Genomic DNA, 115,343 nt, shown 5'->3' with positions numbered 1-115,343 from the left:
TGAGATTCCACGTCGCCTCGAACATGTTGAGCAGACGCGGCATGGCGCACGGGCTGGTCAACGCCCGGTGGAACTCGCGGGAGGTGTCGTGAAAAGCCTTGCCGTCTTTGTACTTCACCGCGACGAGCAGGTCGGCGTGGCGATCGCGCGCGGTCTGCAGGGACGCGTCGTCGATCAGGTCCACCGCCCGGGCGAGCGCGGCCTGCTCCAATGTGCCACGGACGAAGTAGATCTCGCGGAGCTCGTCGGTCGAGGGTTGACTGACCCGATAGCCCACGCCCGGGCGGTGCACCACGAGCCCCTCGCCGACCAGCGTCTTGAGCGCCTCACGCACCGGGATCGGACTGACACCGAACGCGTCGGCGATCTCCGCGGGCGGGATCTGGGCGCCCGGGGGTGCGCCGCCGGACAGGATGAGCCGACGCAGTTCCTCGAGCACATTGGCGCGCGCATTGCCCGAACGCGTCTCACCGAGCTGGTCGAGCAGACGGTCGGTCATGCGCCGGCTCATCGGAGGGCGCCCGGACGCTTGGGATATCGGGCGATCCACTCGGCCACGGCCTCGGTGAGGCGATGCTGGTTGTCGCGCTTGACGATCTCGTGTCCCTCGTCCTCGAACATCAGCATCTCGGCCACCGCGCCGCGGGCCTGCAATTCGGCGACGATCTGTTGTGACTCGCTCACCGGGACGTTGGTGTCGTGCGCCCCGTGCACGACGAGCAACGGTGCGCGGACATCGTCGATGCGGTGGATGGGGGACAGGTCGGCGAGCAACTCCCGGTCCGATTCGGGATGGCCGTATTTGGTGTAGGCGGCCACCGCGATCCACGGTTCGGTGTTGCGGAAGAACGACTCCAGATCGCTCATGCCGCAGATGGCGATCCCGGCCGCGAAGACGTCGGGGTGGAAGGTCAGACAGGCGAGCGTGAGATAGCCGCCGTAGGACCGGCCCGAGCAGTACAGCGCGTCGGGGTCCGCAATACCCTGACGGCACAGGAACTCGGCGCAGTCCGCGGCATCGTTGATGCCCGCATAGCGGCCGTAACGATCGTCGGCGTGGGCGAACAGCCGGCCATATCCCGACGACCCGCGGACGTTGGGTGCGAACACGGTGATCCCGGCGTCGACGAGCGGACCGAACAGGAACTGATAGTCCGGCCGGGTCTGCGCCTCGGGTCCGCCGTGGAAGTACAGCAGGGTGGGGCCAGGAGTGTTCCCCGCACGAAACAGCAATCCCGACAATGGCATACCGTCGCGCGCGGAGAACTCCACGAGTTCTCCGCGTAGCTGACTCGACGGTCCCTCGCCGGTCACCACGTCGTCGCGGACCGGGTAGACCGCTCGGTTGGCGACGTCGACGAGATGCACGAGTGGGGAATGCTGCGGGCTCGACACGGTGAGGGTCACCACCGACCCCGCCGCACTGATGGACAGGTCGGCGGCGACGTCGCCGGGCAGGTCGATCGGGGGGTGCAGCGTCTGATCGGGCAGGGTCATGATCTGCAACTGGCTGCGGCCCTGGATGTTCCACAGCAGTGCGACCCTCGACTGGTCGTGACTCACGGCGAACTCGTCGAGCCCGATGTCGACACGCTGGGCCATCACCCGGAACCGCACACCGTACTTGCCGACCTCGACGCCGAGCAGTCGGGGGAACTTCGCGTCGAAGTCGCTGCGGACCAGGGCCTGAACGCTGTCGAGGTCGCGCGCGGGTTCGTCGGGGGCGGGCACGAACACGAGCGAGGGGTGGTCGAAACCCTGGTCGAGGACGTAACCCTGGTCGGTGACCGCCCCGGGGTCCTGCGGGAGCAGCGGGGTCATCGTGATCTCGTCGGAGTCCGAATCGGGGCGGCGCCGCAGCAGCAGCATGTCGTGGTAGCCGCGCGGGCCGACGCGCACGAGCGTCGCCCCCTTCCACGAGTCGATCAGAACGCTGCCGACGCGCAGGTCGAGGATCTGGGTGGTTCCGGTACCCGGGTGCACGCGCAGGGCGTGCGAGGTGCCGTCGTGATCGACCGCGGTGATCAGCACCCAGTCGGTGTCCCAGCCCACGAGCCCCACGGTTCCGAAGGAACGGCCGTCGGGGCGGGTCGCCGCGACGCGGTGGGCGGTGTCGTCCTCGGGATCGGTGGTCACCACCCAGACCTGGTGGTGCTCACCGCCGCTCGGCGCGATCTCGACGGCCAGCCAGCGGCCGTCGGTGGAATGCACGATCTTGTGGACAGGTCCGGTGGACCGCAGCTTCACCCAGCGCAGTTCGCCGACGCCGTCGCGCGAGAGGGCGCGCTGGGCGGCGCGGGGATAACCGGTTCCGTCGTCGACGATGTAGGCGAATGCGCCGGCGTCGGGCGACAGCGAGGCGCCGTAAGTCTTCCAGCCGCGGTCGTCGAATCTCAGTGTCGTCACCGTCGGGCGTTGCTTTCCATTGTCTGAAGCCACATCTCGAGGAGTGCGACCTGCCACAGCTCGTTGCCGTCGAGCCTCGTGCGAACACCGTTGGGGTCGGCGAAGAGTCTGTCGAGCGCCTCGTGGCGGTACAGGCCGCGGTCGATGGCCGCCTGCGAGCGCAGCGTGTCGGAGACGAGGTCGAGGACCCCGCCCGTCAGGTGGCGGATACCGGGGACGGGGAAGTAACCCTTCGTCCGGTCGATCACCGCCGAGGGCAGCAGGCTCCGGCTCGCCTCCTTGAGCACCCCCTTGCCGCCGTGGGCCAGTTTCAGATCGGGCGGGCACGTGGCGGCCAGTTCGACGAACTCGTGGTCGAGGAACGGGACACGCGCCTCCAGACCCCAGGCCATGGTCATGGTGTCGACGCGTTTGACCGGGTCGTCGACGAGCATGACCGTGGTGTCGAGGCGCAGTGCCGCGTCGACAGCGGTGTGTGCGCCGGGCGCGGACTGGTGGGCGCGGGCGAATTCGAAGCTGGGATCGTAGCCGGCCTCGCAGAGATACTCGTCGGCCAGGATGCCGCGCACGTCGGCGTCGTCGCGGTCGAAGAACTCGTTCGCGTAGGCGCGGGTGGTGTTCTCGCGGGCCACGTGCTGCAGGGGCGGGTACCAGCTGTAACCGCCGAGGATCTCATCGGCGCCCTGCCCGGACTGGACCACCTTGATGGACTTGCTGACCTCCTGGGACAGCAGATAGAACGCCACGCAATCGTGGCTGACCATCGGTTCGCCCATGGCCGCGACGGTGTCGGGGATGGCGGGCAGGAGGCGGTCGGTGCCGATGTGGATCTTGTGGTGATCGGTGGCGAAGGTGTCGGCGATCAGATCGGAGTAGGCGTACTCGTCCCCCGATTCGCCTGCGGCAGAATCGAACCCGATGCTGAAGGTGGCGAGGTCGGTCTGTCCCTGTTCGGCGAGCAGCGCGACCACGAGTGAGGAGTCGACCCCGCCGGAGAGCAGGACGCCGACCGGGACGTCGGCCACCATGCGACGCCGCACAGATGTCCGCAGCGAGTCGATGAGCTCGGACTGCCACCGCTGCTCATCCCAGTCCGCACGTTCGGGGTGCGGCTCGAAGGCGGGCGCCCAGTACTTCCGCTCGCTGCGCCGGCCCTCGGGAGTGATGGTCATGACCGTCGCGGGCGGCAGCTTGCGGATGCCGTTGTAGATGGTGTGCGGGGCGGGCACCACGGCGTGAAAGCTGAAATAGTGGTGCAGCGCAACGCGATCGATCGAGGTGTCGATGTCGCCGGCGCGCAGCAGGGCCTGCACCGACGAGGCGAAGCGGAGCCGTCCCGGGGTGTCGGCGAGATATAGCGGTTTGATGCCGAGCCGGTCGCGGCCCAGGGTGACGACACCGGTGTCGGTGTCGGTGATCGCGAACGCGAACATGCCGATGAAACGGTCCACACAGTCAGCGCCCCAGGCGTGGAAGGCCTTGAGGATCACTTCGCTGTCGGCGTGGGAGAAGAACGTGTAGCCCTTGCCCTCGAGCTCCGCGCGCAACTCGTGGTGGTTGTAGATGCATCCGTTGAAGACCATGGCGAGACCCAGTGTGGGGTCGATCATGGGCTGGCTGCCCTTTTCGGTCAGGTCGATGATCTTCAGGCGGCGGTGGCCCAGTGCGACAGACCCTTTCGCGAACACTCCGGAACCGTCGGGGCCGCGTCGGGTCATCTCGCAGGTCATCGCGTCGACGGCCGAGACGTCCGGTGCCGTGCCGTCGAACCGGATCTCGCCGCAGATTCCGCACATGGGGTTGGAGTCCTCCTGCTCGATTGTGGCGTGGGCGTTGTTTCTCGGCGGCGCCGGAAGCGACCCGGCCCTGTCGATACTGCCGCACCGCCGGGTGTGTGCCCGCGCCGCCGACCTCACGCCGGTCGCGCGCACGCCCGCCCGGGCGGGGGCGCAGAGCCGGGCGGAGACATCTCTCCACCCTAGGAGCAACGGCTCCGGGTGGCACGGCGAATCATGCCCGTTCGGGTCCGGGCGGCCAGGCTATTTCGGCGTGACCCAGGTGGTGATGTCGCAGTGCACCACCTCCACACCCTTGGCGTCGACGATGCGCACCGACACCGTGACGTCTGTGCCGGCGGTGACCGTCTCGAAGTCGATCGGCTCGGCGAGCCGGGCCTCGGCCGTCAGGCGGGTCGTGGCCTTGGTCAGGTAGCTCGTCTGCATCGCCTTGGGAATCCAGCGATGAGAGGTCGGGGTGGTGGCCTCCATCAACATGCCCATCGCGGCCTCGGCGAGGTTGCAGGCGGCGATCGCGTGGAAGGTGCCGATGTGGTTGTGCACGCCGAACCAGTTGGGTGCGGTGACCTTGCAGTACCCCGGTTCCATCTCCTGCACGACGGGCAGGACCGTACCGAAATAGGGGACCTTCGCGACCATGCCCAGGGAGAACAGGACGTTGCCGAGTGCATTGGCGGGAAGCTTCTTACGCAGGGCGTAGGTGGGGCTGGTGGCAGACATGGCGCTATCTTACCGGCGAGTCAGTTGATGCTTCCCGTCGCAGCGACCCCACGCGCACATGCGCCACGCCTGGGCAGGTCCGCACGCGAATCGGGTGCAACGGTGTCCCTGGGTGGCCGGTGGGCCCGGGTACCGGGAGTGCGGTCCGCGGTGGGCATCGAGGCGGATTTGATCGTGCTCCCGACCTGATGCATACTGTTCGGGTTGCCTTGACCGGCGGACGCAGGTTGTGCCACGTGCCAGCCGAGCGGTCGTGATCAGGTGAATGACTCCCAGGCCCGGTTTACGGGGAATGGGCGTGTAACGCGTGCTCCGGGTTCGGTTCACGGTCACGACACGCCCGACCGCGGGTGCCGGAGCAAACCGGCTCGTACCAGCTACGAGTCAACGTACAAAGACAGATGAACAGCGTCGATTGCCGGAATACACACGGTGGTCATGTGCTCAGCCGGCGAGGTCGGTTCTGATCACGCGGTGTTTGTCTGTCGAGAACAACTGACGGAAGAGGACACAGCGTGGCGGGACAAAAGATCCGCATCAGGCTCAAGGCCTACGACCACGAGGCGATCGACGCTTCGGCGCGCAAGATCGTGGAAACCGTGACCCGTACGGGTGCACGAGTCGTTGGCCCGGTGCCGTTGCCCACCGAGAAGAACGTGTACTGCGTCATCCGTTCGCCGCATAAGTACAAGGACAGCCGCGAACACTTCGAGATGCGTACACACAAGCGACTCATCGACATCCTCGACCCGACACCGAAGACGGTCGACGCGCTCATGCGCATCGACCTGCCGGCCAGCGTCGACGTCAACATCCAGTAGGACGGGGGCGAGATAAAAATGAGCAACCAGAGTTCAACCACAGGCATCCTGGGCACCAAGCTCGGCATGACCCAGGTATTCGACGAGAACAACCGCGTCGTCCCGGTCACTGTCATCCAGGCCGGCCCGAATGTGATCACCCAGCTCCGTACCGCGGACCGTGACGGCTACACCGCCGTCCAGCTCGCCTACGGCGCCATCGACCCCCGCAAGGTGACCAAGCCGGTCGCCGGTCAGTACAGCAAGGCCGGGGTCACCCCGCGCCGCCACCTGGCCGAGATCCGCGTCAACGACGTCGACGCCTTCGAGGTCGGTCAGGAACTGACCGCCGAGATCTTCGCCGACGGCGCACTGGTCGACGTCACGGGCACCTCCAAGGGCAAGGGCTTCGCCGGCGTCATGAAGCGTCACGGCTTCGCCGGCCTGGGCGCCAGCCACGGCGTGCACCGCGTGCACCGCGCTCCGGGCTCGATCGGTGGCTGTGCCACCCCGGGTCGCGTGTTCAAGGGCATGCGCATGGCAGGCCGTATGGGTAACGACAAGGTGACCACGCAGAACCTCACCGTCCACAAGGTGGACGCCGAGGCCGGCCTGCTGCTGATCAAGGGAGCGATCCCGGGTCGCAAGGGCGGCATCGTGATGGTCCGCGACGCAGTGAAGGGTGGTGCGAAGTGAGCACCGACGTGACAAAGGATTCGGCAACCAAGTTGACGCTGGACGTCAAGACCGCCGACGGCAAGACCAACGGAACCGTTGACCTGCCCGCCGCGCTCTTCGACGCCCCGGCCAACATTGCGCTGATGCACCAGGTCGTTGTGGCCCAGCAGGCCGCGGCACGCCAGGGCACACACTCGACCAAGACCCGCGCCGAGGTCCGCGGCGGCGGCGCCAAGCCGTACCGCCAGAAGGGCACCGGCCGCGCTCGCCAGGGTTCGACCCGTGCACCGCAGTTCGCCGGCGGCGGCATCGTCCACGGCCCGAAGCCGCGCGACTACAGCCAGCGCACCCCCAAGAAGATGAAGGCGGCCGCCCTGCGCGGTGCGCTGAGCGATCGCGCTCGCAACGAGCGCATCCACGTGATCACCGAACTGGTCTCGGGGCAGGTCCCCTCGACCAAGATGGCACGGCAGTTCCTGGAGAGCCTCTCCGATCGCCGCAAGTTCCTGGTCGTTCTCGGCCGCGAGGATCTGACCGGCTGGTCGAGCGTGGCGAACCTGCAGAACGTGCTGCCGATCTCGCCGGATCAGCTCAACACCTACGACGTCCTGGATTCGGACGAGGTGGTGTTCAGCGTGGAGACGCTCAACGCCTTCATCGAGCAGAACACGGCGGATGCCAAGGCTGCCGTCGAGAAGACAGCAGAGGAGGCCTGACATGACGACCGTTGCCGATCCGCGCGACATCATCCTGGCGCCCGTGATCTCGGAGAAGTCCTACGGACTCATGGAAGACAACGTGTACACCTTCCTGGTGCACCCGGAGTCGAACAAGACCGAGATCAAGATCGCGATCGAGAAGATCTTCGGTGTGAGTGTTGCCAGCGTCAACACCGCGAACCGACAGGGCAAGCGCAAGCGGACCCGCTCCGGCTACGGCCAGCGCAAGTCCACCAAGCGAGCCATCGTGTCGCTGACCGCAGACAGCAAGCCCATCGAGATCTTCGGAGGCTCGGTCAGCTGACCGGGACTTCGGCGAGAAGGACTAGAGACTCATGGCAATTCGTAAGTACAAGCCGACGACCCCCGGTCGTCGCGGGGCCAGCGGCTCCGATTTCGCGGAGGTCACCCGTGACCATCCGGAGAAGTCGCTCGTGCGTCCGCTGCACGGGCGTGGTGGCCGTAACGCTCACGGCCGCATCACCACTCGTCACAAGGGTGGCGGCCACAAGCGCGCCTACCGTCTGATCGACTTCCGTCGTAACGACAAGGACGGCATCAACGCCAAGGTCGCTCACATCGAGTACGACCCGAACCGCACTGCGCGGATCGCGCTGCTGCACTACCTCGACGGCGAGAAGCGCTACATCATCGCGCCGAAGGGCCTGAAGCAGGGCGACATCGTCGAGAGCGGTTCGACCGCCGACATCAAGCCCGGCAACAACCTGCCGCTGCGCAACATCCCGACCGGTACCCAGATCCACGCCGTGGAGCTGCGTCCGGGCGGCGGAGCGAAGATGGCCCGCAGCGCGGGTGCTTCGATCCAGTTGCTCGGTAAGGAAGGCACCTACGCCACGCTGCGTATGCCCTCCGGCGAGATCCGTCGCGTCGACGTGCGCTGCCGCGCAACCGTCGGCGAGGTGGGCAACGCCGAGCAGAGCAACATCAACTGGGGTAAGGCCGGCCGTATGCGCTGGAAGGGCAAGCGCCCGACCGTCCGCGGTGTCGTGATGAACCCGGTCGACCACCCGCACGGCGGTGGTGAGGGCAAGACCTCCGGTGGTCGCCACCCGGTCTCGCCCTGGGGCAAGCCCGAGGGCCGCACCCGTAAGAACAAGGCCAGCGACAAGCTGATCGTCCGTCGCCGCCGCACCGGCAAGAACAAGCGATAACAGGAGGAGGTAAGAGAATGCCACGCAGCCTCAAGAAGGGCCCGTTCGTCGACGACCACCTCCTGAAGAAGGTGGACGTCCAGAACGAGAAGGGCACCAAGCAGGTCATCAAGACCTGGTCCCGTCGTTCGACCATCATTCCCGACTTCATCGGTCACACCTTTGCCGTCCATGACGGACGCAAGCATGTGCCGGTGTTCATCTCGGACTCGATGGTCGGGCACAAGCTGGGCGAGTTCGCCCCCACCCGCACCTTCAAGGGTCACATCAAGGATGACCGGAAAGCGAAGCGCCGTTAATGACTACGCAGACCGATAATCCGACCGCGAAGGCGACCGCCAAGTTCGTGCGCGTCACGCCGATGAAGGCTCGTCGTGTCCTGGACCTGGTCCGCGGCAAGAACGTGGACGAAGCCCTCGACATCCTGCGGTTCGCGCCGCAGACAGCGTCCGAGCCCGTGTACAAGGTTCTGGCCAGCGCCGTTGCCAACGCCGAGAACAACCTGGATCTGGATCGCCGGACCCTCGTCGTCTCGACCGCGTTCGCCGACGAGGGCCCGACCCTCAAGCGCTTCCAGCCGCGCGCCCAGGGCCGCGCATTCCGCATCCGCAAGCGCACCAGCCACATCACCGTGGTCGTGGAAAGCTTGCCGGAGAAGGCAGCCGGCGGCCGTGGCCGTTCGCGTCAGCCGAAGAAGAAGGGAGCCTAGTAGTGGGCCAGAAAATCAACCCGCACGGTTTCCGTCTGGGCATCACCACCGACTGGAAGTCGCGGTGGTACGCCGACAAGCAGTACGCGGAATACGTCAAAGAGGATGTCGCCATCCGCAAGCTCCTCTCCACGGGGCTCGAGCGGGCCGGTATCGCGAAGGTCGAGATCGAGCGCACCCGTGACCGGGTTCGCGTCGACATCCACACCGCGCGTCCGGGCATCGTCATCGGTCGCCGCGGCGCCGAGGCCGATCGCATCCGCGGCGACCTGGAGAAGCTGACCGGTAAGCAGGTCCAGCTGAACATCCTCGAGGTCAAGAACGCAGAGTCCGAGGCCCAGCTGGTGGCCCAGGGCGTCGCCGAGCAGCTGAGCAACCGTGTGGCGTTCCGCCGCGCGATGCGCAAGGCGATCCAGTCGGCGATGCGTCAGCCGAACGTGAAGGGCATCCGGGTCCAGTGCTCGGGTCGTCTGGGCGGCGCAGAGATGAGCCGCAGTGAGTTCTACCGCGAGGGTCGCGTGCCGCTGCACACGTTGCGCGCCGACATCGACTACGGGCTCTACGAAGCCAAGACCACTTTCGGCCGGATCGGCGTGAAGGTGTGGATCTACAAGGGCGACATCGTCGGTGGACGTCGCGAGCTGGCCGCGGCCGCTCCGGCAGCCGAGGATCGCCGTCCGCGCCGGCCCAGCCGGCCCCGGCGTAGCGGTGCCTCGGGCACCACTGCGACGAGCACCGACGCCGCTCGCGCGGCCGAGGCTGCTCCGGCCGAGGCCACTGCTGGTGCGGCTGAGAAGCAGGAGGGCTAGGCCATGTTGATCCCCCGTCGGGTCAAGCACCGCAAGCAGCACCATCCCAGCCTCAAGGGCCAGGCCAAGGGCGGCACCAAGGTGACGTTCGGCGATTACGGCATCCAGGCTCTGGAAGGCGCGTACATCACCAACCGGCAGATCGAGTCCGCTCGTATCGCCATCAACCGGCACATCAAGCGTGGCGGCAAGGTCTGGATCAACATCTTCCCGGACCGCCCCCTCACCAAGAAGCCGGCCGAGACCCGCATGGGTTCGGGTAAGGGTTCGCCCGAATGGTGGGTCGCCCCGGTCAAGCCGGGTCGCGTGCTGTTCGAGATGACCTACCCGAATGAGGAGATCGCTCGCGAGGCCCTGCGTCGCGCGCAGCACAAGCTCCCCATCAAGACCAGGATCGTGACCAGAGAGGAGCAGTTCTGATGGCACTCGGAGTTGCTGCGAACGAGCTGCGTGAGCTCAATGACGCCGATCTGGTCGATCGCCTGAAAGAGTCGAAGGAAGAACTGTTCAACCTTCGGTTCCAGATGGCCACCGGCCAGCTCGACAACAACCGTCGCCTGCGGACCGTGCGTCGCGAGATCGCACGTATCTACACCGTGATGCGCGAGCGCGAGCTGGGCCTGGCGTCGGGACCGGAAGGTGATGACGCATGAGTGAGGACCAGAAGGTGACCGAAACCCAGACCGCCGAGGTGCGCGCACGCCGCAAGGAGCGCATCGGCTACGTGGTGAGCGACAAGATGGAAAAGACCATCGTGGTCGAGCTGGAAGATCGCAAGAGCCACAAGCTCTACGGCAAGATCATCCGGACCACGAGCAAGGTCAAGGCCCACGACGAAAACGGCGATGCCGGCGTCGGTGACCGCGTGCGGATCATGGAGACCCGCCCGCTGTCGGCGACCAAGCACTGGCGTCTCGTCGAGGTGCTGGAGAAGGCCAAGTAAGCCCTCTCCCAACGAGATCTACCAACGGCCCGTTCCTCCCCGGAGGAACGGGCCGTTGTCGTCGGGTACCGAGACGTGCCGAGGCCGGCCTCCGAAGCTGTTGGTTCCAACGAAGGATTGACTCCTCGCGCCGGCGGGTGTGAGGGTGAGGGCGATGCCCCCGACCGCCCCCGCGATGACCGACGGATCCGTACACCATCCGGCGTGGGTTCGACGTGCGTTCGAATCCGACTCGGCCGAACCGGATCTCGATCGCGTGCGCCGGATAGGTGCGCGGTTCCTCGGTCTCGGGCTCATCGGATATCCGATCGTCTCTGCGCCCGCGATCATCGCGTCGGCGCCGTTGACCGCCCCGTGGTGGCCGCTGGTCAGCATTCTGTTGTCGGTGGGCCCCGGAATCATGTTGATCGTCGCCAGTTTTCGGCCGGGCACCGCATGGCTGAGTCCGTTGGCCCTCACGACGTGGGCGGGTTACCTCCTGGGCATCATGCTGTGGTTCGTCGCCTGGACCGGGACCTCCCTGGCGGATTCGCATGATTCGGCCCAGTGGATGGTCGCATTCTGCGGGATGCCGAGCATGGTGCTGATGCTCGTCCACCCACGACTCGGAGTGACGAGTCTTGTCGTGTCGTCGGTCGCCGCGCAGGTGTCGCAGCAGCTCGGCCGGTTCGGCGAACTGACACCCGTCCTGGTCCTGGAGATCCTGTGGTCGTTCGCGTTCACCGGGGTGTTCCTCGCCGTCGTGCTGGTGGCCACACGCACCGGCCGCATGCTCGACGAGACGCGCGAAGAGACCTACCGGAGTGCGGCCAGTGTCGCCGCGGGCTCGGCGCGCGAGGTCGAGAAGGCCCGATTCGACGCCATCGTCCACGATCGGGTCATCGCCTCGCTGCTGGCCGTCGAAGCCGGCCGGCCCGATGCACGGTTGGCCGCCCAGGCGGCGTCGGCGCTCGACGAACTCGCGCAGGTGCCTGAGCAGACCCAGGCCTCGGGCGTGTCGCGAGCGGAGGCGATCCGACGGATCCGGTCCGCGTCGGCGGACATCTCCGAAACCTCCGACGTCGAGATCGTGGAGAGCGACCCCGACGACCCCGACCCCGAAGACCGCGACCCTGAAGACCGCGACCACGAAAATCGCGACCACGAAGACCGCGACCACGAAGACCGCGACCCGGACGACGAGGTCGACGGTCACGGCGCCGTCGTGTACCCCACCGAGGTCGTCGACGCCGTCGTGGAGGCGATGTCCGAGGCGTTGCGCAACGTGATCCGCCACGCCGGACCAGACGCGGACTGCGCCGTTCTGGTGCAGTTCGCGCCGGATGCCTTGAGCATGGCGGTCGTCGACAACGGCGTCGGCTTCGAACCGGGCGGGGTGGCCCCCGGACGACTGGGGATCGAGGTCAGTATCCGCGGGCGACTCGCCAGGGTCCCGGGAGGTCACGCCCACGTGAACAGCCGCCCGGGGCGGGGAACCACGGTTCAGATCCGTTGGGAACGTCCGTGAGCCGGCACTGCGCGCTGCGCGCCCAGGACCCGGACCGGGGCGAGGTGGTCAATGCGTTCGGGATCGGTTCCCGCCCGCTGTGGTCGACGATGGGTGTGTTCGCGTGCAGTTACGTCGTCGTCACGGCGTGCATCGACTCCGAGGTCACCGGATGGTGGCCGTGGACCGGTCTGGTGTCGGGCTTCGTGCTGTTCGTCGTGGCCGGTCTGACGATCCTCGATTCGCCGGGAGACCCGCTGCCGCTGCGGACGACCGTCCTGGTCGCAGGGGTTGTCGTGGCGGGGGTGGCGGCGACTCTGTTCTCCTTGCCCTACCCGCCGACTCACGTCATGCAGACCGGCCCGCCGATGGGGGCCTCGGTGATCCTGCTTGCGTTCCTCGCCGTGCGGGGGCGTCCGCTGGCTGCGTGGATCGGTAGCGCTGCCATCTCGGCCACCGCGACGGTGTGGGGTTCGGTATCGACCGCCGGCGCACTGTGGGGACTCTCGATCACCCTGCCCGGCTACGCGATCATGATCATGGGATCACTGTTCTCGCTGATGCTGCGTCCCATGGCCCGGCAGATCTACGCGCTGCGGGCGGCCAGCGAGAGACAGGCCGCACTCGATGCGGCGGCGGCCGCTGCTGCCGAGGTCCGGGACAGGCGGCTGGCGGCCCTCGACGAACGCGCCCGTCCGATCTTGACCCGCATCGCCCGGCGGGAGCACTTCACGCCGGACGAGGTGGCGGTGGCCCGACTGCTCGAAGCGCAGCTCCGTGACGGAATTCGTGCCTCGGGCCTGGACCTGCCCGAGGTCCGGGACACCGTCTGGTACGCGCGACAGCGCGGGGTCAGCGTCATCATGCTCGACGACGGAGGGCTGGCGGCGCTGGATGACGGCAACGCGCCCGGCGTGCGGCAGCGCCTCGCCGCGTCCATCGTCGAATTGCTGGACGGGCTGCGCGACGGTCGCGTCACGTTCCGAATTCATCCGCCGGGCCGCGCAACCCTGGCGACACTCGGAGTCGACGCCGGCGACCGGACGTCGATGATCGAATTCGATGTGACGGGTGAACCTCGGCAACCGGCGTCTCCGACCAGGGCGTGACTGCCGACGCGAGTCCGTCGGGAACCGGTGTGGCAACCCCACTCGCGAGTAACCCCTGGGCGCGTCGGCTCAGCCTGCCACAACCGGGCCCTGGGCCGACCACGGAAAGTTGATCCACTTGTCGGTGGTCCGCCAGGTGTAATCGGGGACCGTGATCGTGTGCGGCTTCTTGTAGATCACCGCGTTGCGGACCTCGGCCACGCGGCCCTGTTCTTCGCAGAAGTCGTTGACGAGCTTCAGCGTCTTGCCGGTGTCCGCGACGTCGTCGACGACCAGGACACGCTGATCGGTCAGACCGCTCGACTCGAGCAGTGACGGCAACATGACGGGTTCCGACAGGGTCTCGCCGACGCCGGTGTAGAACTCGACGTTCAGCGAGATCATCAGCTTGCAGTCGAGGGCGTAGGCGATGGCCCCGGCCGGGATGAGACCGCCGCGTGCGATGCCGAGGATGATGTCGGGGATGAATCCGTCGTCGGCGACCTGCTGCGCGAGCTCGCGGCAGGCGATCCCGTTGAGTTCCCAGGTGAGGATCTCGCGGTCGGTGGTGGCGGGAGTGTTCATGAGGTGACTTGTCCGTCTGTAGTTCCAGGCTGTGCGGCGAATCTACCCAATGCCGGCCCGGTGGATCCAAACACGGTGTCGGAAACGCCGCCGCGCAGGGCGTAGGCGGTAGGTGCGAAATCTGATTCAGATAGCCGCAGCGCGTATTTGTCTGGTATGTGGTTCAATTCGATTTCGAGCCGCTCGCATTCAGGGTGGCTCCGAAATCTCGCCTTGTCGTATTCGCTGGGGTACCATCCCGTGCATTACCCGGAGGCGCCGATCATCAGATCAGTTCGATTTCGTGTTGTTTTCCTCGTCGGCTTCCTGTGCTGGTCGTGCTCTCGGAAGAATCGTCTTGAAAGGTGGGCGAGGGAATTGGATGCGGTCCCTCGGTGCTCACGACCGCTGTTGTGCCATGGCGCAGGTGTCCGGCACGGAGGATCTTTCTCCACCCGGGTGCCGGCGCCTACCGCTTCGGGCGGAGAGCTCTCGGGCGGTGTGGGTTTCGGTCGCCGCGGTATCGCGGCGAGGATGTGATCGTGAGAGCGATGTTCGGGATTTGAGCGAGTGAATTCGGAAGTACTCGTTCGCAATAAATGTCGTGGATCTTGTCTGTGTCCTGTCCGCTGGCAATCCCAGCGTCTGCCTGGAGTGTGTGAATGAAACTGTCTGCGGTTGTCCCGGCCTACAACGAAGAAGCGGCGATCGGCGCGTGCCTCGATCGACTGCTGGCTCAGACGCGTCCATTCGACGAGATCGTGGTCGTCGACAATGCGTCGACGGACGGGACGCGCGGAGTGCTTGATTCCTACGCCGAACGGAATCCGATCATCCGGGTGGTGGTCGAACCGACGCCGGGGATCTATCACGCGCGTCGCGCCGGTTTCGACGCGGCAACCGGCGATGTCCTTGCCCGCACCGATGCCGACACCCTCGTATGTCCTACCTGGGCGGCGGCAATCGAGTCGCATTTCGCAGGCCCGAGGGGCGAGCAGTTCTCGGCTGTCACGGGTCCGGGGCTGTTCGGCGAGGCCCCTCCCTTCGACCCGATCCGGAAGCTGGCCGAGCGGGGCAAGTTGTTCAAGGAGGGCGGGGAGACCCAAGGGCTCGTCGGTCCCAACATGGTGATGGCCTCGAAGGTCTGGGACGACATCAGGGACGAGCTGATCGATGACGACGAGATCTGGGAAGACCTGGATGTGAGCCTCACGCTGGCCGGGCTCGGTCACCGGATCTGGTTCGATCCCGGCCTGGTGGTGGAGTCGTCGCCACGGCAGGTCCGCCACTCGGCCTGGAAGAACCGGTCGTATCTGCTCGGTGGTCTCAAGACGGCTGTGCGCCGGGGAGACAACAAGCTCCGGTGGGCCCTGAGAATGGACCTGCCGTTTCGCTTCGTGCTGTATTCCATCCTCTGGCTGACCCACCGGCCGTGGGATTCCGCGACGCAGACATGGCGACCTCACCGCCTGTTCACTCCGCTGGAACGCGAGCGTCCGTTGATCACCAACGGGCGCTGACCGCTGAATCCGGCGTGGCGAAGTCACCGGTGACTCCGCCCGGTCCGGATCGCCGGTGGGCCGCAGGTGCTCCCGACGAGGCACCTGGGCTCCGCGGATTTCGACGTGAGAGCATCGACACATCGGGGGCCAAAGCCGGAGAGGGAATTGGATGAGCACGCTGTCAGTTGTGGTGCCCGCGTACAACGAAGAGGCGACGATCGGCGCGTGTCTTGACCGGCTGGTGAACCAGACCAGGCCGATCGACGAGATCATTGTCGTGGACAACGCATCCGACGACGGCACGGCCGCGATCGTCGCGCAGTATGCGGCGTCGCATCCCGAGATCCGTCTCGTCAGCGAGTCGCGACCCGGCATCTACTGGGCGCGCCGCGCCGGGTTCGACGCCGCGACCGGGACGGTACTGGCACGGACCGATGCGGACACGCTGGTGTCGGCGGGCTGGGCCGAGGCGATCGTCGAACACTTCGACGGACCCCGCGGCGACGAGTACGCCTGTCTGACCGGGCCCATCCTGTTCTGGGGCGGACCGGCCTACGACCGGCTGAAGAGGATGTCGCTACGTGGTGAGCTCGCGGAGAACGGCGGAGAGTTCCCGTCGATGTCCGGCCAGAACACCGCCCTGCGCGCCGACGCGTGGGCCGCGGCGCGCGACCGACTTCTCGACCGTGTCGACATCTGGGAGGACATGGACCTCAGCATGACGCTGGTGGAACTGGGCTACCGCGTCTGGTTCACGCCGGGCATGCTCGTCGACACCTCGGCCCGCCAGTTGCGGTTCTCGCCGCTGGCCAACCGGCACTACATGCTCGGCGGGATTCGCACCGCGCACGCCCGCGGTGACCGCAAGGTGATCGCGAAGATGTACGTCGAGCTCCCGTTCCGCCTCGTGCTGTGGACGTTCTTGTGGGTGATGTTCGGTGGCTGGGACGACGACGCGAAGTCGTGGAGCGTCCGCACGTTGTTCACCCGGAAGAAGCGGTCCCGCGCCCTGATCACCGATCAGCGCACGTCCGGTGCGGACGGTATGGGGGATACGGCCTGACCGGAGGTCGCTAGCGGCTGGTCGCGGCCCGGCGGTAGCCCCGCAGGGCGGGCCAGGTGCAGGCCCCGAGGATCACGATCGTCCAGATCACCACGGCGATGAGATCTGCCGCGATCGGGCCGCCCGACGCCATCGCCCGCATGCTGTCGATCGCCGGGGTCAGCGGCTGATACTCGACGATGGGCTGTAGCCAGGTGGGGTAGGCCTCGACCGGGCTGAAGCCCGAGTTGAAGAACATGAGCAGGCTCGAGAACAACGACAGCATCGGAACAAGGGCCGCGCTGGGGCGGGTGTTGACCGCGATGGCCAGCACGAACATCGAGTAGGCGACACCGAACATCAGCGAGACCGCGAAGATCCCGAGCACGGCGAACGGGCCCTGCGTGAAACGGAAGCCGATGAACAGGCCGGCGATCAGGAGCAGAGTCGTCGTGACCAGGATTCGGACGACCTCGCAGAGCAGGCGCGAGGTGAGGTCGGCGGCCCGGTTGATGGGGAGCACATACAGACGCGCGAGGAGCCCGGTGCCGCGTTCCTGATTGAGGCGCACGCCGCTGGCCAGCGAACCGAACATGGCACTCACGAGGATCACCAGCGGTACGGTGCCGTAGGCCGAGTTCTGGCCTGTGGCCGATCCGACCGCGTCGCCCAGCACGACCTTGAACATCACCATCGTCAGGGCCGGGATGAACAGGATCTGCAACACGGTTGCGCGGTCCCGGAACAGCACTGTCAGCTGCCTGCGGGCCAGGGCCGAACTCTGGGTGGCCCAGCCCCGCAAGGACGATTCGGCGGGGAGCCGGTTCTCACGCGAGGCGTCGGCGTCGGGAATCTGGATCGTGGTCATCGGCCGGCCGTCATTTCTGAGCCTTGCGGAGTCCGAGGAACATCAGGACACCCGCGAAGATGAACAGCCCGACGCACCACAGGAGTGTGGGCAGCAGGATGTCGAAGGTGGCGGAGCCGTCGTTCAATGCCCGCATCGAGGTCGCGAACTGCGAGATCGGCTGATTGCGTACGAATGGCTGAATCCACTCCGGGAACTGTGACTCGGGCACGAATCCGGTCGAGACCATGCCGAGGATGAGGATGGGAAGGGACAACGCCTGGCTGGTGGCCTCCGGGCTGGACGCCAGCAGGCCGATGGCGTCGGCCAGTATCGCCACGATGATGCCGACCGCGAAGGCGACCGCGAACAGCCCGAACGTCCCCCAGAAACCGCCCTCGGCGCGCCAGCCGATGGCGAGGCTCGCGATCGTGGCGCACACCAGGGAGATCACCAGGAGCGCACAGTTGGTGCTGAGCCGGGCGAGCATCGGCACAGAGGTCGGCATGGGCATCGTGCGGAAGCGGGTGTTGATGCCCTTGACGCCGTCGAACGACGACCGCATCGCCGCGGCGGAGGCCATGAACCCGACCGATTGCAGCGCGATGATGGGCATCAGGAACTGGGCGTAGTCCATCCCCGGCGCGCTGTTCATGATCGATCGCAACGGCAGATAGAAGCAGACGGCGAGGAACACCGGCGAGACGAAGGCGAAGATGATCTCGCCGCCCCGCACCATCCCCGAGAGCCCGCGGACCGTGAGGGCCTGCCACTGCCGGAAGGCGCTGACGCGGTAGACCGTGCCCGAATGTGAGAGATCGGGGTCGACCGAGGTCATCGTGGTCATGCGGGTTCGGTCGCCGGGGACAACGCGGACGCGTCGTACCGCGTTGGATCGGTGAGCGCGAGGAACACCTCGTCGAGCGACGGGCGTCGAAGTGCGACATCGGACAAGCGGATGTCGGCAGAGGCGGTGCGGCGGACGATCTCGACAAGGGTCTCGGCACCGTCGGGAGCCGGGACGGCCACGGAGATCTCATCGCCGGTCGAATCGGAGACCGCGCCGAAGCCTCCCGTGTCGTCGCTGTCGATGAGGGGCAGTCGGGGAGCGGGCTGGGACTCGTCGCCGATCAGGTCGGCGAGCAGCTCGCGGAGCTTGGGCAGATCGTGCACGTGGACCGGGGTGACCTGGCAGTAGGACGTCCCGATCAGGTCCTTGAGCTCGTCGGCGGTGCCCTCGGCGATGACGCGCCCCCGGTCGATGACGACGATCCGGTCGCTGAGCGCGTCGGCTTCTTCGAGGTACTGCGTCGTCAGCAGGGTGGTGACCCCGCGGTCGCGCAACGCCGAGACCAGGGTCCACACCTCCTGGCGGCTGCGTGGATCGAGACCGGTGGTCGGTTCGTCGAGGAACACGACCTTGGGCATGGTCACGAGGCCGCACGCGATGTCGATGCGGCGCCGCATACCGCCGGAGTACTCCCGGACACGACGGTCGGAGGCAGCTGTCAGCCCGAACTGTTCGAGCAGATCGGCGGCCCGTTCCTTTGCGACAGACTTGGGCAGTCCCAGCAGTCGGCCGAAGAGCACGAGATTCTCGGCGCCGGTGAGTGCCTCGTCGAGGGCCGCGAACTGCCCGGTGAGCATGATCGACCGGCGCACGTCGGCCGCATCCTCGACGACGTCGTGCCCGGCGACGGTCGCCGTGCCGCCGCTCGGCGCGAGGAGCGTGCACAACATGTTGACGACGGTGGTCTTGCCGGCTCCGTTGGGGCCGAGGAGCGCGACGATCGAACCGGCCGGGACGTTGAAGCTGACGCTGTCGACCGCCACGACGTCCTTGAACCGTTTGTGCAGGCCGTGGACCTCGATCGCGTTCACGGTTCCCATCGTTTCAGGCCTTGCGGGCTCGGGTGTCGTCCGTCCGGATGGGATGCTCTCGGGGGAGCCGGGATCGCCCGCCTCATCGGCCGGGCGCATGTGCCGGGTACCGGCCGCTCGGGCACTGTCTGCAGGTGCGGTGTCGCCTATGACGAAGCCTCGCTCTCGTGTCCCGTGACTCGCCGGCCGGTCGCCCTGGTGCAGAAGGGTGCGGTCGATCGGGGTGGTGTCCGCCGACGTCGTCCGCTCGTACGAGTGAGGGTGGTACTGGTCGGTACCGACCGTACCGGCCGGTGCGGAGGTGGCGCGCGCCGACTCCACGGTCCGGCCGGGCGTCCCTTCCGGGATCTCGTCGGACGTCGCGCTCACCAGCCAGTGCGATCCGACGCCGTCCGGCGAGGAGTGGCGGCCGCGGGGTTCAGGGGTCATCGGGGCCATCGGGGCCGCTTCGACGGGCCGTCCGGCCGCGTGACGACTGCCGTCCGCGTCACCCATGACCCAGTTCTCGGCGACGCGGAGTGGCCCAGACGCATCACGTTGACCTCCGGACAGCTCGGACATGGGTCTCCTTTTTCCTCGGCCCGATTGATACCGGCACACGATTCTTCAATCCAAGATACGCAGCCACCTGATCCGTTGTGACGAACCTCGGGCTCATGGGCGATTCCGCCACCGTCACCGGCCGGGACGCTCGGGGCACGTCGTTCGCACGACTCACAAGGCGTTACGGTGGTTCAGGCGGTAGAACTTCCAAGGAGATCGTGGTTCGCTTCTTCGGTGTTACCCCGCCGAGACCGACGGTGCGGGCCTGAAGCTGACGGGCTTGTAACGCGCGAGGCCCGAGACTCGAAAACACCATGTGATGTTCCGACCCCGATCAACCCGATCCTCAACCGGCGAAGGAATACGCCCACCGGCTAGGAATGGCTAGCCCGAGATTTAGATTAATTAATTCGGTCACAAATGACTGGTATTTTCGTGATAGTGCGTTGCGGGCGAAGGGAGGTTGATATGAGTGCGAGTATGTCGTTCGACGTTCGACACGCCATGTCGAACCGCTGGACCCCGCTACCTGAACGCCGGAGTGTGCCTTGACGACACCGAACGCGCCCGTGCCCGACGAACGCCCGGCCCAGCCGGAGTCCGGTCCCGACGAGGTGGCAACGGACACGGCGAGCCCGGACGGTTCGACCGCCGGTGACCTGACCGCCGGTTCCCACGCCTCGCCGGAAGTGTTGGAGCTCACCGCTGCGCAGCGCGGAATGTGGTTCGCGGAGCGGCTCTCCCCGGGCTACTCGGTCACGATCGCACAGTATCTCGATCTCCGGCACGAGCCCGACGGGCTCGATCACGAACTGCTCGTGGACTGCATGAAGGCGGCAGGCCGGGTGCTCGAAGCTCCCTATGTGCGAATTGTCGAAGAGGACGGCAACATTCGCCAGATCGTGGATTCCACGATGGTCCAAGAGGTCGACATCATCGATTTCCGGGCGGCGGACAACCCGTTCGACGCCGCCAATTCGTGGATGCTCGACGAGTATCGGCGGCCGGTCGATATTCTCGACGATCGCCTGAACGTCACCGCGCTGCTCCGGGTCGCCGACGATCGGACCCTCTGGTACAGCCGCGGCCATCACATCGTCGTCGACGGATACTCGGCGCTGACATTCATCCGGATGTCGGTCGAGCGCTACAACGCAGCGATCAGCGGCACCGAGCTGCAGGAGAAGCCGCTCGCGAGCATGGCCGAGGTGGTCGCCGACGATCAGAAGTACCGGTCGAGCAGCCGCCGGCAGGCCGACGCGGAGCACTGGCGTTCGCGGGTCGCCGAACTGCCCGAGCGTGTGACGCTGTCGCGTCGCGGGGCGTCGGCGCCGCTGACCCCGGTCAACCTGGTCTCCTCCACCACCCTCGCGACCGACCGCCTGCGCCGCCTCGAGGCCATGTGCGCCGACCTCAACTCGTCGGCCGCTGTCGTCCTGACCGCGGCTTTCAGTGCGTTTCTGGCGCGGATGTCCGGTTCGGACGACATCGTGCTCACCCTGCCGGTCACCGGTCGCGCCACCGCCAAGATCAAGCGAGCGGGCGGCATGCTCGCGAACCTGCTGCCGGTCCGAAGCCGTGGTGTCACCGAGGGCAGTGTCCGTGACCTCGTCGAGAAGGTGCAGATCGAGCTGACCGGCGCCCTGCGTCACCAGCGCTACCGCGTGGAGGACATCCGTCGCGACGCCGGTCTGCTGGACTCCGCGTCGGGCTCCTTCGGGCCCGTGGTGAACATGATGTTCTTCGACAAGCCCATCGAGGTGGCAGGCGCCGAGGCGCAGTACCACATCCTGTCCTCGGGCGTCCTCGAGGACACGCTCCTCAACCTCTACCAGGCCAGCCCCGGTGCTCCGCTGGTCATCGACCTGCACGGCAACCCCGGCCTGTACACCCAGGACGAGCTCGATGCGCTCCACGCGCGTTTCGTCGACTTCCTCGCCGACTTCACCGCGCCGGAGTACGTCGACGAGCTCGTCGTCGACGTCCCGATCCTGACCGACTCCGACCGAGCCCTGCTCGGCCGTCTCCCCGAGCCCGGGGGACCGACGCGCAACGCCGCGCGGTCGATCGTCGAGGTCTTCGGCGACGTGGCGCAACGCTTCGGGTCCCGCGGCGCGACGACCGACGCCGACGGCACCACCCTGACCTACCGTGAGCTCGACGAACGCTCCGACGCCGCGGCTGCAGCCTTGCGCGCCAAGGGGATCGGGACCGGGTCGCTCGTCGGAATCGCGACCCGGCGTGACGTCGGCCTGATGGTCGCCATCCTCGGGGTGCTCAAGACCGGTGCGGCCTACCTGCCGCTGGACACCACGAATCCCGCCGACCGGCTGAGCTACATCGTCTCCGACGCCGCGCCGGCATGCGTCATCACCGACGCCGACGCACACGAATGGGTGGGCGACACCCCGGTCATCTCCATCGGCGAGCTCGTCGACGGCGGGGCCGCCGCCGCACACGCGCAGCCGGCCCACGCCCCGCTCGCGGGCAGTACCGCCTACGTGATCTACACCTCGGGTTCCACCGGCCGCCCGAAGGGAGTCGCCGTCCCGCACAGTGCGGTCCTCACCCTGCTGGACGCCTCGGCCGCCGACTTCGACTTCACCGCGGACGACGTCTGGACCGTATTCCATTCCTACGCTTTCGATTTCTCGGTCTGGGAGATCTTCGGTCCGTTGCTCACCGGTGGCCGCGCGCTGATCGTCGACCGGGCGGTCGCGCGCGAGCCGGACGAGTTCCTGGCACTGGTGCGGCGCGAAGGTGTCACGGTGGCCTCGCTGACGCCGTCGGCGTTCTACGTGTTCAGCGACGCCCGGCGCCGCAGTTCGCAGCGGCTTCCGTTGCGCTACATCGTCTTCGGTGGTGAAGAGCTCCGCTTCGACGAGGTGTCGCGCTGGTATGACGACTTCGGCGACGACGTCGCCCTGGTCAACATGTACGGCATCACCGAGACGACCGTGCACGTCACCTTCCGTCCGCTGGACCCCGAACTCGTTCGCGGACACAGCGGAAGCATGATCGGCCGCCCGCTGGCTTCGCTGGCGTTGCGCGTCCTCGACCGCCGGCTGCGGCCGGTGCCGGAGCACGCTGTCGGCGAGATCTATGTGGCCGGTGCGCAACTCGCGGACGGTTACCGCAATCAGCCCGCGCTCACCTCGACCCGATTCGTCGCCGACCCGGACGGGTCGGGTGGACGGCTGTACCGGACCGGCGACCTCGGCCGTCGTGTCGGTGACGACGTCGAGTACATGGGTCGCGCCGACGACCAGGTCCAGCTTCGCGGGTTCCGGATCGAACTCGGTGAGGTGGAGACCGCGTTGCGGGCCGTCGACGGGGTGTCGGCGGCCGCCGCTGTGGTCGTCGACGCCGGCACGGGTCCCAAGCTCGTGGGATACGTGAGCGTCGAGGAGTCCTCGGGTCTCGACCCGGTCTCGGTGCGCGAGGCCGTCCGCAACCGGGTCCCCGGGTACATGGTCCCCGACCTGGTGATGCTCGTCGACGCGTTGCCGCTCACGGCGAACGGCAAACTCGACCGCCGCGCGTTGCCCGAACCCGTCCAGACCGCGACGTCGGAGTTCCTCGCACCCGAGACCGCCACCGAGGAGCGGCTCATCTCACTCGTCGCCGGTGTGCTGGGTCGCGACACCGCCGCGGAATCCGACGCCGCAGGTACCCCCGACACGCGGATCAGCATGCGCGACAGCCTGTTCACCGTCGGCGGCGACTCTCTCGACGCCGCACGCCTGGTGGCACGCATCCGCGAGGAGTTCGAGACCTCACTGCCCCTCACCGAGCTGTTCGAGAGCGAGGACTTCGTCGACCTCGCCCGGCGGATCGACCGCGCCGGCTCGGTGCGGTTGCCCTCGGCGGCGTCGCGGGTGACGCAGCGTCCCGACATCCTGCCGCTGTCGCCGGCCCAGACCCGCCTCTGGTTCGTCAATCGGATGGACCCCGAGGCGCCGACCTACAACATGGCCGGTGCGGTCACCCTCGGACTCGACCACGACGCCGAGGCGCTGCGTGCCGCCTTCGCCGCGGTCGTGGACCGGCACGAGCCGCTGCGCACCAGGTATCCGGCCGTCCACGGCGAGCCGACCCAGGACATCCTGTCCGCCGAAGACGTCGCCGACACCGTCATCGCGCCGGTACGTGAGGTCGCGCCGTCCGCGGTGAGCGCGACGATCACCGAATTGTCCTCGCAGGGCTTCGATCTCGTCTACGAGGTGCCTGTACGGTGCCACGTGCTCAAGACGTCGGAGAGCCTCGTCGTGGTGATCGTGCTGCATCACATCTGTGGTGACGGTCTCTCGTTGACCCCGCTGGTGCGCGACCTCATGCACGCCTACGAGGCGGTGCGGGCCGACCGCGCGCCCGAGTGGGAGCCACTGCCGCTGCAGTACGTCGACTACACGCTCTGGCAGCGGGATGTCCTCGGCGACCCCGACCACGCGGGATCGGTCGCCCACGACGAACTCGAGTTCTGGTCGCGCGAGCTGGCCGGGCTCGACGACATGATGGACCTGCCGACCGACCGCCCGCGACCGGCGGTGTCGACCGGGGAGGGCGACTATCTGGACCGCGTCATCGGTACCGGAACCGTCGCCGAGATCTCCACTCTCGCAACGCGCAACCGGTCCACTCCGTTCCAGGTCCTGCACGGCGCCCTGGCCGTGCTGCTGTCGCGGCTGTGGGGCGGCGAGGACGTCACCATCGGTACCGCGGTGGCCGGCCGGGACGATCCCGCGTTCGCCGATCTCGTGGGTATGTTCGTGAACACCATCGTGCTGCGCACCCGGGTTCGCCCCGGCGAGAGCGCCGACGAGGTCGTCACCGCGAGTCGCCGGGTGAGTGCCCGTGCACTCGCGCACGCACACGTGCCGTTCGAACAGGTCGTGCAGGCCGTCGCACCGGATCGCTCGCTGGCGCAGTCGCCGCTGTTCCAGGTGATGATGACCTGGCAGCACGACCGCCTCGGCGCGGTCGAGGGCGGTTTCGGCGCGCGGTTGCTCGATGCCCGGGTGCCGGCCGCCAAATACGACCTGCACATCGCCTTCACTCAGGTCGACCGCGCCGGCGGCCCCGAGATCGTCGCCGAATTCGGTTACGCCACCGAACTGTTCGACCGTTCGACCGTCGCGGCGATCGCCGACGAGTTCGAGCGGGTCCTCGGCGCCATGTTGCGCGCCCCGCAGGCGCCGGTCGGCAGGATCGACCTGCTGCCCGCCGACGAGGCGCGGGCGCTGACCACGATCCACCGGGCGGCGCCGCACAAGGCGTTTCGCGACGTGATCGTCGAGGCCGCGGCCCGCCCCGGCGGATCGTCGGTCGCGCTGTCCGGCGACGTCGTCGTCACCCGCGAGCTCTTCGAGGCCCGCACCAACCAGATCGCCCGCGAGCTGATCCGGCTCGGAGCGCGGGCCGGAGACGTGATCGCGATCGAGATCGGGCGCTCCACGCTCTCGGTGATCGCCACGGTGGCGGTCATCAAATCGGGTGCCGCGTTCGTCCTGATCGACCCGACCTACCCCTCCGAGCGGCGCGAACGGATGCTCGGCGTCTCGGGTGCCGACCTCGGGCTCACACGGGCGGGCCACGCCGCGACGCATCGCGTCGGCATGCAGTGGCTCGCGCTCGACGACCCTGACCTCGAGATGCAGATCGCCGGGCACAGCGGCGCGCCCGTCCGCGACGACGAACTGCCCGAGCCGGTCGACCTCGACGACCTGAGCTACCTGATCTTCACCTCCGGTTCCACCGGCATGCCCAAGGCGACCGGGGTCAGCAACCGGCAGGTCAACAACCTCGCGGTCAGCTCGGTGGAACGCTTCGGCGTCGACGCCGCGAGCAAGGTCCTGCATGTGGCGTCGCCGAGTTTCGACGTGTCGATCCTCGAACTGATCCTCGCACTGTGCTCGGGTGGTGAGCTCGTGGTCGCCGGCGTCGACGAGTACGCCGGTGACGCGCTCACCCGGGTGATCGCCGACGGCGGTGTCACCCACGCGATGATGACCCCGTCGGTGCTCGCCACGATCGATCCGGCGAATGTGCCCACGCTGCAGACGATCATGGCCGCGGGCGAGGCCTGCAGCATCGAACTCGTCCGCCGGTGGTCCAAGCGACGCTTCTTCAACGCCTACGGTCCCACCGAGGCGACCGTCATCGTGACCGTCGACGGCCCGATGTCGGCGGATGATCAGGTCACGATCGGCACCGCGTGGGACGGGGTCGGAGCCTTCGTCCTCGACCACGCATTGCGCCCCGCGCCCAGCGGCGTGCCCGGCGAGCTCTACCTCGCCGGCGACCAGGTGGCTCTCGGTTACCTCGGCATGGCGTCGTTGACGTCGGAACGCTTCGTGGCCAACCCGTTCGGGCACGGACGCCTCTACCGCACCGGTGATCGCGTCACCCGGCGCCCCGACGGTCGGATCATCTACCACGGCCGCAACGACTTCCAGATCAAGATCCGCGGCCTGCGCATCGAACCGGGCGAGGTCGACGCAGTGCTCGAGGAGCACCCCGACGTGGTGACCAGCCTCAGCGTCGGCGCGCCCGCACCGAGCGGCGAGACGCTGCTCGTGACGTACGTCACGATCGCCGCGGACTCGACCGTGGGCCCGGAGACGTTGCTGCACTTCGCATCCGGCCGCCTGCCGCGACACATGGTGCCGCATACGGTGATCATCGTCGACCACTTCGAACTGACCCCGGTCGGCAAGATCAACCGCAAGGCGCTGCCCACGGTCGACCTGTCGACCGCAGACGAGTACGTGGCGCCGCGCTCGCAGCTAGAGACCGTGATCGCCGGCGTGTTCGCCGAGGTCACCGGCCGCGACCGCGTGGGTGCGCGGGATGATTTCTTCGGTCTCGGCGGCACCTCGCTGTCGGCGGTCAAGGTCACCGCCCGACTCGGGGAGGTCCTCGGCCGCACCGTCTCGGTGCGCGAACTGTTCGAGGCGGCCACCGTCGGTGAACTCGCCGAACGGCTGACCACCTCCGCGGCCGGGGAGACCGTGCCGCAGCTGCGTCCGCGGACGCGCGCGGAGATGGTGCCGGTCTCGACCATCCAGCGCGGTATGTGGATGCTCAACCAGGCCGATCCCGAGTCGTCGGCCTACAACGTCGCGCTCGCGCTGCGGGCCGAGGGACCCTACGACCACGACGCGATGCGCCGCGCCGTCGTCGACCTGGTGATGCGTCACGAGTCGTTGCGCACCACCTATCCGATGATCAACGGCGAGCCGATGCAGGTCATCATCCCTTCGGAGGTGGTGGTCGGAGAGCTCGACTTCCGCACCGTGAAGGTCACCGGCGAGGTGCGCGAGGCCATCGCCGAGATCACCGGCGAGGGTTTCGACGTGACGACGCAGGCGCCGGTGCGGATGGCCGTTCTCGAGGTCGCGCCCGAGGACCATGTACTGGTCTTCGTCGTGCACCACATCTGTGGCGACGGATCGTCGATGGCGCCGATGGCGCGCGACCTGATGAGTGCGTACGCGGCACGCCGTCGTGGCGTCGCACCGCAGTGGACGCCGCTGCCGGTGCAGTACGCGGACTTCACCCTCTGGCAGCTCGAGAAGCTGGAGAAGCTCAACGCCGACGGTCGCACCGAGTCCCAGACGCAGCTCGACTACTGGTCCGAGCGCTTACGCGGTGCGCCCGAGCTGATCAGCCTCCCGACCGACCGGCCGCGTCCCAAGCGGCCGAGCACGGCCGGCGGACTCCTCGAGTTCACTGTCGCGGCCGACCTCGTCGAGCGGCTGGAAACGGTTGCGCGCGAGAACAACAGCACCCTGTTCATGGTCGCGCACGCCGCGTTCGCGACGCTGCTCTCGCGACTGTCCGGCCAGGACGACATCGTGATCGGCACGCCGTACGCCGGACGTGACGATCGCGCGCTCGACGACGTCGTGGGCATGTTCGTCAACACCTTGGCGCTGCGAACCGAGATCCGGCCGCACGAGACCTTCGCCGGGTTGCTCGAGCGCGTGCGCCGCGAGGACCTCGCGGACATGGCCAACGCCGACGTGCCGTTCGAGAGCGTCGTCGGCGAGGTCCTGAAGACGCCGCCGACCGCGTACAACCCGATCTATCAGGTGATGTTCTTCTTCCAGAACCTCGACTTCCCGCCGGTGGAACTCGAGGGCCTGAAGGTCTCCCACATCCCCGAGGAGCTGGTCAGCGCCAAGGTGGACCTGCAGCTGACGCTGTACCCCGGAGGATCGCCCGCGGGCGGCGACGCCGACGGACCGATGCGTGGCCAATTCCATTACGCCACCGACCTGTTCGACGCCGACACGGTCGACACGCTCGCCGCGCGGTACATCCAGGTTCTGGAGGCGGTCGCCGATCAGGCCGACTGTATAGTCGGTGACATTGTGATCCACACTGTTGACGAGCTCTCCGTTGCCGACGACACCAGCATCGACCTCAGCCTCGCAGATCTGGTGGCCTCGGCAGGCCAGGTCGATCCGACCGCGGAGGCCGTGGCCGGTGGAGGCATGGCGGTGACCTTCGGCGACCTGTCGGCGGCGGCCACCGCGATGCTCGGTGTCCTCCCCGGCTCGGATGCCGACGCGGCGCTCACCATGGCGCTGATGAGCAGTGTGCCGGGTCTCGCCGCCGGCGGCCCCACCGCTCTCGACGATGCGCTCGCAACTCTTCGTGTCAACGCCGAGCGTCTCGTGGCAGGTGCCGCCCACGAGACCCGTCGGCCGTGACCGTCCCGATTCCAGGAGGCGTTGAGATTTCTCGTCCATGGGGTGCCGAGCCCGCGACGCTGAACCTGATCACCGAGGCGGCGGCACGTCAGCCAGACGCTGTCGCCTTCGAGGCGACCGCCGGGCCGGTGCCGTTCGGACGTCTCGCGTCCCAGGCCACGATGACCGCGAACGTGCTGGTCGCGCAGGGCCTCGACACCGACGCCGCGGTTGCGGCCACGGTGACCGGCCTGCTCGCGGCCCCGGGACGCCCGCCGGCCGAGCTCGCCGTCGCCACGCAGCAGGCGCTCGCCGACATCCGCGGCGCGGCGGCGCAGGTGCTCGGCACCGAGGACTGGGGGAGTCTGCCCGGGGTCTTCCGGTCGACGGCGTCGCGATTCGGCGACCGGATCGCGGTCTCCGACCTCGAGGGGACCTCGCTGACCTACCGGCAGCTCGACGAGGCCTCCGACCTGGTGGCCGCGGGTCTCATCGCGGCCGGCGCCGGTCCCGAGCGGCTCGTCGGCGTCGCGCTGACCCGCGACGCCGAACTCATCGTCGCGCTGCTCGGTGTGGTCAAGTCGGGTGCGGCGTACCTGCCGCTGGATCGTTCACACCCGGTCGACCGTCTCCACTCCATCGTCACCGACGCCGACCCGGTCGTGATCATCACCGACCCGGACACCGCCGCACAGTGGCGCGGACACTTCGACGTCGAGATGCACACCGTCGGCGAGATCTCCGCCGAACTCACCGCGGCGGAGGCGCGCGGGCGGCTCCCGCAACGCGTCGACCCGTCGCACCCCGCCTACGTCATGTACACCTCCGGTTCCACCGGGAAGCCGAAAGGCGTTGTCGTCACGCATGACAACGTCATCTCGTTGCTGGCCGCGATGGACGAGATGTACGACTACACCGAAGACGACGTCTGGACCATGTTCCAGTCCTACGCCTTCGATGTCTCGGTCGGCGAGATCTGGGTGGCACTGGCCTGGGGTGGCCGCCTGGTGGTCCTGGACTACCTCACCACCCGGTCGCCGATCGACTTCGCCGCCGTCCTCGAACGCGAACAGGTCACGATCGTCAACCTGACACCGTCGGCCTTCTACCAGCTCGCCGCCGCCGTCCGGCCACCGACCGGTGCCCGGCTCTCCCCGTCGGTGCGATCGATGATCTTCGTCGGCGAGGCACTCGACTTCGAACAGGTACGGCGCTGGCAACTCGACCGGCAGGCCGCCGACGGCAACGACGGCCCCCAGCTCAACAACATGTACGGTCCCACCGAGGCGACGGTCTACATGACCCGGCGCGAACTGACGGTGGACTTCGTCGCCTCCACGGCCGCATCCGATGTCGGCGGACCGATACCGGGTACCCGCACCTACATCCTCGATCGCCGGCTGATGCCGGTGCCCGACGGCGTCCCCGGCGAGCTGTACATCGCGGGACCGCAGGTCGCGCGCGGGTACGCCGGCCGGTTCGAGCTGAACGTCGCCCGCTTCATCGCCGACCCGTACGACTCCGACGGCGGTCGGATGTACCGCACGGGCGACGTGGCGATACCACGCGCCGGCAGCATCGAGTTCATCGGGCGCAGCGACGCGCAGGTGAAACTGCGCGGCTTCCGCATCGAACTCGGCGAGGTCGAGGCGGCGTTGCTCGCCGCACCCGGGGTGAACGCCGCGGCGGCCGCGATCAAGAAGCGCGAGAACCACATCGACCACATGGTCGGCTATGTGACCGGCGCCGACCTCGACACCGCGGCCATCCGCGCCGCGGTTGCGACCGCGGTGCCCGACTACATGGTCCCCGACGTCGTCGTCGTACTCGACCAGCTGCCGCTGAACGTCAACGGCAAACTGGATCGGGCCGCACTGCCCACCCCGGTGATGACCGGTGAAGCCGAATTCGTCGCGCCCGAAGGAGAATTGGAGAACCGGCTCGCCGACATCGGTGCCGAACTCCTCGGCGTCGACCGGCTCGGTGCCACCGAATCCATCTTCGACCGCGGCGGCAACTCACTCGTCGCGGCGCAGTTCGCCGGGCGTGCGAGCGAGGTCCTCGAGGTCGCGGTCGGCGTCCGAGACGTCTTCGAGTGTCCGACGATCCGCGAACTCGCCGCCCGGGTGGCCGACCGGGTCCACGTCGAACGGCCCGAGCTCGTGGTCGTCGAACGGCCCGACCGCATCCCGTTGTCCTATGCGCAGCAACGCCTCTGGTTCCTCGCCGAACTCGAACCGGAGAGCGGCGTCTACAACATCCCGCTCGTCCTGCGGTTCGCCGGCCACCTCGACGCCGAGCGACTCGACGCTGCGGTGCGAGACGTCCTGCGCCGCCACGAGGCACTTCGGACTCGTTTCCCCGCGACGGACGGCGTGCCGCACCAGGTCGTGTGCGACCTCGACGACGCGCTCGGTGACGTCGTGGTCAATCCACCGGTGGCGGTCGCGGCGGGCGATGCCGAGTCCCTGATCGGTGAGCTCGTCCACGCCCCGTTCGACCTGCATTCCGCTCCGCCGCTGCGTATCCGTCTGCTGAGCTTCTCCGACACGGACTACGCACTGGTGTTCGTCGTCCACCACGTGATCGCCGACGGCGCCTCGGTGGCCCCGCTGGCCCGCGACGTCATGGTCTCCTACCGCGCGCGGCAGGACGGCAGCGAGCCGGACCTGGGCAAGCTCAGCGTCCAGTACGCCGACTACACCCTGTGGCAGCGCAACGTTCTCGGCGATCCCGGTTCCCCCGAATCGATTGCCGGACAACAGCTGTCGTACTGGCGCGACGCCCTGCGCGGCGCGCCGGAACTGCTCGACCTCCCCCTGGACCACGTGCGTCCGCGGGTGCAGAGCAAGATCTCGCGGCGTTACGCCTTCACCATCGGCTCCGGCCTCGCCGAGCAGCTCGACGATCTCGCACGCCAACAGAACATCTCGGTGTTCATGCTGCTGCACTCGCTGTGGCTCGTGGTGCTCCACCGGGTCAGCGGCAGCACCGACATCAGCGTCGGCACGCCGTTCGCCGGGCGAGGCGAACGTGCCCTCGACGATCTCGTCGGCATGTTCGTCAACACGCTCGTGCTGCGCACCGAATTCGATCCGCGCGCGAGCTTCTCCGAGCTGACCGACGTCGTGAAGGACCGCGATCTCGCCGCCATGTCCAATGCCGACGTGCCGTTCGAGATGGTCGTCGACGCCCTGCAGGTGCCGCGGACCAGCTCACACGCCCCGCTGTTCCAGGTCGCGCTCGCCCTGCAGGACCACCTCGAGCACACCTTCGAATTGCCCGGTGTGGCAGCGGAGTTCGTCGAGCAGGAACGTGCGCTCACCGATTACGACCTGAACATCACCTATGTGCAGAGCTTCGCCAACGAGCAGCAGGGTGACGGCTACTACCTGTCGGGCACGATCGACTTCGCCGCCGACCTCTTCGAACCGGAGACCATCGCGCGGTTCGTCGACTACTTCGAGCACGTCGCCCGCCAGGCCCTCGACGACGCCGATCTGGCGGTCCGCGACTTCGAGATCATGGAGGCCGCGCACAGCGACGCCATGGTCTCCAGCGGCGGCCTCGCGGCGCCGTCGGTGACGCTGGGGGAGATGTTCACCGCAGCCGCAGGCGACCGTGCGGCGATCGCCGCGGTCAGTGGCGGGCGCGAACTCACCTACGGCCAGCTCGACGATGCCGCCGGTGTGCTGGCGCAGCGCCTGATCGCGCTCGGCGCGGGCCCCGAGCGTGTCGTCGTCAGTGCCTTTCCCCGCGGGCTCGTCGGCCAGATCGTGCTGTGGGCCATCGCGAAATCGGGTGCGGTGTACTGCCCCGTGGATCCCGCCTATCCGGCGGATCGCATCGCGGCCATCGTCGAGGACTCGGCCGCACGGATCGGTGTGGTGGGCGAGGTGCACGCCGACACGATGCCCGCGGGTCCGCAATGGGTCTCGTTGCCCGACGATCTCGATGAGCTGCTGGTCGACTCAGGCACCGCGGTCCCGCCAACACCCGAGATCCACACCGCCGGCGACACCGCCGGCGACACCGCCGCCTACCTGATCTTCACCTCGGGATCGACCGGCCGTCCCAAGGGCGTCGTGGTGACCCACCGCGCGCTGGCCAACGTCGCCACCCTCGCCGCCCGGCGGTACGGCCTGAACCCGTCCTCGCGCATGCTGGCGGTCAGCTCGCCGAGCTTCGATGCCTCGGTGTTCGAATTCCTGCTCGCCTACGGCAACTCGGCCACTCTCGTCCTCTCGCCGCCCGAGGTGTACGGCGGTCCCGAGCTGGGCGCGCTCATCGTCGACGAGCGGGTCACCCATGCGGTGATCGTGCCGAGCGTGCTGGCCACCGTCCCCGAGTTGCCCGCCGACGCGCTGCCCGTGCTGATGACCGCGGGCGAGGCGCTGCCCACCGCCGAGATCGACCGCCGCGCAGGCGATCCCGACGATCCCTCGGGCCGTCGGATGTACAACCTGTACGGTCCGTCGGAGGCGACCATCATCGCCACGTCGACCGATGCGCTGCGTACCGGGGAGCCGGTACACATCGGCTCGCCGGTCGAGGGCATCACCGCGCTGGTGCTCGACGATGCGCTGCGACCGGTGCCGATCGGTGTCGTGGGAGAGCTCTATCTCGCGGGACCGCCACTCGCCCGCGGCTACGCACGCCAGCCCGCCCGCACCGCGGAGCGGTTCGTCGCCGATCCGTACGGCGTTGCCGGGCAACGCATGTACCGCACCGGCGACCTCGTGCGCTGGACCCCGGGAATGGAGCTCGAGTACGTCGGACGTGCCGACTTCCAGGTCAAGATCCGCGGTCTGCGTATCGAACTCGGCGACGTCGAGGCCGCGCTGCGCGACCTCGACGAGATCGCCTCCGCGGTGGCCGTCGGCGTCGAGACGCCGGCCGGCGCCAGACTGTGCGGCTACGTCACCCCCGCACCCGGACACGTGATCGACGTGGACCGCGTGCTCGCCGCGATCGGCGAGCGGCTGCCGTCGTACATGGTGCCCGAATCGCTCGTCGTGCTCGATGAGATCCCGCTCAACCCGGTCGGCAAGGTCGACCGAAAGGCGTTGCCCGCGCCCGAGTTCCGGACCTCCAGCGTCTTCGTTCCGGCCGCCGACGACACCGAGACGACGATCGCGGCGGTGTTCGCCGATGTCCTCGGGATCGACGCCGCCGCCATCAGCGTCGTCGACTCCTTCTTCGAGCTCGGCGGCAACTCGCTGTCGGCCACCCGGCTCGCCGCCCGGGTGGGCGAGGCGACCGACGCCGATGTCACCGTGCGCACCGTCTTCGACGCACCCACCGTGCGTGCGCTGGCCACCGCGCTGCGCTCGGGTACCCGGCGTCTGCCTGCGATCACCGCGGGGCGGCGCTCCGGCCGCCCGCCGCTGAGCCTCGCCCAGCAACGGATCTGGTACATCAACCAGCTCGACCCGTCGTCGGGTGCGTACAACATCCCGCTCGCCCTGGAGATCTCGGGCGAGCTGGATTACGAGGCGCTACGCGGCGCGCTGACCGATGTGGTGATGCGCCACGAGGTGTTGAGGACCCGCTTCCCGGTCGACACCGACGGATCGCCCTATCAGCTCATCGCCCCGGCGACCCACGCCGCACAGGTGATCGACTTCGAGGTCGCGCCCGACGAGGCGGCACTGGAGGCCGCGGCCGGCGCCGGTTTCGACGTGGCCCAGGAGATCTCGCTGCGCGTCCGGTTGTACTCGGCGCCCGATCGGTCCGTGCTGCTCGTGGTGTTCCACCACATGATCGCCGACCGGGAGTCGATGACCCCGTTCGCTCGGGACCTGCTGGCCGCCTATGCGCGCCGGCGCAGTGAGGCGGCGGCCGAGCCGCCGGCACCGCTGGAGGTGCAGTACGCCGATGTCGCGGTCTGGCAACGCGAGGTCCTCGGCGACGCGGGTGACCCGGACTCGGTCCTGGGCGAACAGCTGGCCTACTGGCGCGAGAAGCTGGCGAATCTGCCGGAGGTGTCGACGGTCCCGACCGACCGGCCGCGCCCGCAGATCGCGAGCCTGCGCGGCGCCGAGCACACCTACGAGATCCCGGCAGACCTGACCGGCCGGATCGTCGACGAGGCGCGCCGCAGCGGCGCCACCCCCTTCATGGTCGTGCACGCGGCACTGGCGACCCTGCTGTCGCGGGTCACCGCGGTCGGTGACGTGGTCGTCGGCACCACAGTGGCCGGGCGCGGGCAACCCGTGCTCGACCCGCTCGTCGGCATGTTCGTCAACACCCTGGTCCTGCGCACCGAGATCGCCGGTGCGCGTAGCTTCCGGGAGGTCCTGGCCGAGGTCCGCGGCACCGATGTCGCCGCGTTCTCCCATGTGGACGTGCCGTTCGAGTCCTTGGTCGACGAGCTCAACCCGGTTCGTTCGCAGGCGTATGCGCCGCTCGCGCAGATCATGCTGTCGCTCGACGACATCGAGCTGCCCGACCTGACCGTCGATGATCTGACCATCCGCCCGATCGGTCCCGGGGACACCTCCGCCAAGGTCGACCTGACGTTCGGCTTCACCCCGGCGCAGGGCGCCTGGGGTGCTCGGATCACCTACGCCACTGACCTTTTCGAGGCCGAGACGGTCGCCCGGATGGCCTCGATGCTCGTGCGTCTGCTCGATGGCCTGCTGACTCACCCGGATACCCCGGTGGCCGACCACCCGCTGACGGCCGGCAGCACCGAGGTGCTCGAGAGCGCCTCGCGCGGACCGGTCGGTGCGGTGGACGAGGCACTCGTCCCCGATCAGTTCGCGGCCCAGGTGTCGCGGACACCGGAGGCGATTGCGCTCGTCTCCGGAGACGCCCGGCTCACCTTCGCCGAGCTGGGTTCTCGCGTCTGGTCACTCGGTCGCCGGCTGATCGCGGCCGGCGTCGGCCCCGAGGTGCCGGTCGCGGTCTGGATGCAGCGCTCGACCGACCTCGTCGTCGCCCTGCACGCCGTGCTCGCCGCGGGTGGGCAGTACATCCCGATCGATCCGGACGCCCCTGCGGACCGGGTGCGGCACATGGTTGACACCGCGGGCGCGACGATCGCGATCGTCGACGCCGAGACCGTGGGGGCACCGGATTCGATCCCGGGCATCACCACGACGATCCGGGTGGACGAGAGCGGCGACGAGTCCCTCGCCGACGGCCCGATCCGCGACGAGGAACGCCGCGGCGCCCTGCACCCGGCATCGGCGGCGTACACGATGTTCACCTCGGGATCGACCGGCCGGCCCAAGGGTGTGACCGTCCCGCACGGCGCGCTGCGCAATCGCCTGAGCGCCGACCGTGCCGCGTTCGATGTCGGGTCCGACGACGTCCTGCTGTTCAAGACCCCGCACACCTTCGACGCCTCTGTGCGCGAGCTCTTCTGGCCTGCGGTCACCGGGGCGCGACTGGTGGTCGCACGCCCCGGCGGGCAGGGCGATCCGGCCTATCTCGCCCGGACGATCGCCGACCACGGCGTCACCGTCGTGCACTTCGTGCCGTCGATGCTGGCCGTGTTCCTCGACCTCGTCCACCCCGGTGAACTCGCGCGGCTGGGACATGTGCGCCGGGTGTTCACCGGCGGCGAGGCGCTGAGTCCCGCACTCGCGCAGAAGGCGTTGCGCGCCATCCCCGGTGCGCGACTGTTCAACCAGTACGGCCCCACCGAGACGACCGTGGACGTCACGAGCCGCGAGGTGGCGGCCGGTGACGCGATCGTGCCCATCGGCACACCCGGGCAGAACACCACGGTCGTCGTGCTCGACGAGCGGCTGCATCCGGTGCCGGTCGGGGTGGCCGGCGAGCTGTACGTCGGGGGACCGCAGGTCGCGCGCGGGTATGCCGCCCGGCCCACGCTGACCTCCGAACGTTTTGTCGCCGATCCCTCCGGGCTGCCCGGCGCCCGGCTCTACCGGACCGGCGACCGTGTGCGCTGGACCGCGGACGGTCAACTGGTCTATCTGGGGCGCAACGACTTCCAGATCAAACTTCGCGGACAGCGGATCGAACTGGGCGAGGTCGAGGCGGCGCTGGCCGCCGTGCCCGGTGTCCGCGGGGCCGCCGCCGACGTGGTCGGCCGCGCCGGCAACGAGAACCTCGTCGGCTACCTGACGGGCGAGGTCGAACCGGATGTGGTCGCGGCGTCGATCGCCGAGGTGTTGCCCGAGTACATGCGACCCACCGCGTGGGTGGTCCTCGACGAGCTGCCGATGACCTCGGCGGGCAAACTCGACCGCCGTGCGCTGCCCGAGCCGGCGGTGGTCGCCGACGACGACCTCGAACCGCGCACCGACACCGAGGCCGCGGTGGCCGAGGTCATCGCGGAGGTCCTCGACCTCGAGCGGGTGTCGTTGGGACAGAACTTCTTCGAGCTGGGCGGCAACTCCCTCGCCGCCATGCGGGTGGCTGCCCGGCTGGCCGACCGCTTCGGTACATCGCTCGGTGTCAGCTGGGTGTTCGAGGTGCCGACGGTCCGGGAACTCGCCGCCCGGCTCGACGGATCGGAATCCGCCGGGTCGGATCTGCGGCCCGTGGCGTGGAGCATCGCCGAGGTGTCGCGCCCCGACGAGGTGCCGCTGTCGCTCGCGCAGCGCCGGATGTGGATCGTCAACCAGCTCGACCCGACCTCACCGGTCTACAACCTGCCGCTGTGGATGACGGTGGAACCGCAGTCCGGTGAGGCCGCCTTCGACACCGCGGCCTTCCGGGCCGCCGTCGGCGACGTGGTGGCCCGCCACGAGATCCTGCGCACCGTCTACCCCCGGCAGGGGCAGACCGCGCACCAACTGATCCTCGCGCCCGATGTCGCGGATGCCCGCCTCGAATGGCTCGACGCCGAGAACCGTTCGCAGCTCGACGAACTCGCGGTCCGCGGCTTCGACGTCACCACCGACCTGCCGATCCGAGTGGGTATCGGGCGTACGGGCGACTCCTACACGGTCCTGCTCGTGCTCCATCACATCGCCGGCGACGGCGAATCCATGCGCCCGCTGCTGACCGACATCGTGACCGCCTATCGCGCCCGCGCGGCCGGCACGACCCCCGACTTCGCCCCGCTGCGCGCACAGTACGCCGACTACGCGGTGTGGCAACGCAAGTGGCTCGGTGACGCCGACGACCCGGATTCGATTCTCGCTGCGCAACAGGATCACTGGCGCACCCGGCTCCGCGGATTGCCCGACGTCCTGACGCTGCCCACCGATCGTCCACGCCCGCCGGTCATGTCCAACCGCGGCGACCGCGTCGTCTTCACCGTCGACCGCGCGATCGTCGACGGACTGCGACACACCGCGTCGGGTGCGGGCGCGACGATGTTCATGACGATCCACGCCGCGCTGGCCGCTCTGCTGGCGCGGATGTCGGGTATGTCCGACATCAGCATCGGCACCCCGGTGGCCGGACGTACGCATGCCGAGATCGAGGATCTCGTCGGCATGTTCGTCAACACGCTGGTGCTGCGCACCGAGGTGCCCGCCGACACCACGATCGAAGCGCTCGTCGCCGACGCGCGCTCGGTCGACGCCGACGCGCTGGCCAACGCCGACATCCCCTTCGAGGAACTCGTCGAGGTCCTCGCGCCGGTGCGATCGTCGGCATTCGCGCCGTTGACCCAGGTGTATCTGACCGTCGACGACGCGGCACTGCCCGGTGGTCTCGATGTCGGCGACGTGCGGATCTCGGTCCTCGAGCCCGCCGAACACTTCGCCCGGGTCGATCTGACGGTGAGCCTGACGATCACCCCGGACGGCACCATGTCCGGCCAGATCGTCTATGCCACCGACATCTTCGACGCCACCACCGTGGAGGCACTGGCCGACCGCTTCGTCCGGGTGTTGTCCGCGTTCGGTACCGACACCGCCGTGCCGGTCGGAGACATCCCGATCCTCGACCCGATCGAGTCGAAGGTGTTGGCACCGGTCTCAGGTCCCGCCGCGCATGACGCGATCCCGCTGGCCGAGATCTTCGGCCGCGCCGCCGCCACCTGGCCGGACAAGACCGCGGTCATCGCGGGCACCGACTCGGCGACCTACCGAGAGCTCGACGTCGCGTCGAATCGCCTTGCGCGCACCCTGATCGAGAAGGGGGTGGGCGCCGAAGACGTGGTCGCCATCGCGCTGGGGCGCTCGGTGGAGTTCCTCGTCGCGGTATGGGCTGTCGCCAAGAGCGGCGCCGCCTATGTCCCGGTCGACCCGAACTATCCGGTCGATCGCGTGACCCACATGGTGGTCGACTCGCAGGCGCGTCTCGGGCTGACGCTGACGACGTTCACCCCGATGCCCGGCGACGACGTCGAGTGGCTGGCGATCGACTCGCCCGTGGTTGCCGAACACGTTGCCGCAGCAGATGACTCGGCGATCGCGCCGACCGAACTGGTTCGCCCGGTGCGTCCGGAGAACATCGCCTACATCATCTACACGTCCGGTTCGACCGGCCTGCCCAAGGGCGTGGCCGTCACGCATTCGGGTCTGTACAACTTCGGTGTCGAGGAGACCCGGTCGACGGGGGCCGACACCGAGTCCCGGGTGTTGGGTTTCGCCTCGCCGAGCTTCGACGCCTCGGTCCTGGAATACCTGCTCGCGGCGGTGCCGGGCGCGACGATCGTCTACACGGCGGCAGGCGTTGTCGGCGGCGACGAACTGGAGTCGCTGCTCCGCGAACATCGGGTGACCCATTGCTTCCTCACCCCGACGGTGCTCGGCTCCATCGACCCCACCGAGGTCCCGGCGTTGACCGAGCTGATGATCGGCGGCGAGGCCGTGCCGGTGGCACTCAAGGACCAGTGGTCGCGCACCGGAAAGAACTTCCGCAACGGCTACGGACCCACCGAGACGAGCATGGTGGTCACCATCAGTGCGCCGCTCGCCGTCGGCAGGCCCGTCGTCCTGGGGGCCCCGCTGGCGGGCGTGGAGCTGCTCGTGCTCGACGATCGTCTACGGCCCGCACCGATCGGTGTGGCCGGCGAGCTGTACGTGGCGGGTGTCTGCCTGAGTCGTGGCTACCTGAACCGGGCGGGGCTGAGCGCTGCCCGGTTCGTCGCCGACCCCTTCGGTGAGCCGGGTCAGCGGATGTACCGCACCGGCGACGTCGTGCGCTGGATCCGAGACGACCGGGGTGCGCTGGTCGTCGACTACCTCGGCCGCAGCGACCATCAGGTCCAGTTGCGAGGCCAGCGCATCGAACTCGGCGAGATCGAGGCAGCGCTCGACGCCCATCCCGCGGTCGAGAGTGCGGTGGTCGTCGGCGTCGGTGGCGCCACCGCGACGGCCCTCGCCGCATACGCCGTCACCACCGGCAGTGTGGACACCGCCGAGTTGCGGGACCATCTCGAGCAGCGACTGCCCGCCCACATGGTGCCCGCGAGCATCGTGCTGCTGGACAGCTTCCCGCTGACACCGGTCGGAAAGCTGGACCGCGCAGCACTTCCCGCACCCGTGTTCGGTTCCGGCGAGAACTTCGTCGCGCCGTCGACCAGCACCGAACAGCAGATCGCCGATGTCGTCGCCGGCCTGCTCGGACGCGACGAGGTCGGCGTCACCGAGTCGTTCTTCGCACTCGGCGGCGATTCGATCATGTCGATCCAGTTGTCGTCGCTGCTCCGTAGCGCCGGGATCGAGGTCGCGCCCCGGGACATCTTCGAGCACAAGACCGTTCGCGCGCTCGCGGCGCTGGCCGCAGGCGGCGGCAGGGACCGGCTCGAGGAACTGCCCGGCGGCGGTCGTGGACCGGTGGACCTGCTGCCGGTGGCCCGTTGGATGCTGGACCGTTCCGACACCCCTGCCGACCACGCCGACTTCGCCCAGTCGCTCGTGGTGGCGTTGCCTGCCTCGGTGACCGACGAGGACGTCGCCGCTGTCCTGTCGGCCGTGGTCGACGCCCATCCGCTGCTCTGCGCCACCCTCGTCGACTCCGGCGACGCCCCACAGCTGATCGCCGGCGGCGCCTTCGACGCCGCGGCGGCCTACAGCACCCGCATCGTCGAATCCGTACCCGGCACCGAGGACTTCACCTCATCGGTGACCGAGGCACACGCACACGCGCTCGGGCTGTTGAATCCCGAGGCCGGGGCCATGCTGCAGTGCGTGGGAATCCGGCCGGCCGATGGTTCGACGGGTCGGCTCGTGGTGGCCATCCATCACGTCGTCGTCGATGCGGTGTCATGGCAGACCGTGATCGCCGATCTCGTCAACGCGGCCGCTCAACACCAACGGGGAGAGGCGATCTCGCTCCCCGCCGAAGGCACGTCGATGCGCCGCTGGGCGAGGGCGATCGCCGACATGGCCACCACACGGGCGGCCGAGGCCGACCTGTGGGACCGGATGCTCCCGGCCGATGCGGCCGCACTGTTCGACCCGCTCGATCGACGGCGTGACCGCGAGCACCGGCTCGAGACCCTGGTGACCCGCGTCGACCCGGCCGTCTCCGAGCCGGTCCTCGTCGATCTCCCGACCGCGTTCCGGACCCGCGTCAACGACGCCCTCCTCGCCGCGCTCGGCGTCGCCGTGTCCCGGTGGTTCGCCGAGCGTCCCGGCTCGCCCGCCGCGGCGACGCACAGGGCGCTGGAACGTGTCAGTGTGCTGGTGGAAGGACACGGTCGTGAAGAGCAGACCGTGCCGGGCGCCGACCTGACACGCACCGTGGGCTGGTTCACCACCATCTCCCCGGTCACCTTCCCCCTCGTGGGCGGGGAGCTCGTCGGTGGGGAGTTCGCCGGTGCCGACGCGGGGCAGTCCCTGATCGCCCAGGTCAAGCAGGTCAAGGAGGCGCTCAACTCGATGCCCGACAAGGGCATCGGCTTCGGCGTGCACCGGTACCTAATCCCGGGCTCACCGGTCGCCGACCGTGCACTGCCGGCGATCACGTTCAACTACCTCGGCAACGTCGCCGAGTCCGCCGGCGCGGAGTCCGCGGAGTCGGTCGACCTGACCGCCTTCGCACCCGTTCCCGAGCGATACGCACTGCCCGGCACGATCACCGGCGGAATGGTCGCCCCCGGTTCCCTGAACGTCAACGTCTCCACCGTGCAGACCGCCTCGGGTCGCTCCCTCGAGGTGCAGTGGGGTCGACTCCCGCAGGCGCTGAGCGAGTCCGAGATGCGCACGATCGCCACATATTTCGACGAGGCCCTCGCCGAGATGGTCCGCGCCGTGAGGAACGCGGGCGACGTCGGGCTCTCGCCGTCGGATGTGCCCGGGACCAACCTGACCCAGGCCGAGATCGACCGGCTCGCGGTCCGATACCCCGGCGCGCAGCTGTGGCCGCTCGCGGTGCTGCAGAAGGGTCTGCACTTCCAGTCCGAACTCGCCGCCGCGACCGAGGACGGGATCGACGTCTACATCGCGCAGTCGAGCGTCGACCTGCGCGGCGGGATCGACGCGTCACGTCTGTCGGACGCGATCGCCGCGGTGCTCGCTCATCACGCGGCACTGCGATCGGCATTCGTCCGCACCGACGAGGGCACCCCCGTCGCGGTCGTGCCGCCGACGGTGGAACCCGAACTCCTCGTCGTCGACCTGTCCGGAGAGGACGAGGCGACCGCACAGGCCCGCCTCGAGGAGTTCGCCGCCGAACAGAACACCCGCCCATTCGATCTCGCGCATCCGCCGCTCATCCGGTTCGCCCTGGTCACCCTGCCCGGCGATCGGCACCGGCTGATCGTGACCAACCACCACATCATCTTCGACGGCTGGTCGGCGCCGCTGATCCTCGCCGACCTGGTGTCGGTGTACCGCACCGGCTCCACCGTCACCGATGCCGGCGTGCCCTCACGGGTGGAGTTCGACGACTACCTGACCTGGCTCGAGGCGCAGGACTCCTCGGCCGGGATGGTCGCATGGCAGTCGGTACTCGCGCCCCTGGAACGTCCCACGCTGATCGGTTCGGGTCGTCCGGTCACCGCCGAGTCGCTCCCGCGGACGTCCGCGGTCCGCCTCGGCGCCGACCTCACCGCCGCGCTGCACGCCTTCGCGCGTGCCAACGAGGTGACGGTCGCCGAGACCATCCAGATGGCGTACGCGGTTCTGCTGTCCCGCATCACGGGCGCGACGACGGTTTCGTTCGGGGAGACCGTGTCCGGTCGCCCGTCGGTGATCGAGGGTGTGGAACGCACCGTCGGCCTGTTCATCAACACCATCCCGGTGGTCGTCGAACTCGACGCGGGCAAGAGCGTCGCCGATGCGGTGCGTGCACTCCACGCGACCAAGCTCTCGGTGCTCGATCATCAGCACATCGGGTTGGCCGAGATCACCGCCGAGTCCCCGTTCGGCGCCCTGTTCGACACCCTGACCGTCTACGAGTCCTACCCCGTCGACGCGGCGCAGGCAGTCGCCACCGCCGACGACGAGGCCGGCATGGGGGTCGAGGACGTCCTCATGTCCGACGCCACCCACTACCCGCTGACGCTCGGTGCGTCGCCGGTGGGCGACGACATCTCGATGTCGTTCAAATATCTGCCCGCGGAGATCTCGGCCGAGCGTATCGCCGTGTACCAGAAGGCTTTCGTGTCTCTGCTGGCGCAGCTGGTGGGCGACCCCGACGTCCCGGTCGCCGCACTGACGCTCCTCGACGCGCAGGCGCTGGAGGCCGAACACGAGCGGGTCGAACCGTTCGTGGCGACCCCGCACCGCGACACCGACCTCGTCACCTGGTTCCGGGAGGTCGCGGCACTGCACGCCGACCGCGTCGCACTCGACGCGGGTCCCGACTCGCTGACGTACGCCGAACTCGATCGCGACTCCGATGTCCTCGCCCAGCTCCTGCGCGAGCGTGGCGTGCGCCGCGGCGATCTCGTCGGTCTCGCACTGCCGCGCGAGCCGTGGCTGGTGGTCAGCATCCTCGCCGTCCTCAAGTGCGGCGCCGGGTATCTGCCGCTCGACGCCACCAATCCGGTGGAACGCCTGCGCGGCATCCTCGACGACGCGAAACCGGTGTGCGTGCTCGGTGACCCGTCGGAGACCGAGATCGCCGACACCCACCTGACGCCCGCCGACGTCGCGGCCGCCCGCGGCCGTGTCATCACCCCGGCCGAACCGACCCCCATCACCCCCGACGACCGTGCGTACGTGATCTTCACGTCCGGCTCGACGGGACGCCCCAAGGGCGTGATGGTGCCGCACCGCGACGTCGCCACCCTGCTCGACGCCGCGGACGACCACTTCGACTTCGGCGCCGACGACGTGTGGACCATGTTCCACTCCATCGCCTTCGACTTCTCGGTCTGGGAGCTGTGGGGCCCGCTGCTGCACGGCGCCCGGCTCATCCTCGTCGACCCGATGGTCGCGCGTTCCCCCGACGACTTCCTGGCCCTGGTCGCCGACCGCGGCGTCACGGTGCTCAGTCAGACGCCGGCCGCGTTCTATCAGCTGGCCCAGGCCCGGCGCGCCAACCCGGTGCCGACGTCGTTGCGCTACATCGTCTTCGGTGGTGAAGAGCTCAACTTCACCTACGTGGACCGGTGGTTCCGAGATCTCGCGTCCGACACCGGCGCTGCCGATTCGGGGCCGGAACTGGTGAACATGTACGGCATCACCGAGACGACCGTGCACGTCAGCATCCGCCCGCTGAGCCCGGAACTGGTGGCGGCATCCTCGGCCAGCCTCATCGGCCCGCCGCTGCCGTCCATGGGCATCCGCATCCTCGACGACCGGCTGCGCCCGGTGCCCGACGGATTCGTCGGCGAGATGTATGTCTACGGTGGGCAACTCGCCCACGGATACCTCGGGCGTGCCGACCTGACGGTCGCACGCTTCGTCGCCGATCCGTTCGCGCCGCCGTCCGATCCGGGCCGCAGGCTGTACCGCACCGGCGACCTCGCACGGCGGGTCGGCGACGACATCGAATACCTCGGCCGCCGCGATGAGCAGATCCAGCTGCGCGGCTACCGCATCGAGCTCGGCGAGGTCACCTCGGCGCTGCTGCGCGTCGACGGTGTCACCGCCGCTGCCTCGATCATCCGCTCCGCCCCGCAGCACGGGGAACGGCTCGTCGGTTACGTGGTTGCGCAGCAGGCTCCCGACCCCGGCGAGATCCGCTCCGCCGTAGGGGAGTTCGTACCGTCGTACATGGTTCCCGACGCGGTCGTGGTGGTCGACGAGCTACCGCTGACCATCAACGGCAAGCTCGATCGCAATGCGCTGCCCGAACCGGTCTTCGGCGACTCCGGTGAGTTCGTCGCGCCCGCCACCGACGCCGAACGCGCAATCGCCGGGATCGTCGCCGATGTGCTCGGTCTGGACGCGGTGTCGGTGACCGGCTCGTTCTTCGACCTCGGCGGCAACTCGCTGTCGGCAACCCGTCTCGCCGCGCGTCTGTCACACGAGCTGGGTGCCGCGGTGTCCGTGCGTACCGTCTTCGACGCCCCCTCGGTGCGCGAGCTCGCCTCGCACATCGACGTCGGTTCGGCAACCGAGTTGCCGCCGATCGTGGCCGGCGCACGACCCGAACGTGTCCCGCTGTCCTTCGCGCAGCGCCGGATGTGGTTCATCAACCACTTCGACACCTCTTCCGGCGCCTACAACATCGTTGCCGCCCTTCGTCTCACGGGTGAGCTCGACGTCGACGCCCTGCGCGGTGCGATCGACGACGTCCTCGCCCGGCACGAGGTGCTGCGTACCACGTATCCGATGATCGACGACGAACCGGTCCAGCAGGTCTGGTCCGTCGACGATGCGCGCGCCGCCCTCGACTGGCAGTTCGTCGCCGAGGACGCGGACACCGTGACGACGACCGCCGCGACGGCGGGCTTCGATCTCGCCGTCGACCTGCCGGTGCGCCTGCGGCTCGTCCGTGAGGACGCCGATCGCCACGTGCTCGTCGTGGTGCTGCACCACATCGCCGGCGACGCCGAGTCGATGCGTCCCCTCACCCGTGACGTGGCGGTGGCCTATGAGGCCCGGCGCCGCGGCATCAGTTCCGCTCTGCCGCCGCTGCCGGTGCAGTTCGCCGACGTGGCGGTCTGGCAGCACGACGTCCTGGGCTCGGTGGACGACCCGGATTCGGTGGTGGCGCAACAGCTGTCGTACTGGCGGACCCGCCTGGCCGGACTGCCCGATGTGGTCGAGCTGCCCGCCGACCGCCCGCGCCCGCTGGTGGCGAGCATGCGAGGCGGCTCGCGCCGCTTCGACATCGACACCGAGATCGCCGCGCGGATAGACGATCTCGCGCGCGCCAACGGCATCACGCCCTTCATGGTCCTGCATTCGGCGCTCGCCGTGCTCGTCTCGCGGCTCGCGAACACCCGTGACGTCCCCATCGGCACCCCGATCGCGGGTCGCGGACGCGCCGAACTCGACGACCTCGTCGGCATGTTCGTCAACACCCTCGTGCTGCGCACCGAGATCAGCCCGTCGATGACCTTCGGCGAGGTCCTCGCGCAGGTGCGTTCGGTCGACCTCGACGCATTCGCCCACTCCGATGTGCCGTTCGAATACCTCGTGGAAGACCTGAACCCGGTCCGTTCGCAGGCGTTCGCGCCGCTCGCCCAGATCATGCTCAACATGCTCGACGACACCGCCGGAACGGCGATCACGTTGTCGGACCTGCGGATCGAGCCGATCGAGGAGACCGGTGAACGTCCCGCCCAGGCCGACCTCACCGTCGAGGTCATCCGGCGCACCGACGGTGCCGCCTGGACCGGCACGCTGCGCTACGCCACCGATCTGTTCGACGATTCGACCATGGATGCATTCGGCCGCCGGTTGTCCACGGTGCTCGATGTGCTCACCTCGCAACCGGATCTGGTCGTCGGCGACGTCGATCTCCTGCTACCCGCGGAACGGGCGGCGCTGACGGCGTTGCCCGAACCCGTCCGCGACCATCCGCGTCGTGGACAGACCCTGGTCGAGTTGCTGTCCGCCACCGCGGCCCGCCACCGCGGCGCGATCGCGGTGACCGCCGGCGGGGACTCGCTGACCTACGCCGAGCTCGACGCCCGATCGTCCCGCCTCGCCGCCCGACTGATCGAGAACGGTGTCACGCCGGGCTCGTTCGTCGGCCTTGCGGTGTCGCGCTCGACGGTGCTGCCCGTCGCCATCGTCGCGATCCTCAAGGCCGGGGCGGCGTACGTCCCGATCGACGTCACCAACCCCGAGGATCGCCTGCGGCACATCCTGTCCGACGCCGACCCGGCCGTCGTGCTCGCCGACGAATCCACGCGCGGGCTGCTGCCGGACGCGGCTCGGGTCGTCGACGTCGAGGCACTGCTTGAAGCGGCGGGACCCGAGCTGACCGCACCGGTGCCGGTGCCGGCCGAGGCCGCCGCGTACATGATCTACACCTCCGGCTCGACCGGTCTGCCCAAGGGCGTGGTGATCGGCCACGCGCAGGTGAGCGCCCTGATGGATGCCGCGGTGCAGCACTTCGAGTTCTCGGAGTCGGACGTGTGGACGATGTTCCACTCCTACGCCTTCGACTTCTCGGTGTGGGAACTGTGGGGCCCGTTGCTGACCGGCGGGCGGCTGGTCATCGTCGACCGCGATCTGGCCCGGTCGCCGGACGAGTTCGGCGAACTCGTGCTCGACGAGGGCGTCACGGTGCTGAGTCAGACGCCGTCGGCGTTCTACCAGTTCATCGACGCCTCCGAACGCGCCGCCGACCGCGGCGCCGTGGAGCCGAGCCCGTTGCGCTACATCGTCTTCGGCGGCGAGGACCTGAGTTTCGACCAGGTGCGCCGCTGGTATCTCGCCGTGCCCCAGGGCGGTCCGAAGCTGGTCAACATGTACGGCATCACCGAGACCACGGTGCACGTGACGTTCCGCGAGGTGGATCGAGAGGTGGCCGAGCACGTCGGTGCCAGCCTCGTCGGAGCGCCGTTGTCCACCTTGGCCATCCGCATCCTCGACGAGCGTCTGCGGCCGGTGCCGGAGGGCGTCGTCGGCGAGATCTATGTGGCCGGCGCCCAGCTCGCGCAGCAGTATCACCGGCGCCCGGGTCTCAGCGCCTCCCGTTTTGTCGCTGATCCCTACGCGGCACCGGACGCCGCGGGCAGCAGGCTGTACCGGTCGGGGGACCTCGGCCGTCGCATCGGGAACGACATCGAGTACCTCGGACGCGGTGACGCCCAGATCCAGCTGCGCGGGTTCCGGGTCGAACTCGGTGAGGTCGAGGCGGCGCTGCGGCGCATCCCGGGTGTGATCGCCTCGGCGAGCACGGTATTCGTACGCGAGGGCCGCGAAGATCAGCTCGCCGGCTACGTCGTCGTCGACGGCGACTCCGTCGATGCGGCGTCGGTGCGCGCGCAGGTCGCCCAGTTCGTTCCGGGCTACATGGTGCCCGACACCATCACGGTGATCGAGTCGATCCCGCTGACCGGCAACGGCAAGCTGGACCGGCGCGCGCTGCCGGAGCCGGTGTTCGAGACCACCGAGTACGTCGCGCCCGCGAACGAGACGGAGACGGCGATCGCCGGAGTCGTCGCGGAGGTGCTGGGACTCGACGAGGTCAGCGTGACCGAGTCGTTCTTCGACCTCGGCGGCAACTCCCTGTCGGCCACCCGCGTCGCCGCGCGGATCGGCGAGCGCCTCGGCGTCGACCTGTCCGTACGCGAGCTGTTCGACGGGCCGTCGGTGCGTGAGCTGGCCGCGGCGCTCACCCAGAAGTCCGCAACGGGTGCCCGGTCGGCGCTCGCCCCGGTGAGCAGGGTCGAGGACCGCCCGGCGCGCATCCCGTTGTCCTTCGCACAGCGACGCCTGTGGTTCATCAACCAGCTCGATCCCGCCTCCGCGGCGTACAACATCCCGACGGTGCTGGCGCTGACCGGCGAACTCGACGTCGACGCGCTGCACGCGGCGGTGATCCGGGTCGTCGCCCGTCATGACGTGCTGCACACCACGTTCCCGTCCGTCGACGGTGAACCGCACCAGAAGATCGCCCGCGCCTCCACGGTCGCGGCCCGCCTCGACTGGGACATCGTCGACTCGCAGGACGAGATCGCCGAGGCCGTCGACCGGGGATTCGACGTGGCCAAACAGTGGCCGATCCGGGTCCGCCTGTGGGAGAAGGACTCCGACGAACACGTCCTGGCGGTGGTGGCACACCACATCGCGTTCGACGGTGAGTCGATGTCCCCATTCGTGACCGACCTGGTCACCGCCTACCTCGCCGAGATCGAGGAACGCGAACCGGATTTCGCTCCGCTCGAGGTCCAGTTCGCCGACTTCGCCATCTGGCAGCACGAGGTGCTCGGGTCACCCGAGGACCCCGACTCGGTGGTCGGCGGCCAACTCGAGCAGTGGAAGCACACCCTCGCGGGCCTGCCCGACCTGGTGGAGCTGCCGACCGACCGCGCCCGCCCGCCGGTGGCGAGCGGACGCGGAGATCGCGTCGACGTCGAGATCCCCGCCGACGTCGCCGCCCGGATCGGTGATCGTGCACGCGAACTCGGCGTCACCCCGTTCATGATCGTCCATTCGGCGCTCGCGGTGCTGCTGTCGCGGCTGAGTGCCACCGACGACATCGCGATCGGCACACCCGTCGCGGGACGCGGGCAACGCGTACTCGATCCGCTCGTCGGTATGTTCGTCAACACACTGGTGCTGCGCAGCCCCGTCGAGCAGGGAGCATCGTTCCGCGAGCTGCTCGCCGACGTGAAGGACATCGATCTCGCGGCCATGTCGGCGGCGGATGTCCCTTTCGAGGAGATCGTCGAGGCCCTACGCCCGGCGCGGTCCTCCGCGTTCGCGCCGTTCACGCAGGTGTGGCTGACCTTCGACCAGTCGGCACTGCCGGAACTGGCCGGCAGCGACGTGCAGGCCGGCGAGATCGCCGGGCTGCAGGTGTCGCCGGTCGGCGCCGGCGGGGTGCCCGCGCGCGTCGACCTCCTGGTGGGAGTGGCCCCCGGCGACGGCGACTGGCAGATGTCGTTGATCTTCGCGACCGACCTGTTCGATCGGTCCACCGTCCTCACCTACGGCGACTACCTCGTCGGCATCCTCGATGCGGCGCTCGCCGATCCGGCGGCACCGGTGGGCGATCTGCCGTTGCGTGCCCGCGACCACGCGGACGCCGACGTCGTCGCGACGACCCCGGCGTCCGGTGATGCCGGGGAGTACCGGGTGCTCGACCCGACCGACGGCGCCGATCCCGGTGCGGTGGTCCTCAGCGGACCGGCGACGCCTCCGAAGCTGTTGCGCGACATCTTCGCCGAGGCCGCGGCGGCGTGGGGACCGCGCCAGGCCGTCGTCGACGCCGACGGCGTCGCGCTCACCTACACCCAGCTCGACGAGCAGTCCAACCGGCTGGCCCGCTGGCTCCTGGCCCGCGGGATCGGTACCGAGTCGCTGGTCGCGCTCGCGATCGGCCGCTCGGCACGGCTGCTCACCGCGATCTGGGCCGTGGCGAAGACGGGCGGCGCCTATGTGCCGATCGACCCCGATTACCCGGCCGACCGGGTGGCGGCGATGGTCGAGGACTCGGGAGCCGTTCTGGGACTGACGGTCTCGTCGACCGGGGACCTCCCGGCCGCGGGCTCGGCCTGGACGAGGCTCGACGATCCGGCGATCGAGGCCGAGATCGCCTCGGCGAGTGCCGATCCGATCACCGACGCCGACCTCCCGGCGCCGGTGCGTGTGCACAACACCGCGTACGTCATCTTCACGTCGGGTTCGACCGGGCGTCCCAAGGGCGTCACGGTGACCCACACCGGTCTGGCGAACTTCGCCTCCGAGGAGCGCAAGCGTTCCTCGGCCGACGAGTACACCCGCGTCCTGGGCTTCGCGTCGCCGAGTTTCGACGCGTCGGTGCTGGAGTATCTGCTGGCGACCGTGAGCGGCGGTGTGCTCATCTACCGTCCCAGCGAAGCCGTCGGCGGTGCGGAACTGCAGGACTACATGATGCGGCAGGCGGTGACCCACACCTTCCTGACGCCGACGGTGCTGTCGACCCTGCAGTCTTCGGCACTGCCCGCGCTGCGGGTGGTCTATGCCGGTGGTGAGGCCGTACCGCAGGCACTCAAGGACGAGTGGGCGGCCATGCGCCGTATCCAGAACCTGTACGGCCCCACCGAGACCACCATCGGTGTCGCGATCAGCGAACCCATGCAGATCGGTGCCCCGGTCTACCTCGGCGGTCCGATCAACGGGGTCGGGCTGCTCGTCCTCGACAACCGCCTCAAGCCGGTGCCGCCGGGTGTCCCGGGAGAGCTCTACGTCGTCGGACACGCCGTCTCACGCGGTTATCTGGACCATCCCGCGCTCACCGCGGTGCGTTTCGTCGCCAATCCGTACGGCATCCCCGGCGACCGCATGTACCGCACCGGCGACGTGGTCCGTTGGCGCAAGGACGATCTCGGCCGTCAGGTCCTGGAGTACTCGGGCCGCAGCGACGATCAGGTGAAGCTGCGCGGACTGCGCATCGAGCTCGGTGAGATCGAGAGCACGCTGACCGCGCACCGCGCGGTCGACTCGGCCGTCGTGGTGGGTGTGGGCGGTTCGGTGGCCACCGCGCTCGCCGCCTACGTGGTCGGCGACACCGACGCCATCGACACCGCCGAGCTGCGCGTGTTTCTTGGCGAACGTCTACCCGCGCACATGGTTCCGGCGTCGATCATGGTGCTGGACACCCTGCCGCTGACCCCGGTCGGCAAACTCGACAAACAGGCGCTACCCGAACCGGTCATCTCCGTCGGCGAGTACGTGGCGCCCGCCGACGACTCCGAGGCCGCGGTCGCCGAGGTCTTCGCCGAGGTGCTCGGCGTGGACCGGGTGTCGGTCACCGACTCCTTCTTCGACCTCGGTGGCAACTCGCTGTCGGCGACCCGTGTGGTCGCCCGCGTCGCCGACCGGCTCGGCGTGGCGGTCTCGGCGCGCGACCTGTTCGACGCGCCCAGCGTGCGAAAGCTCGTCGCGGCCTCCACCGGTCGCGAGGCCGACGGGCGTGAACCGCTCGTTTCCGGCCCGCGGCCCGACCGGGTGCCGCTGTCGTTCGCGCAGCAGCGCATGTGGTTCATCAACCAGTTCGACACGAGCTCACCGGCATACAACGTCCCGGTCGGCCTGCGCATCACCGGAGGACTCGACGCCGGAGCCCTGCGGGACGCCGTCGCCGACATCATCGCGCGGCACGAGGTGTTGCGTACGGTGTTCCCGGCCCCCGACGGCACGCCGTACCAGGACGTGCTGCCCGTCGACGAGGCACTCCGACGCCTCGACATCGTCCTCGGCGGCGATGCGGAGTCGGTGCATGCGGCCGCGACCGAAGGCTTCGACGTGACCGTCGACCTGCCGATCCGCGTGCGGGTGGCGCGTGTGGCCGGTGACGGTGACAAGGCCGGCGACGGGGACGAGTACGTGCTCATGCTCGTGACCCATCACATCGCCTCCGACGGTGAATCGGCCCCGATCCTGGCCCGCGACCTGATCGGCGCCTACGCCGCGCGCACGGCCGACCAGGAGCCGAGCTGGTCCGAATTGCCGGTCCAGTACGCCGATTTCGCGCTCTGGCAGCACCGGGTGCTCGGCTCGGTCGACGACGAGACCTCGGTGCTCGCGGCGCAGGTCGACTACTGGCGTCAGGCGCTGGCGGAGACACCCGAGGTCCTGCCGCTGCCGACCGACCGGCCGCGTCCGCCGGTGTTCGACCCGACCGCCGGCCTGCTCACCTTCACCATCGAGGCCGACATGCTCGACGGCCTCGCCACGCTGGCCCGCGACAGCGGGGCCACCCCGTTCATGGCGGTGCACGCCGCGCTGGCGGTGACCCTCGCACGGCTGGCGAATTCCCCCGACGTGACCGTCGGCGCGGCAGTCGCCGGCCGCGGCGAGCGCGCCCTGGACGAGCTCGTCGGGATGTTCGTCAACACCGTCGTCCTGCGCACGGTGATCACCCCGGGGGAGACGGTCACCGAGATGCTCGACCGCGTACGCCTCGACGACCTCGAGGCCTTCGCCCATGCCGACGTCCCGTTCGAGCAGGTCGTGGAAGCGGTTGCACCGCAACGGTCCACGGCCCATGCGCCACTGTTCCAGGTGGGCTTCAACTATCTGGTCGACACCGATGACGACGGAAACGCCTCGGCGCTCGAGGCTCTCGGGGTCGAGTTTCTCGCCGCACAGACGCCTGCCACCAAGTTCGACCTGTCGTTCTCGTTCGTCGAGCGCCCGGCCGGGCCCGGTGCGGCGGGCGACCGTGAGCTGCGAGGGGAGATCTCCTACGCCGCCGCGCTCTTCGACCCGGCGACCGTCGAGCGTTTCCTCGCGGTGTTGCGGCGTGTCATCGGCGGGATGATCGCCGACCCCGGTCGCGCCGTCGACGACATCGAGATCATCGACTCCGAGACGCTCGCCGCGCTGGTCCCGGCGAGTACGCCCCGCCACGACGGTGTGACCTCGCAGACGATGCCCGAACTGCTCGCCGCGCGCGACCTCGATCTCGACCGCCCCGCGGTCATCGAGGGCAACCGCGTCGTGGATTACCGCGAGTTCGAGTCGACGACCAGCCGCATCGCCCGCGAGCTCATCGCAGCCGGTGTCGGACCGGAGATTCCTGTCGCCGTGGGTATCTCGCGGTCACTGGAGTCGGTCATCGCGGTCTGGGCGGTCCTCAAGGCCGGCGGGGCCTACCTGCCGGTGGATCCCCGGCTGCCCGCCGACCGCATCGCGCTGATGCTCACCGACTCCGGTGTGCGGACCGGGCTGACCGTCGGCAAGGACGCCGGTGTGTTCGCCGAGGCGGCCGGAACCGCCGTCGAGTGGCTCGTCCTGGACGACGAGGCGACCCGGGAACGCATCGAGGCTCGACCCGGCACCCCGGTCGAGAACGCCGAACGCGGCGGCGATCTGCACCTGGACTCACTTGCCTATCTGATCTACACCTCCGGCTCCACCGGCGTACCCAAGGCTGTCGCGGTCACCCATCGCGGGCTCGCCGACCTCCTCGCCGAACAGCGCGCCATCAGCGGTTCCGGCTCCGACGTGCGCATCCTGCACGTCGCATCCCCGAGCTTCGACGCCGCCTTCTTCGAGATGATCTGGGCTTACGGGCTGGGCGTCACCTCGGTGGTGTCACCGGCTGAGGTCTACGGCGGCGACGACCTGGCCGCGGTGATCCGCGCCGGTGCGGTCACCGACATGGTGATCACGCCGTCCGTGCTCGGCACGCTCGACCCGGCCTCGGTGCCGACGCTGCGCCATCTGACCACGGCCGGCGAGGCGTGCCCACCCGAACTCGTCGCGCGATGGGCTCCGCGGACGTCGATGCACAACCTGTACGGCCCGACCGAGACCACGGTCTGGGCGACCGTCGGCGAGATGTCCGCGGACCGGCCCGTCACCATCGGTGCCCCGATCCACGGCTTCTCCGCCGTCGTCCTCGACACTCGCCTGCGGCCGGTTCCCGTCGGCGTCACCGGCGAGCTCTATCTCGCCGGGGAGGGTCTGGCCCGTGGTTACGTGGAGCGCCGTGGGCTCACCGCGAATCGCTTCGTCGCCGCGCCCTTCGGGGCGCCCGGCACCCGGATGTACCGCACCGGCGACCTGGCGCGGTGGAACGCCGATCACGAACTCGTCTACGCCGGCCGCTCGGACTTCCAGGTCAAGATCAACGGCCAGCGCGTGGAACTCGGTGAGATCGACGCCGCGCTCACCGACGACCCCGCGGTCGCCCAGGCGTTTACTCTGGGTATCGACAGTCCCTCGGGCGCAACGCGTCTCGTGAGCTACGTGGTGACCGAGACACCGGCGGACTTCGACGCCGCCGCCGCCCGCGACCGGCTCGCGGGCCGCCTGGCCGAGTACATGGTGCCCTCGGCCGTGGTGGCCATCCCCGCGGTCCCGCTCACGCCGACGGGCAAACTCGACCGCACCGCGCTACCGGTGCCCGGTATCGCCGACGAGGACACCTTCTCCGCGCCCGCGACCGCGACCGAACAGACCATCGCCGACGTCTTCGCCCTGGTTCTCGGTGGCGTGCCGGTGTCGGTGACCCGCTCGTTCTTCGAACTCGGCGGCGACAGCATCATGTCGATCCAGTTGTCGTCCCTGCTGCGTGCGGCCGGGTTGACCGTGACACCGCGTGACATCTTCGAACACCGCACGGTGCGCGCACTGGCCGGCGTCGCCCGCGACACGCAGGCGCTGGCGCTGCCCGAACTCGACGGCGGCGCAACCGGTTCGGTGACGGTGCCGCCGATGGCCCACTGGCTCCTCGAACACGCCACCGACGCCGGCGATGTCGCCGACTTCTCACAGGCCTCCGTGCTGGCACTGCCCGCGCACCTCGACGAGGGGCGTCTGGTCGACGTCGTCGCCGCCGTGGTCGCACACCACCCGATGCTGACCGCCGCCTTCACCGTCGGTGACGGTTCCGGCTCGGCGCCGACGCTGAACGCGGGCACGGCATTCGACGCCCCGGCCGCGGTGCGGTGGGTCACCGTCGACGCGGTGCCGGGAACACCGGCATTCACCGACGCCGTCCACACCGCACACCGCGAGGCGTTGCGACGTCTGGACCCCGCAGCGGGGCTGATGGCACAGTTCGTCGCCGTCATCCCCACCGACGACCGCACCGGTGGCCGCCTCGTCGTGGCCGTCCATCACCTCGCCGTGGACGCCGTGTCCTGGCAGACGATCGTCACCGACCTCGCCACCGCGTGGGCACAGCGCGCCGTGGACGCGCCGATCGAGCTGCGCCCCACCGGCACCTCGTTCCGCCGGTGGGCGCAGGTGCTGGCCGACCTCGCCGATCTCGACGACGAGGACGCGACGTTCTGGGAAGAGCAGCTGCCGGTCGACCGGATCGAGATCGCCGGGCCGCTCGATCCGGCCCGGGATCGCCTGTCCGCCACCAGGTCCGTTCCCGTCGAGGTGCCCGCGCGACTGACCGAGGCCCTGCTCACTCGGGTTCCGGCGGCCTTCCGCGCCGGCATCGACGACGTGCTCGTCGCGGCTTTCGCCGCCGCGGTCGGGGGCCACGCCGGAGCCGGGGACGGCGTCGTGCCGATCCTTCTCGAGGGACACGGACGAGAGGAAGACGTCGCACCAGGAGCGGACCTGGCCCGCACCGTCGGCTGGTTCACCTCGATCGCGCCTGTCGCGGTTGACGTCACCGGCATCGAATCCGCCACGGGGACAGACCCGGTGGCGCTGGCCAAGGCCGTCAAGGCGGTCAAGGAGGTCCGCAGGCAGATGCCCGCTCGCGGGCTGTCGTTCGCCGCCGCGCGGTACCTCGCCGCCGACTCGCCCCTGCGCAAGCGGCCCCTGCCCGCCATCGGCTTCAACTATCTCGGCAACGCCGGCGGCACAGCCGGTGCAGACGGGTCAGTGGACACCCCGGACACCCCGGACACCCCGGTCACGTCGATCCCGTTCACCCCCGCGCCCGAGCGCTACGACCTCCCGCCGACGGCCTCGGGTGCGATGGTGGCGCCGGCGGCACTGTCGGTCAACGCCGTAGTGACCACCGCCGACGCCGAGCGCGTCCTGCACGCCGACCTGACCTTCCCGGCGGCCGTGCTCGACGACGCCGTGGTCGCCGATCTCGCCGACCGGTGGGTCGCCGCGCTCGATCAGATCGTCGCCTTCATCGATGCCGGCGCCGACCCCGGTCGCAGTCCCTCGGATCTGTTGGCCCCCGGCCTCACCCAGGCCGAGGTCGACGAACTCGAAGCGCGCTACGGCGACGACGTCGAGGTGTGGCCGTTGTCGCCGCTGCAACGCGGACTGTTCTTCCAGGCCGATCTCGCCGCCGACGACGCGGCGCCCGACGTCTACATCACGCAGGCGGTGATCGACTTCGCGGGCACCCTGGACACCGCCCGCATGCGCGCCGCCGCCGACGCGGTCCTCGCACGCCACGCGATCCTGCGTTCGGGTTATGTCCGCACGGCCCGCGGCAGCATGGTGGCCGTCGTACCGCCCACCGTCGCAGCCGATGTCGAGGTCGTCGACCTGCGAGACGTGCCCGAGGACCAGCTCTCCGCGCGTCGCGCCGCCGTGACCGACGAGCAGCGCACGCGCCGATTCGACATGTCGCGACCGGGCCTCATCCGGTTCACCGTCATCACCGAACGCGACGACCGGCACAGCCTGGTGATCACCAATCACCACATCCTGCTCGACGGGTGGTCGGGGCCCCTCGTGGTCACCGACCTGCTCGCCGCGTACTTCACCGGCTCGGTGATCGGCACGGCCGACGCACCCGACTACGACGCCTTCCTCGAGTGGCTGTCGCGCCGCGACACCGAGACCGGGGTGGCGGCCTGGCGCGAGCGACTCGCCGGCATCGACGGCCCGACGCTCGTCGCACCGCTCGCCGCGGCGCCCGACGAACCGGCGCCACCGCGCGATCACGCGGTCGATGTCGACACGGGCACCACCCGCGCACTCACCGAACTCGCCCGCACCCAGGGCGTGACCATGTCCACCGTCCTGCAGACCGCATGGGCGATCCTGTTGTCGCGCATGACCGGCCAGCGCACCGTGGTCTTCGGCGAGACCGTGTCGGGCCGACCATCCGACCTCGACGGTGCCGAGGCGATGGTCGGGCTCTTCATCAACACCATCCCGGTCGCGGTGACGATCGGGGCCGAGTCCACCGTGGCGTCGGTCCTCGACGAGCTGCAACGCGCCAAGACCGCGGTCCTCGACCATCACCACATCGGTCTGGCCGACATCGCCGCCGCGGTGGGGGAGAACGTCCTGTTCGACACCCTCACCGTGTACGAGTCCTATCCGGTCGACACCTCCGCGGCGGCCGACGCGATGTCCGCGGACTCGCTCGAGGCCGGCGAGTTGCGGGTCACCTCGGTCGCGGGCCGGGATGCCACGCACTACCCGCTGACGCTCGCCGCGGCCCCCGCCGGTGAGACGATCACCCTGACGCTGAAGTACCTGCCGGACGTCTTCGACGACCGGACCGTCGACGCCTTCGCGGCAACCCTGCAGCACCTGCTCGCGGCGTTCACCGAGAACCCCGGACGCGCCGTCGCCGACATCGGACTTCTCGCCGATGCCGGCCACGATCAGGTGTCCCTGGTGGGGCCCGCACCCGAACCCACCCTGACGCTGGCCGAGATGCTGACCGCCTCGGCCGCCCGCCACCCCGACCGGACCGCCGTCGTCTTCGACGGGCGCGAACTGAGTTACCAACGCCTCGACGCACTGTCGAACGCCGTCGCACGGATGCTGCTGGCACGCGGCGTCCGCCCGGAAACGCCGGTGCTGTCGGCCTTCTCGCGGTCGGACCTGTTGCAGGTCGTGCTGTGGGCGATCGTCAAGACCGGCGCCGTCTACACCCCGATCGATCCGAAGTACCCGAGCGATCGCGTGCGGATGGTCGTCGAGGACTCCGGTGCGACCGTCGGCCTGGCCGACGCCGCCGCGGTGGGGACGATGCCTGTCGGTCCGGACTGGATCACCATCGATCACGCTGCGCTCGACGAGTTGGCATCGGCATGGTCGACCGCGCCGTTGACCGACGCCGAGCGCGGCGCCGTCATCCGGCCGGAGAACGCCGCCTACGCCGTCTTCACCTCGGGTTCGACGGGCCGGCCCAAGGGTGTCCTGGTGTCCCACACCGGGTTGCGCAACGTCGCCTCGAGCCTGGCGGCCCGCCACCGGGCAGAATCGCCGGCGCGGTGGCTCGGTGTCAGCTCGCCCGCGTTCGACGCGTCGATGATGGAGATCCTGGGCGCCTACGTCGACGGGGGGACCCTGGTCGTCTCGCCGAGTGACGTCTACGGCGGCGCCGACCTCGGGCGTTTCATCACCGACCACGAGGTCACGTCGGCGTTCTTGGTCAACAGCGTCGCAGCGTCGATCCCGGCGACCCGGAACTCCACGCTGCGGGATCTTCTGGTCGGCGGCGAGGCCCTCGCCGCGACCGAGCTGGAACGCTGGACCACGAGTCTTCCGGATCTCGACTTCTTCAACGTGTACGGGCCGACCGAGACCACGATCATCTGTACGGGTACCGACGCTCTGCATGCGGGCGAGTCGATCTCGATCGGTAGCCCCCTCGTCGGCGTCGAGGCACTGCTGCTCGACGACAGGTTGCGCCCGGTACCGCTGGGGATCGCGGGTGAGCTCTACATCGCCGGGCCTGCCCTGGCACGTGGGTACCTGGGACGCGGCGGACTCTCGGCGGAGCGCTTCGTCGCGAATCCCCACGGGGAGCCGGGTTCCCGCATGTACCGCACCGGAGACCTGGCGCGCCGGAATTCCCGTGACCAGATCGAGTATGTGGGGCGGACCGACTTCCAGGTGAAGATCCGGGGTCTCCGCATCGAGATGGGAGAGGTCGAGGCGGCACTCCTCCGTGTGGGCGGCGTCAGTGCGGCCGCGGTCGTGGCCGTCGACGGGCCCGGCGGAATGGCGCTGGCCGGCTATGTCACCGTCACCGGCGGGACAACCCCCGACCCGGGCCGGATCCTTGCCGACCTGAACACCCTGCTGCCGGCGTACATGGTGCCGTCCAGCTTGACGGTCCTCGACGAGATCCCTCTGAACCCCATCGGCAAGGTCGACCGCCGGGCCCTGCCCGAGCCCGACTTCGCGGTGGCCGAGGTGGTCGCCCCGCGGACCCCCGCCGAGGAGTCCATCGCCCAGGTCTTCCGCGAGGTGCTCGGCGTCGACGAGGTCTCGGTCATCGGGTCGTTCTTCGACCTGGGCGGCAACTCGTTGTCGGCGACCCGGCTGGCCGGCCGGTTGTCCGAGCTCGTCTCCGACCGGGTCGGCGTGCGTGAGATCTTCGACCACCCCTCGGTAGCCGAACTCGCCCGCCATCTGCCGCAACCGGGTGGCCTCGGCGCCGCCCCGATCGTGTCCGGCCCTCGGCCGCACCGCATCCCGCTGTCGCTGGCCCAGCAGCGCATGTGGTTCATCAACCAGCTCGACGTGACCTCGGCGGCGTACAACATCCCCGCGGTCCTGCGCCTCGTCGGCGACCTCGACGTCGAGGCATTGTGGGCCGCGGTCGGCGACGTGGTCGCCCGGCACGAGGTGCTGCGGACCAGCTACCCCGTCGTCGACGACGGCCCCGTCCAGGCGATCGCCGAGCGCGACGATGCGCTACGCGATCTCGACATCGAGGTCGTGGACTCGCTCGATCAACTGATCTCCTCGGCGACAACCGGTTTCGACATGACGGTCGACGCGCCGTTGCGGGTCCGGCTGCTCGCCGAATCGCCGGCCGACGGTGCGCCGTCACACCTGTTGTCGGTGGTGGTGCACCACATCGCGGCCGACGGCGAGTCGATGGGACCGCTCGTACGGGACCTCATCACGGCCTACGAGGCGCGCCGCGCCGGTGCGGCGCCGGGATGGCAGCCCCTCGAGGTGCAGTTCGCCGATGTGGCGCTCTGGCAGCACGACGTCCTCGGATCGGTCGACGACCCGACCTCGGTGCTCGGCACCCAGCTCGGCTACTGGACCGACCGGCTCGCCGGGATCCCCGACGTCACCGATCTCCCCGCCGACCGGCCACGCCCGGCGGTGGCCTCCCAGCGCGGTGCGCAGGTGCAGTTCGACATCCCGGCCGGGGTGGCGAACGGAATCGCCGCCACCGCCCGCGCCCATGGGGTCACGCCGTTCATGGTGGTGCACGCCGCGCTCGCGGTGCTGATCGCCCGGCTCTCCGCAGGCGACGACATCACCATCGGTACACCGGTGGCGGGCCGCGGCCGACGCGAACTCGACGACCTCGTCGGCATGTTCGTCAACACGCTGGTGCTGCGCACCCGGGTGACGCCCGAGGCGAGTTTCGCCGACGTGCTGGAGGACGTCCGCACCGCCGACATCGACGCATTCGCGCACGCCGACGTGCCCTTCGAGTTCCTCGTCGAGGAGCTCAACCCGGTGCGCTCGCAGGCGTTCGCCCCGCTGACGCAGATCATGCTGACCTTCGCCCAGGCCGCCTCCGGCGCCTCGGACGGCAGCGCCGACCGGGCGCCGGAATCGGAGACCGACGAACTGCGCGTCGAACCCGTTGCGCCGTCCGATTTTCCGGCCCAGGTCGACCTGACCTTCGGGATCACCACCGCCGCTGCCGATGCGCCGTGGCACGGTTCGCTGATCTACGCCACCGATCTGTTCGACGAGCCGACGGTCGCGCGCATGGCCGACAGCCTGGTCCGAATCCTCGGCGGCGTCACCAGCGATGTGCACACCGCGGTGGGTGACCTGCCGGTCTTCGCCGACCAGGACACCGAGCAGGTGCAGCAGTGGAGTCGCGGGCCGGAGGTCGCGGTGCCCGCCGAGACACTCCCGGACCTGGTCTACCGCCAGATCGCGGCCACACCGTCGGCCACGGCCCTCGTCTTCGAGGACCGCGAGGTGAGCTACGGCGAGTTCGGTGCCCGCGTCGCGAGCCTGGCCCGGTACCTCATCGGGCAGGGAGTGGGTCCGGACGTGGCTGTTGCCGTGGCCGTTCCGCGCTCGATCGACCTGCTCGTCGCGCTGCACGCCGTGGTCGCCGCGGGCGGACACTATGTGCCGATCGATCTCGACGCACCGATCGACCGGGTCCGACACATCGTCGAGACCGCCGATGCCCGCCTCGTGGTCGTCTCGTCGGACTCCGCCGACGCCGCACCCGGTCTCGACCTCGACCGTATCGTTCTCGACTGCGCGATACCGATCGACGTCACCGGGTATGAGCCGGTCTCCGACCGTGACCGGACCGCGCCGCTGCGCACCGCACACACCGCCTACACCCTGTTCACCTCGGGGTCGACGGGCCGGCCGAAGGGTGTGGCGGTGCCGCACGAGGCCATCGTCAACCGTCTGCGGTGGATGCAGTCGGCATTCCCGCTCGACGTCGGCGACGTCGTGCTGCAGAAGACACCGGTGACTTTCGACGTGTCCGTCTGGGAGCTGTTCTGGCCGTTGATGACCGGTGCGCGACTCGTCATCGCGCGGCCCGATGCCCATCGCGACCCGCAGTACCTGGCGCAGACCATCGCCGACCACCGGGTCACGACCCTGCACTTCGTGCCGTCGATGCTGTCCACCTTCGTCGATGTGGTGGGGCCGGAGACCCTGAACCGACTGCGTACGGTCCGCACCCTGTTCACCTCCGGCGAGGCCTTGCCTGCGGCCGTGGCGCAGGCTGCGGCGTCGTCGCTGCCCGCGGCGACGGTGCACAACCTGTACGGCCCGACCGAGGCGGCCGTCGACGTCACCCACCACGAGGTGACACCCGCCGATGAGGTGATCCCGATCGGCGTCCCGGTCTGGAACACCACCGTGCACGTTCTCGACCCACGGCTGCGGCCGGTCCCGGCCGGGGTGAACGGTGAGTTGTACCTCGGCGGTGTGCAGTTGGCGCGCGGGTACGCGGCCCGGACCGATCTGACGGCCGACCGGTTCGTGGCCGATCCCTTCGGCGCGCCGGGCGAACGGCTCTACCGGACAGGCGATCTGGTGCGGTGGAATCGGGCAGGCGAGCTCGAGTACATCGGCCGGACCGACTTCCAGGTCAAGTTGCGCGGACAGCGCATCGAACTCGGCGAGATCGAGGCCGTCGTCGCATCGGTCCCGGGAGTCGTGCACACCGCGGCCGCGGTCGTCGAGGTCGCCGGTGGCGGGCATCTCGTGGGTTACGTCTCCGGCACCGACCGCGATGCGATCGACGTCGAGGCCGTGCGAGCGGCCGCCGCGCGCGGTCTGCCCGAGTACATGCGCCCCTCGACCTGGGTCGTCCTCGACGCGATGCCGCTGAGCACCGCGGGCAAGATCGACCGGAAGGTGTTGCCGAAACCGGTCTTCGAGGCGGCGGAATACGTTGCGCCCGCTGACGAGACGGAGTCGCTCATCGCCGAGGTCGTCGCCGACGTCCTCGGGGTGGAGCAGGTCAGCGTGACCGAGTCGTTCTTCGACCTCGGCGGCAACTCGCTGTCCGCCGCCCGCGTCATCGGGCGCCTGCGTGAACGGACCGGCCGGGCCGTCGACCTCGCCTGGCTGTTCGCCGATCCGACGATCCGCGGACTCGCCCGTCGCCTGCTGGCCGAACTCCGCGAGGAGTCCTCGGCCGCGCTGGCCGGCGACATCGTGATCCCGTTGCGGAGCGGTGGACGCGGGGCCCCGTTGTTCTGTGTGCATCCCGCAGGCGGTCTGGCGTGGTTCTACGGCGGGCTCGCACCATACGTGACGGATCGACCCATCTACGGCGTCCAGGACCCGCATGTGGTCACCGGGGAGCCGCCGGCCGAGTCGGTCGCCGACATGGCTCGCCGGTACCTCGAGGAGATCCGCGCGATCGCACCGACGGGGCCGTACCACCTGCTGGGATGGTCCCTCGGCGGCGTGATCGCCCAGGAGATCGCCGTACAGCTGCGCAAGGCGGGCGAGACGGTCGGCGTGGTCGGGCTGATGGACGCCGCCCCCGCCCCGGCCGACCTGGCCGGTGCGGATGACGCCGCCGCCGACGCCGACGGTGCCGACGGTGCCGACGCCGAGAATGCCGGGCCCGATGTGGCCGAGCTGCTCGGCGCATGGCGAACACTGTTCGACCTCGACGCGGCCGGGGACGCCGGCGAGGAGGCGACCCCGGAGCAGGTCGCCGAGCTGATCCGGACGCAGCTGCGCGCGACCGGCCTCCTCGACGACGATCAGATCGACCGCATCATGACGAGCTTCCGGATATCCGAGACGGTCATGCTGGAGCACGAGCCGGGGCATTATGACGGAGACATAGTCGTGTTCACCGCGACCGCGGACAAGGCCGACCCGGCACGAGTCGCGTCGAGCTGGCGCCCCTTCATCGGAGGAGACATCACCAACCACGACGTCGATGTCGCTCACCTCGGTATGGCCGACGGTGAGGCGCTCGCGATAATCGGACCGGTATTGAACCAGGCGCTCCGCGAGTCGCCGGAGAGCCGACCTCCGGGCCGGTGAGCCCGCACATACTGCGGACAGGATCACCTTTCCGCCGACCCGACACCACAAACCCACGATGAGAGGAAGACGATGACGAACCCGTTCGATGATGAAGAAGGCCGCTTCTACGTCCTGGTCAACGACGAGAACCAGCATTCGCTGTGGCCGACGTTCGCCGACATCCCGGCCGGCTGGACCAAGGTCTTCGGCGAGGACAGCCGTGCGGCATGCCTCGAATATGTCGAGAAGAACTGGACCGATCTCCGGCCCAAGAGCCTGATCGATGCGATGGAGGCCGACGAAGCCGCTCGCAAGGCGAACTAGGGACCGCTCGGCGCGATGTGGGGCAGTCATACGCCGGCGGCGCCGGCTCGGGCTCGACATCACTGTTCGGACTCGGGCGTGTGACCGGAACGCTCCGATCCCACGAATTACTTCAGTCACTCGAGTAACCCGTATACCATTAGCGATGTGTACAACTCTCGCATTTGGATGTGACGTGAGTAACAATGTGGACCAGGACATCCTGGCTCCGAAAAACTAGTGACAGAGTAGTCCCAGGGGTCTCCGGTCAGATCCCGGCAATCATGGGGGCGAGGAAAAACATGACTTCTAATTCGGCGTACGCGGGGGACGGTCCATCGCGAGCGATCATCGAGCAGGTCTACGCACGGTCGGAATCGAGTCCGCGGCTCACCGCCGTGCGGCACAGCGGCCAGGCGGCGACCTATGGCGACCTGGCCGTCGCCCTCGAGGGTTACGAGCACGTGACGGACAAGCACTTCACCAGGGCTGACGTCGCTCTGCCTGCCGCGGTGCTGCACTGTCTGCCCAACGTGAGCGGCCTCGGTTCACCCGAGTCCGTCGCCGGTGCCCTCGGGGAGATCTATGAGTGGCTCGGCCGCGACTCCCGGCGCGGCGAAACGGGTCGCGGACACCTTCGCGCGGTGGGCTGACACCAGCGATCATCCAGCGATTCTCGGACGCCGGCGCGGGGGCGCGTGTTCGAGATTCCACACTCTGTCATGTCACAGGCGAGGCGGGGTTCGGCGTGAGCCGAACCCCGCCTCGCTTGCGTTCCGCGGCTCAGGCCGCGGCGATGAGCAGCACGAGGAGAAGGATCGGTCCGCCGATCAACACACCGCCGGTCCCGGTCACGATCCCGGTGACGGCCGCGGCCTTGCCGCGGTGGCTTCCGGGCGAGCGGTTGATCTGCCTGACCGCGACGGCGCCGGAGATGATCGCGATCATCCCGAGTGCCGCGCCGAAACCGAGCGCGATGGTCATGGGCAGCGACAGCAGCCCCGAGATCAGCGCCACCGACGCCGCCGCAGGCGCACGGCGCCGTGTCGGGGCCGGGGGTGCGTACGGGATCGGCCGGAAGGGTGCGGACGGGCTCACCACGAGCCGGTCGGGGTTCTGCAGATCCCAGAAGTCGCCGACCGGTGGGAGTGCGGCGTGGTCGGCGGGCCGGCGCCGCTGGAATGTCTCCACGCGGGTGGACAGCCGGGCCGGGGTCGACTTCTCCGGACTCGATTTCAGCGGACTCGACATCGCCGGGGTTGCTGTCACCGGGGCGGCCGGAGCCGGGATGCCCACCGCGGCCGCGGGTACGTCCGGGAGGCCCACGTCGTCCAGGTCGTTGACAGCGGGCCACCGCCGATGGCGATCGGTCACCGTGGGCGTGAACGGATGGGTGGGATTGTCGACGGCCACGGCACCTCCTCGCTCGTCGGCTCGCGAGTCGGGCCGCACCCGCGCGAGTCTACCGACGAGTCGAGGGTGGGCGGGTGGCTCAGTTGCCCCGGCTCATGCCGGCGAGCTGGGTCACGGCGTCACCGCTGAGCTTCCAGCCGTCGACGTCGACGTAGGACAGCTTGATGTCGATCGGGGCGGGGGCGTGCGGGCTCTTCACCGAGACGGTGGCGATGGCCTTCTTGTCGCCGTCCTCGGAGACGTCCTTGACCTCGTATGCCTCGGGTGTGTAACCCGCGGCCGACGAAGCGGTCGCGTAGGCGATGATCGCGGCCTTCGTGGCCGGGTTGGTCACGTCGACCACCTCGTCGATCTGCTCGGCCGGGGTGTCGGGGTTCACGGCCTTGCGCAGGATCTCCTGCGCGTCGGAGTTGCTGAGTCCGGTGATCTCGTCGACGGCGTCGCTCGCTGCGGTCGAGGCCTTGCTCGCGCCGGTCTCGACCGCCGTGGACACCTTGCTGGTGACCTCGTCGACGGTGTCGGAGGACTCCGAGCATCCGGTGGCGACGAACAGTGCGGCCCCGGCGAGGGTGATGGCTGCGACAGACTTCCGGATCTTCATACAACTCCCTTTGTGCGACGTTCCATGTGTGCGACGTTCCGCGGAGTTGCTCCGCGGAGCATGTGTGAGCCAACACTAACCCAAACGCCACCGGAATTAATCGGACCGCGGTCCGGTTGGTGGGGGTGAGACCTAGACATAGGAGGCGCGACATGCAGTTCGGAATCTTCAGCGTCAGTGACATCACCGTCGACCCGACCACGGGACGCGAGCCGACCGAGCACGAGCGGATCAAGGGGATCGTCGAGATCGCCAAGAAGGCCGAGGACATCGGCCTGGACGTGTTCGCCATCGGTGAGCACCACAACGAGCCGTTCTTCTCGTCGTCGCCGACGACGACCCTGGCCTACATCGCCGCGCAGACGCAACGGCTCAGGCTGAGCACCGCGACCACGCTGATCACCACCAATGACCCGGTGAAGATCGCCGAGGACTTCGCGATGCTGCAGCATCTGGCCGACGGACGCGTCGACCTCATGCTCGGTCGCGGCAACACCGGCCCGGTGTACCCGTGGTTCGGTCAGGACATCCGCCAGGGCATACCGCTCGCGATCGAGAACTATCACCTGCTGCACCGGTTGTGGACCGAACACGTGGTGGACTGGGAAGGGCAGTTCCGGACCCCGCTCACGTCGTTCACCTCGACCCCTCGGCCGCTCGACGGCGTCGCACCGTTCGTCTGGCACGGCTCCATCCGGAGTCCCGAGATCGCCGAACAGGCCGCCTATTACGGCGACGGATTCTTCGCGAACAACATCTTCTGGCCCAACGAGCACTTCCAGCGGCTGATCGGCTTCTATCGCGAGCGTTTCGAGCACTACGGCCACGGCAAGGCCCACCAGGCCATCGTCGGGCTCGGCGGACAGTTCTTCATCAGGCGCAACTCGCAGGACGCGGTTCGCGAGTTCCGTCCCTACTTCGACAACGCGCCGGTCTACGGTCACGGTCCGTCGCTGGAGGAGTTCAGCTCGCAGACGCCGCTCACCGTCGGCAGCCCGGCCGAGTTCGTCGACAAGACGCTGCAGTTCCGCGAGTCGTTCGGCGACTACCAGCGCCAGCTGTTCCTCGTCGATCACGCCGGTCTGCCGCTCAAGACGGTGCTCGAACAGCTCGATCTGCTCGGTGAGGTACTGCCGGAGCTGCGTGCGGGCTTCGCACAGGGACGTCCGGCCGATGTGCCCGACGCGCCCACCCACGAATCGCTGGTCGCCGCACGCGCGGCAGCCGGCGAGACCGCGCAGGTTCGCTCATGACAACGGGGCTGCGGATCGTTGCGGTGAACGCGGGATTGTCCGAGCCGTCGTCGACGCGGCTGCTGATCGACCGGACGCTCGCGGCGGTGGTCGACGACCTGAGTCGGGGGCACGACATCGAGGCCGAGGTGGAGGTGATCGACCTGCGCGAGCACGCCGTCGAACTCGGGCGGGCGATGACCGTCGGGTTCGCCTCGGGCGAGGCGCGCGACGCACTCGACGCGGTGGAGTCCGCCGACGCGCTGATCGTGGCGACCCCGGTGTTCAACGCCTCCTACAGCGGACTGTTCAAGATGTTCTTCGACCTCGTCGATATCGATGCGATGACCGGCACACCCGTACTCATCGGTGCCACCGGCGGAAGTGCGCGCCACTCCATGGTGCTCGACCACGCACTGCGTCCGCTGTTCGCGTACCTGCGTGCCGTCGTGACACCCACCGGGGTCTACGCGGCGTCCGCGGACTGGGCGGGCGCGGACGGGGACACCGCAACCCTGAATGACCGGATCGACCGCGCCGCAACCGAACTCGCGGCGCTGATCGCTCCGCGGGCTGCGCCGGCAGGGGATACCGGCGAGGGCCGGGTGCCGGCCGCTGCGAATGTCGCCGCCGGCGCTCGGCGGGCGGACCCGACGGCCCCCCGGCACGCGTCCGAGGCGGCCGGCATAGCCAACTTCGCGCGGCTGCTCGGCACATCCTGACACCCACCGGAGATGTGTGGACACCCGGGACGCGCGGCGTGCGAGACGATCGCTCAGGCGTGTCCCGGGGTATTGGTGCGAGGACGTAGCCGGGTCCGCGGCAGTTCCGGCGCGGGCAGATGCTGGATGTCGCCGTCGTAGCCGGCCACCTGTCCGAATCGGTCGCTGTGTGCCATCCACTGGTCACGGAAGGCCACGATCTCGTCGTGTGTGCGTCCGATGAAGTTCCACCACATCACGATGTCCTCACCGAGCGGGGTGCCGCCGAGAAGGATCACCCGCGCCGGGGCGTCGTCGATGTTCGTCAGCGTCAGCCGCTGCGCGCCGAGGCCGAGGTAGCCGAGCTCGGTGCGCGCCAGCGGCGCGGCGCCGGTCCCGGCGACCGCGATGGTCCCGGCGTCGACGAGGATGCCGTGCTCGTAGGTCGGCTCGACGTCGATGTCGATCGAGGCGCCCGCGGCGAAGTCGAGTTGGGCGCCGAGGAGCGGGGTGAAGGTGTCCACCGGCGAGCGCGAACCGAACAGTTCACCGAGGAACACCTTCGCGGTGACCCCGCCCATGACCACGTCCAGTGGCCGGTGGTGGGCGAAGTCGCGTGGGGTGTCGGCGTGCGCGGCGGGCAGCGCCGTCCACAACTGGACGCCGTGCAGCATGGTGGCCTGAGCCGTGGACACCTCGGTGTGGGCTATCCCGTGCCCGGCGGTCATCAGGTTGATCTCGCCGGGTCGGACCATCGCATGATTGCCCATGGTGTCGCGGTGCTCCACCTCGCCGGTGAAAAGCCAACTCACCGTTTGCAAACCGGTGTGGGGGTGGGGTGGGACGTCCATCCCGCCCCTGGCGGCGACATCGTCGGGGCCGTAGTGGTCGATGAAGCACCATGCGCCGATGAGCGAGCGTGACCGCTGGGGCAGTGTGCGGCGCACCGTCATCGCGCGGGGCCCGCCCAACGGCACGTCGCGGGCGGTGAGTACCTCCATGTGCAGCGCGTCGGCGTCCGTCGCCACACCCGCATCGCTGGAACAGTCGAGCTCGATCGGATGCTCTTCGAGGTTGCTCATGTCGACATTGTGCCGCGTGACTCGCGGCCGCGTCAGATTTGTGTGGGGTCTTCGAAGCGCATCGTGATCGTGTCGACCGAGCTCGACATGAGTGCGTGGCGTCCGAGTTTCAGGGAGCGCAACTCGGTCGCGATCGGATGGTCGCCGAGTTCCAGGCTCGCACCGCCGATGCGGGTCCGGGTGCCACGGGTGGAGGTGAGCCGCCAGGGCGTCATCCGGGTGACCCCGTCGAGCTGGGAGTAGGCGTTCAGCACCGTGTCGGCCGTGGAATCGGGGACCTTCAGTCCTGGTTTGACGCGGAGGTCGGCGATCAGCGCACCGTCGGCCTCGATCCGGCCGCGCCTGGTGGCCGAGGAGTGGTCGACGTCGAAATCGGCGAGGGTCTTCGGGAAGCCCCAGATGCCGCGACCAGCTGCGAGGGTGAAGTCTCCGTCGACGGGGAGCCGGTGCACCAGGGCACGGGCATCGCCCTTCACGAGTGAACGCAACGCCCGCACCGGTGAGGCCGGGGGCGCGGACGGGTCCTCGACCAGGAAGCACACTCCGAACTCGTTGTACGGTCCGAGGTCACCGTCGACGTAATCGACGAAGACGAGCATGCACATGGTGCGGCCGGGCCGGATACGGAGTGGGCGCAGGGTTCCGGGACGGCTCGACTCGCTGTCGATGGCGCGCTGGACCGCGGCCGTGTCGGCGGTGAACCCGGCGACGAAACACCGTGCGGAACGGATTTCGACGGGCATTGTCACCGTGGTGCCGAGGATGTCGTGGCTCGAGGGTGCGCTCACCCGGGACTCCTTCTTGATCGGGTCGATTTCTAGAACGTGTTCTAGTCTGGCAGAAGTGGCCACGATCTGACGCCGGATCCGCCCTTGTCCCCAAACATGTGGACACAGGGTGTGCCAGATTTGGAACCGATCACCGCAGGTTGGATCGGTCGAGGCGTGGAATGTCCGAGTCGTCGGATACGTTCGCCGAGTGCGCAGGGTAACAAGCCTGTGTAATTGCGTCGATAAACACGGTGGGCGACGCAAGAGCCTCGCGAACGGCCCGACGGACGGTCGCCAGAGGTGCGTGTCACGAGGACAGTCGATGAGGGGGTGGGCCGGTGATGGGGCACGAAGCGCCTGACGGCGCCCACGTCATCCGGGTCGGGATGGTCGATGACCATCGCTCGCCGATCTGGGGGATCGAACGGGTGCTGGATCCGATCGCCGACATCTCGCTTGTCTGCTCTGCCTCCACCGTCGCCGGCGTGCTCGGCGGGATGCCACTCGACGTGGTGCTGCTCGACCTCCGCCTCGACGACGGCACCACCCCGCGTGAGAACGTCAACGCGCTGTCGGTCGTCGGTGTCGCCACCGTCGTGTACACCTCGGGTGAGCATCCGGCGCTGCTGCGTTCGGCTGCCCGTGCGGGCGCACTCGGCGTCGTGCTGAAGTCGGCGGAGGAGTCCGTCATCATCGAGGCCATCAGGGCGGCTGCCCAGGGCAGGGCGGTCCTCACGACCGAGTGGGCCGCGGCCATCGACGGTGATCCGGAACTCGCCGCCGTGGACCTGTCGCCGCAGCTGCAGAAAGTGCTGGCGCTCTACGCGTCCGGGGAGACCTCGGCACGGGTGGGGGCCGCTCTGGGGGTGTCCGCCGAGACGGTCAACGAATATCTGAAACGCATTCGGCAGAAATATGCCGACGCCGGCAGGCCCACCCGCACCAAGGTGGATCTGTTCAAGCGGGCGGTGGAGGACGGGTGGCTACCGGTGCCGCAACGGCATCGGGGTCGCGGAAGATCGGGTCGGCGTTGACCCCGGGCGGGCGCCCGAACGTGGTGCGCCCGCCGCGGGCGACAGGCGCCGCACCCACGACGACGGTGAGCAGAATCCGTCGCCGCCGCGAGGCGGTTGGTACGAAATCCGTGGTCTGTCAGCAGATCGGAGGGGAATTCCGTGGGGGACCGACACCTGAACCGCCGAAGTCCCCAATTCTGGGTCTACCGGCTGGTAGTCGACGGATCTAACGTGGAACAAGGATAAGGACGCGTGGGGCGTGCGGCGTCGGGGACGTGGGCAATGCGCCGAACAAACAGGGGATGGAAAAGTGACGGCGACTTCAGAGATTTATAGAGCGGCAAGACCTGCTGCTCCCGCGGCTGCTCGCCGCGCAGCCGCTCCGGATGCCGTGGAGCACAATCCGATTCCGCGATTGGCGGATTACCGCGCACCCGCCGAGCAGGGCGGCGCCGTGGCGCGTCCGAGCCTGTCCGACCGCGAGGTGGAGGTTCTCCTCGCCTGGCTCGCCGCGGACTCGAAGGAGGAAGCGGCCGCACGCCTGTTCATCTCGGCGTCGACGGTCAGCACCCACCTCGCACGAATCCGTGCCAAATACACCGCGGTCGGCCGAGGCGCCCCGACCAAGACTCATCTGTTCGCGCGTGCGTTGCAGGACGGGTACACCGGTCTCGACCTCTGGTGAGTGCCTGAGGGGAACCATGGGGGTTGGTTCTGCGGGGGATTGGTTCTCGGGGGGGATCGGTTCTTCGGGGGTTGTTCTGCGGGGGATTCAGCGCAGGTCGCGCGCCAGTTGCGGCCAGGTCCGGTACAGGTCGTCCTGCCAGTAGCCCCACGAGTGGGTGCCGGTGGGCCTGATGTTGACGTGCACCGGGACATCCAGTGCCCGCATGCGCTGCACCATCTGACGGGTGCAGATGTCGATGGCGACCTCGATCCCACCGCCCAGGATGGCCTGGTTCGCCAGACTGAAGGCGTCGCCGGCGATGCTCGGATCCGACAGTTGCTCATGGGCTCCCGAAGCTCCGGTGCCCGAGGTCATGTACACCTTGGTCCCGCGGAGTTTCGCGGCGTTGAGGTAGGGGTCGTTGGCGCGCCAGCCGGGTCCGTCGAGCGGGCCCCACATGTTCTCCATCTTGCCGCGGCCGCGGTCGACGACCACCAACCGGATGTACTGCTGGCCCACCGGATCGCTGGTGCGCGCGCACCCGCTGAAGGCGGCGACCGAACGGTAGAGTCCCGGCGCGGCGATCGCCAGGTTGAGCACCGATGTGCCGGCCATCGAGATGCCGGCGAGCGCGTTGACGCCCGTCGTGTTGAACTTCTTGTCGATGACCGGGGGCAGTTCCTCGGTGAGGAACGTCTGCCACTTGTTCCGGCCGAGCACCGGATCGTCGCGCTGCCAGTCGGTGTAGTAGGAGTACGCCCCACCGATCGGCGTCACCACATAGGCGTTCTTGTCGGCGAAGTAGCGCTTGTAGGTGGTGCGCGCATCCCAGGTCGCCGAGTCCTCTCCGCCGCCCGCGCCGTTGAGCAGGTACAGGGTCGGGGCCGGGCGGGAACGATCCCGCGGGGTGAGCACCGTGACCGCCACCGTGCGCCGCATCGATGCCGAGTAGACGAGCAGGGTCACCTGTTGTGGGCCGTCGACGTAGGTGTCGACGACACGCGTCTGCGCGACCGTCTCACGGGGTACCGCCATCGTCGGAGCGCTGGGCACGACGACCAGTCCGGCGACGACCGCCCCCGCCGCCAGCACGCTCGAAAGGAATCGACGTCCGTTCAGACCCACACCACACCCACTTGTTCTCATCTCGCACACACGGACTCCGCACGTGGGACCCGGTCATCGCCGGGGACCCGGTCATCGATCGACCGGCGCGCGACGCCCCTCAGTGTAGGCATCGTTGCCACGTACGTTATCGATACGACCGTCGCTCGAGGGAACGAATCTTGTGGGCACGCGCCGGTCGCCGGGAACCGGCTACAGCTCCACCTGGGCGAGGATCGGGGTCGTGGGCTGCGCCGAACCCCCGGCCGGTTCGATGGTCACCGCCAGCACGCTCGATCCGGCGAGTTCGTCCACCACGACTGGTTCGGTGTCGTCGCCGGGGATCACCCCCGCCGACACCGGTTGCTCGGCACCACCGACCAGCCACAGCTGGAAGGCCTGGTCCGGCGAGATCGGCTCACGGAGATCCCGCAGGATGGCGACCGCCTGATCGGCGGTCTGAGAAGTGATCACCGCGATCGTGCCGCGGTCGTCGGCGAGCGGTTCCACCGTCACGGTCGCGTCGGCCGCGGTGAGCACACCGAGGACCTGTTGCTGCGAATCGGACAACGCCGTCGACGACGTCGACGTGTCGGGAGCCGTCGTGCGGCCGATCAGCACACCCGCGCCGAGCGCGACGGCGACGGTCACCGCCGCCGCGGCGAGGATGGACGTCGCACGCATCGGACGTCGCGCCGAGGCGCCGGAACGATGCTGGCCGGAATGGTGCTGGCCGGAATGGTGCCGGCTGGGGCGCTGCGGATGGGGCAGGTATCGGTCGGGGGCGGATTCTCCGGACCGGGGCGCCGAGGCGGCGCCGGACGTGGCTGCCGGATGACCATGTCCGACAGCCGCTTCGGCGTCCGCCGCCGCAGCCTCGGCAGTGACGTTCTCCCCGGCGGAGATCTCGGCGGGATCCGCGTCCTCGTCGGTACCCGCTGCGCGCGCCGGGCCGTCGAAGACATGACTGAGCACCCTTGACCGCAGCTCGGGAGGTGGGTGGAGAGCGAACGTCGAGGCGAATCCTGCCATGGCGGCGTGGATGTCGGCGATGCGCGTCTCGTACACCGCGCGTTCGCTCGGCGCCAGCGCCGCGAGCTCGGACTCAACGCGGGCGCGTTCGGCAGGGGTGAGGGCCGCGACCGCAAAGAGTTCGACATGCTCGTCCAGCCAGTCGGACTCCCCGCCGCCAGGTGCCGCGTCTGTTCTCGTCATGATGAGCTCAGACATCCTCCTGCGTCCTCAGACAGGTCTTCAACCGACGCAGTCCGTCTCGGATCCGAGACTTGACGGTGGGCAAGGGAGTAGCGGTGCGCTGTGCGACCTCCGGGTAGGTCAAGCCGCCGAAATAGGACATCTCGATGGAGCTCCGTTGAAGGTCGGTGAGCTCGCCGAGACATGTGCGTAGCGTACGCGCCTCGTCGGCGTGAACAACCACCTCCAACGGAATGTTGCGAGGAGTTTCGACCGACGCGGCCCCGTACTCGGATATGCGTCGTTGCTGAAGTTCCTCGGTGCGAACGCGGTCGACGGCCCGGCGGTGGGCGATGGTCATCATCCAGGTCAGGACCGAACCGCGCGCGGGATGATAGTCATTCGCCTTCTGCCAGTACTGCAGATAGGCCTCCTGCACGATCTCCTCGGCGTATTGCCGGTCCCGGACCACGCGGAACGCCAGTCCGTAGACGCGCGAGCTCGTCAGGTCGTAGAGATGCGTGAACGCGGCGCGGTCGCCCAGGGCGGCCGAGGCCAGCAGGTCGCGAAGCACCCTCGCTTCTCCCCCGTGGCCGAGGTGCGCGTCGGCGGCCGCGCTGCCATCGTCCGGTGTCACGGTTCAAAGGTAACGAACACGCGTGAACTTCTCTTGCGATCAAGAATCACCGATTAGCTGAACGTCGGTAAAGGATCAGCGACACCGGGATGCACACGGCCAGGATCAGCAGTGCCGAACCCACCGAATATCCCACCGCGTGGTCCGCAACCCAGCCGGTCGCCGGCGGGAAGTCGGGCGGGGCGTCGTTGCCGAAGAGCTGTCTGCACGCGGTCGCCACGGCCGTCACGGGGTTCCATTCCGCGATCGCGCGGAGGGGTCCGGGAAGGCTCTGAGCGGAGATGAACGCACTCGAGAGGAACGTCACCGGGAACATCCAGAGGAACCCGATGCTCTGTGCCGCTTCGACATTCGGTGCTGCCAGACCGGTGACGGCACCCACCCATGCCATCGCGAGCGCGAACAGGCCGATGATGCCGAAGGCGATGGCGGCGTCAACCGCGCTGCCGTGCACGCGCCATCCGATGGCGAGGCCGCAGGCGACCATGACGGCCAGGCCGACGATGCCCAGGACCATGTCCGAGGTGACGCGTCCGCTGATGACACCCAGTCGCGACATCGGCAGCGATCGTAGGCGATCCACGATTCCGTCCGAGGTGTCATTCGCCAGACCGACAGTGGTGAAGGCGGCGTTGAAGACCACCGTCTGGGTGAAGATCCCGGCCATCAGGAACTCGCGATACGAGCCGCCGCCGAATGTGGCACCGAAAACGTAGGCGAACAAGAACACGAACATCAGTGGCTGGATGGTCGCGCTGATCAGGAGGGTGGGAATCCGCTTGACGGTCAGCAGATTCCGTTCGACGAGCACTGCGGTGTCAGTGAACACGGAGTCGCTCCGATCCGATGGCCGAATTGTCCGACTTGCCGTTCGTGCCGGAATTGACAGGTTCGAAAACCGTTCTGCTGCTGCTGATCTCGATGTCATCTGTCCGGCTGACACCAGTCGTGGTGTCACCGGTTCCTGGGTCCTCGACCCGGGCGGATCCGGACGTATCTCGGGTCTGCGTATCCCGGCCGGTGAGCGTGAGGAAGACGTCGTCGAGGGTGGGGGTGGACACCGCGGCGTCGACGACGTCGATGCCGAGAGCGTCGAGTGCCTTGACCGCCGCGACGGCGCTCCGGGTCCCGGAGTCCACGGGCACCGACCACCGGATGGCATCTGCGGTCGATTCCCCGGTCTTCGAGTGTCCCGTACGCGTCTCGTCGGTGCCGAGGCGTTCGGGTGTGCCGACGCCGATGCCGGCGAGCGCGGACGCGACGAGCTCGTCGCCGGGCGAGTCGTATTCGGGGGAGTCGCCGTCGGGGCTGCCCTTCAGCGAGGTCCGGCCGGCGACCACCACGGTCAGGATCGACCCGCCCGTGGCCGCCTTGAGGTCGGCGGCGCTGCCCTGGGCGCGGATCGTGCCGTGGTCGATGACGGTGATCTCGTCGGCGAGTGCGTCGGCTTCCTCGAGGTACTGCGTGGTGAGCAATACCGTCGCGCCACCGGCGATCTGCTCGGCGATGACGTCCCACATCTGTCGCCGCCCGCGCGGGTCCAGACCTGTGGTCGGTTCGTCGAGGATGACCAGGGACGGGCGGTTGATGAGCGCCCCGGCCAGGTCGAGTCGTCGACGCATGCCGCCGGAGTAGGTGCGCATCGGCCGGTCCGCCGCGTCCTCGAGATTGAGATCGGCGATCAGCTCACGCGCGCGGGCCGAGGCCTCGGCGCGTGACTGCCCGTACAGCTGGCCCACCATGCGCAGGTTCTCGAACCCGGTCAGGTTGCCGTCGACCGCCGCGTACTGCCCCGAGACGCCGATGATCTTGCGGGCTGCACCGGGATCGGCGAGGACGTCGACACCGTCGACCACCACGCTGCCCTCGTCGGGGCGCATGAGGGTCGCCACGGCGCGCACGGCCGTCGTCTTTCCCGCGCCGTTCGGACCGAGAAGTGCGTGGACCGTTCCCGACGGCACCGTCAGATCCAGCCCGTTCAGTGCGTGCACACGCGGACCGCGACCGAAGATGCCGGTGCGGAACGACTTGCGAAGTCCGCGGATCTCAAGCGCGTTTCGTGCCGGGGTGTCGTCCAAGGCGTCCTGGGTGTGCGGGGTCGCTGCGGTCTCCGGGGTGTCCGGGGTGCCGACGCCGGTGGCGTTCGCTGGTGTTGCCGTGTCAGCCAAACTGTGCCGCCCCACGGGTGACCTCGCTTCCGGTTTTCTGTGCGCGTTCGCTGTCCGACTGTTCGGTGTCCGATGAGCGTCCGGTGTCTGATGAGCTCTCGGGGCCCCGTGACCGTTCCATGGTCCGGATCAGGCTGGCGGGCCGCATGTCTCGCCAGTTCTCCTCGACGTACTCCAGGCACTCGTCGTGCCCGGACGGTCCGAACACGGTGTCCCAGCCGTCGGGGACCGGGGCGAACTCGGGCCACAAGGAGTGTTGGTTCTCGTGGTTGACCAGGACCCGGAAGGTCCCGTCGGTGTCGTCGAACGGATTGGTCATGCTTCCCCCTCGTGTGTGGCGGCGTCCGTTGTGCCGGGACGTCCTCCGATTGCATGTATCCATTGGGATACGTTCTCCGGCAACACCATGCGGGCATGGGTGCTGGTGGTCTCGACCTCGACGAGCCGGCCGGTGGCCTTCGAGTGCCAGTCGGTGACCGCGGGTGCGCCCGGTTGCGGGTCGACCGTTGCGGTCACGAACGTCATGTCGCCGTCGAAGACGCGCGGTCGCCAGGACCGGGCCAGTGGCGAGGCATGGCCGAAGACCTCGTGGACGGCCGCGAGGGCGTCCACGGTGAGGCCGGCCAGTGCACCGCCGGTCGCCGAGAGCACGCGGTGGACGTCGGCGACGGTGAGCTCGTCGGGGTCGTCCCCGAGGCGTGTCCCCGCAGGCAGTTCCAGTCCGAATTCGCGCATCAACTCGGCGATGGAGGTCTCGGTGTCGAGATCCGGTCGTTCGGCGACGACGTAGCTGTCCAGCAGGGTCAGCTGGTCGACGGACTCGCCGGATTCCTGCAACTGCACGGCCATCTCATGCGCGATCAGCCCGCCCAACGACCACCCGAGCAGGTGGTACGGCCCGGCGGGCGCCACCGCACGGATCTGTTCGACGTATTCGGCCGCCAGGTCGGCGATCGTGTGCGGGAACGGACCGCCGGACAGCGCCGGGTGTTGCAGCCCGTACACCGCGCGATCGGCCGGCAGGTGCGGCAGCAGCGCGGCGAAGCTCCACGACAGCCCGATCGCCGGATGGACGACGAACAACGGTGGCGTCTGGGCGGCGCCGGACGAGCGTGTCGAGTGACGTCCGTTGCGGCGCAAGGGCAGAAGTGTGTCGAGTCCGAGGGTCGACGACAGGCGTGCGGACTCTCCGTGTGTCCCCGCCGTTCCCTCCGCGCCGTCGAGCAGGGTCGCGAGTTCGGCCGGGCTCGGCGCACCGAAGAGTGCCGCGGCCGAGACGTCGTGTCCGGTCAGTTCGGTCAGCTTTCGGGTCACCGACGTGGCCATCAGCGAATTGCCGCCGAGATCGAAGAACCCGTCGTCGGCGCCGACGGTCTCGATCGGGACCTCCAGGACCTCGGCGAAGGTCTGCGCGACGGCCGTCTCGAGTCCCGGCGCGGGCTGCCTGCGCGGGGCGTCGGAGACGTGGGCGGGTAGCGCCGCCCGGTCGAATTTGCCGGTCGGGGTCAGCGGGATGGTCGCGAGTACGGTCACCGAGGCCGGCACCATGTGCCGCGGCAACCGGCGGCCCGCGTGACGCCGGAGCTCGGCGGGGTCCGGGGTTGCACCCCGTGTGGCCGTGACGTAACTGCGCAGTGTCGCAGCGCCTCCCGTGCCCTCGACCAGGGTGATGGCGAAGTCGACGTCCGGGTCCGCGGCGAGCGCCTCGTCGATCTCGCCGAGTTCTATCCGGAATCCGCGGACCTGGACCTGCGTGTCGCTGCGGCCGACGTAGACGAGTTGCCCGTCGTCGGTCCAGCGGACGAGATCGCCGGTGCGGTACATGCGGTGGCCGGCGAAACGCGGTCCGGTGACCATCGGGGCGGAGACGAAGCGGGTCGCGGTGAACCCCGGTCTGCCGTGATAACCGCGGGTCACCTGGGCGCCCATCAGATAGAGGTCGCCGGTGACGCCGGGCGGCACCGGATGCAGTCGCTCGTCGAGCACGAGGGCGCCGACGCCGTTGTTGGGCGTGCCGATGGTCAGCGGTGTGTTGGGGGTCAGCGATCGGCTGCCGGTGGTGATGATCGTCGACTCGGTGGGTCCGTAGACGTTCAGCATGGTCCGGCCCGGCGACCAGCGCCGGACCAGGTCGGCGCCGTAGGCCTCACCGCCGACGGCGAGGACCCGCAGTGAGGGCACCGCGGCCGGATCCATGCTGGCCACCGCGGCCGGGGTGATGAACGCGTGGGTGGCCTGCCGGGCATCGATGACATCGCTGAGCGCCGCGCCGCCGTACACATCCGGATCGACGATCACCAGGGCCGACGAACCCGACAGTGCCAGAAGGAACTCCAGGACCGATGCGTCGAAACTCGGTGAGGCGAACTGCAACACACGCGAGGTGGGTCCCGGACCCATCCGGCGGGCCAGTTCGTCGTGCACCGCACGCAGTCCGGCATGGGGTACCAGCACGCCCTTCGGCTTCCCGGTGGAACCGGAGGTGTAGATGATGTAGGCCAGCTGGTCCGGGCGGATCGTCGATGCGCGTTCGGCATCGGTGATCGGGGCGGGCGAGGAGTGCTTCATCCGGGTGCGGGTGGAGTCCTCGTCGAGGACCAGCATCGGGGTTCCGGTTCCGGATGCGATCCGTTCCTTCGACGCCGACGTCGTGACGACGAGCTGCGCGCCGCTGTCGCCGAGCATGTGGGCGATCCGGTCGGCGGGATAGTTGGGGTCGACGGGAACATAGGCCGCGCCCGCCTTCACGATCGCCCAGATCGCCACGAGTGCGTCGATCGAGCGTTGCACGGCCATCGCGGCCACCGGTTCGGCCTGTCCGCCGATGCCCCGGCCGAGCAGCACGCGGGCCAATCGGTTGGACCGGGCGTCGAGTTCGGCATACGTGATCGTCTCGGGTTCACCGCCCGGCGTCCCCGGGGCCTCGATGGCGGCGATGCCCCCGGGGTTGCGTCGGACCGCATCGCCGAACAGGACGTCGAGCGTGGTGGGTGGGTTGCCCGCGGGGCCGAGGGCGGGACTGCGTTCGGCCACCTCGAGCGGATCGGTGATACGGATGTCGCCGATGGCGCGGCCGGGGTCGCCGAGCATCCCGCGCAGGACACGCATCAGGCGTGTGCCCAGCAGTTCGGCGTCATGGTGGCCGTATCGCGCGGTGTCGTAGGTGATCTGGATGGCGGCGCCACCGGCGTCGCCGCGGCCGGGATTCATCCCGGTGACCGTGACCTGCAGGTCGAACTTCGCTGCCGGGGACTCGAACTCGGAGACCTCGGCCAGCAGGCCGTCGTCCATGGTCACCGTCGTCCCGGTCAGGCCGCCGGCATTCCCGGGCGCCGCCGTCCCGACCGAGTAGTCGTGCACCGACAGTGCGACCTGGAAGATCGGGTGACGGCCGTTGGCGCGCAACGGGTTCACCGCCGCGACGACGTCGTCGAAGGGGAGTCCGCGGTGATCGAGTGCGTCGATGTCGGCGTCGCGGACGCGATGCACGAGCGCGGCGACACTGTCGGCGGCCCGTAGGCGGGTCCGCAGCGGCAGGACGTTGACGAACATCCCGACCACGCCGCTGTAGTCCCGGGTGGAGTCGACGGTGCCGGCGCGGTTGGCTACCGGGCTGCCGATGACCAGGTCGGAACCCACGCCGAGGCGGTGCAGCAGGATCGCGAGGGCGGTGTGCAGCACGGAGAACGGCGTCGCGGACTGTTCGCGGGCGAAGGCGACCAGGCCGGCGCGGGTGTGCGCCGCGATCGGCAACGTGACCGAGCGCGCTTCGCCAGCCGGGCGCGACCCGTCCTCGTCGCCGGGCCCGGGTCGACCGGACCTGCGCGTCTCGGCATCCGGATGCGCCGACGGCGCAACGGTGGTCTCCGCGGGTGCCTGCGCGAGCGCCTCGGTCCAGTACCGCAGATCCTCCTCGATCGCCGGATCTGTTGCGCTCTCGACCGCATGATCGCGGTAGTCGACGCCGGCGGGTCCCCAGGGTTCGGTGCGGCCACGGCGACGTTCGCCGTAGGCCCGGCACAGATCCGCGACGAGGATCGGCAACGACGCGCCGTCGGCCGCGATGTGATGGACGACGAGAGCCAGAAGATGTTCCGGCGCAGTTTCTTCGGTGCTCGTGCCGGCGACGAGGGTGGCTCGCATCGGCGCATCGCGCAGCAGGTCGACGGGTGTGGTCGCCGACAGTGCGATCTCGGCCATCGGATCGTCGGTCCGGCGGACCGGCAGGTCACCGACCACCGCGGCCGGGTCGTCGAGAACTCGGCCGACGGGCCCGGAGTCACCCAATTCGAAGACGGTCCGCAGGCTGGTGTGGCGGGCCACCACGTCGACCAGGGCGCCGCGCAATGCGTCGACGTCGAGGTCGCCGCGGAGGCGTAACACGAAGGGCATCAGGTACTCGGTGGAGTCCGGCGCGGCGGCGGCGATCGACCAGAGCCGACGCTGGACGGGCGCCAGGGGGAACGTGCTCGGCCGGGTCACGGGCAGTGCGTCGCCGGATCCTCCTGCACCGTTTTCCCCTGCACCCTGCGGCTCCCAGCCCTCGGGCAGTGCGACGAGCGCGGCGAGCGCCTCGGGGGTCGGATGGTCGAACACATCGCGCACCCGCAGCTTCTCACCGGTGTGCACGCGGTTGATCCGGCTGACCAGCGTGGTGGCCTGCAGGGAGGTGCCGCCGATCAGGAAGAAGTCGTCGGTCGCGCCGACATCGTCGGGACGGAGATCGAGGACGTCGGCGACGATCCGGACGAGTGCGGACTCGGTGTCGGTGCGCGGGGCGCGGGCGGTCGATCCGGGCCCGGCGTGGGCTGGGTCGGGCAGCGCCCGATGGTCCAGTTTCCCGTTGCCGGTCATCGGGATGGTGTCCAGTTCGACGACCGCCGCGGGCACCATGTGTCGCGGCAGCCGGCGGCGGACGGACTCGAGAACCGCCGAGGTGTCGAGGGTGTCGCCGGTGCGGGTGACGTAGCCGACGAGCGTTGCCGCCGCGCCCTGGCCGCGCACGACGACGGTCGCGTAGTCCACCCCGTCGGCAGCGGAGAGTGCCGCACCGATCTCGTCGAGTTCGATCCGGAAACCGCGGACCTTCACCTGGTTGTCGCTGCGCCCGTGATAGATCAGTGCGCCGTCGGCGGTGCGGTGGACGATGTCGCCGGTGCGGTACATGACGCGACCGCCGGTGTCCGGTCCGGCCACGAACCTGGTGGCGGTGAGCCCGCGGCGGAAGAGGTAGCCGCGTGCGACACCGGGACCGGTGAGGTACAGCTCGCCGGGGACATGGTCGGGTACCGGCTGCAGCCGGTGGTCCAGCACGAGTGCGGTGCAGTCGTGTACAGGGGTGCCGATGGTGATCGGTGCACCCGAGGTCAGCGGTTCCGACATCACCGCCACGATGGTGGTCTCGGTGGGGCCGTAGCTGTTGATGTATCTGCGTCCGGTTCCCCAGCGCGCCACCAGTTCCGGTGTGCTGGCCTCGCCGCCGACACCGAGTGTCCGCAGATGCGGCAACGGAGCGGGCGTGGCGGAGGCGAGAGCGGCCGGGGTGATGAACGCGTGGGTCACCGTGTGCTCGTCGAGGAACTCGACCAGCTCGTCGCCACCGTAGATCGAGGTCGGGGCGATGACCATCGTCGCGCCCGCGTCGACCGCGAGCAGCAGTTCCAGCATCGCGGCGTCGAAGGACGGGGAGGCGAACAGCAGGGTGCGGTCGCCCGGACCCACCCGGTACCGCTCCCGCTGGGTGGTGCTGAAAGCGGCGAGTCCGCGGTGGGTCACGCTGACGCCCTTGGGCTTTCCGGTCGAGCCCGAGGTGTAGACGATGTAGGCGACCGAATCGGTGTGTCGTGTCCCGGTGTTCTCGGCCCCGATCGTCTCGGGGGGCGGGCCGGCCAGGTCCTCCGGGGTCATCCACCAGATCGCGTGGGGCACGGTCGTCCGGCGGTCGGCGGTGGTGATGCCGATGAGCGCACCGGAATCGGTGATCATGTGCGCGATCCGCTCGGCCGGGTAGCGCGTGTCGATCGGGAGGGTCGCCGCTCCGGTCCTGGCGACCGCCCAGGTGGCGATCACCGACTCGAGGCTGCGTTCGAGCGCGATCGCGACCACGTCCTCGGTGCCCACGCCGAGTTCGCGCAGGATCCGCGCCCACCCCGCCGAGATCCGATCGATCTCGGCGTAGGTGAGGGCACGGTCGCCGTCTTCGACGGCGACGCGGTCCGGATGCGCACGAGCGGTGTCGTCGATGATGTCGGCGAGATGGCGCGGCGTGATCGTACTGTGGGGCAGTCCTTCTGGGCGCTGCACGGCGAGTCCGCCCAGCGGCAGGTCGTCGAGCGGGGTGGTGGGGTTGGCCACCACGGCGTGCGCGAGGTCGACGAGCATCGCCGCGAGGGCCGTGATGCGTTCGCGGGTGTAGACGTCGGTCGCGTAGGTGAACCGGGCGCGACCTTCGCGAACCCGGAGTTCGAGATCGAAGCGGGCGGCACCGGTCTCGACCTCCTCGGCCTCGACCTCGAGTCCCGGCAGCGTGGTGCGCGCGGAGGCGGGCCCCGCGGTGTCGGAGGTCCCGGCGTCGAACGCGAGGGCGATCTGGAACACCGGATGGCGCCCGGTGCGCGGGGGATTGAGCATCGACACGATCTGCTCGAACGGCATGTCGGACTGCGACAGCGCCTCGAGGTCACGATGGCGGACCGAGTCGAGCAGGGTGGTGAAGTCCGCACGCCCGTCGACCGGTGTGCGCAGGACCACCGAGTTGACGAACATGCCGACGATGTCGGCGAGGCGTGGGTCGGCGCGACCGGCCATCGGAGTGCCGATCACGATGTCCGACGCGCCCGCCTCGACGTGCACCCGGGGGTCGGCGTGGAGACGGTGGAGCAGGGCCGCGAACAGTGCGTGCACGCTCATGAACTCGGTGGCCCGGCCGCCGGCGAGGTCGATCAGTGCGCGGCGCAGGTCGGATCCGAAGTCGACCTCCACCGCGTCGGCGGCGCGGACGGCGTCGGCGGGTGCATCGGGGATCAGGATGGGACCGACATCGATCCCGTCGAGTTCGGTCCGCCACCACTCGGCGAGATCGGCCTGGTTGTCCAGGTTTTCGGCCTGCCAGCGCAGATAGTCGCGATAGTCGATGGGCAGCGGCCGGGCACCGGACTGCTGGGCGGCCGTGCCGGATCGCAGCTCGGCGTAGGCGCGGGTGATGTCGCGGTGCAACGGGGCCATCGACCACCCGTCGGCGGCGATGTGATGGATGACCACCGTCAGCTTGTGGTGGGTGGCATCGGCGTCGATCCGGTGCAGGACCGTGCGCAGTGGCACGTCGACGGTGAGGTCGAACGGGCGTCGCGCGAGGTCGCGCGCCCTGGCGGGCCAGTCGCCGGCGGTGGCGTCGACGACCGTCAGGTCGATGGGGACCTCGGTGCCGGGGCGCACGTCGAGGACCGGGCGTCCGTCGTCGTCGGGGTACACGGTTCGGAGCATCGCGTGGCGTTCGACGGCGAGGCGCATCGCCCCGGCGAGGGCGTCGACGTCGAGTTCACCGCGAAGATCCAGGGCGAAGGCGATGGCATAATCGGCTGTCGCCGAGCCACTTTGCGAATCCTGAGTGACTTGGCCGGCCGGGTCGTGGCCGATCGCGAGCTGATTGAGGAACCACAGCTGCTGCTGGGCGGGACCGGGGCGCACCGGGGCGTCGGGATCGTGCCGCAGGCGGGGCAGGGCGCGGGTGTCGCCGGCGCTCTCGGCGGCGGCGGCGTCGGCCGGGTCGGTGGCGAGCCGGGCGATCCCGGCGACGGTCGAATGGTCGAAGACCTCGCGGACGGGTATCCGGCGTCCGGTGATCTGTTCCAGTGCACCGACGATCTGGGTGGCGAGCAACGAGTTCCCGCCGAGATCGAAGAAGTCGTGATGGCGGCCCACCGTGCCGGGCCCGAGTTCGAGGCGCTCGGCGACGAGGTCGGCGACGGCCCGCTCGGTGGGGGTCAGCGGTGCGACGTAGATGACGCCGCCGGTGAGTGACTCGGTGTCGGGGGCCGGAAGTGCCCGCAGATCCACCTTGCCGATCGGCGTGGTCGGGATCTCGTCGAGTTCGATGACGGCCGAGGGGATCATGTGCCGCGGAAGGCGGTCGGCGAGCCGGTCGCGGACGCCCGCCGCGGTGCCCGAGGCGTCGGGTGTCATCGTCACGTACGACACCAGGTGGGCGCGGTCGCCCTCGCCGTGGGTGGTGGTCACCGCGGCCAGTACCGCGGCGTCGGCGACGAGTGCGGCGTCGACCTCACCGAGCTCGATGCGGTGGCCGCGGACCTTGGTCTGATGGTCGGCACGGCCGCGGAACTCGAGTTCGTGACCGGCGGTCCAGCGCACGAGGTCTCCGGTCCGGTACATGCGTTCCCCGGGATCGCCGAAGGGGTTGGCGATGAACCTCTTCGACGTCAGCGGGCGCACGCCGTGATACCCGCGCGCCAGATGCTGACCGGCGATGTACAACTCGCCGACCGCACCGGGGGCGACCGGCCGGAGCCGCTCGTCGAGGACGACCGCGGAGATACCGCGGATTGGCCGGCCGATGGTCAGCGTGGTGTAGTCCGGGCTGATCGGTGCGGACACGGCCGCGACGACGGTGGTCTCGGTGGGGCCGTAGGCGTTGAACAGTCGCGGGCCGGCCGACCACCGGCGCACGACCTCGGGATTGGGATGTTCGCCGCCGATGACGAGCGCCTCGAGCTCCGGTACGTCTTCGGGCGACATGGTGGTCAGCACCGACGGGGTGAGGAATGCGTGTGAGATCCGGGCCGAGCGCATCAGTTCGGCGAGCTCGGCGCCGCCGACGATCCCGGGCGGGACGATGTGCATCGTCGAACCGGCGGCGAGCGCCATCAGGATCTCCAGCACCGTGGCGTCGAAGCTGGGCGATGCCATGTGCATGGTCTGGCTCTCCGGGGTGATCCCGTACTGCGTGACCTGTTGTGCGCCGAAGTCGGCGAGCCCGCGGTGGCTGACCACGACGCCCTTCGGGGTACCGGTGGTCCCCGAGGTGTAGATCAGATAGGCGGGCTGGTCGACATCGAGCGGACCGTGCCGTTCCCGATCCGACACCGGCGCGGACGAGGTGGCCGCGAGCCGTTCGACCACGGCGGGGTCGTCGAGGGTGACGGTGAGCAGGTCGGTGCCGGGCCGGGGGTCGGATGCCCGGTCGGTGACGAGCAGCCGCGCGCCGGAATCGGTCAGCATGTGTTCGATGCGCTGCGCCGGGTACGCCGGGTCGACCGGCAACCAGGCGGCGCCGGCGCGGGCGACCGCCCACATGGTGATCATCCAGTCCACGCCACGCCCGAGCGCAACGGCGACATGGCTTTCCGGTCCCGCACCACCGGCGATGAGCACGCGGGCCAGAGCGTTCGACGCGGCGTCGAGCTCCCGGTAGGTCAGCGATCGCGCACCGTCGGTCACCGCCAGACGGTGCGGTGCGGACCCCGCGGCGGCGGACAGCAGGCCGGTGAGGTGCTCGACCGGACGCCGTCCTGCTCCGACGGCGGGTACCAGGTCGAGACGTTCGTGCATCTCCAGGACGGGGAGGTCGCCGACCGGAGTATTCGGCTCGGTGAGGGCGGCGTGCACGATCCGGCCCAGGCGCGAGGCGAGCCCGGCGACGGTGGAGCGGTCGAACAGTGCGGTCGCATAACCGATCTCGAGGGCGATGCCGGCGGGGTCGCCGGAGTCCTCGTGCAGCTCGGTGAAGGTGAACTCGAGATCGAATTTGGTGGAACCGGTGACGACGCGTGCGGCCGTGGCGGCGAGTCCGGCGAATTCGAGCGCGATCGCCGACCGGTCCTCGAGGGCAAGTGACACCTGGAAGAACGGATGTACGTTGCCGGAGCGTTCCGGGTTGAGTTCGGTGACGAGCCGGTCGAAGGGCATGTCGGCGTTGTCGAACGCGTTCAGATCGGTCTCGCGGACCTGTGCCAGCAGCTCGGCGAAACCGACGTCCTTGTCGACGTCGGTGCGCAGCGCGAGGGTGTTGACGAACATGCCCACGAGGTCGTCGACATCGGCGTCGCCGCGGCCGGAGACCGGGGTTCCGACAACGATGTCGGAGTGCTGCGACAGCGAACGCAGCAGCGATGCCACGGCGGCGTGCAACACCATGAACACGGTGGCCTCGGTGTCGGCGGCGAGGGCGCGGACCGCCCGATGATCCTCCGCCGAGATCGTCGAGGTGACCGATGCGCCGCTCGTCCCGGGCGTACCGGTGTGGGCGCGCGGCCGGTCGAGCGGTAGTTCGGACTCGCCCGGGACACCGGCCAGCGTGTCCCGCCAGAAGTCGAGTTCGGCTGCCGCATGGTCGCTCCCGGCGAGCCAGGCATGCCGGTCGGCACTGTTCTGGGAGTAGGTGACCGGCAGTGCGTCCCAGATGGGTTCGGCATGTTCGCGGCGGGCGCGATACGCGACTGCCAGATCGCCGGCCAGCGGCGCGAGCGACCATCCGTCCGCCGCGATGTGGTGAACCACCACGGTCAGGCGATGGTCGTCGTCGGAGGTGCGGACCAGTCGCGCGCGGATGGGTAGGTCGGCGCCCAGGTCGAAGGGCAGCGCGGCGAAGTCGCGATCCGAGCTCGGTGCGACATCGGCGCAACCCAGGACCGGGAGGTCGATCTCGACGGCCTGCGGGTCCGTCGCCGAGATGCATGGCACGCCATCGTGTTCGACGACGACACTGCGCAGCGGTTCGTGACGCCGGACGACGTCGGTCAGGGCCTGGTGCAGGGCGTCGATGTCGAGTGTGCCGACCAGACGAACGGAGAACGGCATGTTGTAGGTGGCCGCGGCGGCCGGATCGAGGCGGGCCGCCAGCCAGAGGCGGTGCTGCGCGGGGGAGAGGGGAACCGGGCCGGTCGGCGCCGCCCCCGCCCCGCCGGTGGCGTCATCGAGGCCGGCACGTCCGGTCGGATCCGCGGCGTCGACACCGAGATCGACCAGCGCGTCGACGATCCCGCCGAGGTCCGCGGCGTCGAAGATCGCCCGGATTCCCACGCGGTGTCCCGTGGCCTTCGTCAGCCGCGAGGCGACCCGCGTCGCCGAGAGAGAGCTCCCGCCCACGTCGAAGAAGTTGTCGCCCAGCGAGATCGGTGTGTCGTCGGCCGGCTCGCCGTCGGCGGTGGTCTCGTGCAGGTCCAGGACGTCGGCGACGGTGCGGGCGACCAGCCGCGCGAGCGGCGTGCGCGGTGCGACGAACTCGCGGTGGGTGCGCAGTTCGGGCCGGGGCAGCGCCCGGCGGTCGAGTTTGCCGTTGGCGGTGGTGGGCAGTGTGTCGAGCACCATGATCGCCGAGGGGATCATGTGCTCGGGCAGCGCCGACCGCAGTTCGGCGCGCAGGTCGCGTTGTTCGAGTCCGCTCCCGGTGACGTACCCGGCGACGGCGGGGGCGTCGGCGACCAGGTCGTCCCGGATCACCACGCCGGCGGCGGTGACGCCGTCGAGTCTGCCCATCGCGGACTCGATCTCGCCGAGTTCGACGCGCTGGCCACGGATCTTCACCTGGGAGTCGGTGCGTCCCAGGTATTCCAGTTCGCCGTCGGGCAGCAGGCGGGCGAGATCGCCGGTGCGGTAGAGACGTTCACCGTTTCCGGCCGGGGAGGCGACGAACCGCGCCGCGGTGAGGTCGGCACGGGCGCGGTAGCCGCGTGCGAGCTGGACGCCACCGAGGTAGAGCTCGCCGGTGGCGCCGGGCGGCTGTGGGCGCAGGTGATGGTCGAGCACGTGGACGGTGGTGTTCCAGACCGGCGACCCGATCGGAACGACGGCGGTGTCGGCCCGGCAGGCATCGTGGTGGGTCACGTCGATCGCGGCCTCGGTGGGGCCGTACAGATTGTGGACCGGCGCCGTGGTCAGTGCGGCGGTGGCCGCGATGGCCGACGACGTGAGTGCCTCACCGCTGGTGAAGATCCGGCGCAGCGAGGTCAGTTGTGCGGCATCGGTGTCGTCGAGCGCGGCCGCGAACGCGGCGAGCATCGACGGTACGAAATGCACGGTGGTGACGCCGCGCTCGGCGATGACGTCGCGCAGATACCACGGATCGCGGTGCCCATCGGGGCTCGGCACGACCAGGCAGGCTCCGGAGGTGAACGGCCAGAAGAACTCCCACACCGAGACGTCGAAGGTCGACGGGGTCTTCTGCAGTACCCGGTCGGTCGCATCGAGGGGATAACGCGACTGCATCCAGGCGAGTCGGTTGACGATGGCGCGATGGGTGATGACCACGCCCTTGGGTTTGCCGGTGGAACCGGAGGTGAACAGGACGTACGCGGCCTGGTCGGGGGCCGGCCGCGGGGGCTGCGCGTGCCGCCCGGGTGCGGTGGTCTTCCGCAATTCGTCCAGGACCGCGTCGGTGATGATCAGATCGGGTGTGGCCACCTCGAGGATGTGCTCGAGGCGGTCGGCCGGCTCGGCCGGGTCGAGCGGCAGGAACGCCGCGCCCGCGCGGATCACCGAATGCACGGCCAGGACCTGATCGACGCCGCGGGTGAGCGATACGGCCACCACGCTTTCGGGTCCGATGCCGCGAACCGACAGGGCCGCGGCGAGCGACTGTGCCCGCGCGGTGAACTCGGCGTGGGTGAGCGAGCCGGTGCCGTGCCCGTCGATGATCGCGGTACTGCCGGCATGACCTGCCGCGGCCCCGTCGAGGAGGTCGAGGAGAGTCTTCTCCCCGAGGTCGACCCGCTCGCCGGTCGTGTGGCCGGAGAGTTCGGTGCGCTCGGCGTCGGTGAGCATGCTGATGTGCGAGACCAGGGTGTCGGCCGGAGCGGTGACGACGGCCCCGAGGAATTCGACCAGACGCCGGTGGTGGGTGGTGATCTCGTCGGGGGAGTAGATGTTCGGGTTGGCCTCGAGGTCGAGACTCATCCCGCCGTTGAAGCTGTCGTAGACATTGACCGACACATCTTCGATGGGGCCGGTGGAGAGCACGTTCAGCTCACCGTGCAGCGGACCGAAGTCGATGTGTTCGAAGAACAGCATCACGTTGACCAGCGGACCGAAGAATCCGCGTCGTGCTCCCGCCGCCCCGAGGATGTGGGCTGCGATGTCCTCGTGACGGAACTTCTGGTGACGCACAGCGGATTTGATCTCGCCGTTGACCGCCCGGAGCAGGTCCGACACGGTGGCGGAGTCGTCGAGCGGGATACGCAGGGGTACGACGTTGGAGATGAGCCCGGCAGAGGTCCGCAGGATGTCGCGGTCGCGTGCGGCGACCGGAAGGCTGAGCATCGCCTCGTCGCGATCGGTGAAGCGTGCCACGTAGGCGGCGACCACGGCGGTGATGATCGACGCCGGCCGTACCCGGTGGGCGCGGCCCAGGTCGCGGATGCGGGTCACGAGCTCGTCGTCGAGGACGGCCGAGCGCACGTCCGACAGCGGCGAGGCCGGTCCGGACAGGCTTGTCAGCGTGGTCATCTCGGGTAGGTCGGCGAGGTGCTGCCGCCAGTGCTCACGATCGTCGGCGAACTTCGACGAGGAACGGTATGCGCGGTCGAGTTCGGCGATGTCGGACATCGTCGCGGTGTCGGCGACCGGTGGCGGGGTGCCGTCGACGATGGCGGTGTAATGCGAGGCGACGCGCAACATCAGATACATCGCGGCGTATCCGTCGTAGCCGATGTGGTGTCCGCGGCAATACCAGATCGAGTGTCCCGGGCCGAGTTTGAGGAGATGGGTTTCGAGCAACGGATCCGAGAACAGATCGGTGGGCTGTGAGCGCCTGCGGTCGATCCAGGCGAGGGCGGCGGCACGCGGATCGGTCTCGGCGGAGAAATCCTCCCGGCCCAGGACGACCAGGCGTGTGTGGTCGATCGTCATGTACGGTTCGCCGTCATCGGTGGGGATGAGACGCAGCATCGAGGCCTCGGTCTCCACCTCGGTCAGTGTCGCCGCGCGCTGCATGATGTCGGGATCGACGTCGACGAGGGGATTGTCTCCGTCCTCACCGCCGGGGCGGGAGGTGTCGCCGCGGAACTCGATGAAGGCGTCGATCGTCATCGGCACGTCTGGTTCGAGCTGCTGGGCATAGAAGACGCCGCGCTGGGCGGCGGTCATCGGAATGGCCAGTTCCGTGTCGGTGATGTGCCGGATCGCGTCGTCTGTGGTCACGCGTGCCTCCCCTGTGGCGTGCGCCCGGCGCAGCGTCGACCTCGAGCGATGAACCCGAGGTCGAACTCATGGGTGTGCTGCGGTCAGGTCGCGCATGTCGAACTGAACTCTGGACTCCGACGGCGTCGTGGTGTTCGGCTCTCGATGAGAGCTGCTCGCCCCCGCCACTGACACGCCCCCCGGTGACATCCCTTCCCTGTCCGCATCTGATGCGTGCCGGGCGGGTGTCACTGATCGGAATTGTCCCACGGGTGCTTCGTGTGGGAGATCACCGCGGATGGGTCGAGGTCGGAGAAATTTGCTCGCCGGCCGCGACGACGCACGCGTCGGGCCGGTCCGGAGGACGGATTTGGCCGGGACCTGGGCGTTCCCCTACACTTGTGGGGTTGCCTGCGGCACTGCTGTGTCGCAAATCGGCTCACGAACCCACTGGGGCGGTCCGTCCAGGTGTCACAGCCTGGTCAAAACCCCAGGCAGGCGTGTGTTCGATGGGTAACAGACCGTGTGCGTCGGGTCGGAAATCCGCCGTACATAAGAAGCCAGGTCAAGGAGACTACGAGTGATTCAGCAGGAATCGCGCGTGCGGGTCGCCGACAACACCGGAGCCAAGGAAATCTTGTGCATCCGCGTGCTGGGCGGTTCTGCGCGACGCTACGCCGGCATCGGTGACGTCATCGTCGCCACTGTCAAGGACGCCATCCCCGGCGGCAACATCAAAAAGGGTGAGGTCGTCAAGGCCGTCATCGTGCGCACCACCAAGGAGCGCCGTCGTGCGGACGGAAGCTACATCCGCTTCGACGAGAACGCCGCCGTCATCCTCAAGGGTGAGAGCGACCCCCGCGGTACCCGCATCTTCGGCCCGGTCGGCCGCGAGCTGCGTGAGAAGAAGTTCATGAAGATCGTGTCGCTGGCACCGGAGGTGATCTGACATGAAGGTTCACAAGGGTGACACCGTGATCGTCATCTCGGGCAAGGACAAGGGCGCCAAGGGCAAGGTCATCCAGGCCTTCCCGAAGACGCAGCGAGTTCTCGTCGAGGGCGTCAACCGAATCAAGAAGCACACCGCCGCGTCGGCCAACGAGCGCGGTGCCTCCTCCGGCGGCATCGTGACCCAGGAAGCCTCGATCCACGTCTCGAACGTGATGGTCGTGGACTCTGACGGCAACCCGACCCGCGTCGGTTACCGCGTCGACGAAGAATCGGGCAAGAAGGTCCGGATCTCGCGCAAGAGCGGGAAGGACATCTGACATGACTTCTACCGAAATCGAGAACGGCTCCACCGAGAGCAAGGTCCAGCCGCGTCTGAAGACTCGCTACCGCGAGGAAATCAAGGACACGCTGAACAAAGAGTTCGACTACGCCAACGTGATGCTGATCCCGGGCGTCGTGAAGGTCGTCGTGAACATGGGTGTCGGCGACGCCGCCCGTGACGCGAAGCTGATCAACGGTGCCGTCGAGGACCTGGCCAAGATCACCGGCCAGAAGCCGGAGATCCGCCGCGCACGTAAGTCCATCGCCCAGTTCAAGCTGCGCGAGGGAATGCCGATCGGTGCGCGCGTCACCCTCCGTGGTGACCGCATGTGGGAGTTCCTGGACCGCCTCGTGTCCATCGCCCTGCCGCGTATCCGCGACTTCCGCGGACTGTCGGACCGTCAGTTCGACGGCAACGGCAACTACACGTTCGGCCTGAACGAGCAGTCGATGTTCCACGAGATCAACATCGACAACATCGACCGGCCCCGCGGTATGGACATCACCGTCGTGACGTCGGCCACCACGGACGAGGAAGGCCGCGCGCTGCTGCGTGCCCTGGGCTTCCCGTTCAAGGACAACAACGTTAAGGACAACTGATGGCAAAGAAGGCTCTGGTCAACAAGGCCAACAAGAAGCCCAAGTTCGCCGTGCGTGGCTACACCCGGTGCAACCGGTGCGGTCGCCCGCACTCGGTGTTCCGCAAGTTCGGCCTGTGCCGAATCTGCCTGCGCGAGATGGCGCACGCGGGTGAGCTCCCGGGTGTGCAGAAGTCCAGCTGGTGACTTTCGCGCCTCGGATCTCCTAGCTCCGAGCCGCGTCTTACGCGGTCTCGAGCGATAGATCGATGGTTCGACGAACGGCCCCACCTCCTTTCGGAGGTGGGGCCGTTTGCGTCGGCAACCCGAGAGACGATATGTGGTGGAGGAGGGTCTATTCGAGTGTCTCGGGCAGGGTTGCGGGGGCGACGGGGACCGTCACGGACACGACCGTCGACGCCTGGGAGTCGGTGTCGGAGACCAGCACCGCGAACGCATGCGCAGCCGGACCGTCCTGGATCGCCGCGGCCTGCCGTTGAGGGTGCGTGGGCGTGAACTCGAAAGCGCCGGAATCGTGGTCGAGTATCACCTGCGAGTCGGCGGTCAGGTAGCCGAGTGCACCGTCGTCGGTGGCCATGTCGCTCACCGAACCGGATACGACGCCTGATTCCGGGTCGATGTCGGAGATGGCCGGGGTCACGTCGAAGGTCATGACGGCATCCTCGTCGTCGTGATCAGCCGACGACGCGTCGGGCCACGCCGGCCGGACCGCACGGATCGTCGAGGTCCCGGCGTCGTGCGTGACGAGCAGGACGACGCTGTCCGACGCGATGACGGGACCCCGCGGCGAATGTCCCGGGAATTCGCCGGCCACGGTGGTCGAGCCATCGCGACGGAAGGCGACCAGCGCGGTGCTCGGCCGGGGCGTTCCGGGGACGAACCGGGTCAGCGGGATGTACGTCGTGCCGTCGTCGGCCCTCGCCGGAGCGGCCGCCGGTTCGCCGACGGCCGCGGCGGACACCACGGTCTCGGCGTCCCGGCGCACCACTGCGAGGGAGGTCAGTGGATCGTCACTCACGAGATCGGCCGAGAGAACGGGGATGTACGCGGTGCCGGTTCGGTCGAAGTGCACCGAGATCGGCGATCCGGCGATGCCTGCGCCGGCCGCGATCGTGCCGTCGGCGCGGAGGAACATGACTCTCGTGCTGTCCTGGCCGTCGGCGCTCATGGTCGTCGTCGTGACGACGACGTCGCCGGTGCCGCTCGCGTGAACGCCGGCCTGCCCGATCACCGACGTCACGATCCGGTGGGCTCCGTCCGACGAGACCGCGACGACCGCGGACTCGTCGGTGACGGGGTCCGAGACGGCGATGTAGAGGTCGCCGCCCGGTCCGCGGACGGCGGCGGCGGGGAGCATGCCGCTGAACTCCACGGTCGAGAGTCGGCCGTCGGAGGCGAGGGCCGACACGTGTGAGGAACCGGTCGACTGCGAGATGACGTAGACGGGGTCGGCGTCGACCACCAGGGACGACACCCGGCCGGGGAGACCGTCGTGGGTGGTCGTCGAACCGTCGGGCCGCCGGGTGACGACGGTGGCGCGCGGTGCGGCCGGATCGCCGTGCGAGCGGACGAAGTACAGCGAGTCGTCGCGGTGGGTCCACAAGGCGCCACCGTCGGCGTCGAACACGTTGGCCAGTGGCGTGAGTTCACCGTTGCGGGCCACGCCGTACAGACGGGTCCCGCCGTCGCCGGAGGATGACAGGTAGACGCTGCCGGACGTCGACACGACGAGGCGGGTGTCGGGACCGGCGACGCTCTCCGAGGTGGTGACCGTCCCGTCTCGGTGGAGTGCGGTCACATACGTGCACGACGCGCCTTCGGCCACCGCGGGGTGCGTGGTCACCAGGTATCCGACGCCGTCGGCGTCGAGCCGTAGATCGCCGATGGGGGCGCCGGGGATCGGGTCGGTGGTCGCCACGGCACCGAACGCATCGATGTAGGTGATCCGGGTCGTCGACGGGGTGATGCTGCCGGTGGTGTCCGACGACCCGGTCACCTGATACCCGCGTCCGTCGGGTCCGAAGACCACGCCGTGCTCGCCCGGTGTCCCGGAGATCGGGATGGTGGTCAGTGTCGAGCCATCCGGCCGGAGGACGGCGACGCAGGTGCGATCGCCGGCGGATGTGGTCACGTACGCGAAACCGTCCGGGCCGACGACGGCGTCGTCGACCTGTGTTCCGGGAATCGTCACCTGCCCGGCCGAGTGTGGGCTCGTGACCGGCAGCCCGACGGCGACCGGGGTGGTGGTGCCCCGGCCGTCGTCGGCGGTGATGACGAAGGTGTCGAACCGATGGTCTTCCGGCGCGCCGTCCCTGGTCGCGGCGATCCGCGCCCGCAGAGCCGGGATGTATGCGTAGTGGCCTGTCGCGGGGTCGAAGGTGACGATGCCGCCGCGGGTGGTGAGGTAGGTCCGGTCAGCGGCGGGTGTCATACCGCTGAGGGTCGTCGTGAGGGCGTGGCCATCCGGATCGCTGAACGTCACCGAACCGTGCAGCACGCCGGGCGTCGAGGTGACCGGTGAATCGATGATCGCTGGATCGGTGACCGCCGGACTGCTGCGCGTGACGACCTGCGCGGTCATCGTCGTGCCGGGAGAGCCCTCGTGCTGCGCCCCGGATGCATCCGGGTACGCGCCGGCCGTGTCGACGACGGCGTCGGTTCGCCTGGTGCCCGCGTCCGACCTCTGGCCGGGCCCGCACTCGTCGTCGACCGAGGTGATGTCGTCGGTCAGCTCGCTGCTCGTGAACGGGTTCAGGGTCGCTTCGGCACTTGCCGCCGGGCAGGTGGTGCCGAATCGGCGGACCCACCACAGGAGCGTCCATGGCGCCGGGCTCACCGAGGTGGAGTTACCGCCGCCGAGGATGTTGATGCCCAGGAAGGCCAGGAGCCCGAACGCGCCGGCTCGACCGGGGTGCGGACGCTGCGCGACGCCGGTGTCCGATGCAGTGATGACGTCTGCCGTCGGAGGAGGGTCCGACGCCAGGCCGGTTGCCAGGAAGTGCAACGCCGCGGCACCACTCGGTACCTGGCCGGCTGCCCCCCTTCTCGGGGGCGGCGACGTGAGTGGATCGTCGTGACCGGACAGCGAGGCGTCCTCGGCGCCGGTCGCGGGCACCGCCGTCGGCCTCGGGGGCCCGCTGTCGGCGCCGGTGGGCGGGTCGTCCGCCGGCTGGTCCGCGCCCGGCGCGGGGGCCGGTTCGGCGTCGTCGGCGTCGGCTGGTGACGGGGCGGCGGGAGGATCGGAGGGGGTGCCGGGATCGGCCGGGGTGACGCCGATGCCGTCGGAACGGGAGTCCGGGACGACGTCGGCCCCGGTGTCGCTGCCCGTGTCGTCTTCGGTGGAGTCGCTGGTGTCGTCTTCCGACTGACCGGGATCACTCGTCCCGGCGTCGGGCTCGCTCGTATCGCTGTCCGCCGGCGCGTCGAAAGGCGCCGCGTCGTCGGCGGTGTCCGCACTCTCGCTGCTACCGCTTCCGGGGTCGCCCGGCTCGGCGGGCGCAGGGGCATACCCGCCGACGTAGATCGCGAGCCCGACGCCTGCCGCGATCGCGAGTGCCCGGATGCGGAGTGACCGGGGAGTGGTCATGGTCATCTTCGGAAGACCTTCTTTACGAAGCAACACATGCCGCGGTGTGACCCCGATGAGTGGTCATACTTCTCGGCCGACACAGTCGCCTGACTTCACGGTAGACGGTCGTCGTGGCGCCGCGGATCGCATTCGGCAAGTGCCATCGGACAACGTTATGTCGGGGTGCGGGCGTCGCGGCGGCGTCTCGAGTCGCACGGGGATCAGGCGCCCCGGCATTGTGTTGCGCGGCAGAACTTATGACCTTCTCGGCAGATTCCGTGCGTCTGGGGGATTGTCAGTATGCGTCGGAGGCGCCTTGATCGAAGCGGGGCGCGACGTGAAGATCGTTCGACCAGACGACACCGCCTCGTGCCCCGGGGTGCCGTCGCCGGGGCGCGGACAGGCGCGCCGTCAGCGTCGGGCGGCCCACTCGTCGACCAGGCGGGGCAACTTCTTGGCGCTCGCCGACAGCGATCGCTGGAAGGCACGGATGGCCAGCGCGTCGGCGATCTTGCCCAGCGCACCGCCCACGCCGTCGTTGTGGACGCGGTAGGTGAGGCTGACACCGTCGCGGAGCTCAGCGAACGTCGCCGAGATGCTGAAGCCGAACGGGGACTCGGTGGACCGGAACTCGGTGACCTCACCGGTGTCGACGCGGGTGAACTCGCCGACCCAGTCCACGGCGCGACCGAGGGCCTTCATCTGACCTTTCCATGTGGTGCCAACGACGACGGGTCCTGCGGACACCGGCTCGATGGCGACGACGCCGGGGGTCAGCGCCGCGACGTGGTCGGGGATCAGGCAGTACTCCCACACCGTGGTGACGGGGTGCTTGACGACGACGGTGGCAGAGGCTTCCGGCATGAGCGCGACCCTACCGTCACCCCCGGATTTCGTAGCGAAAGTTGGCGTATAGCGCGCATTTTCGCTACCGAATGCCGGTCAACGACCGAGGATGCCGCCCAGCATGCCGCCGGCGCCGGAGCCCGCGGCGCCTCCTCCGCCGGTGCCGCGGACGAAGCCGCCCGGCGGCAACTCGGAGGGCTGCACGACGACGAACCCCTGCCCGGAGAAGGCGAGGGTGAACCGCTCACCGGTGCTGCGGCCCATGAGCGTGCCGATGTTGAACGAGTCGTTGGACTTCACCGAGGTGCGCAGGCTCGACGACCAGGCGACCGCGGCCTGCGGATCGGCGTAGGTCGCGGCGTCGACGTTGAGGACCACCGGTGTGCCGTCGGTGGTGATCGCGATGCGTCCCCGGCCGGTGAACACACAGTTGAACATTCCGGCGTTGCTCATCGCGCCGGCGCCGTGCACACGTTCGATGTTGTAGGAGAGTGACGAGTCGAAGGCGAGCACGTTGGCGCCGTTGATGGTCAGGCCGTCGGAACCGTCGAGGTCGATGAGGTGAACGTCGGACGCGGCGTTGGCGAGGAACAGGTCGCCCCGGCCGGTCACCTTCATCAGCGGGACACCCTCCCCGGTCACGGCCTGCCGCATCATTCGGCCGAGACCGCCCGAACCGAGGGCTTCGAACTTCAGATCGCCCTGGTAGGCGACCATCGAGCCGCTGCGCGCCATGACCTCCCCGGACAAGCCGATGCGGCACATCTTGCTGCCCTGCTTCTGGATGCCCTGGCCGCTGACCTCGGCGTGGGACGGGGCGAACAGATCGCTGTGCATGGGTGCTCCCGAAGGTTGGGCGGTGGCAGGTGGTCGGGGTGGCGCTGCAGGTGGTGGTGGCGGAGCCGGAGGAGGTGTATTGCTCTGCGGCACAGGCGCGCCCGACTGCGGGGTCGGGGGCCACGGCTGCGGGTCGGTGACCCGCGGCGGCTGTCCGGGCGGCGGTGTCGGGGCCGGATCGTCGTCGACGTCGATACCGAACGCGGCAGCCAGCCCGGCGAGTCCCGCGTCGTAGCCCTGGCCGACGGCCCGCACCTTCCAGGTGTCGCCACGGCGGTAGATCTCCAGACAGACGACGGCCGCCTCGCTGGTCAGTCCTGTCGGGGTGAAGGTGAGTTCCTCGCCGCCGCCGGTGACGGTCGCGGTGAGTGCGCCTGCGGTGGCGAAGCTGGCCGGGCCCGTCCCGTCGAGGCTCGCGGCGACGACGACCGTCGTGATGTCCCGAGGCAAGGAGCGGGTGTCGATGGTGACGACGTCGGTTGCGCCGGCCGACCGGTAGCCGACGCCCGGGCCGTCGGGCTGGTTGTAGAAGATCAGATCGGCGTCGGAGCGTACCCGCCCGGCGTCGGTGAGCAGGATTGCCGAGGTGTTGACCGGTGAGGCCGATCGCACCGAGACGGTCACCGCCGACGACGGCAGTGGACGGTTCTCTCCGGCGGACAGCGTGGGCACGGGCTCCATTGTGCCAACAGGGAGACGCCGACGGGCGGAGTGGATCAGCTCAACACGGCTGATCCACCATCACTCGTGGGTTCGGGAGCGTCAATGTGCCCGTAGAAGACCAGATGGTATTCGTCGAAACTGACGAGCGGGAACGGCAAGAGGTAGTAGTTCGATCCGCCGTGACCGTCGTCCAGCTTGAAGATCACCGGGGCGTAGCGGTCGGCGAGAGTAGCCCCGGGGCTCGTGGCATGCGCAACTGCCGCCGCTGTGGGGACGAACCTGAAATCCCCTGACGAGGTGATGTTGACGACGCCCCGGTCCACGATGAAAGTGTTGGGGTGCTCACCCGGCGTGGCGCCGTATACCGAGATCTGAACGGGGTCCATATCGCCGTCGACGACCCCCAGGTAGGCGGTAGATATGCGGCTCTGGTGGAACTCATGCAGGTAAATCGTCCACGTGCTGACCGTCGGCACGCTGTTGGCAGGAACGATGGTCAACTGCACCTCGTATGCGACGGTGCCGCCGTGTCCGTCGTCGATGGTGCCGGTGAAGGTATCGGTTGTTGATGCCCCGGGGACGGCTGCAGCGTGCCGCATCTCGGGGGAGGGGGTGTAGGTGAAGCGGCCGTCGGCGTGGACGACGACGGTGCCGCCACCGGCGCTGGTCGTGACCCCGGTGAACGAGAGTGTGTCACCGTCGGAGTCGATTCCCCGGACGTATCCGGTGACGGTCCCGGTCGCTCGGTCGGTCGCGTCGTGCGTCGAGCCGATGAATGCCGGGGCGGTGTTCGACCGGCTGATGGAGACGTGGATGCCGACGGTCGTCGTGCCGCCGTGTCCGTCGCTCACCGTGACGGTGATGGTGTCGGTGGTTGATGCCCCGGGAACGGCTGCGGCGTGCCGCATCTCGGGGGTCGGGGTGTAGGTGAAGGTGCCGTCGGCGTTGACGGCGACGGTGCCGCCTCTGGCGCTGGTGGGGCCGCCGCTGAAGGTGAGTGTGTCTCCGTCGGCGTCGGCGCCGTACACCTGCCCGACGAGAGTGCCCGTGGTCCCGTCCGCTGTCTGCGAGTAGTAACCGGGAGCGACCGGGACCGTATTGGTGGGGCTGATGACGACGTCGACGGTCAGAGTCGTCGAGCCGCCGTGCCCGTCGCTCACCGTGACGGTGAAGGTGTCGGTCGCCGAGGCCCCGGGGACGGCTGCGGCGTGCCGCATCGTGTGGGTGGGGGTATAGGTGAATCTGCCGTCGGCGCGGACGGCGACGGTGCCGCCGCCGGCGCTGGTGGTGCCGCCGGTGAAGGTGAGTGTGTCTCCGTCGGCGTCAGTACCGCCGACCCGCCCGGTTACTGCGCCGGTGCCGGCTGCGGGAGTGGATCTGTCGACGAGAGAGACCTCCGGCGCGTCATTGGCCGGGTCGATCGGGACGACGATATTGATGGTCCGCGTGCGGACACCGTCGCTCACGACGACCTCGAAGGTGTCGAACCGGTCTGCGGCAGTGCTTGTCCCGGAGGCGGCCGCATGGCGGAGGGCGTCGGTCGGGGTGTAGGTGTAGGTGCCGTCGGCGTTGACGACGACGGTGCCGCCGTTGGTGGATGTGGACGGACCGGAGAAGCTCGGCGTGCCTGCGCCGGGGCCCGCGACGACGTCGGTCAGCGAGCCGGACACCGCACCAGTCTCTGGGTCCGGGGGGTCGGTGACGGGGACGGAGGGGATGTCACCCTGGTCGATCTGCACCGTGACCGTGGTGGTCGTGGTGTGTCCGGCGTCGCCGGTGAACAGGCCGCGGAGCAGCCCGGCCAATCCATGGATGTGGGGGTGACCCGCGTCGCTCGCCGTCACCGTGAACGTGTCGGTGCCGCCATCACGCACGAGGGTTGCCGATGGGGTGTAGGTGAACGTGCCGTCCGGGTTGATGGTCACGACACCGCTCGCGGGTCCGTCGGTGACGGTGTAGCCGAGGGAGTTGTCGTGGTCGACGATGTTCAGATCGCCGGTGACCTGGCCGCCGGTGAGGGGTGACACGGTCGGCATTCCGGCGCTGACCGGTTGCGCATTCGCGAACCGGCGGGTCCACCACAGCAGCGCCCACTGCAGCGGGTTGGTCGGTGCCGTGGTTCCGCCGTTCAGGAACGGGCTGCCCAGCAGGGCGAAGAGACCGATCACGCCGAGGTTCTCCGGCGTCGTGGTGCTCGTCGGCGGGCCGCTGCTCACTGTCGTGGTGGCGGTGATCGTCGGCGTCGAGATGGCCGCCGGTTGCGGCGAGGAGACCGGAGTGGTCCCGGCGCCGCCGTTGTCAGCACTGTCGTTCTCGGCACCGTCGGGTTCGGGCGCGGTGGTGCCGCTGTCCGTCGCGTCGGGAGTGTTCGCGAGGTCTCCGGACCCGTCGTCGACGGCCGGGGTCTGCTCTGGTGCTGCGGAATCCGGTTGTGCTGCCGAATCCGGTTGTGGTGCCGACGAGGTGGGCTCCGGGGCGGCGTGCGGTGGTGTGTCGGTGGCCGGTGGTGTCTCGGTGGTGGGTTCGGGTGCGGCCGGGACCGTTTCGTCATCGGGTGGGGTGTCGGTGCCGGCAGGGTCCTCTGCTGTGTCCGAACCCGGGCTGTCGGCCGTGTCGTCCGCATCTGATGAGTCGGGAGGTGTCGGGTCCGCGTCATCGCCGGCCGTCGAATCCGCGGACCCGCTCGAGGTCGATGCACCGCCGCCGGCGTCGTGGTCGTCGGCGAGTGCCGGCGCGTTGCCGCCGTAGAGAACGAGGCTGACACCCGCCGCTGCCGCGAGCATCCTGGTGCGATGGGTTCGAGACACGCGCATGCTTACTCCTGCTGAAGAAATGGACATGCACTCGTAGATGAGCGGAGACCCGGTTCCTCGAGAATCGGCCGATGAGGTGCGTGCATTCATACGGACCATAGCGGCAATTCCGGCATGAATGTGACTTTCCTTAGTCTTGCGTCTGATCGGACGAACGCCGGTGTTCCCCTGAGCCGCCGGGCATCTCGGCTCGCTGAAACAAAAATGGGACGAATTCTCGCCGATTCTTCGGCGGGGTACACCGGCTGCCCGTTGCCGGAAGAAATACCCATCGGGCCGTTCCCGTCGCTGATCCGCTGCGGTTGGTGAGGGCGGTAAATCAGTGGCGCCGGGGTGGACAGGTACGCCACCATGGGCGGCGATCGGATGGGCCAGGAGATGCCGGTGACGAGCCGCCACGGCGCGCACGCCGAGTGACCCTACGACACAGCGTGTTTCGTCCGAAGGAGGTTGTCATGACCGCAGTGCTGCTCGCGATCGCGAGCGGCATCGTCCTGCTCGTGGTCGTTGTCCGCACGGTCATCGTCGTCGTTGCCGACGACCCCGGCCGCATGCCCGACCGGCCCGCGTATGACACGCGCCGTCCGTATCCGTGATGCTCTTCAGGTCACGTGCCCCGGACAGCGCTGTGCGCGCCACAGGGGGTCCGCTCGGCAGGTACGACAGTGACACGGCCGACCGTCGGGGTGCCTGGCCGGCAGGGCGCCGAGGCACGGTCACTCGGCACGTTTGAGTACTGCCAACACCGTCAGCAGCAGGATCTTTATGTCGAGCCACAGCGACCAGTTCTCGATGTAGTAGTTGTCCCATTCGGCGCGGTCGGCGATCGATGTCTGGCCGCGGAGGCCGTGGACCTGCGCCCAGCCGGTGACGCCTGCCTTGACACGGTGCCGCTCCCCGTAGCGCCGGATCTGCACCTCGAACAGCGATACGTACTCGGGCCGTTCGGGTCGCGGCCCGACGAGGCTCATGTCGCCGCGGATCACGTTGAGCAACTGCGGCAACTCGTCCATCGACGTCGACCGCATGATCTTGCCGATCTTGGTTCGTCGATCCACTCCCTCGACGCCGCCGGGTGCGCTGCCGTCGGTCGGCCGGAACTTCTCGGCCTCTGGATCTTCGGGACGCATCGAGCGGAACTTGAGGCAGTTGAACACCTTCGCGTTGCGGCCGACCCGTGGCTGGGCGAAGAAGATGGGGCCCGGTGAACTCAGACGCACCAACAGCATGAGGGTCAGGAACAGCGGTGCGATGGCCACCAGGATCATGCCGGCGACGACGCGGTCGCCGATGTGCTTGGTACGGAATTGCCAGCCTCGCGGGCTGGTGTGGGGCACCGACATGAGCGGGAGTCCACCGATGTGGTCGATCCGGCTGCGCCTCCCGATGACGTCGAACATGCGCGGCACGATCCAGACCTTGATCCCGTGGCGGTGTGCGATGCGGACCGAGGCGGTCAGGCGTTCGACGTTGGTGACCGCGAAGGCGACGACGAGGATCTCGGCACCGGTGACCCGGATGGCCTCGTCGAGGTCGTCGACACCGCCGAGCTGGGGGATCTCGTTGGTGGGGCCGTCGTCGCGATCGAGTCGGGGAGGTGCGCCGGCCGCCAGGATGCCCACCGGCCGGAGCCCGTGTTCGGGCGCGGCAACCATCCGCCCCACCACCTGAGCGGTCACCGGGCCGTCGCCGATGATCAGGGTGGGGGACAGTAGGTGGCCGTGTTTGCGCAGACTGCGCTGGATGACGTCGCGCAGCAACCGCGCGAACGGCACCCAGAAGATCGCCGATAGCCAGAGCTTCGTCAGCGCGGCACCGGGCTGCTCGTCGAGCCCGAGTAGGAGCAGGCCACAGAGCAGGATCATCGCGGCCACGGTGCAACAGGTCATGACTCGACCGACCTCGTCGAGGAACCGTCGGTTGAGACCGCGGCGGTAGACCCCGCGAAGCGCGAAGATCATCACCAGGACCGGCGTGTACAGAGCAAGTGCTCCCACCGCCGGGTACTCGGGCTGGCGGTGGATCACCCACCAGACACCCATCGTCGTGGCGATCGACGAGGACAACACGTCGATGGACACGGTGACGATCGTGCTCAGGGGATCGTCGCGGATCAGATCTCCGAACGTGCGCCGAGATCTGGTCGCCTCGGGCACGGCGTCACGTGTCGTCGGCGAGATCTCGACCGGAGACAAACGGGTCGACAAGGGCACTCCATCCGCATGAACGGTCCCCCCGTCCCGACGATTGTAAGGCTATGTAACAACCTCGCGCTCACCTGCGGTGCTCGTGTCGCGGTGGCGATTTCCTCATCACGGCGCCGCCGCAGCAATCGACGGCGCTCAGGCCCCGAAGATCAGGCCCCGAAGATCAGCTCCCGAACCACAACCGAGAGGTCGGAGATGAGTTGCACTTCGGTGGCCGACCAATGGTGCGGTGCGGAGTCCGAGGCGCAGAATGTGCCGATCACATGACCGTCGTTGTCCGCCAGCGGGATACCGATGTACGCCGTGACCTCGCCCTTGGTGGCGGTCGAATGGCCGGACAACACCGGATGATCGGCGATGTCGTCGATGACGAGCGGCGAACCGCTCGCGACCGCGAGGACGCACAGTGAATCGAGCAGCGGCCTGGTGCGGGAACCCTCGACGTCCCCGGCGCTCCAGGCGAGCGCCGCCTGCGTCTGGCCGTCGGCGGTGATGACGTTGACCGCTGCATACGGCACGCCGAGGGCATCGACGGTCAGCCGAACCGCTTCGTCGAGGCCGGGATTCGGGGTGCCGTCGAGCAACCCGCTGTCCTCGATCGCACGGATGCGGTCCGGATCCGCGAGAACGGCGCGCAGCGTCGGCGCGATGGCCGTGTCGTTGCCGCGCAGGGCTTGGAGTACGGCGACCACGGCCTCGTCGGGAGAATCGGCGAACAGCGCGGACAACGTCTCTCCCGCCCGCACTTCCGATCCTGTTGTTTCCGACGCCGTCGCTCCGGCCGGTGGGACCGCGTCACCCGCGGCCGCGATGATCTCCGGCGCGTCGACGCCGTTCTCGATGTTCGAACTCATGTACAACCCCTCCTGAAGCCCCGGTGTCCGGCGAGGCGACATGCCCGCATCAGGCACATGTGCTCGGCGTCGGACGCCCCGAATCGACGGCTTCAACCCAGTCCGCTGCTGCGGAACCGATGTCGAGTATGCCGTGCGGTTGTCGGCTCACCGTGACCGCAGTGATGTCATCGCCCATCCGGCAGGCCTGCCGAATGGCTGTCGCCGTCCACTTCGGCGGGATCACGGTGTCCTGTGTGCTGTAGGCGATGAGCATCGGCGCCGAGGCGCGCCCCTGCGGAAGGCTCGCCTCGCCGAGCCACCCGCGGAGGCGTTCGGCGGCCGCGTCGTCGACGGGTCGATAGTCCTCGGGCTCGGTGACATCGACGATGTCCTGCTTCTGCACCATCGCCGCGTCGTTGCATTCGAGGAAGACCCCGAAGGTCTCGCGGAGAGGGCCGCGCACGTAGTCGTCGATGTCGAGTTCCGGGTGGACCGTCTTCAGTCCCGTCAGGACGATCGGCAGGAACGAGATCTGCGCGGAGGAAAGCGTGCCGTTCGCCATCGCGTCGGCCAGGGGCCGGATGTCGAGTACGGGGCTCATGCTGACCGTCCCCCGCAAACGCAGCCCGGAACCGTAGGTCGTCGCGATCTCGTTGGCCCGGAACACCGCATGACCTCCCTGGGACACGCCGAAACCCCACCACTGGTCGGCGGTGTCGTCGATGACCGCACGCACCGCGCGTACCGAGTCGATGATGTTGTAGGCGGCCGGCAGCGGGTCCAGATATCGATGGGCGCCCGGTGTGCCGAGACCCTGATAGTCCGATTGCACGACGACGAAGCCCTGTTCGAGCAGGGTGGCGACGAGGTCGATGGTCCCCAGCAGGTTGCCGTACAGCGACGGTGCGCAGTCGCCTGCCACCCCGGTCGTCGGATGCCCCAGGGCGAGCACCGGCCATCCGCCCGCCGGTGCGGGTCCGCGCGGCACGAATGCCGCTGCCGACACCGGTACCAGTCGGTCGGTGCCCGGGTCGGTCGACTGATAGCGGAACCGCACGGACCGGTCGGCGATCCGCTCGAGCGAGCCGTAGGCGTCGGTCGCGATCGGCGCGCCGACCAGATCTCCCGGCGACGATGCCGACGCCGGCCCGGGCGCGCTGCCCGCCGAACATGCCGTCGCGCAGAAAACGGTGAGAAGCGCGACGGCGAGGAGGATTCCGGGAGAGGCGGCCCGCCGCCTCATGACCGCTCGAGCAGCTGCTGCAACAACGACACCGGATGCTCGCACAGGGTCTCCAGCGCCGCTTCGATCTCCGGACGTCCGATGAAGGCGTCGCAGAACGTCGTCGTGAAACTGCGGGCACCGTCGATCTCGCTGACGAGCATGCTCGCCGCGTCGGGGCCGTCGGGCTCGACATAGGCGAACAGGTGATGCGACGCCGCCGACGAATCCCACTGCAGGTCGCCGAAGATCCCGACCCGGCCCAGGTCGCTGACCGACAGCCGCAACCGATCCGGCACGGTGATCGATCCGGCGGCAGCCGGCGTCGTCGACGGGCGCAAGCGTTCACGCACTTCGCCCGACGCCAGGATCGCTGCCGGCCAGCCCGATTCGGCGACCGCACGGATTCGGTCGCCGATCTCCATGGGCGTCGCGGCGGCCGGGAAGCGGACCGGGATGCCCACCGCGAAGTTGCCGTGGGCGTCGGCGTGGGCGGGATCGAGGTATCGCCGGCAGTCGAAGAGGATCTGGGTGCTGTCGTCGACGGCGACGCCGTGGGCGGTGAGCGCCGCCCGCCACAGCGCGACGGTCACCGCCGCCGAGGACATCCGCACCCCGGTGTCGGTGATCGCCTGCTTCACCTCGGTGACGCACCGGGCGGACATCGAGGCGGTGACGGCGCTACGCGACGACTGCCAGTCGGTGATGGTGCGTTGCGCGACATCGGTATTCGCCTCGGGGGGCGCGGCGTTGGCCGAACGCAACGCGACGATGTCGCGGATACGACGCGGGTGGCGCAGGACGTGGCGACGCAGCGCCTGCCAGGCCGCGCCGGCGGGCAGCGACTTCTCGAACCGCTGGGCCATCGGGAACTCATGGCGACTGGCCACCCCGGCGATCTGTTCGATGCCGAGTCGGCCGTCGCCCATGCCGTGGGTGTGGTCGATGACCAGCCACGGGCCGCAGACCAGTACCTCCAGACGTGGCAGGGGTTCGGGCGCGGCGCGCAGGCGCATCATGATCTCGCCGACGGGCAGATCCGCGAGATCGGGGCGCTCGGACACCCGGGGCGGGTTCGCCGCGTCGTGGACCCACGTGGACGACGACGGGTCGGGCACGAGCGTCAGACGCGACTTCGGGGTCCAGGCCTGGGCCAGCCGCTCGCGGATGCGATCGAGGTCCAGGGGTGCCATCGGTCCGGTCACCGAGATGGTCCGCGACGTCGACAACGCCCGATCCAGTACGGACGCACGGGTTGTCGTCGTCTCCGACTCAGAGCGCCGCATCGACGACCTCGCGCATCTCGTCGCGGAAACGTTCCCGGCGGAACCTCTCGGCCCAGGCGCGGATCACGGTGCGGTCGTAGTCCTCGACGGCGAACTCGCGCAACGACTTCGCGAGTCGCTCGATGATCTCGTCGTCGGTGCCCGGCTCGATGAGCAGCCCGGTCGACTCGGGTATGACGGTGTCGAGGGCCCCGCCTTCGCCGAGGGCGATGACCGGTGTCCCGGTTGCCATGGCCTCCACCGGCACGATGCCGAAGTCCTCGATGCCGGGCATCAGGACCGCGCGGGCGCTGCGGTGCAGGTTCAGCAACGTCTCGTGGGGGACCCGGCCGAGGAATGTCGTTCTGGGACCGGCGAGTTCGCGACACTGCTCCATGGCGCGGCCGTCGCCGGCGACCACGAGCCGCACGTCGGCCTTCGCGGCCGCGGCGATCGCGATGTCGGGCCGCTTATACGGGACGAGGCGCCCGGCGAGCAGATAGAAGTCCTCACGCGGCACCGCGGGGTCGGGGGTGAAACCGTCGAGGTCGACGGGCGGGTGCACCACGATCGCGTCGCGTCCCCAGTGCTCGCGGATGCGTGCGGCCACCGCCGACGAGTTCGCGACGACGGTGTGCAGGCGTGGCGCAGCACCGATCTCGCACCGGCGGGCAACCACCGACAGCGCCGACAGGATGGCGGCACCGGCGGCGCCACCGCCTTCGCCGGCCCGCAGCGACGGGTCCCACGCCCACCGCGCCGGGCTGTGCACGTAGGCGATGACAGGGGCCTGCGTCGCGAACACCGACTGCGTGGCGAAGGCGTGATGGCTGGCCACGACCGCGGAGGCATCGCGCAGCGGCATCCGCCGAAACGCCATGGGCATCAACGGCAGCAGCGGCGCGTAACTGCGTTCGCCGAGCATCCGGTAGGCACGGTCGAGGGAGGTGGTGATCGGCGGCTCGGTCAGCCCGGCCGGGATGCCCGCGGCCCGCGCGATCGGCGCGTGGACCTCGACCCGTGGCCACGTGGCAGCCAGCTGTTCGACGACGTGTTCCGACCCGGCGATCTCGGTGAGGCGCTCGTGGACGATGGCGATGCGGTCACGGGCGATGCGGTCACCGCGCATGGCTGTCCGCATCTCGGGGAGGTACACGGAATCGGTCCGAGTCGAACGGGACACCGGCCGAGGCCTCGTGCGACGGCGTACGCGTCATGGGCGTCCGGCCCTCGGCCCGAACGTGTTCGGTGGGTACGTCTCCGCTCGGGAACGGCTCGTAACCGGCCGCATCGGCGCCGCGCAGGGTGGCGGGCAGGAGCCGATCGGCCGGCCGGCCGGGTGCGCGGGTGGCCGATCGTTGCACGACGAGGTGCCGGGTCACCCCGATCGCGGCCAGTTGTGTCAGTGCCTGTTCGACGGGTTCGCGATCGTTCTCCGCGTCCGAGACGACGACCACCGCCAAGGCGAGCTGGGCGGGATCGAGGCGCTGCCACCACGGATCGGTGAGCGCGAGATGCTCCACGCGCATGGGGTGTCCGGCGCTCGCGTCGTCCTCGGCGGGGATCAGGGTGTCGACGAGGCCGTCGATGTGCACGGCGTCCCCGGTCAGGATCAGCGCGACCTGAGCCCGCCGATGACGCTGGGCGAGAGCCGGTAACAGCGTCGCGGGCAACGCAGGCTCGCCGGGCTTGCCGTAGGTGAGGTGAGCGCCGTACCGGTGGGCGATGCGGCGCGCCCAGATCGGGTTGGGACGGCGTCCGGATCGGCCCCGGACCAGCACCAGGATCTCGGCGGCGACGATCGCCGCCGCCAGGCCGGCCACGGCACCCTCCTGTCCGGGGTTGGGGGCGACCGGCTTCTCACCGGCCGACGGCGCGGCGAGGATCGTGAGGGTGTCCGTCGAGGAGTTCTGCAAACGGGTCAACTGGGCGTTGAGGTCGGCGAGGGTCGCATTCGACTCCGATTTCGAGTCGCCGCGATCGGGGAGTGCACGGTTGCGTGCGCGTTCGGCGGTGACCTGGGCGCGGAGCTGATCGACCTGCCTGCTGATGTCGCGGGCATGGTTGGACACCGACGCCGCCGAGATCGCGGTGACCATCGCGCGGGCCACCCCCTCGGCCTGCTCGCTGGTCGGCGCCGTCGCGGTGAACAGCATCAGCGATGGCGAGGTGCCCGGGGAGGTGGCGACGTTGGCGCGCAGTTCGGCGGTGTCCCAACCGGTGTCGACCTGGGTCAGCACCTGGCGGAGGACGTTCTCGTCGGTGGACAGCGCGGTGAACGGTGCGCGCATCTGCTCGACGAATGCGTCACCGGGGATGATGTTGCCGGCCGGGTTGATCTCGGCCACCACCGTCGCCGAGTACTTCTCGGCGACCAGGGCGGTCCGCAGTGCGAACACCCCGGCTCCGACGAGGACGCCGATGAGGATGGCGGGTACGGCGACGCGGGCGAGATCCCGGAAGTGGCCGAAGAGGTCGATCGAGGGCGGCGCGTCACGGCGCCCGGCGCTGTCGAGGCTGGAGCTCACACATCTCTCCTGTGGTGTCGGATGTCCCCCGGACGTCCCCCCCGGATAATGCACGTGCTCGATCGAGCGCGAAGTTCGATCACTTTTCGTTCACCATAACGAAGGATCTGGTCGGCCGCGGTGCTCGGACCGTGGCGTGGCGCCCGCCCGCACGCGGATCGGCGGACCCGCGTGCGGCGTGACACCCGGGCCTAACGCGAATCCAGCAGCGTGTAGGCCTGCTTGGGAGACCAGTCGCGGCGCACGAGCCCGAAGTTGTGTTCCAGGTTGTTGGGGTCGGTACCCGCGTCGCGCAGCGAATACACGAACAACGGTCCGAGCCAGGGCGCGTCGTACTGGGCGCCGACGGCGACCTCGATGCTCTGCGCCTGAAACGCCTCTGACACCGAGTTGGTCCCGGTCCCCGTCGGTGCTCCGAACTCGGTCATCCAGATCTTCTTGTCGGCATCACCCGCGGCCACCATGATGTCCCGCATGTCCCACATGCGCGCGGCGGTGCTCCACGATGCCGCCGCCGGATCGTTGGGCAGCGCGGGGTAGGTGTAGGGGTGCACGCTCAACGCGTCGAAGGAACGGTTGTACCCGCCCTGATAGAGGTTGCGCACGAACGTCAGTGGGGCGATGTCGCGACCGTTGTCGGTGCCGGGTGCCAGGCCGCCGGAGATCACCGCGGCGCCGGGGACCACGCGTTTGATGGCCGCATACGACGCGTCGAGCAGCCTGCCGTACTCGGTGGAGTTGGCGCGGGGCAGCCAGTAATTGGCCAGGTTGGGCTCGTTCCAGATCTCCCACACCGCGATGGAGTCGGCGTACCGCTGCGCGGCGGCGGCGGCGAACGACGCGAACAGGTTCGGGTCGGCCGGGCGGTAATGGCTGTTGCGGGGGAAGTCGGTGATGCGCGCCGCCCACAGCGGGGTGTAGGTGGCCAGGCCGACCGGGCACATGCCGTGCGCGACGATCGCATTGACCACGCGGTCGATCGGTGCCCAGTTGCGCTGTCCACGACGCGGTTCCACCACAGACCAGTCGACGTCGAGGCGCACGGCCCACATGTTGAGGTTCTTGGCCACCGTCAGCTCACGGTTGAGGTCTCCGTCGGAGGCGCCGAGGAGTCCGGCGCCGGGTGACGCCGCGATCTTCTTGTTCCCACCGGACAACTCGCAGGTCGGCGGTGCCGAATGGGCGTCGCTGCGCACCCACATGATGGATGCGAGCGTGGCGAGCAAGATGCACGCACAGGCGAGTGCCGAGCGCGTGGTCTTACGCCGACGGGTCAGGGACCGGTTCATGGGGAGCCTATCTAGGGATGTGCGCCACGGGCGCGAACTGTGTGCCGTCATGGGGACAACAACTTCTCGAGCATACGCGGTAATGTGACCGATTTGTCGTGTCCGTCTGCGATACGTTTCCGCGCCTCTCCGGCCAGCGAACGTCGCAGGTCGGCGTCGTCGAGGACGCGGGTGATGGCCGAGGCCAACGCATCCGGGTCCGACGGTGCGACGAGGACCCCGGCCCCGTCGCGCAGGAACTCGGTGGTGCCGCCGTGATCGGTTCCGACGACCGGCTTTCCGTAGGACATGGCCTCCAGGACCGACAGCGGACCGGCTTCGGGGGTGACGCTGGCCGAGACGACGACGTCCCAGCGCTCCAGCGCCGCGCGCAGGTCGGTGTGGCCGAGGAACCGCACGCGTCCCGCCAGGTCGGGCTGCCGGGCCCGATCCCGCAGCGAGGCAACGTGGTCGGCGTCGCCGGGAAACGAGCCGCCGGCGAACTCGACTTCGACGCCGGGGACGGTCGCCACGGCGTCGAGCAACACCGCATGACCTTTCCACGGCGTGAGCAACGCGAGGATCCCGACGACGGGCGGATGATGCAGATCGGTCGGGAGCGCGGGCACCGGCCAGTCGACCCCGTTGTGGGCGACGACGACCGGCAGGCCCATCTCGGCGAGGGGTGCCGCCGTCGCCTCCGACACCGCCACCGCCCGCCGGACGACGGGTGCGCTCGCGCGGATGACCGCGGTCTGCCGCCCCGAGGACACGGTGTCGTGGACCAGCCACGAGATGCGGCCGCGGGGTCGCGCGATCCGGGCCGCGGGCAGGGCGAACAGCGAGTTGAGGACCGTCGAGGTGTCCTCGCGCCGCGTGAGGCGACGCAGCGTGAGACCGGCACGCGCCCAGTCGATCAGCAGGCGGCCGGCACCCAGCAGCCGGCGGGAGCCGCGTTCACCGCTCAGGCCCAGCGGCGGGATCGCCACGTGGACGGCGCCGGGCGGCAGTCGGCCGGGCAACGGGCCCTCGGGGCAGACGACGAGCACGCGGTGACCGCGGCCGGCCGCGACGTCGACGAGATCGAGCAGAACCTTCTCCGCCCCGGACACCTGCCCGGTGTGCGCCACGAAGACGATCGTCTGTGTCGGTGGGGGATCGGCCGGTGGGGGATCGGTCATCGGACCACCTTCGCGTGTCGGCCGGGCGGCGAGGTCGCCGTCCGGAACAGCAGGAGCGCAGGCGCGGCGACGACGAGTGCGGCAGCGCCGGAGACCACGGGCCATGGCACCGAGTCGACCGCCCACATCCCGAGCGCGCACACCGCCGCGGTCAGCACGGTCAGCGCGACGAGCGCACCGACCGGGAGCAGGCCGGTGACCGGCAGTGTCCGCGCGATCACCACCCACAGGGCCACCGCGGAGACCCCGAAGGTGACGACGGTCGCCACCGCCGCCCCGTTGTAGGAGTACCGCGGGATCAGGACGATGTTGAGAACGATGTTCAGTGCCAGCCCGCTGACCGCGATCCACGGGTACCGGGCGGCGAAACCGGTGGAGGCGAGCAGGAAGATGCCGAGCACCACGAGCGCCATGATCGCCGCACCGAGGACCAGGAAGCGTGCGGCGAAGGCACCTTCGACGAAACGGTCCCCGTACAGCAGACCGATGATGTGGTCGGCGCTGGGCCAGAAGGCCGCGACCGTCACCGCACCCCCCGTCCCGAAGAGGATGGCGGCGGTTCGGCATCGCTGCCGCAGCTCGGTGCTCCGATGCGGCCAGGCGGCGACCAGCAGGGTGCTGATCGGGCCGATGGCGGCAAGGATCAGCGTGTCCATGATGTCGGCGAATTTGTAACCGACGCTGTAGATGCCGACGGCGTCGAGTGTGTCGAGGAGACTCAGCAGCAGGACGTCGACCTTCTGCAACGCGATGGTGAGCGCGAAGCCGAGGGCGAGCGGCGCGGCGTCGCCGAGCATCGGTTTCCACCGCGACCACTCGATCACGCGGGACGGCCGCAACCCCGACGACCGGCGGGCGATGCCGACGACCTTGACGATCAGCGCGAAGACCTCGTTGGCGACCGGTGCGAGGACGAACACCAGCAACACCGGTGCGGCGAGCGCGGCGGCGATCGTCAACGCGAGTTGCAGTACCTGCCCGAGACTCTCGGCGATCGCGGTCAGCAGCAGCCGGTGCCTGCTCTGGAAGATGACCGTGAGTGCCTGGCCGGGCGTGGCGAACACGACCACGAGGCCTGCGATCGCGGTGGCGCGGATGACCTCGCCCGGATACTGCAGGACGACCACGTATGCGACGGCGATGAGGTAACCCACCGCGCCGAGCAGCACCCGCAACGCGATGAACGACGACGACGTCTTGGCCACGTCGTCGGCATCGTCGGAGATGAGCCGGGCCATCACCGCCCGGCCGACACCGAGGTCGGTGAAGATCGCGGTCAGCCCGAGCAGAGCGAACACGAACGAATAGGTGCCCCACTCCTCGGGCGAGAGCGTGCGCGCGATGATGACGCTGCCCAGCCAGCCGAGTGCCGCGATGACGATACGGCTGACCAGCATCGCCACCGTCGCGCGGGTGGCCGCCCGGCTGTCCGACGCCGGATGAGGGCCCGCCTCATCCGACGGCGCAGGCCCCGAAGACGTTGTCAGGGCCTGCTTCTCGACCTCCACGTCCGAAGGCAGCGGACCGGTGACCTCCGGGCTCACGGTGCATTCACATCTGGGTCGGCCGTGAAATCCGGGTCGACAGCCGGATCGGGGTCGACAGCCGGGACGTCGAGCCCGGCCGACCGATATGCCTCGACGGTGCGGCGCGCGGTGGCGTCCCAGCTCAGTGTCGCCGCGGTCGCGGTGCCGGCGACGACGAGTTCCGCGCGGGCGGCGGGGTCGCGGATCAGCGGCTCCACTGCGCGGACCCAGGCGTCCTCGTCGTGGTCGGCCACCAGCACGGCGCCTTCGGCGGCCACCTCCGGTAGTGCACCCACCGAGCTCGCGACCACTGCGCCGCCACAGGCCATCGCCTCCACCGGTGGCAATCCGTATCCCTCGTAGAACGACGCGTAGGCGGTCACTGTGGCCGCGGCGTAGAGGGCGGGCAGATCCTCGACGTCGACGTACCCGAGGCCGATCGCCGACGACGGGGCATCCGGGCCGGTGGAGCCCGCACCGCCGAGCACGCACGGGATGTCGAGGCGACGCGCCACCGCGGCCACCAGTTCGACGTTCTTGCGGGGTTCGATCGTGCCGATCTGCATCACGAATCGTTCGGGCAGATCGTATTTCGCCCGGACGCGTGCGATGTCGGCCGGTGCGGGTGGCCGTGCCCAGCCGGCGGGGGCGAGTTCGGTGACGTGCGCCTGGCGCCCGCACACCTTGCGGATGCGGTCGGCGGTGAACTCGGAGACGGCGATGAGCACGTCGGCGCGGCGCAGGGTCGTGCGGACGAGTACCGACTCGCCCGCGGCGCGGAACCGGCTCGACGCCGACGGCATGTCGAGGACCGACAGATCGTGCACCGTCGCCACCGTCGTCGACGGGCCGGTGATCGGCAGGTCGACGTCGAGTCCGTGGAACAGCCCGCCGCCACGGGTGGGCAGGACGCCGAGGACCGCGCGGCGGACGCCTTCGGCGACGGGACGCCGGATCGGTGCGATCGACGGTGGCAACTCGCCGGTGGCGTCGTCCTGGACGATCGCGGACACCGCGGTGTCGGGAAGATGAGCGGGCAGTGCGCTCAGGAGTTCGCGGATGTATGTCTGGACGCCACTTCCTCCGGGTCGAAGTGCAAGCGCACCGTATGTGATTCGTGTTGTGCGGTCGCGCATCCCACAGCTCCCAACAGTAACCAGAAGTAGAAGTCCAACGGAAAGATCTCGAAATAGGTGGCGACCGTGCTGGCGACCATCGCCGCGACGATCGAGGCGCTCACGCCCAGGGCGAAGGCACCGTCCGGGTCGGGTAGGCGACGCGAGTACTGCACGCACCAGATCAGCGCGGTCACGATCATCGCCAGGAACAACCACAATCCGATGGGCCCGAGTTCGAGCAGGAGCTTCACGTAGTAGTTGTCCGGCTGATAATTCGACGACATCCCCTGCACGGTGCCGCCCGCACCGGCGGTGACGGTCTGGGTGGCCTCGCCGCGCGCCGCGGACATCGCGTCCGCGGCCGAGCCGCTGGACCCGAGCCCCCGTCCGAGCGGGTGCACCCCGATGCTCGCGAAGATCTCACCCCAGCCCGCGCCGCGCTGGCTGAGGCTGCTGGAGGAGAAGAAGACGCCGGTGATGGCCGGCGGCAGGAACGGCAGAGACACCACAGCGAAGGTGCCGAGAGCGAGCAGCGGTGCGACGAGGCGACGAAAACGCAACGCCGCCAGCCAGATCACACCGATGACCAGGCCGAGGATCGCCGCGCGCACCACCGAGGTCGCCATCGTGATCGCCATGACCGGCCAGCATGCGAGGAAGAGCTGGTTACGGCGGCGTCCGGTGTCGGACAACGCAACCGCCCCGCCCACCAGCAGTGCGAGCATCACGAACAGGCCGAAGCCGAACGGCTGGTTGAAGGTGCTGAACGTGCGGAACAGGGGCCCGCTCGACCGGACCTGCTCGCCGTAGACGTAGCCGAGTTCGACCAGCGTGGCCGGTCCGACGATCTGCTGGCCGATACCGGCCAGGGTGGTGATCACGCCCAGCGCCATGACGATCGACACCAGGCGATCGCGGTCCCGGGCGTCGAACGGTGTCAGCCACAGCGCCAGCACCGCGAACAGGTAGAAGAAGGTCACCTTGACCCCATACAGCCCGATCGGGCCGTAGACGTACAGGGCCGAGACGACGCCGAAGACCACCAGCGCCGCCGCGGCCGGCCACCACGGCATGTGCAGTGGCGGTCCGGAACGCGCCGCCGGCCGGAGCCGACGGTTGGCCGCGCAGATCAGGGTGAGGGCGAGAACCCCTTCTTTCCACGCTCCGGCGATACCGGGAACCGGTGCGATGTCGAGCAGACCGTCCAACGGGGTGAGCGCCGCCAGCACCAGCAGACCGCGCTGGGGCCGCTGGTGGATGAAGGCGATGAAGGCCACCGCGAAGACGGCCACGAACAGGACTGCGAGCACGACGGGGAGGTGCGCCACGCCCGACCTGCCTTCCTCGCGCCCCCGGTGTGTTGTTACCCCCGGTGAACAATCCTGGCA

The 115,343-nt window shown here is 69.1% G+C and carries 62 protein-coding genes (1 of these 62 only partly in view); 28 read left to right on the top strand and 34 right to left on the bottom strand.

The window, feature by feature from the left end:
- The 4 genes from H1R19_RS17890 to H1R19_RS17875 form a co-directional block, all read right to left on the bottom strand.
- Nucleotides 1-499 carry the 5' portion of a GntR family transcriptional regulator gene (locus H1R19_RS17890; protein WP_188328737.1) on the bottom strand. Its footprint begins 194 nt before the window's first position, so only the first 499 of its 693 coding nucleotides appear in the window; the start codon lies at nucleotides 497-499; the stop codon falls past the left edge of the window.
- Nucleotides 500-507: 8 nt separating this feature from the next.
- Nucleotides 508-2,406, bottom strand: a complete 1,899-nt coding sequence (locus H1R19_RS17885; RefSeq protein ID WP_219849712.1) for an alpha/beta hydrolase family protein — start codon at nucleotides 2,404-2,406, stop codon at nucleotides 508-510.
- Nucleotides 2,403-4,202 carry an N-acetylglutaminylglutamine amidotransferase gene (locus tag H1R19_RS17880; protein WP_188328735.1) on the bottom strand — a complete coding sequence of 600 codons (1,800 nt, stop codon included), beginning with the start codon at nucleotides 4,200-4,202 and terminating at the stop codon, nucleotides 2,403-2,405. Before H1R19_RS17880 ends, H1R19_RS17885 begins: the two co-directional genes overlap by 4 nt.
- A gap of 243 nt (nucleotides 4,203-4,445) precedes the next feature.
- Nucleotides 4,446-4,922, bottom strand: a complete 477-nt coding sequence (locus H1R19_RS17875; RefSeq protein ID WP_188328734.1) for a hotdog fold domain-containing protein — start codon at nucleotides 4,920-4,922, stop codon at nucleotides 4,446-4,448.
- A gap of 515 nt (nucleotides 4,923-5,437) precedes the next feature.
- Here H1R19_RS17875 and rpsJ point away from each other — a divergent pair.
- The 13 genes from rpsJ to H1R19_RS17810 all read left to right on the top strand — a co-directional run bounded on the left by rpsJ (nucleotide 5,438) and on the right by H1R19_RS17810 (nucleotide 13,347).
- Nucleotides 5,438-5,743, top strand: coding sequence for a 30S ribosomal protein S10 (gene rpsJ / locus H1R19_RS17870; RefSeq protein ID WP_003938093.1), 306 nt, complete (start codon nucleotides 5,438-5,440; stop codon nucleotides 5,741-5,743).
- An 18-nt stretch (nucleotides 5,744-5,761) separates the two neighbouring features.
- Nucleotides 5,762-6,418 (top strand): 50S ribosomal protein L3, encoded by a 657-nt coding sequence (gene rplC, locus H1R19_RS17865; RefSeq protein ID WP_188328733.1) that lies wholly within the window; start codon nucleotides 5,762-5,764, stop codon nucleotides 6,416-6,418.
- Nucleotides 6,415-7,116 carry a 50S ribosomal protein L4 gene (gene rplD, locus H1R19_RS17860; protein WP_372632353.1) on the top strand — a complete coding sequence of 234 codons (702 nt, stop codon included), beginning with the start codon at nucleotides 6,415-6,417 and terminating at the stop codon, nucleotides 7,114-7,116. Before rplC ends, rplD begins: the two co-directional genes overlap by 4 nt.
- Before the next feature lies 1 nt (nucleotide 7,117).
- The gene (gene rplW / locus H1R19_RS17855; protein ID WP_188328732.1) at nucleotides 7,118-7,423 is read left to right on the top strand and encodes a 50S ribosomal protein L23; all 306 of its coding nucleotides are present in this window, start codon (nucleotides 7,118-7,120) and stop codon (nucleotides 7,421-7,423) included.
- Between the two features lie 31 nt (nucleotides 7,424-7,454).
- Entirely contained in the window at nucleotides 7,455-8,291 is an 837-nt protein-coding gene (gene rplB, locus H1R19_RS17850; RefSeq protein ID WP_188328731.1) for a 50S ribosomal protein L2, read from the top strand.
- A 17-nt stretch (nucleotides 8,292-8,308) separates the two neighbouring features.
- Entirely contained in the window at nucleotides 8,309-8,590 is a 282-nt protein-coding gene (gene rpsS, locus H1R19_RS17845; RefSeq protein ID WP_004020551.1) for a 30S ribosomal protein S19, read from the top strand.
- Nucleotides 8,590-9,000: a 50S ribosomal protein L22 gene (rplV, locus tag H1R19_RS17840; RefSeq protein WP_188328730.1), complete on the top strand. Its 411-nt coding sequence runs from the start codon at nucleotides 8,590-8,592 to the stop codon at nucleotides 8,998-9,000. Before rpsS ends, rplV begins: the two co-directional genes overlap by 1 nt.
- Before the next feature lie 2 nt (nucleotides 9,001-9,002).
- Nucleotides 9,003-9,809, top strand: a complete 807-nt coding sequence (gene rpsC, locus H1R19_RS17835; RefSeq protein WP_188328729.1) for a 30S ribosomal protein S3 — start codon at nucleotides 9,003-9,005, stop codon at nucleotides 9,807-9,809.
- Between the two features lie 3 nt (nucleotides 9,810-9,812).
- Nucleotides 9,813-10,229 carry a 50S ribosomal protein L16 gene (rplP, locus tag H1R19_RS17830; protein WP_004020548.1) on the top strand — a complete coding sequence of 139 codons (417 nt, stop codon included), beginning with the start codon at nucleotides 9,813-9,815 and terminating at the stop codon, nucleotides 10,227-10,229.
- On the top strand, nucleotides 10,229-10,462 hold the full coding sequence (gene rpmC, locus H1R19_RS17825; protein WP_188328728.1) for a 50S ribosomal protein L29: 234 nt from the start codon (nucleotides 10,229-10,231) through the stop codon (nucleotides 10,460-10,462). The genes rplP and rpmC overlap by 1 nt, the downstream gene beginning before the upstream one ends.
- Nucleotides 10,459-10,752: a 30S ribosomal protein S17 gene (gene rpsQ, locus H1R19_RS17820; protein ID WP_188328727.1), complete on the top strand. Its 294-nt coding sequence runs from the start codon at nucleotides 10,459-10,461 to the stop codon at nucleotides 10,750-10,752. The genes rpmC and rpsQ overlap by 4 nt, the downstream gene beginning before the upstream one ends.
- 154 nt (nucleotides 10,753-10,906) lie before the next feature.
- Nucleotides 10,907-12,259, top strand: coding sequence for a sensor histidine kinase (locus tag H1R19_RS17815; RefSeq protein ID WP_219849711.1), 1,353 nt, complete (start codon nucleotides 10,907-10,909; stop codon nucleotides 12,257-12,259).
- Nucleotides 12,256-13,347 carry a hypothetical protein gene (locus H1R19_RS17810; RefSeq protein WP_188328725.1) on the top strand — a complete coding sequence of 364 codons (1,092 nt, stop codon included), beginning with the start codon at nucleotides 12,256-12,258 and terminating at the stop codon, nucleotides 13,345-13,347. The genes H1R19_RS17815 and H1R19_RS17810 overlap by 4 nt, the downstream gene beginning before the upstream one ends.
- A 69-nt stretch (nucleotides 13,348-13,416) precedes the next feature.
- Here the strand turns inward: H1R19_RS17810 and H1R19_RS17805 are convergent, their stop codons facing one another.
- Complete coding sequence (locus H1R19_RS17805; protein WP_219849710.1) at nucleotides 13,417-13,911, bottom strand: phosphoribosyltransferase; 495 nt, start codon at nucleotides 13,909-13,911, stop codon at nucleotides 13,417-13,419.
- Nucleotides 13,912-14,552: 641 nt separating this feature from the next.
- Between H1R19_RS17805 and H1R19_RS17800 the strand changes: the two genes are divergently transcribed.
- Nucleotides 14,553-15,410 (top strand): glycosyltransferase family 2 protein, encoded by an 858-nt coding sequence (locus H1R19_RS17800; RefSeq protein ID WP_219849709.1) that lies wholly within the window; start codon nucleotides 14,553-14,555, stop codon nucleotides 15,408-15,410.
- A gap of 151 nt (nucleotides 15,411-15,561) precedes the next feature.
- Complete coding sequence (locus H1R19_RS17795; RefSeq protein ID WP_219849708.1) at nucleotides 15,562-16,455, top strand: glycosyltransferase family 2 protein; 894 nt, start codon at nucleotides 15,562-15,564, stop codon at nucleotides 16,453-16,455.
- Between the two features lie 10 nt (nucleotides 16,456-16,465).
- Here H1R19_RS17795 and H1R19_RS17790 read toward each other — a convergent pair whose 3' ends face one another.
- From H1R19_RS17790 to H1R19_RS17780, 3 genes are read right to left on the bottom strand one after another with little or no spacing between them, the layout of a single operon-like run.
- A complete protein-coding gene (locus H1R19_RS17790) occupies nucleotides 16,466-17,302 on the bottom strand; it encodes an ABC transporter permease (protein ID WP_219849707.1) in 837 nt (278 codons plus the stop codon).
- A gap of 10 nt (nucleotides 17,303-17,312) precedes the next feature.
- On the bottom strand, nucleotides 17,313-18,128 hold the full coding sequence (locus H1R19_RS17785) for an ABC transporter permease (RefSeq protein WP_394811397.1): 816 nt from the start codon (nucleotides 18,126-18,128) through the stop codon (nucleotides 17,313-17,315).
- The gene (locus H1R19_RS17780; RefSeq protein WP_223204906.1) at nucleotides 18,125-19,723 is read right to left on the bottom strand and encodes an ATP-binding cassette domain-containing protein; all 1,599 of its coding nucleotides are present in this window, start codon (nucleotides 19,721-19,723) and stop codon (nucleotides 18,125-18,127) included. Before H1R19_RS17780 ends, H1R19_RS17785 begins: the two co-directional genes overlap by 4 nt.
- A 530-nt stretch (nucleotides 19,724-20,253) precedes the next feature.
- On the opposite strand from H1R19_RS17780, the gene H1R19_RS17775 reads away from it, so the two are divergent.
- The 4 genes from H1R19_RS17775 (at nucleotide 20,254) to H1R19_RS17760 (ending at nucleotide 64,147) form a co-directional block, all read left to right on the top strand.
- Complete coding sequence (locus tag H1R19_RS17775; RefSeq protein WP_257865689.1) at nucleotides 20,254-28,422, top strand: amino acid adenylation domain-containing protein; 8,169 nt, start codon at nucleotides 20,254-20,256, stop codon at nucleotides 28,420-28,422.
- Nucleotides 28,419-63,209 (top strand): non-ribosomal peptide synthetase, encoded by a 34,791-nt coding sequence (locus H1R19_RS17770; RefSeq protein ID WP_219849706.1) that lies wholly within the window; start codon nucleotides 28,419-28,421, stop codon nucleotides 63,207-63,209. Before H1R19_RS17775 ends, H1R19_RS17770 begins: the two co-directional genes overlap by 4 nt.
- A 72-nt stretch (nucleotides 63,210-63,281) precedes the next feature.
- Nucleotides 63,282-63,515, top strand: a complete 234-nt coding sequence (locus H1R19_RS17765) for an MbtH family protein (protein ID WP_188328719.1) — start codon at nucleotides 63,282-63,284, stop codon at nucleotides 63,513-63,515.
- A 281-nt stretch (nucleotides 63,516-63,796) separates the two neighbouring features.
- Nucleotides 63,797-64,147, top strand: a complete 351-nt coding sequence (locus tag H1R19_RS17760; protein ID WP_188328718.1) for a hypothetical protein — start codon at nucleotides 63,797-63,799, stop codon at nucleotides 64,145-64,147.
- 130 nt (nucleotides 64,148-64,277) lie between these two features.
- Here the strand turns inward: H1R19_RS17760 and H1R19_RS17755 are convergent, their stop codons facing one another.
- The gene (locus H1R19_RS17755) at nucleotides 64,278-64,907 is read right to left on the bottom strand and encodes a DUF4190 domain-containing protein (protein ID WP_219849705.1); all 630 of its coding nucleotides are present in this window, start codon (nucleotides 64,905-64,907) and stop codon (nucleotides 64,278-64,280) included.
- A 79-nt stretch (nucleotides 64,908-64,986) separates the two neighbouring features.
- On the bottom strand, nucleotides 64,987-65,508 hold the full coding sequence (locus H1R19_RS17750) for an MTB12 C-terminal domain-containing protein (protein ID WP_219849704.1): 522 nt from the start codon (nucleotides 65,506-65,508) through the stop codon (nucleotides 64,987-64,989).
- A 152-nt stretch (nucleotides 65,509-65,660) separates the two neighbouring features.
- On the opposite strand from H1R19_RS17750, the gene H1R19_RS17745 reads away from it, so the two are divergent.
- Both H1R19_RS17745 and H1R19_RS17740 read left to right on the top strand, forming a co-directional pair.
- Complete coding sequence (locus H1R19_RS17745) at nucleotides 65,661-66,761, top strand: LLM class flavin-dependent oxidoreductase (protein WP_188328715.1); 1,101 nt, start codon at nucleotides 65,661-65,663, stop codon at nucleotides 66,759-66,761.
- Nucleotides 66,758-67,462: a CE1759 family FMN reductase gene (locus tag H1R19_RS17740; RefSeq protein WP_219849703.1), complete on the top strand. Its 705-nt coding sequence runs from the start codon at nucleotides 66,758-66,760 to the stop codon at nucleotides 67,460-67,462. The genes H1R19_RS17745 and H1R19_RS17740 overlap by 4 nt, the downstream gene beginning before the upstream one ends.
- 53 nt (nucleotides 67,463-67,515) lie before the next feature.
- On the opposite strand, the gene H1R19_RS17735 is transcribed toward H1R19_RS17740, so the two are convergent.
- Together H1R19_RS17735 and H1R19_RS17730 are read right to left on the bottom strand one after the other, a co-directional pair.
- Nucleotides 67,516-68,523: a pirin family protein gene (locus H1R19_RS17735; RefSeq protein WP_219849702.1), complete on the bottom strand. Its 1,008-nt coding sequence runs from the start codon at nucleotides 68,521-68,523 to the stop codon at nucleotides 67,516-67,518.
- 32 nt (nucleotides 68,524-68,555) lie between these two features.
- The gene (locus H1R19_RS17730; protein ID WP_188328712.1) at nucleotides 68,556-69,311 is read right to left on the bottom strand and encodes an acetoacetate decarboxylase family protein; all 756 of its coding nucleotides are present in this window, start codon (nucleotides 69,309-69,311) and stop codon (nucleotides 68,556-68,558) included.
- A gap of 323 nt (nucleotides 69,312-69,634) precedes the next feature.
- Here H1R19_RS17730 and H1R19_RS17725 point away from each other — a divergent pair, with 323 nt between their 5' ends.
- Together H1R19_RS17725 and H1R19_RS17720 are read left to right on the top strand one after the other, a co-directional pair.
- Entirely contained in the window at nucleotides 69,635-70,327 is a 693-nt protein-coding gene (locus H1R19_RS17725; protein ID WP_244970744.1) for a helix-turn-helix transcriptional regulator, read from the top strand.
- Nucleotides 70,328-70,619: 292 nt separating this feature from the next.
- Nucleotides 70,620-70,994 carry a response regulator transcription factor gene (locus H1R19_RS17720; protein WP_188328711.1) on the top strand — a complete coding sequence of 125 codons (375 nt, stop codon included), beginning with the start codon at nucleotides 70,620-70,622 and terminating at the stop codon, nucleotides 70,992-70,994.
- An 87-nt stretch (nucleotides 70,995-71,081) separates the two neighbouring features.
- On the opposite strand, the gene H1R19_RS17715 is transcribed toward H1R19_RS17720, so the two are convergent.
- The 7 genes from H1R19_RS17715 to H1R19_RS17685 form a co-directional block, all read right to left on the bottom strand.
- Nucleotides 71,082-72,122: an alpha/beta hydrolase gene (locus H1R19_RS17715; RefSeq protein WP_219849701.1), complete on the bottom strand. Its 1,041-nt coding sequence runs from the start codon at nucleotides 72,120-72,122 to the stop codon at nucleotides 71,082-71,084.
- Nucleotides 72,123-72,293: 171 nt separating this feature from the next.
- Nucleotides 72,294-73,295: an anti-sigma factor gene (locus tag H1R19_RS17710; RefSeq protein WP_188328917.1), complete on the bottom strand. Its 1,002-nt coding sequence runs from the start codon at nucleotides 73,293-73,295 to the stop codon at nucleotides 72,294-72,296.
- Nucleotides 73,296-73,302: 7 nt separating this feature from the next.
- On the bottom strand, nucleotides 73,303-73,911 hold the full coding sequence (gene sigK / locus H1R19_RS17705; protein ID WP_188328709.1) for an ECF RNA polymerase sigma factor SigK: 609 nt from the start codon (nucleotides 73,909-73,911) through the stop codon (nucleotides 73,303-73,305).
- Between the two features lie 46 nt (nucleotides 73,912-73,957).
- Nucleotides 73,958-74,740 (bottom strand): ABC transporter permease, encoded by a 783-nt coding sequence (locus tag H1R19_RS17700; RefSeq protein ID WP_219849700.1) that lies wholly within the window; start codon nucleotides 74,738-74,740, stop codon nucleotides 73,958-73,960.
- Complete coding sequence (locus H1R19_RS17695) at nucleotides 74,730-76,094, bottom strand: ABC transporter ATP-binding protein (protein ID WP_372632364.1); 1,365 nt, start codon at nucleotides 76,092-76,094, stop codon at nucleotides 74,730-74,732. Before H1R19_RS17695 ends, H1R19_RS17700 begins: the two co-directional genes overlap by 11 nt.
- Nucleotides 76,072-76,398, bottom strand: a complete 327-nt coding sequence (locus tag H1R19_RS17690) for an MbtH family protein (RefSeq protein WP_188328706.1) — start codon at nucleotides 76,396-76,398, stop codon at nucleotides 76,072-76,074. Before H1R19_RS17690 ends, H1R19_RS17695 begins: the two co-directional genes overlap by 23 nt.
- Nucleotides 76,395-90,227, bottom strand: coding sequence for a non-ribosomal peptide synthetase (locus H1R19_RS17685; RefSeq protein ID WP_219849699.1), 13,833 nt, complete (start codon nucleotides 90,225-90,227; stop codon nucleotides 76,395-76,397). The genes H1R19_RS17690 and H1R19_RS17685 overlap by 4 nt, the downstream gene beginning before the upstream one ends.
- 559 nt (nucleotides 90,228-90,786) lie before the next feature.
- Between H1R19_RS17685 and rplN the strand changes: the two genes are divergently transcribed.
- From rplN to H1R19_RS17665, 4 genes are read left to right on the top strand one after another with little or no spacing between them, the layout of a single operon-like run.
- Nucleotides 90,787-91,155, top strand: coding sequence for a 50S ribosomal protein L14 (gene rplN, locus H1R19_RS17680; RefSeq protein WP_188328704.1), 369 nt, complete (start codon nucleotides 90,787-90,789; stop codon nucleotides 91,153-91,155).
- Nucleotide 91,156: 1 nt separating this feature from the next.
- The gene (gene rplX / locus H1R19_RS17675; RefSeq protein WP_004019492.1) at nucleotides 91,157-91,474 is read left to right on the top strand and encodes a 50S ribosomal protein L24; all 318 of its coding nucleotides are present in this window, start codon (nucleotides 91,157-91,159) and stop codon (nucleotides 91,472-91,474) included.
- 1 nt (nucleotide 91,475) lies between these two features.
- On the top strand, nucleotides 91,476-92,078 hold the full coding sequence (rplE, locus tag H1R19_RS17670) for a 50S ribosomal protein L5 (protein ID WP_188328703.1): 603 nt from the start codon (nucleotides 91,476-91,478) through the stop codon (nucleotides 92,076-92,078).
- Nucleotides 92,078-92,263 carry a type Z 30S ribosomal protein S14 gene (locus H1R19_RS17665; protein WP_023955966.1) on the top strand — a complete coding sequence of 62 codons (186 nt, stop codon included), beginning with the start codon at nucleotides 92,078-92,080 and terminating at the stop codon, nucleotides 92,261-92,263. The genes rplE and H1R19_RS17665 overlap by 1 nt, the downstream gene beginning before the upstream one ends.
- Nucleotides 92,264-92,411: 148 nt before the next feature.
- Here H1R19_RS17665 and H1R19_RS17660 read toward each other — a convergent pair whose 3' ends face one another.
- The 4 genes from H1R19_RS17660 to H1R19_RS17645 form a co-directional block, all read right to left on the bottom strand.
- Nucleotides 92,412-95,669 (bottom strand): hypothetical protein, encoded by a 3,258-nt coding sequence (locus H1R19_RS17660; RefSeq protein WP_219849698.1) that lies wholly within the window; start codon nucleotides 95,667-95,669, stop codon nucleotides 92,412-92,414.
- Nucleotides 95,670-96,056: 387 nt separating this feature from the next.
- Nucleotides 96,057-96,509 (bottom strand): SRPBCC family protein, encoded by a 453-nt coding sequence (locus tag H1R19_RS17655; RefSeq protein ID WP_188328701.1) that lies wholly within the window; start codon nucleotides 96,507-96,509, stop codon nucleotides 96,057-96,059.
- A gap of 78 nt (nucleotides 96,510-96,587) precedes the next feature.
- Complete coding sequence (locus H1R19_RS17650; protein WP_219849697.1) at nucleotides 96,588-98,009, bottom strand: AIM24 family protein; 1,422 nt, start codon at nucleotides 98,007-98,009, stop codon at nucleotides 96,588-96,590.
- Between the two features lie 35 nt (nucleotides 98,010-98,044).
- Nucleotides 98,045-100,804 carry an Ig-like domain-containing protein gene (locus H1R19_RS17645; RefSeq protein WP_219849696.1) on the bottom strand — a complete coding sequence of 920 codons (2,760 nt, stop codon included), beginning with the start codon at nucleotides 100,802-100,804 and terminating at the stop codon, nucleotides 98,045-98,047.
- Nucleotides 100,805-101,259: 455 nt separating this feature from the next.
- Here H1R19_RS17645 and H1R19_RS17640 point away from each other — a divergent pair, with 455 nt between their 5' ends.
- A complete protein-coding gene (locus H1R19_RS17640) occupies nucleotides 101,260-101,400 on the top strand; it encodes a hypothetical protein (protein WP_188328698.1) in 141 nt (46 codons plus the stop codon).
- Nucleotides 101,401-101,520: 120 nt separating this feature from the next.
- Here H1R19_RS17640 and H1R19_RS17635 read toward each other — a convergent pair whose 3' ends face one another.
- From H1R19_RS17635 to H1R19_RS17585, 11 genes are all read right to left on the bottom strand, one after another.
- Nucleotides 101,521-103,011 (bottom strand): sugar transferase, encoded by a 1,491-nt coding sequence (locus H1R19_RS17635; protein WP_244970743.1) that lies wholly within the window; start codon nucleotides 103,009-103,011, stop codon nucleotides 101,521-101,523.
- A gap of 149 nt (nucleotides 103,012-103,160) precedes the next feature.
- On the bottom strand, nucleotides 103,161-103,865 hold the full coding sequence (locus H1R19_RS17630; RefSeq protein ID WP_219849695.1) for a GAF domain-containing protein: 705 nt from the start codon (nucleotides 103,863-103,865) through the stop codon (nucleotides 103,161-103,163).
- A 49-nt stretch (nucleotides 103,866-103,914) separates the two neighbouring features.
- Nucleotides 103,915-105,090 carry an alpha/beta hydrolase gene (locus tag H1R19_RS17625; RefSeq protein ID WP_219849694.1) on the bottom strand — a complete coding sequence of 392 codons (1,176 nt, stop codon included), beginning with the start codon at nucleotides 105,088-105,090 and terminating at the stop codon, nucleotides 103,915-103,917.
- Nucleotides 105,087-106,355: a hypothetical protein gene (locus H1R19_RS17620; RefSeq protein ID WP_219849693.1), complete on the bottom strand. Its 1,269-nt coding sequence runs from the start codon at nucleotides 106,353-106,355 to the stop codon at nucleotides 105,087-105,089. The genes H1R19_RS17625 and H1R19_RS17620 overlap by 4 nt, the downstream gene beginning before the upstream one ends.
- A complete protein-coding gene (locus tag H1R19_RS17615) occupies nucleotides 106,342-107,448 on the bottom strand; it encodes a glycosyltransferase (RefSeq protein ID WP_188328915.1) in 1,107 nt (368 codons plus the stop codon). The genes H1R19_RS17620 and H1R19_RS17615 overlap by 14 nt, the downstream gene beginning before the upstream one ends.
- 4 nt (nucleotides 107,449-107,452) lie before the next feature.
- On the bottom strand, nucleotides 107,453-108,862 hold the full coding sequence (locus H1R19_RS17610; protein WP_219849692.1) for a YveK family protein: 1,410 nt from the start codon (nucleotides 108,860-108,862) through the stop codon (nucleotides 107,453-107,455).
- A gap of 191 nt (nucleotides 108,863-109,053) precedes the next feature.
- Nucleotides 109,054-110,151 (bottom strand): glycoside hydrolase 5 family protein, encoded by a 1,098-nt coding sequence (locus tag H1R19_RS17605; protein ID WP_219849691.1) that lies wholly within the window; start codon nucleotides 110,149-110,151, stop codon nucleotides 109,054-109,056.
- A 47-nt stretch (nucleotides 110,152-110,198) separates the two neighbouring features.
- Complete coding sequence (locus tag H1R19_RS17600) at nucleotides 110,199-111,311, bottom strand: glycosyltransferase family 4 protein (protein WP_188328692.1); 1,113 nt, start codon at nucleotides 111,309-111,311, stop codon at nucleotides 110,199-110,201.
- Complete coding sequence (locus H1R19_RS17595; protein WP_188328691.1) at nucleotides 111,308-112,855, bottom strand: flippase; 1,548 nt, start codon at nucleotides 112,853-112,855, stop codon at nucleotides 111,308-111,310. Before H1R19_RS17595 ends, H1R19_RS17600 begins: the two co-directional genes overlap by 4 nt.
- Nucleotides 112,852-113,850 (bottom strand): glycosyltransferase family 4 protein, encoded by a 999-nt coding sequence (locus tag H1R19_RS17590; RefSeq protein WP_188328690.1) that lies wholly within the window; start codon nucleotides 113,848-113,850, stop codon nucleotides 112,852-112,854. The genes H1R19_RS17595 and H1R19_RS17590 overlap by 4 nt, the downstream gene beginning before the upstream one ends.
- A 32-nt stretch (nucleotides 113,851-113,882) precedes the next feature.
- Complete coding sequence (locus tag H1R19_RS17585) at nucleotides 113,883-115,283, bottom strand: O-antigen ligase family protein (RefSeq protein WP_188328689.1); 1,401 nt, start codon at nucleotides 115,281-115,283, stop codon at nucleotides 113,883-113,885.
- Between the last annotated feature and the right edge of the window lie 60 nt (nucleotides 115,284-115,343).

The sequence above is a fragment of the Gordonia jinghuaiqii genome, assembly GCF_014041935.1.
GTDB lineage: Bacteria > Actinomycetota > Actinomycetes > Mycobacteriales > Mycobacteriaceae > Gordonia > Gordonia jinghuaiqii.
Note: the sequence above shows the minus strand (reverse complement) of the source record. Positions and strands in the feature narration are given on the sequence as shown.

Bases quoted from the DNA above. Each gene is read 5' to 3' on its own strand.
- H1R19_RS17750 (WP_219849704.1), bottom strand. From the start codon at position 65,508: ATGAAGATCCGGAAGTCTGTCGCAGCCATCACCCTCGCCGGGGCCGCA.
- rplP (WP_004020548.1), top strand. From the start codon at position 9,813: ATGTTGATCCCCCGTCGGGTCAAGCACCGCAAGCAGCACCATCCCAGC.
- H1R19_RS17785 (WP_394811397.1), bottom strand. From the start codon at position 18,128: ATGACCACGATGACCTCGGTCGACCCCGATCTCTCACATTCGGGCACG.
- rplC (WP_188328733.1), top strand. From the start codon at position 5,762: ATGAGCAACCAGAGTTCAACCACAGGCATCCTGGGCACCAAGCTCGGC.
- H1R19_RS17660 (WP_219849698.1), bottom strand. From the start codon at position 95,669: ATGACCATGACCACTCCCCGGTCACTCCGCATCCGGGCACTCGCGATC.
- H1R19_RS17875 (WP_188328734.1), bottom strand. From the start codon at position 4,922: ATGTCTGCCACCAGCCCCACCTACGCCCTGCGTAAGAAGCTTCCCGCC.
- H1R19_RS17655 (WP_188328701.1), bottom strand. From the start codon at position 96,509: ATGCCGGAAGCCTCTGCCACCGTCGTCGTCAAGCACCCCGTCACCACG.
- H1R19_RS17630 (WP_219849695.1), bottom strand. From the start codon at position 103,865: ATGAGTTCGAACATCGAGAACGGCGTCGACGCGCCGGAGATCATCGCG.
- H1R19_RS17765 (WP_188328719.1), top strand. From the start codon at position 63,282: ATGACGAACCCGTTCGATGATGAAGAAGGCCGCTTCTACGTCCTGGTC.
- H1R19_RS17780 (WP_223204906.1), bottom strand. From the start codon at position 19,723: ATGTCCGAGCTGTCCGGAGGTCAACGTGATGCGTCTGGGCCACTCCGC.
- H1R19_RS17735 (WP_219849702.1), bottom strand. From the start codon at position 68,523: ATGAGCAACCTCGAAGAGCATCCGATCGAGCTCGACTGTTCCAGCGAT.
- H1R19_RS17745 (WP_188328715.1), top strand. From the start codon at position 65,661: ATGCAGTTCGGAATCTTCAGCGTCAGTGACATCACCGTCGACCCGACC.
- rpmC (WP_188328728.1), top strand. From the start codon at position 10,229: ATGGCACTCGGAGTTGCTGCGAACGAGCTGCGTGAGCTCAATGACGCC.
- H1R19_RS17625 (WP_219849694.1), bottom strand. From the start codon at position 105,090: ATGAGGCGGCGGGCCGCCTCTCCCGGAATCCTCCTCGCCGTCGCGCTT.
- H1R19_RS17760 (WP_188328718.1), top strand. From the start codon at position 63,797: ATGACTTCTAATTCGGCGTACGCGGGGGACGGTCCATCGCGAGCGATC.
- H1R19_RS17790 (WP_219849707.1), bottom strand. From the start codon at position 17,302: ATGACCACGATCCAGATTCCCGACGCCGACGCCTCGCGTGAGAACCGG.
- H1R19_RS17805 (WP_219849710.1), bottom strand. From the start codon at position 13,911: ATGAACACTCCCGCCACCACCGACCGCGAGATCCTCACCTGGGAACTC.
- H1R19_RS17605 (WP_219849691.1), bottom strand. From the start codon at position 110,151: ATGAACCGGTCCCTGACCCGTCGGCGTAAGACCACGCGCTCGGCACTC.
- H1R19_RS17650 (WP_219849697.1), bottom strand. From the start codon at position 98,009: ATGGAGCCCGTGCCCACGCTGTCCGCCGGAGAGAACCGTCCACTGCCG.
- H1R19_RS17710 (WP_188328917.1), bottom strand. From the start codon at position 73,295: ATGACGAGAACAGACGCGGCACCTGGCGGCGGGGAGTCCGACTGGCTG.
- rplW (WP_188328732.1), top strand. From the start codon at position 7,118: ATGACGACCGTTGCCGATCCGCGCGACATCATCCTGGCGCCCGTGATC.
- H1R19_RS17620 (WP_219849693.1), bottom strand. From the start codon at position 106,355: ATGCGGCGCTCTGAGTCGGAGACGACGACAACCCGTGCGTCCGTACTG.
- rplB (WP_188328731.1), top strand. From the start codon at position 7,455: ATGGCAATTCGTAAGTACAAGCCGACGACCCCCGGTCGTCGCGGGGCC.
- H1R19_RS17665 (WP_023955966.1), top strand. From the start codon at position 92,078: ATGGCAAAGAAGGCTCTGGTCAACAAGGCCAACAAGAAGCCCAAGTTC.
- H1R19_RS17815 (WP_219849711.1), top strand. From the start codon at position 10,907: ATGCCCCCGACCGCCCCCGCGATGACCGACGGATCCGTACACCATCCG.
- rpsQ (WP_188328727.1), top strand. From the start codon at position 10,459: ATGAGTGAGGACCAGAAGGTGACCGAAACCCAGACCGCCGAGGTGCGC.
- H1R19_RS17715 (WP_219849701.1), bottom strand. From the start codon at position 72,122: ATGAGAACAAGTGGGTGTGGTGTGGGTCTGAACGGACGTCGATTCCTT.
- H1R19_RS17690 (WP_188328706.1), bottom strand. From the start codon at position 76,398: ATGACCAATCCGTTCGACGACACCGACGGGACCTTCCGGGTCCTGGTC.
- rpsS (WP_004020551.1), top strand. From the start codon at position 8,309: ATGCCACGCAGCCTCAAGAAGGGCCCGTTCGTCGACGACCACCTCCTG.
- H1R19_RS17740 (WP_219849703.1), top strand. From the start codon at position 66,758: ATGACAACGGGGCTGCGGATCGTTGCGGTGAACGCGGGATTGTCCGAG.
- rplV (WP_188328730.1), top strand. From the start codon at position 8,590: ATGACTACGCAGACCGATAATCCGACCGCGAAGGCGACCGCCAAGTTC.
- H1R19_RS17725 (WP_244970744.1), top strand. From the start codon at position 69,635: ATGGGGCACGAAGCGCCTGACGGCGCCCACGTCATCCGGGTCGGGATG.
- rplE (WP_188328703.1), top strand. From the start codon at position 91,476: ATGACTTCTACCGAAATCGAGAACGGCTCCACCGAGAGCAAGGTCCAG.
- H1R19_RS17640 (WP_188328698.1), top strand. From the start codon at position 101,260: ATGACCGCAGTGCTGCTCGCGATCGCGAGCGGCATCGTCCTGCTCGTG.
- H1R19_RS17880 (WP_188328735.1), bottom strand. From the start codon at position 4,202: ATGTGCGGAATCTGCGGCGAGATCCGGTTCGACGGCACGGCACCGGAC.
- rplX (WP_004019492.1), top strand. From the start codon at position 91,157: ATGAAGGTTCACAAGGGTGACACCGTGATCGTCATCTCGGGCAAGGAC.
- H1R19_RS17645 (WP_219849696.1), bottom strand. From the start codon at position 100,804: ATGCGCGTGTCTCGAACCCATCGCACCAGGATGCTCGCGGCAGCGGCG.
- H1R19_RS17800 (WP_219849709.1), top strand. From the start codon at position 14,553: ATGAAACTGTCTGCGGTTGTCCCGGCCTACAACGAAGAAGCGGCGATC.
- H1R19_RS17600 (WP_188328692.1), bottom strand. From the start codon at position 111,311: ATGACCGATCCCCCACCGGCCGATCCCCCACCGACACAGACGATCGTC.
- H1R19_RS17795 (WP_219849708.1), top strand. From the start codon at position 15,562: ATGAGCACGCTGTCAGTTGTGGTGCCCGCGTACAACGAAGAGGCGACG.